Annotated in this window: 96 protein-coding genes, 1 other RNA gene and 1 riboswitch (2 of these 98 cut by a window edge); of the genes, 48 read left to right on the forward strand and 49 right to left on the reverse strand. The window is 54.4% G+C overall.

From position 1 onward, the window contains the following. From BXP70_RS17175 to BXP70_RS17195, 5 genes are all read right to left on the reverse strand, one after another. Positions 1 to 513: the 5' end (the start) of a TolC family protein gene (locus tag BXP70_RS17175; RefSeq protein WP_086595340.1), read on the reverse strand. 780 nt of this gene lie to the left of the window's left edge; only the first 513 of its 1,293 coding nucleotides appear in the window; the start codon lies at positions 511 to 513; the stop codon falls past the left edge of the window. 295 nt (positions 514 to 808) lie between these two features. Beyond that, positions 809 to 1,912 carry an efflux RND transporter periplasmic adaptor subunit gene (locus tag BXP70_RS17180; RefSeq protein WP_245849664.1) on the reverse strand — a complete coding sequence of 368 codons (1,104 nt, stop codon included), beginning with the start codon at positions 1,910 to 1,912 and terminating at the stop codon, positions 809 to 811. Between the two features lie 212 nt (positions 1,913 to 2,124). After that, positions 2,125 to 3,480, reverse strand: coding sequence for a sensor histidine kinase (locus BXP70_RS17185; RefSeq protein WP_086595341.1), 1,356 nt, complete (start codon positions 3,478 to 3,480; stop codon positions 2,125 to 2,127). A gap of 76 nt (positions 3,481 to 3,556) precedes the next feature. Beyond that, positions 3,557 to 4,234: a response regulator transcription factor gene (locus BXP70_RS17190; protein ID WP_086595342.1), complete on the reverse strand. Its 678-nt coding sequence runs from the start codon at positions 4,232 to 4,234 to the stop codon at positions 3,557 to 3,559. 150 nt (positions 4,235 to 4,384) lie between these two features. Continuing rightward, positions 4,385 to 4,723: a tetratricopeptide repeat protein gene (locus BXP70_RS17195; protein ID WP_086595343.1), complete on the reverse strand. Its 339-nt coding sequence runs from the start codon at positions 4,721 to 4,723 to the stop codon at positions 4,385 to 4,387. A gap of 75 nt (positions 4,724 to 4,798) precedes the next feature. Here BXP70_RS17195 and BXP70_RS17200 point away from each other — a divergent pair, with 75 nt between their 5' ends. The 4 genes from BXP70_RS17200 to BXP70_RS17215 all read left to right on the forward strand — a co-directional run bounded on the left by BXP70_RS17200 (position 4,799) and on the right by BXP70_RS17215 (position 8,065). Next, entirely contained in the window at positions 4,799 to 5,539 is a 741-nt protein-coding gene (locus tag BXP70_RS17200; RefSeq protein WP_086595344.1) for an electron transfer flavoprotein subunit beta/FixA family protein, read from the forward strand. Between the two features lie 114 nt (positions 5,540 to 5,653). Beyond that, entirely contained in the window at positions 5,654 to 6,631 is a 978-nt protein-coding gene (locus BXP70_RS17205; RefSeq protein WP_086595345.1) for an electron transfer flavoprotein subunit alpha/FixB family protein, read from the forward strand. A 122-nt stretch (positions 6,632 to 6,753) separates the two neighbouring features. Beyond that, positions 6,754 to 7,380 (forward strand): bifunctional nuclease family protein, encoded by a 627-nt coding sequence (locus tag BXP70_RS17210; RefSeq protein ID WP_086595346.1) that lies wholly within the window; start codon positions 6,754 to 6,756, stop codon positions 7,378 to 7,380. A gap of 151 nt (positions 7,381 to 7,531) precedes the next feature. Next, positions 7,532 to 8,065 (forward strand): YfiT family bacillithiol transferase, encoded by a 534-nt coding sequence (locus BXP70_RS17215; protein WP_086595347.1) that lies wholly within the window; start codon positions 7,532 to 7,534, stop codon positions 8,063 to 8,065. Between the two features lie 70 nt (positions 8,066 to 8,135). On the opposite strand, the gene BXP70_RS17220 is transcribed toward BXP70_RS17215, so the two are convergent. Both BXP70_RS17220 and BXP70_RS17225 read right to left on the reverse strand, forming a co-directional pair. After that, a complete protein-coding gene (locus BXP70_RS17220; protein ID WP_086595348.1) occupies positions 8,136 to 8,942 on the reverse strand; it encodes an ABC transporter ATP-binding protein in 807 nt (268 codons plus the stop codon). Positions 8,943 to 9,022: 80 nt separating this feature from the next. Further along, a complete protein-coding gene (locus BXP70_RS17225; RefSeq protein ID WP_086595349.1) occupies positions 9,023 to 9,754 on the reverse strand; it encodes an MlaE family ABC transporter permease in 732 nt (243 codons plus the stop codon). 115 nt (positions 9,755 to 9,869) lie between these two features. Between BXP70_RS17225 and BXP70_RS17230 the strand changes: the two genes are divergently transcribed. After that, a complete protein-coding gene (locus BXP70_RS17230; RefSeq protein ID WP_086595350.1) occupies positions 9,870 to 10,583 on the forward strand; it encodes an SDR family oxidoreductase in 714 nt (237 codons plus the stop codon). Positions 10,584 to 10,673: 90 nt separating this feature from the next. On the opposite strand, the gene BXP70_RS17235 is transcribed toward BXP70_RS17230, so the two are convergent. Both BXP70_RS17235 and BXP70_RS17240 read right to left on the reverse strand, forming a co-directional pair. Beyond that, positions 10,674 to 11,801, reverse strand: a complete 1,128-nt coding sequence (locus BXP70_RS17235; protein WP_086595351.1) for an acyltransferase family protein — start codon at positions 11,799 to 11,801, stop codon at positions 10,674 to 10,676. A gap of 690 nt (positions 11,802 to 12,491) precedes the next feature. Then, on the reverse strand, positions 12,492 to 13,139 hold the full coding sequence (locus BXP70_RS17240; protein WP_179197729.1) for a head GIN domain-containing protein: 648 nt from the start codon (positions 13,137 to 13,139) through the stop codon (positions 12,492 to 12,494). A gap of 135 nt (positions 13,140 to 13,274) precedes the next feature. Between BXP70_RS17240 and BXP70_RS17245 the strand changes: the two genes are divergently transcribed. The 5 genes from BXP70_RS17245 (at position 13,275) to gldG (ending at position 18,100) form a co-directional block, all read left to right on the forward strand. Next, positions 13,275 to 13,967 carry an SDR family oxidoreductase gene (locus BXP70_RS17245; protein WP_086595353.1) on the forward strand — a complete coding sequence of 231 codons (693 nt, stop codon included), beginning with the start codon at positions 13,275 to 13,277 and terminating at the stop codon, positions 13,965 to 13,967. 12 nt (positions 13,968 to 13,979) lie between these two features. Beyond that, complete coding sequence (locus BXP70_RS17250) at positions 13,980 to 14,555, forward strand: GNAT family N-acetyltransferase (protein ID WP_086595354.1); 576 nt, start codon at positions 13,980 to 13,982, stop codon at positions 14,553 to 14,555. A gap of 48 nt (positions 14,556 to 14,603) precedes the next feature. Continuing rightward, on the forward strand, positions 14,604 to 15,512 hold the full coding sequence (gene gldA, locus BXP70_RS17255) for a gliding motility-associated ABC transporter ATP-binding subunit GldA (RefSeq protein ID WP_086595355.1): 909 nt from the start codon (positions 14,604 to 14,606) through the stop codon (positions 15,510 to 15,512). Between the two features lie 97 nt (positions 15,513 to 15,609). Next, a complete protein-coding gene (gldF, locus tag BXP70_RS17260) occupies positions 15,610 to 16,335 on the forward strand; it encodes a gliding motility-associated ABC transporter permease subunit GldF (protein WP_086595356.1) in 726 nt (241 codons plus the stop codon). A gap of 76 nt (positions 16,336 to 16,411) precedes the next feature. After that, the gene (gene gldG / locus BXP70_RS17265) at positions 16,412 to 18,100 is read left to right on the forward strand and encodes a gliding motility-associated ABC transporter substrate-binding protein GldG (protein ID WP_086595357.1); all 1,689 of its coding nucleotides are present in this window, start codon (positions 16,412 to 16,414) and stop codon (positions 18,098 to 18,100) included. 101 nt (positions 18,101 to 18,201) lie between these two features. Here gldG and BXP70_RS17270 read toward each other — a convergent pair whose 3' ends face one another. Then, positions 18,202 to 18,657 (reverse strand): BLUF domain-containing protein, encoded by a 456-nt coding sequence (locus tag BXP70_RS17270; RefSeq protein WP_086595358.1) that lies wholly within the window; start codon positions 18,655 to 18,657, stop codon positions 18,202 to 18,204. A 279-nt stretch (positions 18,658 to 18,936) separates the two neighbouring features. On the opposite strand from BXP70_RS17270, the gene dnaN reads away from it, so the two are divergent. After that, positions 18,937 to 20,061 carry a DNA polymerase III subunit beta gene (gene dnaN, locus BXP70_RS17275; protein WP_086595359.1) on the forward strand — a complete coding sequence of 375 codons (1,125 nt, stop codon included), beginning with the start codon at positions 18,937 to 18,939 and terminating at the stop codon, positions 20,059 to 20,061. Between the two features lie 113 nt (positions 20,062 to 20,174). Next, complete coding sequence (gene gldC / locus BXP70_RS17280) at positions 20,175 to 20,513, forward strand: gliding motility protein GldC (RefSeq protein ID WP_086595360.1); 339 nt, start codon at positions 20,175 to 20,177, stop codon at positions 20,511 to 20,513. Between the two features lie 88 nt (positions 20,514 to 20,601). On the opposite strand, the gene BXP70_RS17285 is transcribed toward gldC, so the two are convergent. The 3 genes from BXP70_RS17285 to BXP70_RS17295 all read right to left on the reverse strand — a co-directional run bounded on the left by BXP70_RS17285 (position 20,602) and on the right by BXP70_RS17295 (position 22,793). After that, a complete protein-coding gene (locus BXP70_RS17285; protein ID WP_086595361.1) occupies positions 20,602 to 21,129 on the reverse strand; it encodes a hypothetical protein in 528 nt (175 codons plus the stop codon). A gap of 193 nt (positions 21,130 to 21,322) precedes the next feature. After that, positions 21,323 to 21,862: a dCTP deaminase gene (dcd, locus tag BXP70_RS17290; protein WP_086595362.1), complete on the reverse strand. Its 540-nt coding sequence runs from the start codon at positions 21,860 to 21,862 to the stop codon at positions 21,323 to 21,325. Between the two features lie 79 nt (positions 21,863 to 21,941). Next, positions 21,942 to 22,793: a hypothetical protein gene (locus BXP70_RS17295; protein ID WP_143436547.1), complete on the reverse strand. Its 852-nt coding sequence runs from the start codon at positions 22,791 to 22,793 to the stop codon at positions 21,942 to 21,944. An 803-nt stretch (positions 22,794 to 23,596) separates the two neighbouring features. Here BXP70_RS17295 and BXP70_RS17300 point away from each other — a divergent pair. Together BXP70_RS17300 and BXP70_RS17305 are read left to right on the forward strand one after the other, a co-directional pair. Continuing rightward, the gene (locus BXP70_RS17300; protein WP_245849665.1) at positions 23,597 to 24,937 is read left to right on the forward strand and encodes a DNA/RNA non-specific endonuclease; all 1,341 of its coding nucleotides are present in this window, start codon (positions 23,597 to 23,599) and stop codon (positions 24,935 to 24,937) included. Positions 24,938 to 24,978: 41 nt separating this feature from the next. Continuing rightward, positions 24,979 to 30,054: a cellulose binding domain-containing protein gene (locus BXP70_RS17305; RefSeq protein WP_086595364.1), complete on the forward strand. Its 5,076-nt coding sequence runs from the start codon at positions 24,979 to 24,981 to the stop codon at positions 30,052 to 30,054. 109 nt (positions 30,055 to 30,163) lie between these two features. Here BXP70_RS17305 and hemL read toward each other — a convergent pair whose 3' ends face one another. Together hemL and BXP70_RS17315 are read right to left on the reverse strand one after the other, a co-directional pair. Beyond that, positions 30,164 to 31,489, reverse strand: a complete 1,326-nt coding sequence (gene hemL, locus BXP70_RS17310; protein WP_086595365.1) for a glutamate-1-semialdehyde 2,1-aminomutase — start codon at positions 31,487 to 31,489, stop codon at positions 30,164 to 30,166. Positions 31,490 to 31,606: 117 nt separating this feature from the next. Next, positions 31,607 to 33,583 (reverse strand): ABC transporter substrate-binding protein, encoded by a 1,977-nt coding sequence (locus BXP70_RS17315; RefSeq protein WP_086595366.1) that lies wholly within the window; start codon positions 33,581 to 33,583, stop codon positions 31,607 to 31,609. Between the two features lie 205 nt (positions 33,584 to 33,788). Between BXP70_RS17315 and BXP70_RS17320 the strand changes: the two genes are divergently transcribed. After that, positions 33,789 to 34,472, forward strand: coding sequence for a DUF1361 domain-containing protein (locus BXP70_RS17320; protein ID WP_086595367.1), 684 nt, complete (start codon positions 33,789 to 33,791; stop codon positions 34,470 to 34,472). Positions 34,473 to 34,603: 131 nt separating this feature from the next. Continuing rightward, the gene (locus BXP70_RS17325) at positions 34,604 to 34,930 is read left to right on the forward strand and encodes a DUF6686 family protein (RefSeq protein WP_086595368.1); all 327 of its coding nucleotides are present in this window, start codon (positions 34,604 to 34,606) and stop codon (positions 34,928 to 34,930) included. Positions 34,931 to 35,047: 117 nt separating this feature from the next. On the opposite strand, the gene guaA is transcribed toward BXP70_RS17325, so the two are convergent. Continuing rightward, positions 35,048 to 36,580: a glutamine-hydrolyzing GMP synthase gene (guaA, locus tag BXP70_RS17330; protein WP_086595369.1), complete on the reverse strand. Its 1,533-nt coding sequence runs from the start codon at positions 36,578 to 36,580 to the stop codon at positions 35,048 to 35,050. A gap of 348 nt (positions 36,581 to 36,928) precedes the next feature. Here guaA and BXP70_RS17335 point away from each other — a divergent pair, with 348 nt between their 5' ends. The 6 genes from BXP70_RS17335 (at position 36,929) to BXP70_RS17360 (ending at position 40,345) form a co-directional block, all read left to right on the forward strand. Further along, the gene (locus BXP70_RS17335) at positions 36,929 to 37,303 is read left to right on the forward strand and encodes a carboxypeptidase-like regulatory domain-containing protein (RefSeq protein WP_086595370.1); all 375 of its coding nucleotides are present in this window, start codon (positions 36,929 to 36,931) and stop codon (positions 37,301 to 37,303) included. A gap of 145 nt (positions 37,304 to 37,448) precedes the next feature. Continuing rightward, positions 37,449 to 37,545, forward strand: an RNA gene (ffs, locus tag BXP70_RS17340) — signal recognition particle sRNA small type. Positions 37,546 to 37,636: 91 nt separating this feature from the next. Continuing rightward, on the forward strand, positions 37,637 to 38,293 hold the full coding sequence (fsa, locus tag BXP70_RS17345) for a fructose-6-phosphate aldolase (protein WP_086595371.1): 657 nt from the start codon (positions 37,637 to 37,639) through the stop codon (positions 38,291 to 38,293). 91 nt (positions 38,294 to 38,384) lie between these two features. Beyond that, entirely contained in the window at positions 38,385 to 38,588 is a 204-nt protein-coding gene (locus BXP70_RS17350) for a fructose-6-phosphate aldolase (RefSeq protein ID WP_086595372.1), read from the forward strand. Positions 38,589 to 38,622: 34 nt separating this feature from the next. After that, positions 38,623 to 39,321, forward strand: a complete 699-nt coding sequence (locus BXP70_RS17355; protein WP_086595373.1) for a cell division ATP-binding protein FtsE — start codon at positions 38,623 to 38,625, stop codon at positions 39,319 to 39,321. A gap of 100 nt (positions 39,322 to 39,421) precedes the next feature. Further along, complete coding sequence (locus tag BXP70_RS17360) at positions 39,422 to 40,345, forward strand: glycosyltransferase family 2 protein (RefSeq protein WP_086595374.1); 924 nt, start codon at positions 39,422 to 39,424, stop codon at positions 40,343 to 40,345. A gap of 72 nt (positions 40,346 to 40,417) precedes the next feature. Here BXP70_RS17360 and BXP70_RS17365 read toward each other — a convergent pair whose 3' ends face one another. Beyond that, a complete protein-coding gene (locus tag BXP70_RS17365; protein ID WP_086595375.1) occupies positions 40,418 to 41,356 on the reverse strand; it encodes a DUF6565 domain-containing protein in 939 nt (312 codons plus the stop codon). A 159-nt stretch (positions 41,357 to 41,515) separates the two neighbouring features. Between BXP70_RS17365 and BXP70_RS17370 the strand changes: the two genes are divergently transcribed. The 5 genes from BXP70_RS17370 to BXP70_RS17390 all read left to right on the forward strand — a co-directional run bounded on the left by BXP70_RS17370 (position 41,516) and on the right by BXP70_RS17390 (position 47,304). Next, positions 41,516 to 42,685: a DegT/DnrJ/EryC1/StrS family aminotransferase gene (locus BXP70_RS17370; RefSeq protein WP_245849666.1), complete on the forward strand. Its 1,170-nt coding sequence runs from the start codon at positions 41,516 to 41,518 to the stop codon at positions 42,683 to 42,685. Further along, entirely contained in the window at positions 42,682 to 43,821 is a 1,140-nt protein-coding gene (locus BXP70_RS17375) for a Gfo/Idh/MocA family protein (RefSeq protein ID WP_086595376.1), read from the forward strand. Before BXP70_RS17370 ends, BXP70_RS17375 begins: the two co-directional genes overlap by 4 nt. Positions 43,822 to 43,859: 38 nt before the next feature. Beyond that, positions 43,860 to 44,606, forward strand: coding sequence for an EcsC family protein (locus BXP70_RS17380; protein WP_086595377.1), 747 nt, complete (start codon positions 43,860 to 43,862; stop codon positions 44,604 to 44,606). Between the two features lie 202 nt (positions 44,607 to 44,808). Beyond that, positions 44,809 to 46,290 carry an amino acid permease gene (locus BXP70_RS17385; RefSeq protein ID WP_086595378.1) on the forward strand — a complete coding sequence of 494 codons (1,482 nt, stop codon included), beginning with the start codon at positions 44,809 to 44,811 and terminating at the stop codon, positions 46,288 to 46,290. A 159-nt stretch (positions 46,291 to 46,449) separates the two neighbouring features. After that, a complete protein-coding gene (locus BXP70_RS17390; protein ID WP_179197730.1) occupies positions 46,450 to 47,304 on the forward strand; it encodes a CPBP family intramembrane glutamic endopeptidase in 855 nt (284 codons plus the stop codon). A gap of 93 nt (positions 47,305 to 47,397) precedes the next feature. On the opposite strand, the gene BXP70_RS17395 is transcribed toward BXP70_RS17390, so the two are convergent. From BXP70_RS17395 to pseC, 9 genes are all read right to left on the reverse strand, one after another. Next, a complete protein-coding gene (locus BXP70_RS17395; RefSeq protein WP_086595380.1) occupies positions 47,398 to 48,876 on the reverse strand; it encodes a lipopolysaccharide biosynthesis protein in 1,479 nt (492 codons plus the stop codon). A 133-nt stretch (positions 48,877 to 49,009) separates the two neighbouring features. Then, a complete protein-coding gene (locus tag BXP70_RS17400; RefSeq protein WP_086595381.1) occupies positions 49,010 to 50,380 on the reverse strand; it encodes a DUF7033 domain-containing protein in 1,371 nt (456 codons plus the stop codon). 13 nt (positions 50,381 to 50,393) lie between these two features. Next, on the reverse strand, positions 50,394 to 51,689 hold the full coding sequence (locus tag BXP70_RS17405) for a glycosyltransferase family protein (protein ID WP_086595382.1): 1,296 nt from the start codon (positions 51,687 to 51,689) through the stop codon (positions 50,394 to 50,396). Positions 51,690 to 51,694: 5 nt separating this feature from the next. Continuing rightward, the gene (pseI, locus tag BXP70_RS17410) at positions 51,695 to 52,735 is read right to left on the reverse strand and encodes a pseudaminic acid synthase (RefSeq protein WP_086595383.1); all 1,041 of its coding nucleotides are present in this window, start codon (positions 52,733 to 52,735) and stop codon (positions 51,695 to 51,697) included. Positions 52,736 to 52,776: 41 nt separating this feature from the next. Next, the gene (gene pseH, locus BXP70_RS17415; protein WP_245849667.1) at positions 52,777 to 53,295 is read right to left on the reverse strand and encodes a UDP-4-amino-4,6-dideoxy-N-acetyl-beta-L-altrosamine N-acetyltransferase; all 519 of its coding nucleotides are present in this window, start codon (positions 53,293 to 53,295) and stop codon (positions 52,777 to 52,779) included. A 101-nt stretch (positions 53,296 to 53,396) separates the two neighbouring features. Next, positions 53,397 to 53,975, reverse strand: a complete 579-nt coding sequence (locus tag BXP70_RS17420; protein ID WP_086595385.1) for a GNAT family N-acetyltransferase — start codon at positions 53,973 to 53,975, stop codon at positions 53,397 to 53,399. A gap of 34 nt (positions 53,976 to 54,009) precedes the next feature. After that, the gene (gene pseG / locus BXP70_RS17425) at positions 54,010 to 55,026 is read right to left on the reverse strand and encodes a UDP-2,4-diacetamido-2,4,6-trideoxy-beta-L-altropyranose hydrolase (protein WP_086595386.1); all 1,017 of its coding nucleotides are present in this window, start codon (positions 55,024 to 55,026) and stop codon (positions 54,010 to 54,012) included. A gap of 44 nt (positions 55,027 to 55,070) precedes the next feature. After that, positions 55,071 to 55,817 (reverse strand): cytidylyltransferase domain-containing protein, encoded by a 747-nt coding sequence (locus BXP70_RS17430; protein ID WP_086595387.1) that lies wholly within the window; start codon positions 55,815 to 55,817, stop codon positions 55,071 to 55,073. Continuing rightward, on the reverse strand, positions 55,814 to 56,971 hold the full coding sequence (gene pseC, locus BXP70_RS17435) for a UDP-4-amino-4,6-dideoxy-N-acetyl-beta-L-altrosamine transaminase (RefSeq protein WP_086595388.1): 1,158 nt from the start codon (positions 56,969 to 56,971) through the stop codon (positions 55,814 to 55,816). Before pseC ends, BXP70_RS17430 begins: the two co-directional genes overlap by 4 nt. Before the next feature lie 261 nt (positions 56,972 to 57,232). On the opposite strand from pseC, the gene BXP70_RS17440 reads away from it, so the two are divergent. Further along, on the forward strand, positions 57,233 to 58,630 hold the full coding sequence (locus tag BXP70_RS17440; RefSeq protein WP_179197731.1) for a T9SS type A sorting domain-containing protein: 1,398 nt from the start codon (positions 57,233 to 57,235) through the stop codon (positions 58,628 to 58,630). Positions 58,631 to 58,716: 86 nt separating this feature from the next. Here the strand turns inward: BXP70_RS17440 and pseB are convergent, their stop codons facing one another. Next, a complete protein-coding gene (gene pseB / locus BXP70_RS17445; RefSeq protein ID WP_086595443.1) occupies positions 58,717 to 59,736 on the reverse strand; it encodes a UDP-N-acetylglucosamine 4,6-dehydratase (inverting) in 1,020 nt (339 codons plus the stop codon). A 180-nt stretch (positions 59,737 to 59,916) separates the two neighbouring features. Between pseB and BXP70_RS17450 the strand changes: the two genes are divergently transcribed. After that, positions 59,917 to 61,749, forward strand: a complete 1,833-nt coding sequence (locus tag BXP70_RS17450) for a hypothetical protein (protein ID WP_086595390.1) — start codon at positions 59,917 to 59,919, stop codon at positions 61,747 to 61,749. Positions 61,750 to 61,801: 52 nt separating this feature from the next. Here the strand turns inward: BXP70_RS17450 and BXP70_RS17455 are convergent, their stop codons facing one another. Next, positions 61,802 to 63,100: a glycosyltransferase family 4 protein gene (locus BXP70_RS17455; RefSeq protein ID WP_245849668.1), complete on the reverse strand. Its 1,299-nt coding sequence runs from the start codon at positions 63,098 to 63,100 to the stop codon at positions 61,802 to 61,804. A gap of 258 nt (positions 63,101 to 63,358) precedes the next feature. Here BXP70_RS17455 and ffh point away from each other — a divergent pair, with 258 nt between their 5' ends. Further along, positions 63,359 to 64,702 carry a signal recognition particle protein gene (gene ffh, locus BXP70_RS17460; RefSeq protein ID WP_086595391.1) on the forward strand — a complete coding sequence of 448 codons (1,344 nt, stop codon included), beginning with the start codon at positions 63,359 to 63,361 and terminating at the stop codon, positions 64,700 to 64,702. A gap of 153 nt (positions 64,703 to 64,855) precedes the next feature. Here the strand turns inward: ffh and BXP70_RS17465 are convergent, their stop codons facing one another. The 4 genes from BXP70_RS17465 to BXP70_RS17480 form a co-directional block, all read right to left on the reverse strand. Beyond that, positions 64,856 to 65,332 (reverse strand): nucleoside deaminase, encoded by a 477-nt coding sequence (locus tag BXP70_RS17465; RefSeq protein ID WP_086595392.1) that lies wholly within the window; start codon positions 65,330 to 65,332, stop codon positions 64,856 to 64,858. Between the two features lie 252 nt (positions 65,333 to 65,584). Then, on the reverse strand, positions 65,585 to 68,329 hold the full coding sequence (locus BXP70_RS17470; protein ID WP_245849669.1) for an exo-rhamnogalacturonan lyase family protein: 2,745 nt from the start codon (positions 68,327 to 68,329) through the stop codon (positions 65,585 to 65,587). Between the two features lie 50 nt (positions 68,330 to 68,379). After that, entirely contained in the window at positions 68,380 to 69,138 is a 759-nt protein-coding gene (locus BXP70_RS17475; protein WP_143436548.1) for a DUF6250 domain-containing protein, read from the reverse strand. 638 nt (positions 69,139 to 69,776) lie between these two features. Then, positions 69,777 to 69,867, reverse strand: a riboswitch (SAM riboswitch). Between the two features lie 260 nt (positions 69,868 to 70,127). Then, positions 70,128 to 70,406: a hypothetical protein gene (locus BXP70_RS17480; RefSeq protein WP_179197732.1), complete on the reverse strand. Its 279-nt coding sequence runs from the start codon at positions 70,404 to 70,406 to the stop codon at positions 70,128 to 70,130. 798 nt (positions 70,407 to 71,204) lie between these two features. On the opposite strand from BXP70_RS17480, the gene BXP70_RS17485 reads away from it, so the two are divergent. Further along, positions 71,205 to 71,432 (forward strand): hypothetical protein, encoded by a 228-nt coding sequence (locus BXP70_RS17485; RefSeq protein WP_143436549.1) that lies wholly within the window; start codon positions 71,205 to 71,207, stop codon positions 71,430 to 71,432. 370 nt (positions 71,433 to 71,802) lie between these two features. Here the strand turns inward: BXP70_RS17485 and BXP70_RS17490 are convergent, their stop codons facing one another. From BXP70_RS17490 to tkt, 3 genes are all read right to left on the reverse strand, one after another. After that, the gene (locus tag BXP70_RS17490) at positions 71,803 to 73,353 is read right to left on the reverse strand and encodes an alpha-N-arabinofuranosidase (RefSeq protein ID WP_086595397.1); all 1,551 of its coding nucleotides are present in this window, start codon (positions 73,351 to 73,353) and stop codon (positions 71,803 to 71,805) included. A 180-nt stretch (positions 73,354 to 73,533) separates the two neighbouring features. Beyond that, positions 73,534 to 76,371: a bifunctional transaldolase/phosoglucose isomerase gene (locus tag BXP70_RS17495; protein ID WP_086595398.1), complete on the reverse strand. Its 2,838-nt coding sequence runs from the start codon at positions 76,369 to 76,371 to the stop codon at positions 73,534 to 73,536. 227 nt (positions 76,372 to 76,598) lie between these two features. Beyond that, on the reverse strand, positions 76,599 to 78,653 hold the full coding sequence (gene tkt / locus BXP70_RS17500) for a transketolase (protein ID WP_086595399.1): 2,055 nt from the start codon (positions 78,651 to 78,653) through the stop codon (positions 76,599 to 76,601). Between the two features lie 357 nt (positions 78,654 to 79,010). On the opposite strand from tkt, the gene BXP70_RS17505 reads away from it, so the two are divergent. Both BXP70_RS17505 and BXP70_RS17510 read left to right on the forward strand, forming a co-directional pair. Then, the gene (locus BXP70_RS17505) at positions 79,011 to 79,658 is read left to right on the forward strand and encodes a 3'-5' exonuclease (RefSeq protein WP_086595400.1); all 648 of its coding nucleotides are present in this window, start codon (positions 79,011 to 79,013) and stop codon (positions 79,656 to 79,658) included. A gap of 109 nt (positions 79,659 to 79,767) precedes the next feature. Further along, a complete protein-coding gene (locus tag BXP70_RS17510; protein ID WP_086595401.1) occupies positions 79,768 to 81,675 on the forward strand; it encodes a DUF294 nucleotidyltransferase-like domain-containing protein in 1,908 nt (635 codons plus the stop codon). A gap of 66 nt (positions 81,676 to 81,741) precedes the next feature. Here the strand turns inward: BXP70_RS17510 and BXP70_RS17515 are convergent, their stop codons facing one another. Both BXP70_RS17515 and BXP70_RS17520 read right to left on the reverse strand, forming a co-directional pair. Then, positions 81,742 to 82,131, reverse strand: coding sequence for a hypothetical protein (locus BXP70_RS17515; RefSeq protein ID WP_086595402.1), 390 nt, complete (start codon positions 82,129 to 82,131; stop codon positions 81,742 to 81,744). A 110-nt stretch (positions 82,132 to 82,241) separates the two neighbouring features. Further along, positions 82,242 to 82,412, reverse strand: coding sequence for a DUF2256 domain-containing protein (locus BXP70_RS17520; RefSeq protein ID WP_086595403.1), 171 nt, complete (start codon positions 82,410 to 82,412; stop codon positions 82,242 to 82,244). A 130-nt stretch (positions 82,413 to 82,542) separates the two neighbouring features. On the opposite strand from BXP70_RS17520, the gene BXP70_RS17525 reads away from it, so the two are divergent. Further along, positions 82,543 to 83,271 carry a class I SAM-dependent methyltransferase gene (locus tag BXP70_RS17525; RefSeq protein ID WP_086595404.1) on the forward strand — a complete coding sequence of 243 codons (729 nt, stop codon included), beginning with the start codon at positions 82,543 to 82,545 and terminating at the stop codon, positions 83,269 to 83,271. A gap of 86 nt (positions 83,272 to 83,357) precedes the next feature. Here BXP70_RS17525 and BXP70_RS17530 read toward each other — a convergent pair whose 3' ends face one another. Beyond that, positions 83,358 to 84,563, reverse strand: coding sequence for an anhydro-N-acetylmuramic acid kinase (locus tag BXP70_RS17530; RefSeq protein ID WP_086595405.1), 1,206 nt, complete (start codon positions 84,561 to 84,563; stop codon positions 83,358 to 83,360). A gap of 263 nt (positions 84,564 to 84,826) precedes the next feature. Between BXP70_RS17530 and BXP70_RS17535 the strand changes: the two genes are divergently transcribed. Then, positions 84,827 to 85,279: an acyl-CoA thioesterase gene (locus BXP70_RS17535; RefSeq protein WP_086595406.1), complete on the forward strand. Its 453-nt coding sequence runs from the start codon at positions 84,827 to 84,829 to the stop codon at positions 85,277 to 85,279. A gap of 62 nt (positions 85,280 to 85,341) precedes the next feature. Here BXP70_RS17535 and BXP70_RS17540 read toward each other — a convergent pair whose 3' ends face one another. From BXP70_RS17540 to BXP70_RS17550, 3 genes are all read right to left on the reverse strand, one after another. Further along, a complete protein-coding gene (locus BXP70_RS17540) occupies positions 85,342 to 85,884 on the reverse strand; it encodes a DinB family protein (RefSeq protein ID WP_086595407.1) in 543 nt (180 codons plus the stop codon). A 299-nt stretch (positions 85,885 to 86,183) separates the two neighbouring features. Beyond that, positions 86,184 to 87,167 carry a pyruvate dehydrogenase complex E1 component subunit beta gene (locus BXP70_RS17545; protein ID WP_086595408.1) on the reverse strand — a complete coding sequence of 328 codons (984 nt, stop codon included), beginning with the start codon at positions 87,165 to 87,167 and terminating at the stop codon, positions 86,184 to 86,186. Positions 87,168 to 87,503: 336 nt separating this feature from the next. Beyond that, positions 87,504 to 89,312: a tetratricopeptide repeat protein gene (locus BXP70_RS17550; RefSeq protein WP_143436550.1), complete on the reverse strand. Its 1,809-nt coding sequence runs from the start codon at positions 89,310 to 89,312 to the stop codon at positions 87,504 to 87,506. Positions 89,313 to 89,476: 164 nt separating this feature from the next. Between BXP70_RS17550 and BXP70_RS31065 the strand changes: the two genes are divergently transcribed. Next, on the forward strand, positions 89,477 to 89,695 hold the full coding sequence (locus BXP70_RS31065; RefSeq protein ID WP_086595410.1) for a PspC domain-containing protein: 219 nt from the start codon (positions 89,477 to 89,479) through the stop codon (positions 89,693 to 89,695). A gap of 7 nt (positions 89,696 to 89,702) precedes the next feature. On the opposite strand, the gene BXP70_RS17560 is transcribed toward BXP70_RS31065, so the two are convergent. After that, positions 89,703 to 90,791 (reverse strand): glycosyltransferase family 2 protein, encoded by a 1,089-nt coding sequence (locus tag BXP70_RS17560; RefSeq protein ID WP_245849670.1) that lies wholly within the window; start codon positions 90,789 to 90,791, stop codon positions 89,703 to 89,705. Continuing rightward, positions 90,781 to 91,116, reverse strand: coding sequence for a YbaB/EbfC family nucleoid-associated protein (locus BXP70_RS17565; RefSeq protein ID WP_086595411.1), 336 nt, complete (start codon positions 91,114 to 91,116; stop codon positions 90,781 to 90,783). Before BXP70_RS17565 ends, BXP70_RS17560 begins: the two co-directional genes overlap by 11 nt. A gap of 833 nt (positions 91,117 to 91,949) precedes the next feature. Between BXP70_RS17565 and BXP70_RS17575 the strand changes: the two genes are divergently transcribed. The 3 genes from BXP70_RS17575 (at position 91,950) to BXP70_RS17585 (ending at position 94,396) form a co-directional block, all read left to right on the forward strand. Continuing rightward, positions 91,950 to 92,762 (forward strand): alpha/beta fold hydrolase, encoded by an 813-nt coding sequence (locus BXP70_RS17575; RefSeq protein WP_086595413.1) that lies wholly within the window; start codon positions 91,950 to 91,952, stop codon positions 92,760 to 92,762. A gap of 512 nt (positions 92,763 to 93,274) precedes the next feature. After that, positions 93,275 to 93,994, forward strand: coding sequence for a type 1 glutamine amidotransferase domain-containing protein (locus BXP70_RS17580; RefSeq protein ID WP_086595414.1), 720 nt, complete (start codon positions 93,275 to 93,277; stop codon positions 93,992 to 93,994). 81 nt (positions 93,995 to 94,075) lie between these two features. After that, positions 94,076 to 94,396 (forward strand): putative quinol monooxygenase, encoded by a 321-nt coding sequence (locus tag BXP70_RS17585; protein WP_218779809.1) that lies wholly within the window; start codon positions 94,076 to 94,078, stop codon positions 94,394 to 94,396. A gap of 86 nt (positions 94,397 to 94,482) precedes the next feature. Here BXP70_RS17585 and BXP70_RS17590 read toward each other — a convergent pair whose 3' ends face one another. After that, on the reverse strand, positions 94,483 to 95,046 hold the full coding sequence (locus BXP70_RS17590; protein WP_086595416.1) for a Crp/Fnr family transcriptional regulator: 564 nt from the start codon (positions 95,044 to 95,046) through the stop codon (positions 94,483 to 94,485). A gap of 456 nt (positions 95,047 to 95,502) precedes the next feature. Between BXP70_RS17590 and BXP70_RS17595 the strand changes: the two genes are divergently transcribed. The 8 genes from BXP70_RS17595 to BXP70_RS17630 all read left to right on the forward strand — a co-directional run bounded on the left by BXP70_RS17595 (position 95,503) and on the right by BXP70_RS17630 (position 106,278). After that, positions 95,503 to 95,904: a DUF4267 domain-containing protein gene (locus BXP70_RS17595; RefSeq protein WP_086595417.1), complete on the forward strand. Its 402-nt coding sequence runs from the start codon at positions 95,503 to 95,505 to the stop codon at positions 95,902 to 95,904. 182 nt (positions 95,905 to 96,086) lie between these two features. After that, a complete protein-coding gene (locus BXP70_RS17600) occupies positions 96,087 to 96,590 on the forward strand; it encodes a cupin domain-containing protein (protein WP_086595418.1) in 504 nt (167 codons plus the stop codon). 391 nt (positions 96,591 to 96,981) lie between these two features. Further along, a complete protein-coding gene (locus BXP70_RS17605) occupies positions 96,982 to 99,045 on the forward strand; it encodes a hypothetical protein (protein WP_218779810.1) in 2,064 nt (687 codons plus the stop codon). 765 nt (positions 99,046 to 99,810) lie between these two features. Further along, complete coding sequence (locus BXP70_RS17610) at positions 99,811 to 100,191, forward strand: hypothetical protein (protein WP_086595419.1); 381 nt, start codon at positions 99,811 to 99,813, stop codon at positions 100,189 to 100,191. 172 nt (positions 100,192 to 100,363) lie between these two features. Further along, a complete protein-coding gene (locus tag BXP70_RS17615) occupies positions 100,364 to 102,682 on the forward strand; it encodes a TonB-dependent receptor (RefSeq protein ID WP_143436551.1) in 2,319 nt (772 codons plus the stop codon). An 841-nt stretch (positions 102,683 to 103,523) separates the two neighbouring features. After that, a complete protein-coding gene (locus tag BXP70_RS17620; RefSeq protein ID WP_086595421.1) occupies positions 103,524 to 104,435 on the forward strand; it encodes a helix-turn-helix domain-containing protein in 912 nt (303 codons plus the stop codon). A gap of 321 nt (positions 104,436 to 104,756) precedes the next feature. Then, positions 104,757 to 105,536, forward strand: a complete 780-nt coding sequence (locus BXP70_RS17625) for an SDR family NAD(P)-dependent oxidoreductase (RefSeq protein WP_086595422.1) — start codon at positions 104,757 to 104,759, stop codon at positions 105,534 to 105,536. 394 nt (positions 105,537 to 105,930) lie between these two features. Further along, the gene (locus tag BXP70_RS17630) at positions 105,931 to 106,278 is read left to right on the forward strand and encodes a nuclear transport factor 2 family protein (RefSeq protein WP_086595423.1); all 348 of its coding nucleotides are present in this window, start codon (positions 105,931 to 105,933) and stop codon (positions 106,276 to 106,278) included. A 71-nt stretch (positions 106,279 to 106,349) separates the two neighbouring features. Here BXP70_RS17630 and BXP70_RS17635 read toward each other — a convergent pair whose 3' ends face one another. The 4 genes from BXP70_RS17635 to BXP70_RS17650 form a co-directional block, all read right to left on the reverse strand. Then, positions 106,350 to 107,450, reverse strand: a complete 1,101-nt coding sequence (locus BXP70_RS17635; protein ID WP_245849671.1) for a phytase — start codon at positions 107,448 to 107,450, stop codon at positions 106,350 to 106,352. Between the two features lie 32 nt (positions 107,451 to 107,482). After that, positions 107,483 to 108,886: a hypothetical protein gene (locus BXP70_RS17640; protein ID WP_143436552.1), complete on the reverse strand. Its 1,404-nt coding sequence runs from the start codon at positions 108,884 to 108,886 to the stop codon at positions 107,483 to 107,485. 46 nt (positions 108,887 to 108,932) lie between these two features. Further along, positions 108,933 to 111,656 (reverse strand): TonB-dependent receptor, encoded by a 2,724-nt coding sequence (locus tag BXP70_RS17645; RefSeq protein WP_086595425.1) that lies wholly within the window; start codon positions 111,654 to 111,656, stop codon positions 108,933 to 108,935. 216 nt (positions 111,657 to 111,872) lie between these two features. Then, complete coding sequence (locus tag BXP70_RS17650; RefSeq protein ID WP_218779811.1) at positions 111,873 to 113,435, reverse strand: tetratricopeptide repeat protein; 1,563 nt, start codon at positions 113,433 to 113,435, stop codon at positions 111,873 to 111,875. A gap of 389 nt (positions 113,436 to 113,824) precedes the next feature. Between BXP70_RS17650 and BXP70_RS17655 the strand changes: the two genes are divergently transcribed. Further along, a complete protein-coding gene (locus BXP70_RS17655; RefSeq protein WP_086595427.1) occupies positions 113,825 to 114,088 on the forward strand; it encodes a recombinase family protein in 264 nt (87 codons plus the stop codon). A 308-nt stretch (positions 114,089 to 114,396) separates the two neighbouring features. On the opposite strand, the gene BXP70_RS17660 is transcribed toward BXP70_RS17655, so the two are convergent. Next, positions 114,397 to 115,343: the 3' portion of a 5-(carboxyamino)imidazole ribonucleotide synthase gene (locus BXP70_RS17660; protein ID WP_218779812.1), read on the reverse strand. 304 nt of this gene lie beyond the right edge of the window; 947 of the gene's 1,251 nt are visible here — the last part of the coding sequence; its start codon lies beyond the right edge, outside the window — the gene reads right to left on this strand; it ends in the stop codon at positions 114,397 to 114,399.

Below are 115,343 nucleotides of genomic sequence, written 5' to 3' on the forward strand. Positions count from 1 at the left end.
AGCTACCGTGCGGCGGAAGGAGTTGATTTCTCGATCGTAAGCACCTACGGTTTGCTGTTTGAAGAACAGATCGTAGAAGGTAGTGCGAAGCTGGTAGCGCAGATTGCGCTGCAAGTCTTGGAAATTAAACTGCTCAACCAAAGCGTTTTGCTGCGCTACGCGGCCAGCCGCTTTACGCCGACCCGCAATCGAGAACAGCTGTTGCACCTGCACAATGCTCTCGCCGCTTTTCGTCATGTCGAAATGCTTGCCCGTGGTGGGGTTGTAGGTGTTCTGTTCCAGCGAGATGGTCGGGTTGTCCCACAGCTTGGCCTGCTGAATCTGGGCTTCGGCCGCCGTCACGTTGTACTGCTGAGCGAGCAGAGAGAAGTTATTCTGCACGAAGCGCTGCTCGGCTTGCGGTAGCGTGAGCTGCACTGTATCGGCGAGCGCACTGGGCGCTGGAGTGGCTGCCGCTTGGGCGGTGCCAGCTAGCAGCGATAGAGAAATCAGGAACAAAAATAGGCGTTGCATATCCGATGAAGCGTTTGGATATGCAAGTGTACGACCACCGTATTAGGGACGTATTAGAGGTAGATTAGAGCCAGATTAGAAATGACAATTTCTTATAAAAACCTCGTTTAAACCCTAGAAATAGTGTTTTATGCGTTGATGTTTTTTAGAAATAGTCAAAAAAATAGTGTGTTTGCCTTCGTGAGGGTATACGGTGTTAGGGCTGACCTAGGAAGAGCTAGCTGCCAGAAAACAAGAATACCCGGACGATGAAGTCTAGGCATTCCGGGTAACAAGTAGCTGCGATGGGCGAGCGTTAGTCGTTTAGCTCCTTATAGAGCAACAGTTGATCTTGAGCAACCACTCGCTCGCCATCCTGCAAACCCGACGAGACGTAGCTCGTAGTGCCCACGGTTTTGAGGATCGAGACTTCACGCGTTTCAATGTGTTTAGGGTCTTTGAACACGAGCACAAAGTTGCGGTCGTTGTGAAAAACCAGGTTTTTGTGCGCTACCGCTACGTGTCGTTGGTTTTCGACATTGGATACGTTTACGCGGGCGTGCATACCAGGCTTAAGCAGGTAGCCGGAGTTATCGAGGCGTACACGCACCTTCATCACTTTGCTCTCCGGGTCGAGCATGTTAAAGATCTTGTCGATGCGGCCGCTGAAGTGCTTGTCGGGGTAGCTCAGCGTCGTTACGTCGGCGGCATGGCCTACCTGCACATGGGCAATGTCGGCTTGGAAAACGTCGGCTAGCACCCAAACCGTACTCAAGTTCGAAATCGTGAACAGATTATCGACGTTGTCAGCGTTGAACTGCATGCGGTCGGTGACGTTCTTCTCGGTGATGAAGCCGGAGATGGGTGCGCGCAAAGTGTAGGTGCCGTCGGCCGATACGCCGTACACACTCAACTGCTTACGGTTCTTGCCGGCATTCGCTTGCGCTTTGCGCAACTCTTGGCGGGCGGTCAACACGTCGCGCTCCGCAGCTAGGCCGCTGCCGAATAGGTCCTCCGTCACTTGCAAGTTCTTACGGGCAATAGCTAGGTCGGAACCGGCAGCGGAGCTTTGGTTTTGCAGGTCGGCAATCTCGCCGCTCCTAATGGTAGCTAGCACTTGACCCTTCTCCACATGGTCGCCAAGGCTCACGCGTACGGCTTCCACCACGCCGCCAACCAGCGGGTACACCTGCACCGTTTTATCGAGGTTGGTGCTCACGCGTCCAGTTAGCTTCACTTCGCTACGAACTGCCTCCGTTCGGGCGGTGTCTAGTGTAAGATTGCGCAGCATATGGGGATGCAGCGCCGACCGCTCGGGTGTTTTGGTGACTAGCTCAGTAGCCTCTTCCGAGCAACTCGTGAAAGTGCAGGTGGCAAAAGCTGCCACAACAGCAGAAGTAATACGGATAGTACGTAGCACAGGTAGATTCTAGAGGTGATATGCAATGCTACGAGCCCGAAGTTAGAGGTAGGTTAGAGACGCATTAGAAACAGATTAGAAGTGGCCATATTGAATTGTTTTATTATAATAAGGATAATAATTATGAGATATGTTATAGTTAAAGGTAAAGTATAGCGGCATTTTTCATCCAATTTTCAGGAAGCTATACCTAGGTAAATCAGTGAGAAGGGCTACAACTTGAACGTTACAGCCGCTATGGTGCCCTCGTTTAGCTGCGAAGTAACGGTGAGTTTACCGCCATGCAACTCGATGATTTTCTTAGAGAGTGGTAAGCCCACACCATGCCCTATAACACCCCTAGCATTGCTAGCGCGGAAGAACGGTTGGAAAATACCCGATAGGTCTTTCTCCGAAATGCCAATACCATGATCCTCGATCAGGATATAAACGAAGCCTTCGGCGTACTCAAAGTGCACTTCCACGGGCTTGTCTCCGGAATACTTCAGGGCATTATCAAATAAGTTTGCCAACGCCCGGCTCAACAGCTGGCGATTACCTGAAATCTCCAGTTGGGTAGAATCAGGAGGCAGCGAGTCAAGGGTAATATGGATGCGCCGACGCTGGTCAGGGGCTACAGCTTCGCGCGCTTCCCAGAGCAACTCGTCCAAGCGGATTTCGTCGCCCGTCATGGTACCCGTGTTGGCCTGCGTAAATTCCAGTAGGTTGTTTATTAAGGTTTTAAGCTGCTGTAGCTCCGTTAATACAGAACTCAACGCCTCGCGATAAGCAACAGGCTCCCGGTCGCGGGCAAGGAGCACTTGCAGCTCGCCAATAGTAGCGGTGAGCGGCGTGCGTAGCTCATGTGAGGCATTGCTGACAAATGTGCGCTGGCCCTCGAAGCTTTCCTCCAAGCGCTCCAACATACGGTTGAAGGTGCGGGCGAGGCGCGTAATCTCGTCCTTGTCGCTACGGCCTTCTTTCACGCGCAGGTGTAAGTCGCGCGCCGTGATGCGGTCTACTTGGTCGTTAACGGCGGCAATAGGGGCGAGGGCCCGGCCAGCAAACAAACGACCCGCGACGTAAATCACTACCAAGCTCCCAAAAAAGACCAAAGCGAGCATAGAAGCTAGGTGTTCCATGCGGGCCTGCCCCGAGCGATTTTCGGCGGCGGCTACAATCACGAAGTCGCCCTGGTTATCATGGTAGAACAAGCCGATAGCTTGGCGCGCACCTAGCGTGAAGTAGAGTTCCTTTTCGGCAATGATGCGTACCAGCAGTGAATCGGAAAGGTGAAGGCGCGCATCCTCTTTGATGAAGCGCGGGTTCAGGTGGGAGTCATAGATCTGAAGCACTTCGTCGTTGAGCGTGCGCAGGTAGCGCTGACGGAAGTTGCTGAAAGCCGACTCGTGCAATTCGTCCTGCTCCAGAAATACGTAGCCCGTTACTTCGGCTCGGTCGCGCAGCCGTTGGTGAAATTCTTGCCGTGTATACTGCGCGTGCAGCAGAAAAGTAACGGATAAGGCTCCGAATAGAATAATGCCCACCAATCCTAAAAATAGCAGGGTGAGACGGTTGCGAATAGTCATATAATATGGCTAGGTGCTTGGAGCTAGCGAAGAGTCACTTGCCTATGTGCTCTAACCTAGGGGCGAAGTTCTAAATTCAATCTTCTTCCCGCATGACGTAGCCCATGCCGACAACAGTATGGATCAGCTTCTTGGAGAAGCCCTTATCTATTTTGTTGCGCAAGTAATTAACGTATACATCAATCACATTAGAGCCAGAGTCGAACGCTTCTTCCCAGGAGTTTTCGGCAATTTCGGCGCGGCTCAGTACCCGTCCTTTGTGGCGCATGAATAGCTCCAAGAGCCCAAACTCCCGGGCGGTGAGTTTGAGCGGCTGACCACCGCGGGTTACTGTTTTGGCGGCTGTGTCGAGGGTGAGGTCGGCGAGGGTAAGCAGGGCACCTTTCTTTTCGGTGCCGCGGCGGCGCGTAAGGGCCCGCACGCGGGCGAGGAGCTCCTGAAAATCGAAAGGCTTGACCAAGTAGTCGTCGGCACCGCCATCGAAGCCTTGTAGCTTGTCGGTGGTGGTACCTAGGGCCGTCAGCATCAGAATAGGCACTTGTTGATCTTGGGCGCGCACGGCGCGGAGCACCTCGAGGCCGCTCATATTGGGCAGAATCACATCCAAGATGATCAGCTCGTAGTCGTGGGTAAGCGCTAGCTGCCGCCCAAAATGACCGTCGTAGGCTACCTCAACTTCGTAGTTCTCTTCCTCCAGGCCGCGACGGATAAAGGCAGATACTTTCGGTTCATCTTCAACAAGTAAGATCTTCATTGCGCGAATGTGCTGACAAGATGATGAAGCGGTGATGTAAGGATGTGCCACGGCGTGGTCGTCGTTGCGCATCCCAGAAGAGATGAGAGGAAGTTGAATAAAGCAATAGATGCCTCAAAAGAGGAAGGCGCCACGGCGTGTTTCTACTCCTTAATCATCTTCGTAATCGAGACCTAGGAACTGATTGAGGGCTTGTTGTAGCTCGCTAGCGGCGTGCATTTGCCCAGCTCGGCGGCTTACTTGTAGGCCCTTTCGGTAAACTTTTTCGGCTTCTTCGGCATTATTCAATTGCTCTAGCAGCTTGCCCGCGTGATAATACGTACCCACGTAGTCAGGGTGTTCGTCGAGCAGCTTCTGGTAAAATTCCATGGCGCGCTGCGGTTCCGTAGCGCGGTATTCGGTGGCCAACGCGTAGATCGTGAAGGCATCGTTGGGGTCTTCGGCGTAGAAGGCCAGAAGCTGTTGCAGACGAGTTGGAGCGGTTTCCATAAGGAAGGTAGATTTCTGTATCTTCGCCCGAAAGTAGGGGGTTTCCCTAGTATTTGTTCATTCAAGCAGCCGTAGATGAAGTTTCTCGTTTGCATTAGCAACGTGCCTGACACGACCACCAAAATAACCTTCACTCCTGATAACAAGGAGTTTAACAAGGCAGGGGTGCAATTCGTGATTAACCCCTGGGACGAATACGCCCTCACCCGCGCCATTGAGCTGAAAGAGGCTCAGGGTAGTGGTACCGTCACGGTAATCAACGTGGGTGAAGCCGATACGGAACCCAATATTCGCAAAGCTCTAGCCATTGGCGCCGACGACGCCATTCGCGTAAATGCCAAGCCAACCGATGCGTTTTTCGTGGCCGAGCAGATTGCAAGCGTAGCGAAAGAAGGCGCCTACGACGTGATTTTGATGGGCAAGGAAAGCATTGATTACAATGGTTTTCAGGTACATGGCATGGTAGGCGAGCTGCTCGGCATCCCGACTGTAGCCCCAGCCATGAAGCTCGATATGAGCGGCAATACAGCCACCCTAGAGCGTGAAATCGAAGGCGGTAAAGAAATAGTAGAAGTAAATACGCCTTTTGTCGCCTCGTGCCAGCAGCCCATGTGCGAGCCCCGCATCCCAAACATGCGCGGCATCATGACGGCCCGTACCAAGCCGTTGAAAGTAGTGGGACCCGTAGGTTCTGGTGCCCGCACGGAAGTAGCCGAATATGCGCTGCCGCCTAAAAAGCAGGGAGTAAAGCTCATCCCCGCCGAAAGTGCCGGCGAGCTGATCAAACTGCTGCGCAACGAAGCAAAGGTCATTTAGTTATAGAGCTTAGAGCATAGAACGTAGAGCGTAGGCTATGGTTGGCTAAGCTCTTGGTTCTCAATGCATAGAAGTCTAAGTTCTAAGTTCTAAAATCTAAGTTCTGAAAGAAAAATGTCTGTTTTAGTTGTAGTTGAATGTGATAATGGCGAGGTGAAAAAATCTTCGCTGGAAGTGGCTTCTTACGGCAGCCAGGTAGCACAGCTGCTCGGCACGACGGCTACGGCCATTGCAGTAGGCGTAGCAACCGAGGCCAACCTAGCTCAGCTAGGTGAGCAGGGTATCAGCAACGTGCTGTATGACGCAGAGCCGCGTTTGAAAGACTTCGTGAACGGGGCGTATACCAAGCTCATTGCTGCTGCTGCTGAGAAAGAGCAAGCGCAAGTGATTGTGCTAGCTAACTCCAACATTGGCGCGGCCGTGGGGTCTCGCTTGTCGATACGCCTGAAAGCTAGCCTTGCTACCAACGTAGTTGAGCTGCCCAAGGTAGATGGCGGAAAGTTCACGGTGCGCCGTGGAGCTTATTCGGGTAAAGCGCTGGCCGACGTGGTGTTGACGGGGGACCGGAAAATCATTGCCGTGAAGAAGAACTCCATTGAGGCCTTGCACAATGCTGGTCAGACGGCTACGGTAGAGCAGTTCTCGGCTCAGCTCAGCGACGCTGACTTCGCCGACGCACCCAAGCAGGTCGTCATGCAGGAGCAAGCAGGTGGGGTGCTGCTCCCCGAAGCCGATAAGGTGGTATCGGGCGGGCGCGGTATGAAAGGTCCCGAGCACTGGAGCTTGATTGAAGACCTCGCTAAGGCGCTGCACGCGGCTACGGCTTGCTCCAAGCCCGTATCCGATGCTGATTGGCGTCCGCACCACGAACACGTAGGACAAACGGGTATCACCGTGTCGCCGAACTTGTACATTGCTTGTGGCATTTCGGGCGCAATTCAACATCTAGCGGGCGTAAACTCGTCGAAAGTAATTGTCGTAATCAACAAAGATCCGGAGGCTCCCTTCTTCAAGGCAGCCGATTATGGCATCGTTGGCGACGTATTCGACGTATTGCCAAAACTGACCCAGGCCGTGAAGGAGCTAGGGTAATTTATTGTCGGAAGTGTGCTCTAATATGCTGATTTATATTAGATTGGTGTAGTAGAGAAAACACTGGCATCCTAGCGTATTCCTTCCCCACAGCACATCAAAAATCAGCACATCCGCAGCTTGTGAAGAAAATCCAGCTCGAAATACTAGGCTTATCATCCAGCCAGTCGCAGTCCGGCTCCTTTGCCCTTATCCTAGGCGAAAAGACCGGCAACCGCCGCTTGCCCATCATCATCGGCATGTTCGAGGCGCAGAGTATTGCCATTCAGATTGAAAAAATCAGTCCGAACCGACCTCTGACGCACGACTTATTTAAATCCTTCGCCGAGCATGTGCACGTGACCATTCTGGAAGTGCTTATCTCGGACCTGAAAGAGGGAGTATTCTATTCCAAAATCGTCTGCTCGGATGGGGCTACTACCTTCGAGCTCGACGCTCGTCCCTCGGATGCCATTGCCATCGGCCTGCGGTTCGGAGTACCGATTTTCACGGTAGAAAGTGTGCTGAGCGAAGCGGGCATCATCCTGAGTGACCTAGACGAAAACGTCGACGACACGGACGACGAGGATGACCAGGACCAGGACGAAGAGGATAGCGACAAACCCGTTCCGTCCCGGGCCGAGCCACGTGAGCCATCGGGGCAGGCCTCGTTGGACGAGCTAACGAAAATGCTGGCGCAAGCCCTCGAAAAAGAAGATTACGAGAAGGCTGCTAAGATCCGTGATGAGCTAAATAAGCGCAACGGTTAAGTGAGAGTTACTAAATAAAAGCAGAAAGGCTGCTCCCAGACGGAGCAGCCTTTCTGCTTTTAACATGCTCTAGATAGGCTACATCGGGTAGAAGGGGCAAGAGAAAGTAGGAAATGCTTACTTGCGCAAGTACTACCAATAGCCTGCTTTTATGGAAACTTCGCCAGTCGATCTTCGCTACCCAATAGGCCAGCCTGAAATTCCAACAGAACCCTTGAGCAATGCGGAACGGGCAGCGTACATCCGGCAACTAGCGGAATTGCCTTCGCAACTCACCGCGGCTGCCCGCCGGGTAGGAGGTATCCGGTTGCAAGATCCGTATCGGCCTGGGGGCTGGAATGGCCGGCAAGTAATTCATCACCTTGCCGACTCTCACCTGAACAGTTACACTCGTTTTAAGCTAGCTCTCACCGAAGATAATCCAACGATCCGACCCTACGATGAGCAGGCGTGGGCCGAGCTACCTGACGTCGAAGCAACGCCCATCACGGTGTCGCTGGCGTTGCTGGAAGCCTTGCATACCCGGTGGACCAACTTGCTCGCAAACCTAGGAGAGGAGCACTGGCAGCGCACGTTTTATCATCCAGAAACCAAACGCGTAACCACGCTCGATCAGGCTCTGGTGTTGTACGCTTGGCACGGCCGACATCACTTAGCGCAGGTTGAGAGCTTGTACCAAGCATAAAAAGCGAGCCGCTACTCCTGGAAGTAGCGGCTCGCTTTTTATGCTTGGTATCTACCTCTACCTAGGTAGCTTAAGACTGCGGCTGAGGGTCTTCGGCCAGAATGGCTTCGAGGCCACCTTCGTCGTCGACGCGCTTGGCAGCGCGTACCAAGCTGCTGCTGAAGATAAACTCTTTAAGCTCGGGTACTTGAGCGTTCAAGATTTCGTCTTTGGTGCCATCCCAGAGCTTAAGCCCTTTGTGCAGAAAGATGATGTGGTCCCCAATTTCCACCACCGAGTTCATATCGTGGGTGATGATGGCTGTGGTGATGTTGTATTCGTGCGTGATTTCGTGAATCAGCTCATCAATTTTGATACTGGTAAGCGGGTCGAGGCCAGAGTTTGGTTCGTCGCAAAACAGGTACGTACAGTTAGGGGCAATGGCGCGGGCAATACCAACGCGCTTCTTCATACCACCCGAAATTTCGGAGGGCATTTTGTTACCAGCATTTTCCAAGCCTACGCGCTTAAGGCAGAACTCTACCCGGTCGCGGCGCTCCTCCTTGGTCATTTCAGGGGTGAGCATCTTCAGCGGAAATTCCGTGTTTTCGAACACCGTCATGGAGTCGAAGAGGGCAGAGCCCTGGAACAGCATGCCAATTTTGCGGCGGATTTCCTGCCGGACACCCACTTTGTTGTTTGTGAACACGGTGCCATCGAAGGTGATGCTGCCGATATCGGGTTTCATCAAGCCCACAATACATTGAAGCAGTACGCTTTTACCTGTACCCGAACCACCTAGCAGTAGGTTGCATTTGCCCGTTTCGAACGTGCACGTGATGCCTTTTAGCACAGCGTTGCCATCGAAGGCTTTTTGTATGTTATGAATCTCAATCATTGGAAGAGGTGCTTAATCAGGAAAGCTTGCTGCTTGACGATCTTACGAGCGAACGTGCTAAAGCTGGCAAGCAATAAGGTTTACAACAGGATGGCAGCCAGGACGAAATCTGCTAACAGGATAGCAATGATAGAGTTATTAACGGCAGCCGTGCTAGCCGACCCTACTTCCAAAGCGCCACCCGTCGTGAAGTAGCCTTTGTAAGCCGAAATCGCAGATACTAGGAAGGCAAACACAACCGATTTGATCAGCGCGAACAGAATGTTGTAAGGAATAAAGTCTGTCCGAATACCTTCAATGTATTCTTGTGCGGAGATGGCGCCAGTAAGCGTACCTGCTAGGTAGCCTCCTAGAATGGAGAGAACCATAGCCAGAATAACTAGCATCGGGAACATCACAATGGAGGCCACGATCCGGGGGAAAACTAGGTAAGAAGCAGAGTTGATACCCATTACCTCCAGCGCTGCAACCTGTTCGGTGATGCGCATGGTACCTAGGCCGCCTGCAATGCTAGAACCTACCTTGCCTGCTAGCACAATGCTGGTAATGGTGGGAGCAAGCTCCAAAATTGTCATCTCGCGTACCATATACCCAATAGTGGATTTTGGGATAAGGGGGTTGACAAGGTTATAGGAAATCTGAACGCACGTAACTGCCCCGATAAAGGCGCTGACGATAGCAACGATAAAAACAGAATTGACACCGATAATCACTGATTCGTCGATGGTGCGTTCGAATAGCGTCTTAAAGCGCTCTTTCCGCACCAGCATGCTTTGCAAAAAGAGAATAAACTCACCGAAGGTCTTAACCATAAAAGGCAGATTGAAAAGGAAAAACGAAAACTTGCGAGCTGCGTGAAATAAAGAGACGACGCAAGGCAGAACAGTTGCGCTTCCTTACGTAAAATCGGCGACAACAATCAACGAAATGCAAAAATTTATCATCATTACCGGCGGAACGAAGGGCATTGGGCGGGCCTTGGTGTGGCGCTTTGCCCAGGCGGGTTTTCCCGTCGTGACGTGCGCCCGCTCTACCACGGACCTAGCTAGCTTACAAACCGCGCTGAGCCAAGATGTTCCCGGCGCACAGCTGCACACCCTAACCGCCGACCTGAGCAAGGCCGAAGACACGCGGCGCTTTGCCACGTTTGTGCAAGAACTCGGTGGCGCGGTAGAAGTTTTGGTGCATAACACTGGCGCTTTCACACCCGGCCGTTTGCAAGACGAACCCCTCGATGGTAGTGCCCTGCGCGCCCTCATCGACGTGAACTTGTACAGTGCTTACGACCTGACGTTGCAGCTCCTGCCCGCTATGATTGAGCGCCGCCAGGGGCATATTTTTACGATGTGCTCGGTGGCCAGCATCCGTGCGTACCCGAGCGGGGGCTCCTATAGCATTGCCAAATTTGCGCTGCTAGGTCTGACCAAAGCCCTGCGCGAAGAGCTGAAGCCCCACAACCTGCGCGTAACGGCGGTGCTGCCAGGGGCGACGCTTACCGCCAGTTGGGAAGGTTCAGACTTCCCCGACGAACGGTTTATCAAAGCCCAGGATGTAGCCGAAGCCGTGTTTGCCGCTTATTCTTTATCGCCGCAGGCGGTGGTGGAGGAACTGCTGATCCGTCCGCAACTCGGCGACATCTAGGGAAGGTGCGAACAGACAGTCGCCGGTCGGAGCAAGGTATGCTGTTCCGGCCGGCGACTGTCTCTGTTTTAATAAGTACTTAGTAGCTAGCTAGGCTTGGCGAGGCGAGCTGAACGCTATCTGTACCTGAGGGATAGCCGATTCTTCTGCTTCTGCTTCGGCGCGCGGCGTGGGCAAAGCCAGCTTCAGGCGCAATACCTTTTTCTCCAGCAGATGCCAAGAGACTGCGCCGATGGCCCAGGCGATAGGAATGCTGAGTAGTGCTAACACCGGCTGCGAGGGATGTAGCAGGTGAACCAACGCTTGTTGTACTGGCCACCCCCAGATATACACCCCGTAGCTGATATCGCCGTAGCGGCGAATCCAACTCAGGGCAGGGTAGTTAGATTCGCCGAAGGCAATGACGAACACAGGCAACAGGAAAAACTGCGCTTGCTCGTAGCCCCCAAAATAAAGAACGGCTAGCAGGCCGAGGCCAGTGATCCAAACAGCCCAGGTACGCAGGCGCGCCTGACGTATCAACGACGGAAACAAGGCTAGCAGCCCCCCAGCTACGAAGTAAAGGCCTAGGAAGATAAGTTCCTCTGTGAGGAGGCCTAGCTCACGCGTGGGGTAATCGACGTGGCCCGTAAGCTGGAGCACTAGCAACCCCACGAAGGCAACGAGCATACTGCCACGCAGCCACGCCAACCGGTAGCGAATGAAGAATAAAGGCGTTAGCAGCAGGTAGAAAAAGAATTCGTAAGGCACCGTCCAGATCGAGCCGTTAATTTCGGTGGGGACGGGGTTAGCTGGAAACACACCTGCAATATTAATGTGAAGCCGCAGCACCAGGTTAAGCAGATACAGGTACAAAGAACGGTCGGCGAGATAGGCCCCTAGGTTCTTATCCGAGAAAAAGTAAGCGCCTATCATGGTGAGGCCTACCATCACCCATAAGGCGGGGAATACGCGAATAATGCGTTTGAAATAATACTCCTTCAGCGAAGAACTACGCAGTAAACTCTTGAGAATCAGGTAGCCCGAAATCACGAAAAAGCCCCAGAGACCTAGCTTTGAGAGCCGCAATTGCCCATGGGAGAACTGCCACAGGGGGTCGTGTTCGGGTATGCCAGTCAGGAAGTAGGAGTGGGTAATGAGTACGAGCGTGGCAAAGAGCAGGCGTAGAAAATCGAAGTTGTTTACGTGAGATGGGGCTTTGGATTCTTTTGCAGTCATAGCGAAGAGGGGAAGAACAGAGAGCAGGGTTACTGGTGAGCCGCGCCGTAAACCTAGCCGTGGTAAAAGGTCATCCCTTGAGCTATGGGGAGTAGCTAAAGTCTGGGTAGACGGGCTAGGCCAAGCGACCGGGAGCAAGCGCAGCCGTGTGCTAGCTTACCGATGACGCGGAGAGATGGCGCAGATAGGTACAGGCCTCCGGGGAGGTGCCCGAAGGAGGGTGCTTCACAGGTGGGAGTTCTACGGGAGAGAGCAGGGCAGAAAGTTGGAAGGCGCCAAAAGCGTCGTCACCACGGGCTGAAAACAGGCCCGTTATCTGCGTAGGCATCGTAAGAGCATACCTCAAAAACCCAGTGCACCACGTGCTCTGACCGATGCTGATCGGCTAATTTAATTTTTGAGTTTTACGCCCGTGTGGCACGATTCACAATGGAGTAGAACGGTTTAGGAGGGCGAAAGATATAAGCTAGTTGCCAGAGAGCCAATTTTTTATGAGAAAAATACTTTGGCTTATACTCCGCATCAGCGAATAGCTCAACCGTGGAGCACCGTAATTTTGGGTTCGGTGACAAGATGAATTCTGTGTAATCGTACCCAGAAAAAACTACCCGGAAGCTAGCTTCAGCATAGGCTTTTCAGGTTGGGAGGCGCAATGATGATGGCAAGCGAACAACGAGAGAAAGCCGGCTGCTAGTTGACTTTTTCTACCTTCCCATTTCCCGTTAGGGTAAGAGTAGGGCTACCGGAATAGTAAAGGGTGCCAGTGCCCGCATGCGTGCCCAATAGTGACTGCGATACTGTGACCCGTGCGTCGCCGTTGCTGCCTTTATTGGATTGGAAAAAAAGTGTAGGCGTCTGAAGGCCAGTAGCTCGCAAACTACCACTACCGCCCAAGGTGTAGTGCACCTCGTTAGCCTTGCCGTGCAGATCAATGTCGCCTAGCTCATAGGAATCGAGCCACAGGTACTTGCTGGTCACGTCGAGGTCGAAGTCGCCGGCGCCGACGAGGTGGCAAAAGAGGGTGTCGGCGCGGAAGTTATTGGAAGTGCGCACATTCCCCTGGCCCCGCAAAAACAAATCGGTGAGACGAGGGAGGTGTAAGGTGAGCTGGCGGGGCGTGTCGTACGTGCGGACCCAGTTGCAGCGACTGGTGTTGCGGATGGTGAGCTGCCCATCTCGTACGGTTAATTCGATGTCTTTCTGCAAGTTTTTGCCGGCTCGCACCTCTGCGTAGGTGGCCGTGTCTTGCACCAGCAGCACATCTACATTGTCGTAGGCCGTTACTACGTGGAAGGGAGCTAGCTCGCGGCGCTCGGTCACCACGTTGCCCGTACTCATCAGGCAATCGGTTTCGTGTCCTTCGCCGCAGCTACTTAGCAGCGGCAGAAACGCAGCCAGACTGATTATTCCGCGTAAAAGCGGTTGAGGGCCGCTAACTTGCGGCCAAACATTCCTCCAAAACATTACTTCAGCATGGATCTAACGGGCAAGATAGCTATAGTTACGGGCGTCAGTAAAGGAATTGGGCGGGCCACAGCCGAGGCGCTGCTTGCCAAAGGTGCCATCGTGGCCGGCTGGGGCCGCACGGCGCCCGAGGGCCTAACGCACGAGCGATTTCAGTTTTTTGAGTGCGATATCCGCAACGAAGTATCGGTGCAGGAAGCATACGTAGATACGCAGCGCGAGGTCGGAGCGGAAGTGCGGATCTTGGTTAATAACGCTGGCATCGGCAACATGGGTCCGGTAGATGGCTTCTCATCCGACGATTGGCATGCCATGTTTGATACCAACGTGCACGGGGTGTTCTACTGCACCAAAGTGGTGCTGCCACAGATGAAAAAGCAGGGCGAAGGACACATCATCAACGTAGCGTCGCTGGCGGGCACGGCAGGCAGCCCAAATATGGCCGGCTACTGCGCCACCAAGTTTGCGGTGCGTGGCTTCTCCGATGCTCTGTTCAAGGAAGTGCGGCAGGATGGCGTGCGCGTGACCTGCGTGATGCCCGGCTCGGTCGAAACTAACTTCAACGGCGCGGAGCCCGGCGCCGAACCCGACCCGCACAAGATGCAGCCCGAAGATATTGCCGCTACCATTGTGCACGCGTTGGAAGCGCCTAAAGCTACCATGCTGTCGGAAATCCAGATGCGCCCTTCGCAGCCAAAGTAGGACGAAGCGCAAATGGACTTCACCCTAGGTTCGCAGGCTGCCGATTATATCCTGCGCTTGGCTACCCCAAACGACGCGGCAGCTATGCTCGCCCTTTATGCCCCGTACATCACGGATACCACGATTACCCTAGAGTTTGAAGTGCCTACGCTCGCTGAATTTGCGGAGCGAATTCGGAAACTTCAAGGTGTATTACCGTGGTTAGTAGCAGAGCGCGATGGACAGCTGTTAGGGTATGCTTATGCCTCCCGGCACCGCGAACGGCTTGCTTATCAGTGGTCTGTAGAAACATCGGTATATGTGCATGCTGAGCATCACGGCACAGGAGTTGCGCGGCGGCTGTATAATCACCTGTTTGAGTTCTTACAACGGCAAGGTTATGTGAATGCTTACGCCGGTGTAATTGAGCCTAACCCTAGGAGTTTTGCATTTCATCACTCTTTGGGGTTTGAGCTGATCGGTACTTATCAACACGTAGCGTATAAATTTGGCAAGTGGCACACCTCCCAATGGCTAGCAAAGCAACTACTACCGCCACCAGCCGCACCCGTGCCACCAATACCTCTCGCTGAATTGCAACTGCTCTAACACGTATCTATTTTATTTTGGCAGTGGGTCATATCCGTTTCTTAATCAATGGTTGAAGTTCAGAATCTTACCAAAACATACGGAGCGCAAGCTGCCGTGAACAACATTAGCTTCACCGCGGGCAAGGGCGAAATTCTGGGCTTTCTGGGGCCGAACGGCGCGGGCAAGTCAACCACTATGAAGATTGCCACGGGCTACCTGCCACCTTCTATAGGCACAGTAAAGCTTGATGGATTTGATGTGACGGAGCAGCCGCTGGAAGTGCGGCGGCGGGTGGGCTACTTGCCCGAGCACAACCCGCTCTACCTAGATATGTACGTGCATGAGTACCTCGAATTCATTGGGTCGGTGCACGGCTTGCGCGGTGCTTCCCTGCAGCAGCGCGTGCAACAAATGGTTGAGCGGGTAGGGCTAGGTCGGGAGCAAAACAAGCTTATCGGCGCTTTATCGAAGGGCTACCGCCAGCGCGTGGGCCTGGCGCAAGCGCTGATTCACGACCCCGGTACGCTCATTCTTGACGAGCCCACCACGGGCCTCGACCCCAACCAGATTGGCGAAATCCGTAGCCTTATTCAGGAAATCGGCCGCGACAAGACCGTTATCTTCTCCACCCACATTTTGCCCGAAGTTACCGCGTTGTGCAGCCGCGTGGTCATCATCAACCGCGGCCAACTGGTAGCCGATAGTCCGGTTTCGGACCTAGGTGCTGGGGCGAAGGGCGAAACTATCATTCGCGCAGAGTTTGAGCAGGCTATTGATCCGGCGCCGTTGCTCGCTCTGCCCGGCATTACGGCCGTGGAGACCGAAACCGCTACCACATACCGCATCCGCGCCGCCGCCGGCACCGACCAGCGTGGTGCCATTTCGCGGCTGGCCGCGCAGCAAGGGTGGATCTTGCTAGGTTTGCGGCAGGAGGAACAGTCGTTGGAGCAGGTGTTTAAAAATCTGACAAACTAACTTTGAACGTTCCCCACTGTCTGTCGTGCTTCGGCAGGTACAGGATGCCGTTCCTCTTGCTTCCTCCAGCTTGTGTGTATAATTAGTATAGCATTAGATGTTTTCAATCTTAAGAAAAGAGTTTAACGCCTTCCTCAGCTCGCCGGTAGCATACGTCGTTATTGGCGTATTTCTGGTGGCTACAGGATTATTCGTGTGGGTTTTTCCCGATAGCAGCGTGCTCGATTACGGCTTTGCCGATCTGCAAACGCTCTTCAACACGGCTCCGTGGATTTTCCTATTCCTGATTCCGGCCATCACCATGCGTACTTTCGCCGAGGAAAAGAAAGCCGGTACCATTGAGTTGCTGCTCACGCGTCCGCTCACCGATGGGCAGATAATAGGGGGGAAGTACCTAGCTTGTTTACTACTGGCGCTGTTGGCACTTATCCCAACGCTGCTGTATTACTACTCCGTTTATCAGCTAGGTAACCCAGTCGGCAACATCGACTCGGCGGCTACGGTGGGGTCGTACATTGGGCTAGCGTTGCTGGCAGGCGTGTTTGCGGCCATCGGGCTGTTTGCTTCTGCTATTACCCGCGACCAGGTTATTGCCTTCTTAGTGGCCGTAGTGGGGTGTTTCCTGGTGTATTCGGGCTTCGATTCGTTGGCATCTGTCTTCGAAGGCAGCACGGCTTACTACATCAGCCAGCTAGGTATTGCGGCGCACTACCGCGACATCAGCAAGGGCCTCATCGACTCCCGCGACCTGACGTATTTCCTGAGCTTAATTGCTGGTTTCCTGCTGGCAACGCGCTTGGCGCTGCAAAGCCGCAATTGGTAAAAAGCTAGCTCCGAAAAGTATTAAGTAGGCTTACTCCTCACCCGGAGAAAGCAAGGGGAGTAGCCCCACATACACTATGCAAGAACGCCCCTCTCCTAAACGCCGCGACCTGCTCCGCTTTCTGGCGGTTATCGGTGGTTTATTGCTGCTGAACTTCCTGGGTCAGCAGTTCTTTTTCCGCCTCGACCTCACGCAGGAGAAGCGCTACACCATGTCGTCGGCCACGAAGCAACTGCTGGAAAAGATGCCCGAGCCCGTAACCGTGACGGTGTATCTCGACGGCGACTTTCCACCGGCGTTCCGTCGCTTGCAGCAATCGGTGCGCGAAACGCTGAACGAAATGCAGGTGTACGGTGGCTCCAAGCTGCACTATGTGTTCCTAGATCCTAGCGCTGCTACCTCGGAGCAAGAGCGGAACAAGACGTACCAGGCGCTGTTCAAGAAAGGTCTGCGCCCCACCAACCTAGCTGCCACCGAAAACGGCAAGCGCGTCGAGAAAATTATCTTTCCGTGGGCAACGGTGACGGTAGGCGCCAAGGAGAAAAACGTACTGCTACTGCGCGGCAACCAGGCAGCGCCCTCCGATGTGCGCCTCAATCAGAGCATTGAAGGATTAGAATACGAGCTAGCAAGCACTATTCAGCAACTAGAGCCTAGCCGCCGCAAGCGCATTGGCGTGGTTGATGGGCATGGGGAGCTAAGCAACGCCGAAGCTGGTGACTTGCTAGGTTCGTTGCAAGAACAATACGACGTGTACCGGGTGAAGCTCGACGTGGTGCCCGACCTGCGGGCCCTCGATGCCCTAATTATCGCTAGGCCCACCAAGCCGTATACAGAGCCCGAGAAGTTCAAGCTCGATCAGTTTGTGACGAGTGGCGGCAACGCGCTTTTCTTCGTGGACGAGATGCGCGTGAGTCTTGATAGTGCGGCCCGCACCGGCATGCTGTCCTTCCCGTACCAGCTCAACCTAGAAGATCTGCTGTTCAAATACGGGGTGCGTATCAACCCCGATTTGTTGCTTGATCTCAATTCTGGCGTTATTCCGCTCGTGACGGGCAATGTGGGCAACAAGCCGCAGGTGGAGCCCATGCCGTGGCAGTTCTATCCGCTGATCAACCAGTTCAGCAAACATCCCATTACCCGTAACCTCGACGCGGTGTACACCAAGTTCGTGAGCAGTATCGATACGGTAAAAGCCGTCGGCATTCGCAAAACGCCGCTGATGTTCACCTCGCGCTATACCCGCGTGCTGCCCTCACCGGTGCCCGTCAACCTCAATGATGCCCGCTTGGAGCCCGACCAAAAGTTGTACAAGCAAGGGTTTAAGCCGATAGGTTACCTGCTAGAAGGACAGTTTAAGTCGCTCTACGCTAACCGCACCAAGCCCGGTACCACGCAGTTTCAGCCTGCTACATCTTCAAAAGCTAGGCCTGGCAAAGTACTAATCATTTCCGATGGCGACTTTGTACGCAGCGAGCTAGATCCCAAAACTGGGCGCCCCTTCCGCCTTGGCTTCGACCGCCTTGCTAATACCGAGTTTGCCAACCGTGAACTGGTGCTAAATGCCGTCGACTACATGCTCGACGAAACCGGCCTGATTGCCGTGCGTGGTAAGCAAATCACGTTGCGCCCGTTGGATAAGGTGAAAATAGCGGAGCAAGGGCGCCGTTGGCAGGCGCTCAACTTAGGGGCGCCATTGGTGCTGCTAGGTTTGTTTGGGCTAGTGCGAGCTTGGCGCCGCAAGCGGCGGTACGCGTCCTTTTAATTTCTTGGAATTGCTACAGCTACGCTCTGAGGATCATTAGGCTAAGCCCAGAGCTAGCTTTTTCGTTTAGGTTTGGGCTTCAAACCGTGGGAGCTATACGTTCAAAATCGGATAATATTATCGGTTACGAAGGTTGCCAATAATGAATGCAAAGAGGCATCATCGTTGGCTGAATAGCCGGAATGCGCAGTTAAATAATTCTGCTTGTTAACGTTTAAAAAACCGGCCAGGTGCATAAAATCGGCTGGCTCTACCGCTTTAAAGCCCATAGACCACTGAGAGAAATTACGTTCTTTTATTTCGCCGTCGGCTAGTTTAATAACATCCCGGTGACGCGGGTCTAGCTTGATTTTGTCAAAGATAAAGGCAACCTCTTCCGTGCTACCTTCCAGCACCTGCATAATGTCTCCATTGCTGTAAAGCAGTACGCCGGTTAAGTGATGATCAGTGTTCCATGAGCGAGCTTGCATCAGCAAAACCTCTAGCTCTTTTTCACTCATAAGCGCAGTAGCAGAACTCTGATAAACTAAATGGTACAGGGAAGATCCGTGAGACATAGAACAGTATGGGGAAACAAAGGAAATAGAACAAGTATAGGAATTATGCTATTTATATGCAACAAATGCGTTTTATCAAGAGAAGCTATATAAACGAAAGCAATTTATATCTTTCTGATTAAAAGTTATTTAAAAGCAGGTGCTGTGCTAACATCAGGAAAGACTTTACCGTCATAGAGAGGGAAGCATCCGCCAGAATCTTCTCCGCACAAGGCCAAAACTTCCGTGCATCTACCTATCTTTGTCCATTACCCCAAAAAGTAAGAGAAACTACCATATATGAAGTTTATCGTCTCGTCTTCCGCCTTGCTCAAGCAGCTCCAGAGCATCAACGGCGTGGTCACGAACAATCCCGTGGTGCCGATTCTGGAGAACTTTCTCTTCGAAATTGAAGACGGCAAGCTGACGATTACGGCCTCCGACTTGGAGACCAGCATGATTACGGAGCTGCCCGTAGAAGCTCGCGAAACTGGCCGTATTGCTGCACCCGCCCGCATTCTGCTCGATACCCTCAAGAACTTGCCCGACCAGCCTGTCACGTTTACGCTGGACGAGGAAACCTACACGATTGAAATTGCCTCGTCTAACGGCCGCTACAAGCTAGCTGGGGAAAACGCCACCGACTTTCCTCGCGTGCCAGTGGTGAAAGGCTCGGCTCCCATCGAGCTTCCGTCGTCGTCGTTGTCGCGGGCAATCAACAAGACCATCTTCGCGGTGAGCACCGACGAGCTGCGCCCAGCTATGACTGGCATTTTGGTGCAGCTAGCCGATAGCCAAATCACCTTTGTGGCTACCGATGGTCACCGCTTGCTGCGCTACCGCCGCTCCGACGTGGGCGCGGGCCAAACTGCTAACCTGATCATCCCGCGCAAAGCTTTCAACTTGCTGAAAGGCGCGTTGCCTTCCGAAGCTACACCAGTGAAAGTGGAGTTCAACAACTCCAACGCGTTCTTCAACTTCAACCAGATGCGCCTCGTATGCCGCCTGATTGATGAGCGCTATCCTGATTACGAGAACGTAATTCCGGTGAGCAACCCCAACCGTCTCATCATCAGCCGCGCCGATTTCCTGAATTCGGTGAAGCGCATTTCGATCTATTCCAATAAGACCACGCACCAAGTGCGGTTGCGCCTGGCAGGTTCGGAACTGACCGTGTCAGCCGAAGACCTCGATTTCAGCAACGAAGCCAACGAAAAGCTACCCTGCCAATACGACGGCGAAGACATGGAAATTGGCTTTAATGCTCGCTTCCTGGCGGAGATGCTATCGAATATCGATTCTGAAGAAATCACGCTGGAGCTAAGCACACCCAACCGTGCTGGTTTGCTTATGCCTACCACCGCCGACGACAACGAGAGCATCTTGATGCTTGTGATGCCGGTGATGCTCAATAACTACGTTTAATCTTTGTTGGTTGAATGGCTGAATGGTTAAATGGTTGATTGTTCTAGGGTGAGCTTAACCACTATAGAGCAGCTAACCGTCTAACCATTCAGCCGTTTAGCACTTTAACTCCCATGAAAAAATCCGAAATCCGCTTCAGCATAGCCCTCGACGATCAGAAAGTACCGGAGGCTATTAGCTGGCAGGCCACCGATGCGGGCCCCGATATTCACTTTGCCAAAGCCATCAACATTGCCTTGTGGGACCGGGACCAGTCGGGTACCATGAAGATTGACCTCTGGACCAAGGACATGCCCGTGGAAGAAATGAAGTACTTCTACGTGGACACCATGGGTGCCATGGCCGAAAGTATCATGACTGCCACCAGCGACGAGGTAATGTCAAAAAAAATCCGGGCGCTGTGCAAGGAACTAATGGAGCACATCGAAGAGGAAGCCAAAAAGCAAAGCTAGGTTCGTTACTATAACCTAGAAGCAAAAAGCCCCTGCTGATGAATCAGCAGGGGCTTTTTGCTTCTAGTGCCTACTCTATAAGCCTAGGTTATTTGTCGGAGGTGGAAGCAGCTTGCGTGTTTCGGCCTTGGCTAAGGATGGAACCCTTGCTGCTAGCCGGCAGCGGATTCTGCACCGACTTCACCATCATAGCGCCGGCATTTTTGGTGGCGTAATCCCGGTCAAACTTGTAGAAAGTAGCGCGTGAGTCGTAGTATGAGCTATACTGAGCACTACTTAGCACGTTCCGCAGCTCTTGGTCACGCTCCCGGCAGACGCCTTGGCATTGCTCATCCACAAGCTTGGGGTTGCTAGCATATTTCTGCTCGATAGCCGCCATCTTAGCTACTTTATCTTCGTTGATGGCCCGCAGCTTAGTTGTTTGGTAACCGTTCAGGCGCAAGTCGCGCGCCATCTGGTCTGACAGGCGCTTGGCGCGCGCCTGAACAGGATTCAAACGCGGAGATGATTGCGTTTTATCTTGGGGCATAACCGTCGAGCCGGGCGCTTGCTGGGCGTTCGCGCCAAAAGCAGTTGCAGCAAAAACTAGCGCGGCAGTGACAAATTTATTGTTCATTGGTATCGAGGCGTTAGCGTTTCTAGTCAGCAGCTACCTAGTCAGCTAGCCAATGGCAGCAAGCGGTGCAGCTTTCTAGAGCTAACGAAAAACGAAGCAGGCAAGTTTAACGAGTAGCTGAGTAATTGAGCAACTGAGTGATTTTAGGAGTGTTACGCCACACAACTTAGCTACCAACTTCCTCCGTCACGCCCTAGAACTTATTCTTCCACATCATCGACTCGACGGGCTTGTCGGTGCGTTCGTTGTACTTCGCGTTGGCTTTGCGATTGTAGAAGGTTTGCACATCGCCCTGCACGGCGAAATAGATGAGCTGGCCAATAGGCATGCCTGCGTACACACGCACTGGCTGCGTCACGGAAATCTCCAACGTCCAGGTGTTGCAGAAGCCTACGTCGCCCTTACCAGCAGTAGCGTGAATATCGATGCCGAGCCGACCGACGCTGGATTTGCCTTCCAAGAAAGGTACCTGCGCGTGGCTTTCGGTATATTCCTCCGTTACACCTAAGTAGAGCGTACCAGGCTGAAGAACAAAGCCTTCCGTAGCCGACATTTCGAATACATCGATTTCATTATGGCTACGAGCGTCCAGCACGGCGTCGCGGTAGGTAGCTAGGTAGCGCCCTAGGTGCACGTCATAGGAGTTGGTGCCTAGGCAGGCGCGGTCGAAGGGTTCAATGACAATGTTACCCTGCTCAATCTCGGCAAGGATTTGTTGGTCGGTAAGAATCATGGGGAGTGGTAATCGGTGAAGCTTGAGTAGGACGAGGCACAACCTAGGCTCGGTTCTATGCAAGCGCACCCTTTTAAATTTATTGCTCTTCCTCTTCTTCGTAGCGATCTTCGGGCAATGTGCTGGGCGAAGAGCGCCGACGCGGGGTGGCGTTGGGTTGGCGCTGGTCTAGCTCCTCCGCTAAGGAATCGAGACGACCGCGCAAATCGGGCAGCACACTGAACACCAGGTATAGCAGCGCTAGGGTAGAGGTACCCGCCAGCAGCAGCGTCGAATAATCGAGCCAATCGTGGCGGGAAGTCACATCAACGGAACGAATCGTGGCCGTGCGAGCCGGCGTTACCACGCTTTCGGGCTGGGCCTCTGACTCTTCAACCGGCGCCGTGACGGGCGGTTCCGTTTCCGCGTCGGCAGGTGGTACGGCCGCATCATCAGCAGCTAGCTCATCGGGGGCAGGGTCTTCTGATGCATTAAACTGGGCCGCAGCTTGTTGCGTAACGCGTTGCAGCGAATGAATAAGCGCTACTCGTTCGTTGCGTGGTAACACCCGGATGAAGAACTCGAAGTTCTTATCAATGATGATGGACCGAAGCTGCTTTTCAAATTCGGCCAGGTCGGTGCGGCCTTTGCCAAAACGATTCTTGAACTTCTCGGAAACATCGTTGTAATTCAAAAACAGCCGCTTCAGGTCAGCATTGCCTTGAAAGCCGTCGAACGATTTGCGCGCTTGGTGCGTGCGCAGAGAAACCGGAAACTTATTGCGGGTAAACGTTTTATCGTACACGTTTTCCATCGTGCGGAAGTTGAGCTCGTCCACTGTGCGGTCGAACAGCCGCTTGTTGGCAACAGCTGGAGCTTCCGCCTGTGCCCAAACCAAACTAGGTAGCGCAAGCCATAACGTGAAAAACAGTGGCGTAAGAAGTCGAAGCATAAGCAGAACGATTTGGCTGCAAAGGTAGCCTCTGTTTGACCTCTAATCTAGTGATAGCGCCGATTTGAATAGAAGCACAGCACGAAGTGCTATATGGACAAGTACTGATGCAGGAGATAAATATTATAAATATTTAATATTTATTCATTGAAAATAGTTGTCTCCAAACCTAAGGTTTGTTTCTGTAGAAATCCCAAAAAGATATTCTGTTAAATAATAAAACGAGATTTTACGCTTAAGCTGATTTTTAGTGATAATAATAGAGCTAAGCAGCAAAAAGTGTATGCTAGTAAAATATGCGTACTGTATTTGCCAGCTGCATTATCAAAATGTGTCTTTATAAGTTCTATGTCTCATTTTAGTGAGTAGCCTTCTGTTTTTATTTAAATCGAAGAAGCTTATAATAATTATATTCCTGGTTAAGTCTGTTTGTATCCGAAGGCTATGGTGATATATGCCTTTATAAAACAACGATTTATGAAGGGATGCTAAAAGACATTAGAGCGTTTGCAAGACGCTCATAGTTGCTTCAGGGCTTTGATGAATTTTTAAGGGCTAGCTATCCTATGTTACCGAAATGTTAACACTTATGCGAGCAACCAATGTTTATTCTGTCGAGCTTATACTTTCCTGGTTAACCTATCTTTTCTAAAGCTAATATTACTTTTTTATAATTATTGAACTATTAATTTTTGTATTTTGATTACCTGTATTGAACATTACTTACTTAAGTTTGTGCCCGGTTTTAACAGCCGCCTCTTCCTGATCAAAATCCCTTCTCTTTCGCGTAGTTTTTACAGTTAATGAAAAAACAATTACTGGGCTATGGTAGCAGTTTTTTACTGTTACTGCTGCCATGCTTTGCCTTTTCCCCGGCAAGCGTAGGTAACCATTCTGCTTGGCTGACGCCATTTGCGGAAAATACACAAGAAAGCTTTGAAAGTCCCAACCAGCCAGGGACGGACGGCAGGGTTGCACTTTCCACGGGCAGCTGGATTCTGACAGATGCGGTGCTAGGTAGCACTGACGCCGACCACAAGAATGGCGCTCAGGCCGCACGCCTCCAGCAAGGGGGTAAGGTCACGATGGACTTCTTTCTGCCTACCGGCGCTGCTACCGTTACGGTGCAGCATGCCGTGTATGGCACCGACGGCAGCAGCAGCTGGGAACTGTGGGCGCAATCGGAGGCGTGCAACTGTAACAAATGGACAAAAGTGGGTGCTACGGTACTTACCACTTCAACCACATTGCAGGTGGCAGCTTTCACGGTCAATATTCCGGGGCAAGTAAAGTTTGAGATTCGGAAAACCTCCGGCGGCAAAGCCCGGCTGAATATTGATGACTTCGCCGTGACGCAGTACGGTACCGCCCAGCCGTCCGTCGACAACAACAACCTAGCTCTTGGCAACCCCAGCGGTGCCGTGGCCGATGTAAGTCAGCCCAATAACTATTTGCTAGTGAAGCCGCAGTACGTAGTAGGCTACAACCGCGACCAAGGCAAGCCGAACTGGGTGAGCTGGCACGTAGATATTTCAGATCGTGGCGGCATAGACCGGCAAGATGATTTTCGGGACGATCCGTCGCTACCCGATGGCTGGTACAAGGTACAATCAAACAGCTACAACGGAGGGGCCACCGGATTCGACCGCGGCCATAACTGCCCCTCGGCTGACCGGACATCAAGCGTCGCAAACAACTCGGCCACGTTCCTCATGACGAACATGATGCCGCAGTCGTCGAAGAACAACCAAGGTCCGTGGGCCGACCTGGAAAACTACACCCGTACTTTCTTGCCCGACAATGAGGTGTACATCATTTGCGGTAGCTACGGCAAAGGCGGCATTGGCTCAACTGGGGTGAAGTATGAAACGCTCGATAATGGCCGCGTTACGGTACCATCAAATTGCTGGAAGGTCATTGTTATTCTGCCAGTTGGTAACAGCGATGCTGCTCGGGTGAATGCGGGTACGCGGGTAATCGCGGTTGACATGCCTAACATCAATGCTATTAATAGCAATTGGGGCACCTACCGCACGTCGGTCGACAAGATCGAGGAAGCGACGGGCTACGACTTGCTGTCGAATCTGTCGGTTGAGGTGCAGAATGCCATTGAGTCGAAAACCGACAACGGCCCGACGAACTAGTGCCAACTTCCAGATTTTCTTACAAAGACATAAACGTCTATATGACACGTTTTTATAAAACTGCTTGGAAGCTAGGTCAATTGCCGGCTTTGCTTGCTTGCTTGTTCTTACTCAGTTCCCAGTTGAGCTGGGGGCAAACGGTACCCTATCCACTGATGGGCGGAACGTACACGGAGAATTTTGCAGAAATCGGTACTGTTTCTGGCTCGAGCAGCGCTGGATGGACTACCACCGGATGGGCGTTCAACTTCGCTTCTGGTACTGGCGCGAATCGTTTCAGTGTAGCTACGGCCACTGCGCCGGCTACCTTGCCAAACTCGACTACTGTATTTGCGACTAGCACTTCGGGGGGAGTTCAAAAAGGCACGGGTTCCATTATCCTTTTGGCTACTGGTCCAACTGATGGAACAAATGCTGCTGCTTTTGACCTAAATTTAGATTTCGCTGCAAGTACCGCCGGGAGTATTTCGCTGGATTGGGCTGAGGTGAATAACTCCACGGGCAACCGCCAGGCGACGTTCAAGCTCCAAACCAACACGGGTACCAACGGTGCCTTCGTTGACCTCGATGGCTCGACGGTAGTGATAACCAACAATGTTGCAGCTAATGGCAGCTTAACTACCATTCCATTGCCGGCTGCTTTTGCTAATAAAAGGGATGCTAAGATTCGCTTTTACCTAGCAACTACAGCAGGAGGAATTACAGGCAGCCGTCCAAAAATTAGCCTCGATAACATTACGGTTGTTACTAGTCCTACGGGCACTCCAACACCAACCAATTCGATTGCTACTACTGCTTCGGCTTTCAATAGTCCTTTCTGCTTGACAGCTACTGAAGGCAGTACTCCGTTCAATGTTGTTTACACAACCACTGGCACTCTCACGGGTACGTTTAGGGTGCAGCTATCCAATGCATCAGGCAGTTTTGCTTCTGGCACTACAATTATTGGCGAAGGAACTAGCTCGCCCATAGCGGCTACCATTCCAGCCAACACCGCCAGTGGTACCGGCTACCGCGTGCGGGTGATAAATGAAGCCGCAGCCATCAACGGTACAGACAATGGTACTAACCTGACCATCAACCTAGGTTCGGCTACCAATACGGTAAACATTGCACCCGAAACAGCCCAGACCATTACGCTAACGGGCTCCGGCGCTACGCTGACTGCTACGGCTGCTACGGGCTCTGTCTTTACATGGCAGTACAGCATTGGCGTCGATGGTCCTTTTACTCCTATTGCCAGCGCCAGCGGCGCTACATACCAGCCCAAAGGCTCAGATTTCGGTGCGGCCGGCACCTATTATATAGTAGTAAGCGCTAGCGCTACCACACCGTGTGGCTCAGCAAATGGTAAGAGCACACCGGTGGCCATAACAGTAGCAGCGCCGAAGCCTGAGATTATTACTTCGCTGACGTCGATGCCAGCTTTCGGTAGCACTGTAGCGGGTGCCGCTTCCACTTCCAAGAGCTTCACCGTGAGCGGTACGGGTCTGTCCTCGGCTCTGATCGTTTCGCCTCCGGTAGGGTTTGAGATTCGCACGGGCGAGCAGCCTTTTTCCTGCTGCGTTATTCAATTGCAACCGAGCAATGGCACAGTAAACCCAACTACGATCGACGTGCGCTTTGCCCCGACGGCCGCGCTACCGTATCAAACAGCTATTCCCGTGACGAGCACGGGCCTACCGGAACAAGCGGTGGCGGTGAGCGGTACCAGTACGGCGCCGGTGTATCCGGCTACTGTGAGTACTACGACCCTGACGAACGTGACGCCAACCGCCGCCACGACCGGCGGCACGGTAGAGTCCGACGGTGGTAGCCCCGTAACGGCACGGGGCGTAGTATGGGCCAAAACGCCCAACCCGGTGTTAGGAACCTTGAAAACTGCGAACGGGGCAGAAGCCGGCACGTTCAGTAGCGCCATCACCGGTTTGGTGCCCAACACTACGTACTACGTGCGGGCATATGCCACCAATGCAGCGGGCACTGCCTACGGGGAAGAATTCTCCTTTACGACGGTGGAGGTGCCCTTAGCAACTGAACCTACGCAATCGGCCACTCCGGTAGCTAGCCAAGTGACGAACACTTCAATACAGTTGATTCTGAATGGCGGCGATGGCGCGAAGCACCTCGTGCTAGCTCGCCTCAACGGGGCCGTTAATGCCCTGCCGGTGGATGCAACTACGTACGCCGATAGCACCGTTTTTGGGAAAGGTGCCGTGCTAGGCACTGGCAACTACGTGGTGTATGCAGGTACCCGCGACACGGTAGTAGTTACCAACCTGCGCCCAAATACGCAGTATGCGTTTGCGGTCTTTGATTACAGCGACAACAACACGCCCTACGCCGAAAACTACTTGGCTACCTCACCCGGTACGTTGGTAGATACTACACTGGCGCTGCCTGCGACCATGTTGTTGGAAGAGAATTTTGCCTACACAGCAGGTGCGTTGCTGACGGCTAACAACTGGACTTCGCACAGCGGAACCAGCAATTTTATTCCGGTAACGCCGAGTGGGTTGGAGTATGCTAGCTACGGAGCCAGTAAGATCGGCAATGCTGCTTCTTTAACTACAACTGGCCAAGATGTAAACCGTCAGTTTCCCGCCGTGTATGCTCGGACGCCAGTCTATGCGTCGTTCCTGGTAAACGTGTCGGCTGCAAAGGTGAGTTCGGATGGCGAAGGTGACTACTTCTTTCACCTAGGTCCTACCACGTTGAATGGAAATTTCAAGGCTCGCGTGTTTGCCCGCAAAAACCCGGTAACAGGCAAATTGCAGTTTGGTATTAGTGGCAACGGAACTTCCGGTACTACACCGAACTACACCACGAATGACTATGACTATAACACGACGTACTTAGTAGTCGTGAACTATTCCTTCGACGAGAACGGTAACGTAAGCAAGTTGTTTATCAATCCCGCGCTGGACGCTGAGCCCGTGAATGCTGATGCTGCTTATACAGAAACCTCTGGTTCACCCTCTGATATCGGAACAGTGGCGCTCCGCCAAGGCACTACCACTATTGCCCCAACACTAGTAATCGATGGCATCCGGATTGGTAATTCGTATCGGGTAGTTCGCACCGGCCTCATCTGCTTGCCGCCGCAGCCTGCCTTCACCACCAACACTGTTTGCCTAGGTCAGCCTACAGCTTTCACCAATACCTCGAAGGCAGTAGAGGCCAATGCGACCTACGCCTGGGACATTGACAACAATGGCACAGTCGATTACACGACCAAGAACATTGCGCATACGTACGCAGAAGCCGGCACTTACACGGCCAAACTGACGATTACGCAAGGAGAATGCGCTGACAGCTATACGCAGCAAGTAACCGTGCGTGCGCTGCCAACAGTTGCACTCAGTGGTACGGCTACCATCTGCGCAGGCACTAGTACAAAGCTAGCCTTGCACCTGACGGGCGTGGCCCCCTGGACGGTTACGTACTCGACCGATGTTGATCCAACGGCAAAGACGTTGGTTATCAATGCCGCCGATGTATCGAGCACCGGAGATTATTTACTGACGGTAAGCCCAGCGACTAAACAAACGTACACGCTGACCGCCGTATCGGATGGTAACTGCACCGGCCTAGCTCCGACAGGCTCGGCCACGGTAACGGTGAATACCAAGCCGGTTCTGACCTTGCCTACTATCGCAGCTACCAATGCTACGGCGGGTCTGCGCGGTGCTTCCGTTGCTTTCGCTGCTACGGCCACCGGCAGCACGCCGGCACCTAGCCTCGTGTACTCTATTCTGAAGAATAACGTCGTGACGACCATCACCTCGCCCTACGTCTTCCCATTGGGTACGACCACAGTGACGGCTACGGCTACCAACGACTGCGGCAGCACCTCCGGCACTTTCGCCGTAACGGTGCAGACGCCTACGGTGGTCACCGTGCTACACCAGAACGCCGATGGTTCGGTGGCAAACAACACGATCAAGCCCAACTTGCAACTGATCAACAACAGCACCGCCGCCATTCCTTACAAAGACCTGACGGTGCGTTATTGGCTAACGGTTGAGGACTATGCCTCCGTCGTTGCCGCAATCGACTACGCCCAGCTAGGTACCAGCGGCGTGAAGGCGCAATACGTGGCCTTGGATCAGCCCGCGCAAGGTGCTTTTGGTTACGTGGAATACTCCTTCACCGCGGCCGGTTCCTTGACCGCAGGTGGCAACTCCGGTGCTATTCAGTCACGCATCTACAAGCAGACGCAGACGAACTTCAACGAGGCCGACGACTATTCGTACGCCACGAGCAGCACCTACGTGAAGAATGAACGTATCACGGTGTACCGTAAGGGAGAACTGATAGCGGGTATCGAGCCGGCGCTTGTGCCCATGCCTACCAAACCTGAACTGGTGGTGTTGTCGCAGAATAAGGAGAAGAAAGCTACTTCCAATACCATCAGTACGTACCTGCAAGTGCGCAACCAAGGGTATGTGCCCGTCGCTTACAAAGACCTGACAGTGCGCTACTGGTTCAGCCCCGACGGCACGCAGGCGCTCAACGCGTACATGGACTACGCGCAGCTAGGTGCCAACAATGTGAAGGTAACCTTCGGGAAGGCCGGTACGGAAACCTACGCCGAGCTGCGTTTTGCGGATGCCCTCGGCACGTTCGCGCCGCTCAGCAACACGGGTAATGTGCAGTACCGCCTCGCGAAGTCGGACTGGTCGAATTTTAATCAGGCTAACGACTATTCCTACGTAGCGGCTGCCGATGTTCTGGCTGAAAATGCGCACATCACGGCCTATGTAAACGGCGCACTGGTGTACGGGCAGGAGCCAACCGGTGCTACGAGCACCCGCGCAACGGCTGCGGTGCTCGGCACGCAGTCTACAACTGGCGCGAAAGCCGTGGTGAGCAGCTATCCCAACCCATTCACCGGCAGCACGACCATTGCCTTCACCGCCGCGCAGTCGCAGGATTACCAACTAGAGATCTATGACATCAGCGGCCGCCTAGTGCAGAAGCTGAAAAGCGGCAAGGCGCAAGTTGGTCAGCTGGTAGAGGTGGAGTGGCAAGCCGGCAATGCGCCCGCGGGTTTGTACTTAGCTCGCTTGACTACTGGCACCACGGTGCAGCAAGTGAAGTTGGTGCTTCAGTAAGCGTCGCTGGAATAGTGCTCATGAAAAAGCCGGACCTAGCTAGGTCCGGCTTTTTTGTCTTCAGCTATCAACGGAAAAGCTAGGCTTCTTTACTCCGAAAAGCAATTACCTACAGCCCATGCGCTTCGCGCATAGACTCGCGGCAAGCTGTCAGATACATATCCACGAGGTCGTCGGTGATGGCGGTGGAGATGAACAGGGCCTCGTACTGGGCTGGCGCTAGGTAGATGCCCCGGTGCAGCATGCCCCGGAAGTAACGGCCGAAAGCTTCCAGGTCCGATTTCTTTGCGTCTTCTAGGTTGTTAACCGGGCTGGAAGTGAAGAACACGCTGAACATCGAGCCAACCTGATTCACCGTGTAGTTCAGCCCTAGCTCCGCGGCAATCTGGCGGGTGCCGTCGGCGATGCGGGTCGTGATGCGGTTTAGCTCGTCGTATAGGCTAGGGTTATCCTGCAAGTAGCGCAGCTGCGCCATACCAGCCGCCGTGGCAATGGGGTTGCCGGAGAGCGTGCCAGCCTGGTATACTTTGCCGGCCGGCGCCACGCAATCCATAATGTCGCGGCGACCACCATAGGCGCCTACTGGCATGCCGCCGCCAATAATCTTACCTAGGGTCGTCATGTCGGGCGTAATGCCGAACAGCTCCTGCGCACCCCCACGAGCGAGACGGAAACCCGTCATTACCTCGTCAAAAATCAGGACGATGCCGTGCTCAGTGCAGAGGTCGCGCAGGCCTTGCAAGTAGCCTTCCATCGGAGCAACTAAGCCCATATTGCCAACTACCGGTTCCAGAATAAGCGCTGCCACCTGTCCTTCATTTGCCAGAATAGCTTGGCGGGTCGCTTCCAGATCGTTGTACGGCACCGTAACGGTATCTTGCGCAACCCCTTGCGTCACGCCGGGCGAATCGGGGGTACCTAGGGTAAGGGCACCCGAACCCGCCGAGATAAGGAAAGAGTCGCCGTGGCCGTGGTAGCAGCCTTCAAACTTGATAATCTTGTCGCGGCCCGTGTAGCCGCGTGCCACCCGGATAGCCGACATCGTCGCCTCCGTTCCGGAGTTTACCAGACGTACTTTCTCCACACTTGGCACCATCTGCTGAAGTAACTCGGCCATTTCGACTTCACGGCGTGTAGGAGCCCCGAAGGAAAGCGAACCTTGGATAGCCTCCTGCACCGCGTTCAGCACCACCTCGGGGGCGTGCCCCAAAATCATGGGACCCCAAGAGTTGATGAAATCGAGGTAGCGGTTGCCGTCCACGTCGGTCAGCCACGCGCCTTTAGCGGCTTTCATAAACACGGGATGTCCACCCACGGCACGAAAAGCTCGCACGGGTGAGTTCACGCCGCCCGGAATAAGCTCCTTGGCGCGGGTAAACAAGGTGTCGCTGGTAGCCAGGGTAAGCTCGGGGATAACAGAATTAACAGATTCCATGAAGCGAAATGTAGCGCGAAGCTCCAGCTTCGCGTAGCGTTGAAGGATACTCGTTGCACACGCCAAAACGGGCATGTAGCACGAGGCGCGGAGCTGGAGCTTCCGCTACTACTAAACCTAGCGCAGGCCTACTGGGTTCAGTACTTCCAGCTCTAAGCGCGTTAACTTGGTGAATGGAACGTACTGGTTGTCGTGGGCGCCGGCCGGGTAGCCGATGCCTTGAAATACGGCCCCCGATACTGGCCCCGAAGCTGCTAGGTTCTGCTGAAAGGTTGGCCCGTACTGGTGCAGTTGCTGCCCAAAGTAATACAGCAGCTCGAAACCCGTAAAGGCGAATACGGAAGGGGGTAAGTGCTGCTGTTGCAAGTACAGCTGCCGAAAGCGACGCACCCCAGGCGCGCTGCGGTCCAGATACTTAGGGTGCATAAAATATACTTCCCGGTTATTGAGCTGGCCTAAGCTCACGCGCGGATTGTCGAGCCACGCGGCCGAAGCGATAAGGGGCACCCGGACACTCTGCGCTTGCATCTGCTTGAACACAAGCGGGCCAATCTTGCGGGCATCAGAAGCAATTACCAAGTGACCGGTCGTTCTAAAATCGACATCGGTGATGCTTGCTTCTAGGGCCTCATCCGAGCTAGCATCTAAGCGGCGAAGCACTTGTACCTTGCCACCTAGGGCTTCGTAGGCCGTTTTATACGCCTGAGCGAAAGCCGTTTCATCCTTGCTGTTGTCGTGCAGCACGATGGCCGTGCGGCTTGGGAACGTAGTAAGGGCAAACTGCGCTGCTTGCTTTGCTTGGGTGACGTAGCTAGGCTCGAAGAGGTAGTGCCAGCCGTTATCCAGTACCAAGTCGCCATCCTGCGAAAGCGGATTAATACAAACGATCTGTCGCTGCTGCGCGTAACGGGCCACAAGCTTGCTGCCCGACTTGTAGACTGGCCCAATAATCATGTCCATCGAAGCTAGCTCGGGCAAGGCCAGCACTTGCTTGAGCTGAAGCGTGTCGGCCCCGGTATCATAAGCAAAAAGCTGTACTGGGTGCCCTTCGCGCTGCAACGAGTCCTGGGCCAGGCGCAAACCCGCGTAAAGATCGACCACGAACTGGTTCTTGCGACGAGTTTCCCAGCTAGGGTCAGCAAACTCGAAGGGAAGGAGCACGGCCACATTGTAGCTGCTCTTTTTAACAGCGGTCGGCCGGGGCATATAGCGGGCCTTATCAAGATTATATTGCGAGATGAGCTGGCTAAGCTGCGCCTTATCGGCGTCGGTATACCAACCGTCATTGACGAGCTTGCCCGCGTACGTGCGTGCCACCGCGGCATCTTGGGGGTACTTCTGCACCAGCGTCTGAAACAGCACCTTGTCTTTAATGCGCGGCAGGTACGTGGCCTCCATAGCGGCCCGTTCCGCTTCGAGTTGGCCAGCCGGAATTTGACTGAGGACCTGCAACGCGTTGTCGGGTTCGCTCTGCTCAAACGATACTTGCGCTTGCAAGAACAGCGCGTCGCTTAGGCCGGGCCATTTAGAATATTCGTTGCGAAGTAAGTTGAGCATCTGCTCCGCCTCAGCCCATTTTTTTGCCCGACTAGCGGCTACGGCATATAGGTAAGCCGCTTCTGGGCCGCGCGCAAACTGCGCCGCTGGGGCCGTAATCGGTTGTAACTCCTGCATCGCTAGGTCGTAGCGGGCTTGCTCGATGAGCGTCTTGCCATTTTGATAGCGCATGCTCGGGTCGCTCGACCCCATATACTGTGGAAGCGGCGGCTGCGGTTTAACAGGCGGCGAAGCAGGTCTGCTAACGGTGATAACTTTCGGCGTTGCCAAAACGTTGGGGCTAGTCGTTGGCGTAGCCGTGGGGCGAGTAGTGCCCGTAGCGGGCGCTTTTGAAGTGGTTTTGGGAGCAGGTGTTGCAGAAGCCGGCATAGCGGAGCCAGCCGCAGGCTTGGTTGGTTTTGCCGTGGTGGGCGTAGGTGTAGCCTTCGTTGAGGTAGCGGCCGGTTTAGGCGTAGGTTGTTGGCCCAACGTGGGTGTAGTCAGTAGCCATAAGCTAAGAAGTCCGGTGGGTACGCAGATGCGGGAGAGGAGCCTCATAGAAGAGGAGAAAGATTGAATAAGAGCAAAAAAGTAAGCGACGCGAGGCGTGCGCTAGTTGGACTCGCAAAGGTACGCAGGAACGGCGGGGAAGATAGCCGACCAGATATTTATCCGTTACGTAGTATCTTGCTTAGTAGCAAGTCCAATCCTGTACGCGCATGCACCCTGACTTGATGCGTACGTTGGCCCAAACAGCTTTCTGATGTCCACTTCCTTGCCTTTAGTAGCTACCCGCCAGCGCCTGAGCCTGATGCTTGTGCTAGGTGCTTCGCTGGCCCTAAGCCTAGCGCTCATCACAGCCCGCGTGTTTGTCACGCACCGGCTCACGTTCGTATTTTTGCTCTGGAATCTGTTTCTGGCGCTTATTCCATTCGGTATTAGCACCATGCTCGGGGTGGCCGCTGGGCCGGTGCGTCGACGGTTGCTCTTGCCCGTTGGGGCCGTATGGTTGCTATTCTTCCCGAACGCTCCCTATATCCTTACCGACCTGTTTCACCTAGAGCCGCGCCCCGGCGTGCCATATTGGTACGACCTAGGGCTAATTCTGTCGTGCGCCTGGAATGGCTTAATGCTAGCGTACGCTTCTTTATTGGAGATGCAGCGCCTGGTTCAGCGCCGGCTCAATACCGCACTCGGCTGGGCTTTTGTAATGACGGCCCTGGTACTAAGCAGTTTCGGTATTTACCTAGGTCGCTACCTGCGCTGGAACAGCTGGGACGTGCTGACCAACCCGCTGATGCTCTTCTACGATATTCTTGATCGGGTGTTACATCCCTTCGCTTACCCGCGCACCTATGGCGTAACGGTGCTGTTTTCGGTGTTTCTGCTATTGGGCTACATCACCATTCGGCAGCTAGGCCGCATGAGCAACGACGACGGGAAATAGGTTTCGACACTTAACGTAGTTAGAAAAGCGAGAGTAACAGGTGAGTAGAGGCTTTATTTAAAATAATTCTAAATAAACTTTGCCGAAGTAAGTGGTCAACCTATCTTTGGGCATAACCCAAGGATATATTCATGGCCCAGTTCTTTCATCATAACGACTTTGGCTATTGCGCGCGATGCCCTCGTACGCAGCACTTGCACTTGTGCTTTGGCAACCTAGCCCTAGCAGCTACTCTAGATGATTTCTTTCTGTTTAAAGAGCATATCGGGGCCATTTACTACGAGCAGCACCTACTCCCAAAAGACCCTGAGGAACGATGCATCGCTGTGCGTACGCCCGCCCAGAAGATGGCGATGGTTTTCACGGCCATTGAATTAGCGCAGCTGTGGGAGATTCTGGAGAATACGGCCTTGCTGTTGGAAGTGGAAAAGATTCTGGCAGATAACGCGCAGAGGTGATAATAAAGCCCACAAATCAGTAAGTTCAAAACAAAAGGCCGCCCCGGAGTACCGGAGCGGCCTTGCGCATTCTATAAAGAGTAATCTTGCTTAGTTACTCCCTTATTAAGTTACTCTCTACTCCCACTCAATGGTTGCAGGGGGCTTCGAGCTGATGTCGTACACCACGCGGTTGATGCCGCGCACTTGGTTGATGATTTTGTTGGAAATATGCGCCAGGAACTCGTAGGGGAGGTGCGCCCAGTCGGCCGTCATACCATCAACGCTGGTGACGGCACGTAGGGCCACTACTTGCTCGTAGGTGCGCTCGTCACCCATCACGCCCACGCTATGGATCGGTAGTAGCATCACGCCCGCCTGCCATACTTGGTCGTAGAGGTCGTATTCGCGCAGGCCGTCGATAAAGATGGCGTCGGCTTTTTGGAGAATGTGCACCCGCTCTGGCGTGATATCGCCCAGAATGCGGATAGCGAGACCCGGTCCGGGGAAGGGGTGGCGGTGCAAGATGTTGTGCGGCAGACCGAGGGCATCGCCTACTTCGCGCACTTCATCTTTGAACAGTGCTCGTAGCGGCTCTACCACTTTTAGGTTCATCTTTTCCGGCAGGCCGCCCACGTTGTGGTGGCTCTTGATGGTCACGGCCGGCCCTTTCACCGAGACCGACTCAATCACATCGGGGTAAATAGTGCCTTGGGCAAGCCACCGAGCGCCGTCTACTTTGTGCGCCTCTCGGTCGAACACTTCAATAAAGGTGCGGCCAATGGCCTTGCGCTTCTGTTCCGGGTCAGTAAGACCAGCTAGGGCGGTGTAAAACTCCTGCGAAGCATCCACGCCGCGCACATTCAGACCTAGCACCTTATAGGCTTCTAATACGCCTTCGTACTCATCTTTGCGCAGCAGACCGTTGTCGACGAAGATGCCGTGCAGGCGCGGACCAATGGCGCGGTGCAGCAGCAACGCCGCTACGCTGGAATCAACGCCCCCCGACAGACCTAGGATCACCTGATCATCGGGACCAATGGTGTGTTGCAGCGAAGCTACCATCGAATCCACGAAGTGCTCGGGCGTCCAGTCCTGGTCGCAGCCACAAATATCCACCACGAAGTTGTGCATCAGTAGTTTGCCCTCCGTGGAGTGCGTCACCTCGGGGTGAAACTGAATGCCGAACGTGGGCTGTCCTTCAATTTCGTAGGCGGCCACCTGTACATCGGGCGTGCCGGCAATGGTTAGGAAGCCCTCGGGTAGCGTCTTAATCGTGTCGCCGTGCGACATCCATACCTGAGAGCCAGGCGTAAGACCGCGCAGCAACGGATGGTGCTGATTGATGTGGGTGAGGTGGGCCCGACCATATTCCCGGATGGTGGCGGGCAGCACATCGCCGCCACTCTGGTGGGCAAGCAGCTGGGCGCCGTAGCACACGCCCAGCACCGGCACCCGACCTAGGTAGGCACTCAAATCGGGGTTTGGAGATTCAGGGTCGCGCACCGAGCACGGGGAGCCAGAAAGCACCACGCCCCGGATATCCTCAGTGAGGGCCGGGGCGTGCGTGAAAGGATGAATCTCGCAGTAAACGTTCAGCTCCCGAATGCGTCGGGCAATGAGCTGCGTGTACTGGGAGCCGAAATCAAGAATCAGAATTTGTTGTGGCATGGGCAAAGGTAGGCAGGGGCGAGGCGTCACGCAAAATTTGCCGAAGTGCAAATGATGCGTTGCTTCTTGGGACAAGCTAGCTGACCCTAGCGGAAGCAACGCGTACTCTATCCAGTATCAAATAGTATTTATCTACTTTCTTACGTTCTACTATTCAGTCGCCTCATTTTGTGCAACATTTTTGCTACTCAGCAAGCTATCCTTAACCAATCAGCTTTAGTAGTGCTGCCAGAGAATAGGTTTTTTATTATATAAGTGAGGCGTAGTAACCCTACTTGTTGACGTACTTGCCCGTTCTACTGCCCGCCGAGTTTTCCCACTCATTCTTTCTTCACACAGTTTAGTAGCATGAAAACCGTTGTTTCCTATCTTATTATTCTATTCTGGTCATTTGTTGCCCTCACCGCCAAAGCGCAATCGGGGCAAGAGCCACGCGAAATAACAGGTACCGTGCTTAGCAACATGGGCCAGCCCCTGGCCGGAGCCTCCGTTATGGTAGTAGGTGAGAAAAATGGGGCAGCTAGTACTAATTCTGCTGGTGGTTTTGTACTCCGTACAGCTGCTGAAAAGCCGATGATTCATGTAAGCTATGCCGGTTACGAGGAAGATGAGCAACAGATGCTAGGTTCCGAGCCGCTTACCTTCAGCCTTACTCCCATCGATAAATACAAGAAGCAGCTCAAGAAACGTAGCAAAGCAGCACAGAAGGCCTGGAAGCACTAGCAGAGCACAGAAGGAGCGCGCAACTGCTCACCAAATAAAGGCATGTCAGCCAGCTAGATAGCTAATCGTACGTTCACAACGTAGCTAATTCCCGAAAAAACTGACGCTAATGCTGGTTTCGTAAGAAGCCTTTCCTATCTTTGCACCGGCGAATCAGTACGACCAGCTCCTGCTGAACTCCCCCAGGACCGGAAGGTAGCAAGGGTAGGTGGTTGAGCGGTGCGATATTGGTTCGCTTTTTTTTGCCCTTTCCGAAATGCCCCAAGGATAACTCCTGCCGCTTTGCCGGCAAAAGGTTAGCTTTGGGGCATTCTTTTTTTGACTCATTACCCAATGAAATTCTTCATCGACACCGCCAACCTCAAAGACATTCAGGAAGCCGTAGAGCTAGGAGTACTAGATGGCGTCACGACCAACCCCTCCTTAATGGCCAAAGAAGGCATTAAAGGCATGGACAATATCATGGCTCATTACCAACAGATTTGCGAGTTGGTAGATGGTGATGTGTCGGCGGAAGTAATTGGGACAGAGTATGAAGATATTATTCGTGAGGGCGAAATGTTTGCCGATCTGCACCCCAACATCGTCGTGAAAGTGCCCATGACCCGCGACGGGGTAAAGGCTATCAAGTATTTTTCGGAGAAGGGGATCAAGACCAACTGCACGCTCATCTTTTCGGCGGGTCAAGCCCTGCTAGCAGCGAAGGCCGGGGCAACGTACGTGTCGCCGTTCGTGGGCCGCTTGGATGATATCGGGGCCGATGGCTTACAGCTTATTCAGCAGATCGTCGATATCTTTAGTAACTACGGCTATTCAACGCAGGTGCTGGCGGCGTCAGTGCGCCACGTGCCGCACCTGATTCAGTGCGCGGAGCTTGGTGCAGATGTAGTTACCTGCCCGCTGAGCGTTATTACAGGCTTATTATATCATCCGCTGACGGATAAAGGCCTCGCGCAGTTCCTCGCCGATCATAAGAAAGTGAATGGCTAATTGCTTAGATAGCCGAATGGTTGATTGTTGGCTTTACTAACATGCCTCCCATTTAGTTATTCAACCATTCAGCCATTTAGTTATCCGACCCATGTACATCATCAAGGTAAAAGGCAAAGCCAAGATTCCGGATTACATTCAGCTGCGCGATGAAGCATTCGTGCTCATTGCCTATTTCCGCGCCGACCGGCCTCTGAAGGATTTGCACCGCTACGGGCTGGAAGGCAAAGAGACTGAGCTGGCGAATGTTATCAGCGGATTGGAATTTGGTAAACTGCAAAAGCTCGACGTATAGCGTCCAAGTCCTTTGCTGCTCTTTTTAACTGTGTATGCAACCCTCTGCCCCCGTTATTGAGCTTCACGATGCGTACGTGATGCAGGACGTGAATACTGTGCTGCAAAAAGTGAGCTTTGCCCTCGACAAAGGGGAGTTTGCTTATCTGGTAGGGCGTACGGGTTCGGGCAAAAGCTCATTGCTGAAAACGCTGTACGCCGATTTGCCGCTCGGGAGCGGAAGTGCTACAGTAGTTGGGTATGGCCTATCTAAGCTAGATACGACCAACGTGCCCTTTCTGCGGCGCAAGCTAGGTATCATTTTCCAGGACTTTCAGCTGCTATTTGATCGAAGCGTGGCTGAGAACCTGACGTTCGTACTCAAAGCTACAGGCTGGAAAGGACGGGCCAAGATTCAGCAGCGCATTTCGGAAGTGCTCATGCGTGTAGGACTAGCCGGTGCTGCCGCCAAAATGCCCCACCAACTCTCCGGTGGTGAGCAGCAGCGTGTCGTTATTGCCCGCGCGTTGTTGAATGAGCCGTTGCTTTTATTGGCCGACGAGCCCACCGGCAACCTCGACCCTGATGTGGCCGACAGCATCATGCGGCTCTTTGTTGAAATTAACAATGCTGGAACGGCCGTGCTGATGGCGACGCATAATTATCAGATCATCAAACAGTACCCCAAGCGAGTATTGCAGTGCAAAGAGGGCCAATTACTCGACTCGACGCGCATTGGGATAGAATTAAGTTAAGACTAGACTAGGGAAAAGCTGTACTTTTCTTAGCTTTCGCCCCGGAACGTTGGTGGCTTGATCCATCGCACATCATTCACTGTTAATTATTACCCGCAAAATGCCTGGCCTATCCATCCTGATTCCGGTCTATAACCGCGACGTGAGGAAGCTAGTGCAAACATTGCAGGCGCAGTTGGCGGAGTGGGACGGGCCAGTAGAAATCATTTGCCTCGATGACGAATCGGAAGAAGCTACGCGGGAGCTGAATCGTTCGGTAGCAGGCTTACCTGGCGTACAGTACGAAGAACTACCACGCAATATTGGTCGGGCCGCTATTCGCAACCGTTTGGCGGCGCGGGCGCAATACCCGTGGCTGCTCTTGCTGGATAACAATGTACAACTACCGGAAACTGGCTTTCTGGCCCGCTATGCTGCGGCCCTCGATCAGGCTCCGGTGCTGGTAGGTGGGAGTACGTACGAGCCATTTGCCCCCACCCAACTACCATTTATTCTCCGCTGGTGTTACGGCCGTAAGCGGGAAGCGCGCCCAGCCGTTTTCCGTCAGAAGAGGCCTTATGCCAATTTCAATCTAAAAAATGTGTTGCTTCGCGCCGAAGTTTTGCGCCAGCACCCACTGGATGAGCACCTAACGGGCTATGGCCATGAGGATACCCGCTTTGGGTGGGACCTAGAAGCCGCTCATATTCCGGTAGCTCACATCGATAATCCGGTGTTGCACAATATGTTGGAGTCGGCCGAGGTATTTCTGCAAAAAACGCAGGAAGGCGTACGCAACCTAGCATGGCTTTATCAACACGAGGGATTGGGCGCAAACAAAACCAAACTACTACGCACGGCGCTGTTGTTGCAACGGGTGGGCCTTGATAGCGCAATACGTGCGGCCTTACGCCTGCGTGAGCCGCATATGCGGCAAAACCTGCTTTCGCCTACCCCAAAGCTAGGTCGGCTTGACCGATTGAAGCTGTATTGGCTCCTGACCGAGCTAGCTAGCCCAGCGAAAAGTCAATTAAAAAAGCCCTAGAAGCAGCTCTTCGTAAAGAACTGTCTCTAGGGCATTTTTCAGACTCGCGGATGCAAGACTAGGAGGGGAGGGCTACTCGTTCTTGTCGCCTTTCACTTCTTCCTTCACGTCCTTAAAGGCTCCTTTCACGGCGCCGCCTACTTTTTTGCCTACTTTCTCGGCGCCCTGCGCGACGTTTTTAGCGGCATTGCCGACATCTTTGCCAGTGTTCTTGGCCGACTGTTTTAGCTCTACGCCACCGCCTTTGGCTTTTGCTTCGGCTTTGTCACCCGTTACTAGGTCGCCTACTTGCGAGCCCCGGGCTTCGGCTTTGTCAAACGATTTGAAGGCAGCGTATTTCAGCTTCTCTTTCGTGATTTCTGCTTTGTCGGAGCCGCTTACGTTGGCTTTTACCTGATCGTACTTGGCGTCCATAGCGCGCCATTCGGCGTTGATGTTGCGCCAGTCGTCAATGTCGTAGCGGTCTTCATTTTGCTTTATCCGCTGTACAAACGCTTCGTAAGTGGTACGGGCATTGGCGGCCGTCATCGCAGCGGCAGGGCTGAGGGGTTTATAGTATTTACCTAGCTTGCTTGGGGCACTGCTCGTGGCGGTAGCACTGGTAGAAGCAGTGGTAGTGCTGAGGGTAGTAGTATCAGCGCCGGCCCGGCTGTTCCAAGCTTGCTCGCGAGCGTCGTAGGCTGTGGTGTAACGGGCCCGGAGCTGCTCGATTTCAGCGCGCCGGGCATCATCGTATTTGTCAGCATCCCGGTCGATAGCCGCTACTGCCGAATCGTAATCCGCTTTGAGCTTGGCTGTTTGTTGGTCGTACTCTTCTTGCGTTTCGTTGGCTACATCCTTGGCGCCGGACTCGGTGTTGGCAACAAACGTTTTGAAGTTGTTGTAGGCCTGGTCGGTTTCCTGGGCCGCTTCTTTTTTATCTGCTTGTGAGCAGCTAGTCTGAGAAAGAGAAACACCACCGACTGCCAAAGCGAGCGTTAGGGCGTTAATGGTTAGAATCTTTTTTAACATGTTGGTAGGGTGTGAAAAGTGCAGGAATAAAGAGTATATCGGGGGTAAACCTTTGATTCACTTAACGCAAGCTTTTGCCGCCTGGTTGCGGTCTGCCTAGATTGAGGTAGATAGAACGCGGTTTCTATCTTTGGCACGCATCCTCTAGCACTTATCCACTTGTCCTTACCTTCGACGCCTCCAGCCCCCATCCGGCTGCTGGACCTAGCTGCGCAGCACGCAGCTATTCAGCCCGAACTCGACGCCGCGCTCCAGACCGTTCTGGCGGAAGCAGCTTTCATTCAGGGCGCTGAGGTTGAGCGCTTTGCTTTAGAATTAGGCGCCTACCTAGGTGAGGCGCACGTGGTGCCCTGCGGCAATGGCACCGATGCCCTACAGCTAGCCCTAATGAGCTTGAACCTAGCTCCAGGCAGCGAAGTGATACTACCCGCCTTTACTTACATTGCCACCGCGGAGGCCGTTGCTATCCTCGGCTTGCGCCCGGTAGTGGTCGATGTGCAAGCAGCTACCTTTGGCCTCGATCCGGCGGCTGTGGAAGCGGCCATCACGCCCCGCACGGGTGCCATTATCGTCGTGCATTTATTTGGGCAATGTGCTGACCTTGACTTGTTAGCGCAAGTAGCCAACAGGTATAACGTGGCGCTCATAGAAGACAACGCCCAGGCTATTGGGGCTACGTATCAGTTTGAGGATGGCACTGAGCGCTACGCCGGTACGGTGGGGGTGGTGGGAACTACGTCGTTTTTCCCTTCCAAAAACCTAGGTGCGCTTGGTGATGGTGGGGCTTTGCTCACGCGCGACGCCCGACGAGCCACCTATTTGCGTCAGCTTGCCAACCACGGCCAAACCCGCAAATACCACCACGAATACATTGGCCTCAACTCGCGCCTAGATACGCTGCAAGCGGCTTTGCTACGCGTAAAACTGCGTTATCTGGCCAGCTGGACCACCGCCCGGCAGCGCGTAGCCGCCTACTATGATGCTGCGCTACAAGCCACGCCCGCACTGCAAATTCCGGCGCGTGACCCACGCAGCAGTCACGTTTTTCACCAGTACACGCTCACCTTATCTAGCGCCCAGCAGCGCGACTTACTTCAGCAGCATCTACAGCACCACGGTGTACCGAGTGTGGTCTATTATCCGGTGCCCACGCACTTGCAGCCCGCCTACCAATACTTAGGGTATGCGGCCGGACAGTTTCCGGTGGCTGAGCGCTTGTGTACTACCGTGTTATCCTTGCCTATTCATCCTACTCTTACCTCGGCGCAACTTGAGTACATTGCGGAAGTAGTTCGCGCATTTTTCGTGGTACCTTCCCCTTCCGCATGAGCCAACAGCCTCCTTTCATTTCCCTCGCCAAACTCAAACCTCTGCAAGATGCGGTGGCAGCCGCTAGGCTAGGTCTCGAAAAAGTAGCCGAACACCCAACGCCAGCTACTCCGGCGCCCACTGGCACTGTGCGCTTCGTCATTTGTGGGGTAGGGCACATTGGGCGCCGCCATGCTACGCTGGTTTCGCGCCAAGCGGGTGCTCAGTTAGTTGCGCTGATCGATACGCGCACCGAGCTGAAAACTGCGCTCGAAGCCGAGTACGGGGTGCCGTTTTTCGCCTCCCTCGACGAGTACCTAGCGAAAGGTCCAGCCGCCGACGTACTCACTGTCGCAACCCCGAACTACCTGCATGCTTCGCAGGCCGTTGCCGGGCTGCAACATGGATTGCACGTAGTTGTGGAGAAGCCAATGGCCTTGCACACGGCTGATGCGGAGGCTATCGTGCGGGCGGCCGAGCAGGCCGGGCGCTGTGCATTTGGGGTGATGCAAAACCGTTACTCGCCGCCGGCTGCATGGCTCAAGCAGCTCTACGACGCGGGCAAGCTAGGTCAGATTTATTTGGTGCAGATTAATTGCTTCTGGAACCGCGACGCCCGCTACTACCAACCTAGCCCCTGGAAAGGCACCCTCGCCCAGGATGGCGGTACGCTCTTTACCCAGTTCAGTCACTTCGTCGATTTGCTGTACTGGGTTTTCGGCGATATCACCAACATCGCGGCCCGCTTCCGCGACTTCAACCACCAAGGGGTCATCGAGTTTGAGGATAGCGGCCTTGTCACGTTTGACTTGGTGCGCGGCGGCAGCGGCACCTTGCAGTATAGCACTGCCGTATGGGACCGGAACCTAGAAAGCAGCCTTACGGTAGTTGCCGAACACGGCAGCCTGCGCATTGGTGGTCAGTACATGGACCAAGTAGAGTACTGCCACCTGCGCGACTACACCATGCCCGAGCTAGCTCCCACGAACCCCGCCAACGATTATGGTGCCTACCAGGGCAGCGCTGCCAATCATGTGCAAGTAATTGAGAATGTAGTTGATACTGTGCGGGAGCGATGCTCGGCTACCACCAACGCCTCGGAAGGGTTGAAAGTAGTGGAGATTATCGAGCGGATTTATCAATTGAAAACCAGCTAGCCTAGCCGGCCCCAAACCGTCGTCTTACTCTTCCGCTCATGAGTCCTTACGAACAGCAAGCTGCTGAAGAATTGCAAACCTGGCAGCGCAAGATGCAGCAGCGCCCGTCGATTCTGGACCGGGTAGCACGCCGGGTGCAAGCGCGCCTTAACGCGTTGCTGCCCGAGAAGCTCCACGCGGCCATCACGACTGCCATCAAGCAGATGGTGCGCGGAGTGCTGTTCGGCTCCATGCACACCACCCGCAAGCCTCTGCTGGCAGCTAGCCTAGAAGCGCGCGAAACTGCCGTGCGTGCCCACGTACGCGATTACCGCACCATGGCCGCCGCCGAAGGAGCCGTGACGGGCGCCGGCGGCTTTCTGTTTGGCCTAGCAGACTTTCCATTGCTGCTGGGACTCAAGCTGAAGCTGCTCTTCGACCTTGCCGCGCTCTACGGCTACGACGTGAAAGATTACACGGAGCGCCTGTACCTGCTGCACGTGTTTCAGCTGGCTTTCAGCAGCCAGCACACCCGCAACGAGGTGTACCGCCAACTCGCCGATTGGGAAGCTTACCGCCACACCCTACCCGCCGACGTGCACGAATTCGACTGGCGCACCTTCCAGCAAGAGTACCGCGACTACATCGACCTAGCTAAGCTAGCGCAACTGGTGCCCGTGATCGGCGCGGCCGTTGGGGCCGTCGCTAATTATCGGCTCATTGAGCAGCTTGGTAATACCGCGATGAATTGCTACCGCATGCGGTGGCAGCATGCTACGCCGCAGCTGTTAGCTGCTGGTGAGTAGCTTCTCAACCTAGGTGCATCGCCCACGTCTGAGCTAGGCGTAAAGGAGGCAGGAAGTGGCTGCGCAGGAAATCGAACAGTAATTCTTTCCAACAACTCCAGGTACTTTGTGGTTGCTGGCTACTCCCTAGCACTCGTCTGGCCGTAAGAAGCACATTCGGGCCTTTGCCAGGCTTGCTGATGATCTATTTTTACTCTGAACCATGCTCAAAAAATCACTCGACCTGCTCCAGCGGGAGGCGGCCGAAACAGGAAAGAACACCTTAAAGCGCAGCCTCGGCGGCTTCAATCTTATTGCCATCGGCATTGGCGTTATCATCGGGGCAGGGCTGTTTTCGCTCACGGGTATTGCTGCTGCTAATCACGCCGGACCGGCTGTTACACTATCTTTTGTGGTAGCGGCGGTAGGCTGCGCGTTTTCGGCCTTATGTTACGCTGAGTTTGCCTCGATGGTGCCGGTAGCTGGGTCGGCGTACACTTACGCCTATGCCACCTTAGGAGAACTATTTGCCTGGATTATTGGGTGGGATTTAGTGCTTGAATATTCGGTGGGAGCGGCCACAGTCGCTATTAGCTGGTCGCAATATTTGGTGCGCTTTCTGAGCAAATACGACTTGCATATTCCGCCGCAGCTCGTGGCGTCGCCGTTCGAAACAATCACGCTGGCGAGCGGAGCCCAGGTCACGGGCTTTGTCAACCTGCCCGCTATTCTGGTGGTGCTGGCTATCACGGCCATCATCATTAGGGGTACGCAAGGGTCGGCTGTTTTCAATGCTATTGTTGTGGCTCTGAAGGTGTTGGTGGTGTTGGTGTTTATTTCCCTAGGGTGGAAATACATTGATCCAGCTAACTATCACCCTTATATTCCGGCCAATACGGGCAACTTCGGCGAGTTTGGCTGGAGCGGTATTCTGCGCGGAGCAGGAGTGGTGTTCTTCGTATTTATTGGCTTTGACATTGTGGCCACCATGGCGCAGGAAACCAAGAACCCGCAGCGCAACATGCCTATCGGCATTATCGGGTCGCTGGTAGTGTGCACGGTGCTTTTCGTGCTGTTTGGGTACGTGATGACGGGGTTGGCCAACTACACGGAGTTCAAAAACAGCGCCGCGCCGGTTGCCATTGCTATTGAGAAAACGCCGTACGCCTGGCTCAGCTCCGCTATCATTGTTGCCATTCTGATCGGTTACACGTCGGTAATTTTAGTCGACTTGCTAGGGCAGAGCCGCGTGTTCTTTACCATGTCGCGCGACGGGCTATTGCCGGGCGTGTTCTCGCAGCTGCACCCGCGCTTCCAGACGCCACACAAGTCAAATCTGCTACTGGGCGTATTTATCAGCTTGTTCGCGGGCCTCGTGCCGATCAGCGTGGTCGGCGAAATGACGAGCATCGGTACGTTGCTCGCTTTCGTGATGGTGTGCGTCGGCATCCTCATTTTGCGTAAGCGCGAGCCTAACACGCCGCGGCCGTTTCGCACGCCCTGGGTGCCGGTGGTGCCCATCCTCGGTATTCTCACCTGTCTGGTGATGATGGTGTCGTTGCCAAAAGACACTTGGATTCGGCTGTTTGTGTGGTTGGCTATTGGGCTGGTTATTTACTTCGCCTACGGCAAGAAACACAGCAAGCTAGGGTTGGGGCAGCAGGCCGATGCTTCTATAGAGCCGCAGGGCACACAGGTACAGTAGCTTAGCACGTGCGCGCTTAGGTCTAGCTAGGTTTGTAATCTGAATCTTCGAACGACCAAATTATAAACCTAGCTACACACAGAACAGCGTATGAAAGCTGTTGCCGTTCAGGTAGTTTTAGAGCCTGTAGTTTCTATTCCTACTACCTCTCCGTACCTGATGGAACAATCTATACTTGACTCGGAAACGCAAGAGCCGGAACCCAAGACTTACGCGTACCCGACTGTTGCAGAAAGTTGGGGAGCTCTAGGGTGGTTTCTACTGATGTCCCTTGTGGTGGGCATTGTGGCCGTGCCGCTATTCTTGCATGATTCGCCAACGCGTCGTATGATCACGCTGGTATCAGTCAGCGAGTTATCAAAAGTACTTGCGCTGGTTTTTCTGCTTTGGAAAGTGCCCGCAGTGCGCCGTGTTCGGTTGCGCCTACTGGCTTCCCGCGAGCTGCCAATTGTGTATATGCTGCTGCCAGTACTGGTGCTAGCTCAACTCGTGTTGCGGACGTTGGTAGTCTTTCTGCCCTTGCCCGACTGGACAAACAAGATGCTAACAGAGCTGCATCAATGGCCGGTGCTTTCCTTCGTAGTGGTTTGCATTACGGCTCCTATTTTAGAAGAACTGTTCTTTCGGGGACTGCTATTATCAGGCTTGTTGAAGAACTACAGTCCTCGCAAATCCATTATTCAGTCTAGCTTACTGTTCGGTATTATTCATCTCTACCCCATGCACGCTGTATCGGCTATGGTATTGGGTTTGTTTTTGGGCTGGCTATATTATCGCACTCAGTCGTTGGGTGCGTGCATTGTTGCGCACTCCCTGAACAATATGATAGGCTGGACCTTGATGCAGCAACCCCCTAATGCGCTAAATGAAAGCAAAGCGGAAATGCTCCGGCAACTACCCCCGCCATTGCAATTGACGTTGTTGCTGCTTGCTGCGGCGGTGCTTTTCGTTGTTGCGTGCCGTCGGGTGCAGCAAGCAACAGAACCTACTAAGCTAATTGAGTCGAATTTATAGTATCTGTCTGTGAAGCAGGTACCTGGGAAAGGGCCCTAGCAGTGTGGATGCTGCAGAGTACAAATCCGGCCGAATAACGCGTGGAGCTGACTTTTAAGATCTTAGCTTACGAGCTAGGTTCTGCACCAAGCCATTCACCTCTGGCACGGCACGCGTAAGTAGCAGCAAAACGCCATACACCGCCGTTAGCACCACTGAGCGGATTAGCATAGTCAGAAGCAGGGAGTGTAGCAGCGGTACTAGCCACGCCGCTAGGGCAGCGGCGGCGGCAATGCCCAACACCAGCGGAATACGCCAAGTGAATGGTTGCAACCGGTAGCTGTACCACACAAACCACGTGCGGGCCACGTTGATACTCACCTGCGCAATAACCGCCGCCACGGCCGCCCCGCTGATGCCTAGCTTTGGGATGAGTATCCAGTTCAGGGCTACGGTTAAAATAGATAGGGAAGTATTGAAAATGAGATCGTAACGGTAGCGCGGTGAGGTAACAACGATGAGGCCATTCACGCCCGTAATGCTGTCGAAGAGGCGGCTACCCAAGAGCAACAAGACCACGAAAGCGCCCTCCGCGTAGCGCGTTTTCATCAGTGAATAGATGAAATCTATGTTCAACCCAATGCCTAACGCTAGGTAGCAACCGATTGCCGTGTTCAGCAGCGTCGTGCGACGGTAGAAGTCGGCCATGCGGGGCAGGTCCTGCTGCTTCCAGTAGTCGGCCAGCAGCGGAAAAGCAATCTTATTGAGCGAGCGAGCCGGAATAGCTAGCGCCGTGCTAATATTAGCCGCCACCCCATAAATGCCTGCTGCCGTTAGGTTTACTTGCGCCCCAACCATTAGCATGTCGATGTTCATGATGATGGTACCGGAGAGCGTCCCGAGCAAGGTAAAACCGCCCATGCTCAGTAGCTCGCGTAAGGGTTTGATCTGCAAAGCCGCCCGCGTTGGGCGTAGGTGAAGCTCCTTGAGGTAAGCTAGGTAGCCCGTTAGTAGCAGCGAAATGGTGCCATTGACGCCTACATACCACACCACGTAGCCACTAAATGGCAGGACTCCGCACGCGTATAGCAACGCCCCAGCGACGATGAGGAGCCGTTGCAAAATGTCTTGAATGAAAGAGGAAACCGCCGTGTGGTACAAGCCTTTGAGATAGGCATCTTGCAACGAATACAGCAGCATGAACAACGCTAGCACCGCGCCCCAGGCGTAGTACGGTTGTAGTAAGGTCGCATCGTCGGCGTACCAGTGCAGCATCAGCGGCTCGCCCACAAAGTACAGCGCCGTCACGACTACGAAGCCGAGCAACGGCACGCCCAACAGCAGTGGCAGGAACCCGTGGTGCCGCGCCTCCGGGTTGCGGAAATAGGGGAAGAACCGGATGCCCACGCTCGCAAACCCAAAAGCAGCAACCTGCGCGTAGAGCGTGGCAATGGAACTCAGCGTGCCCGTGAGACCTAGCTGCTGCGGCTCCAGAAAGTTCGGCAGCACCAGGGCCGTATTCACGAAACCTAGCCCTAGGCCGATGTAGGAAATGATAGTATTACGCAGCCCTTGCCGCTGAACGATGCCCAAGTCGGTGAAATGGTGAGTAGTGAAATGGTGAGCAACTTAGGGCATCTCCGTTGGTACGTCGTGCGGAGCCTGCTAAGCGCCTAGGCAACAATGGATATAAGCCCTGCTCTTGAGGTGAGAAGTTAGGGTGAGGTCAGGAGCGGGTGGCGAAAATATCCACTACTTCCCGACCTGTCACGAATGCCGCGCCCCGGCCGCGAAGGTACTCCATTAGCTCTCGAAACTGTTGCGGACCATTGCGCGTGTTGGCTGGGTCGAAGTTCTCGTTGTGCCACAGCAGCGTACATACTCCCCCAAACCGCTCGATTTCCTGAAACATAGGCGTGAGAGCCGGCAAGATTTCGTCGGGAGCTAGCTGCAAATAGCTAGGGTGGTGGAGCGTGGCGTCCATCACGTTGAGCGGGATTTCGAGGAATTCGAATGCTTCGCCGCGTTCAAAATTGAATGGGTAAAACGGCAAGCAATAGGAATTTCGAAAGCCAAAATGCTCGGCAAACCCTAAGGTGGAATCGTAGACAAAACCAGTCTGAGATACGATGGTAGGTGTCAGGCGCGGTTCCCACCGTAAATAGTGAAAGCGCAAACCTAGGTTCGTGGCATCATCACCAACCAAGTTAGCTTCATCCTTCAACCATAGATTATCCGCAGCTAGCAAACTGCCGTGCACGGCTATTTCAGCCCCGGCTTCTGCCAATGGCTTCATACGCGGCCAAGCTGCTCGCATATAATAGTCAGCATTCGGTGTACCGTTGGCACTTTTGCGGCGCTCTGGCAAAAAGAAGAACGTGCTCTTCGCGCCATAGCTAGCCACGGCTTGGTGCACTTCGGCTAGGTTGTCCCAAGCGTCGCGCTGGGTGAAGTGTTGCCATAGTTGCTGACCGAAGCTCAGCCATTCGCGGCGAAGCAAAGCGGCTTTGGCAGGCGCTTTCCAGGCGCTGAACAGATTGTCGATATCGTGCGTGATGAAAGCCGCGAAAGGCGCATCATTCTCCCATCGAAGTGGCTGTATTGGTTGCCCTATGACATGCTCGACGGCTGCTCGGAGAATGTCGAAGTAGTAGTTCACCACGGGCAGCGCCACAAAGCCGTAGCGGTGCTGCACGCTGGCACTGAACGGGAAACGGCCATGCCGGTCGCGCTCCTCGCAGAAGTATTCCTGCCAGCCACTGAGCAGATAAAACGCCGCTGAAATCACATCCGCGTGAATAATTGCCCGGCCCTCGGGGCGGCGTTCAAGCACCGGTTTGTCCGCAGCTAGGTCGAAAAAGAACGGCAGTCGCTGGCCTTGCCACTCGCGCCAGCTAGGCTCCGGCGGATAAGGCAGTTGCTGCTCGAAGAAGTAACCGGCGCCATCTGCTACTTCTACCTGGGGTTGTTGACCGGCATAGCCAATGGAAACAGGAGCAGCACCTGCGTACGCCAGCCGAAAATGGTGTAACACATACGCTAGCCGCGTTTCAGCAGAAACAGCCGCGGCAGAAACCTTGGGCAGAACAGGAGCCATGCCGGCGAAGATACTAAGCGCCAGCCGACAACCATTCTTGTAACGCCCGTAGGGCCCGCTCTTGGCTGTAGCCTTCATCGGTGGTACCTAGGGTGGCATTATAGTAAGCCGCACGCCGGAATAGGCCGGCGGGCTTTTGCACCTGGTAGCGCCGTAGCAAAGCGGTTACTTCTGGCAGCGAATCAGCTCGTTCAATCAGCCCGTGTGCTACGTAGCCGTAGTAATCATCGGTGCCCGTGTGCGTATTGAAGCGGTAATAAATACTGACCACGTTCAGCAGCGTAGCCTCCAAGTGCGTCGACGTATCGGCCGCAATCAGGGCGTCTTGTCGCAGCAGAAACTCAAAAACGTTCTGCTCACGGGCTTTGGAGAACTGTAGCCTAGGATGCTGCTGGAGCAAAAACGAAAAGTCGCGCGGGTCGCCGGGGTGGGCACGGAACGTGACGGTAAGCTCTGGGAATTGCTTGTACAAGTGGCCCATCAACGCAGCAAGAGCCGCCGAATCGTCAAGGATGTTGGCGGCAATACCTAGGTGCTGCACCGTTGGGTTGAGGTTACGCTGCTTTAGGAAAGCATCGGCTTTGGGCATTCCTACAAGCTCCACGCGGCCGGCTACCGGGCCACACTGCCGGTACTTGTCCAACGCATCTTGTCCTTCCAGTAAGCTCAGGTCAAAACCTAGGGGCGGAAAGTGGGTACTTACGCTCGCGTGTTGCACGTAGGCCGTAGGCACGCCGCAACGATGAGCCGCTAGCAACAGCGCCCGGGCATCGTCGTTGTGGTCGTTGGCAAAGATGATGGCCCGTGGCTGGTACTGCTGAAGCACCCGGCAGTACACTTCATAGTAGCCGATAGCATTGAAGATCAAGTCGAAGAAGCGCCAAGCCCGACGACCTTCCCGGCGGAGCAAACCAATTAAGACAAATGGAAATTGCCAGTAGTAGAGCAGCTTGCGCCGCAACGAAAGCCGGTGTACGAGCTTATTGTAGCGTCCTATTTGCTTGCTTTGTCCGGCTACGACTACGCTACCCGGTAGACCTTCTTGCACAAAGTGTAGCGCCTCATAGTTATTCTGGCTTACCACGTAGAGCCACACCGCGCCGTGCAGGCTATCAGCGTTGCGAATCGGCTGAAACATGTTGCCGACCAGCCGCAAGCCCGCGTAGCCGAGCACCTTCAGCAGCCGCCGCACCGCACTAGCCGGCGAAATGGCAGCTAGTGTACGCGGCGGCAGCGAAGCAAACAGATCTGTAAACCGTAGTTGGAGAATGTCGCGGGTGCGGCTTACCAAGCCAGCCAAATACGACATGGCGCTTACAGCATCTCCCAAGTGAGCGGCGTGCCGGCGCGCAAATCTTGGCGGGCAGGCTTACCGAGCAGCGGCTCGTAGTAGCGTGGCGGTAACCCTAGGCCAGGCCGCACCACCCGGATGTTTTCCAACGTGAACGGCTCACCGGCCCGAATGTCCTGAGCCACATAAATGGACCGCTTGTACAAGCGGCTCTTTTCCTCGGCGCGCTGCACGCCATACTGGATTTGCCCGAGTGCTTGCCAAGCCCGCTCGGTCTCCGTTACAAGAGCGGCAACTTCTTCAGGTTCCAACGAGAAAGCCGAATCGACGCCGCCATCGGCGCGGCGTAACGTCACGTGTTTTTCAATCACGCAGGCCCCTAGAGCTACCGCGGCTACGGCGGCTCCCACGCCCATCGTATGGTCGGAGAGGCCTACGGGCGACTCGGGGAAGAGCTGCGCAAAGTGCGGGATGGTGCGCAGGTTGGTGTTCTGAGGCGTGGCGGGGTAGGTGCTGGTGCACTTAAGCAGCACCAAGTCTTTACAGCCGGCTTCGCGCAGCACGGCCACGGCTTCGGCTACCTCAGCCAGGGTGCTAGCGCCGGTGCTCATAATCACGGGCTTGCCGGTGGCGGCCACCCGGCGCAGCAACGGCCAATCGGTGTTCTCGAAGGAGGCAATCTTGTAGGCGGGTACGTCAAGCGTCTCCAGAAAGTCGACAGCCGACTCATCGAAGGGCGAGCTAAACGCTAGCATGCCGTGACTCTTGGCCCGCTCAAACAACGGCTGGTGCCAATCCCAGGGCGTATAGGCTTCCTGGTACAACTCGTGCAGTTCGCGGCCATACCAGAGGGAGTTGGGGTCGTCGATGCGGTAGGCGCCGGGCAGCGTCATGGTATCGGCGGTATAAGTTTGGAGCTTAATGGCGTGGGCGCCAGCCGCGGCCACCGCATCGACGATGGCGAGGCCGCGCTCCAGGTCTTGGTTATGGTTGCCGCTGAGTTCCGCAATGATAAAAGGCGGCTGGTCGGGACCGATAAGACGGGAGCCGATGGGAAAAGACATAAAAAAACTAAAGAAAATAAGCTAGGAGAAAAGAATACTACCTATCGTTTGAATAGTTGCTGCAGTGTTCCTTGGATTTGCTTCCATTCGCGGCGTAGCAAGGCTAGGCCGATAACATCTCGAAACACATTGTCTTTGAAAACATGCTCCCGTAAGTAAGCTTCGCGGCGAAAACCAAATTTTTCGTGCAGACGAATCACTTTATCGTTGCTGACAAACACCTCACAAAGCAACTTATTCAGGCTCAGCTCTTCGAAGACATACTCTAAAATAGCTAATTCCACCCGCGCGCCCAGTCCTGCACTTCCTCCTCCTCCGTCACCTAGGTAGAATGCCCAATAACAGCTCTTAAAAGTCTGGTTAATATTGTACAGATTGGCTACACCTACAGCATGATCTGCGTGCTGAATAATCCAATAGTGGCGTGTTGGATCGTTAGCCAAGCCCTCAAACCAAGCTTTTTGGTCTTCTGGAGTAATAAGGCGGGAGTGATACATGAATTGGCTGACGGCTGGAGAATTACGCCATAAGCGCACTTGCTCAAGGTCAGCCTCCGTCATGGGCCGAAGAAGTGGGGAAGACATAGGGGGTAGAGCGCGAAGAAAGAAGCTGATTGAAACGCCGTGTAAGATGATAGATAGTTAATGAATCTTACACGGCGTCAGCTTATTGGTAGCAAAGGAAAGAAAATAGGATTGAAACAAGCAATCAGGATGCGGTCTATGGGTTGACTATCCACTAAGTAATGCCCTAACAACCGGCCTTCCTCAACCCAGCCCGCCCGCAGATAAGCTTTGTAAGAACTTACGTTGGTTGCGTACATACCACCGAATAACTTTCGTAAACCAAATTCTTCGAAGGCAATAGCGTTGCCTAAACGAATAGCTTCTACTGCTAAGCCCTTACCGTGAAAGTGACGGTCACCAAGCAATACAACGAGATCTGAGATAAGATGGTCGCGGTTAATAGGACCTAGCTTGATGGTGCCAATAAACGCTTGCGTTTCCCGATCGATAATGGCAAATACATAGTTAGTATCAGTTGCCGCTCCTGCCTGGATGTTGCGTAATAGCGATTCTAGGGTATGCGTTTGCCGGGAGTTAGTGTAGAATCGCATCAACTCCTCGTCCTGAAACCAAGTTAAAAAAGCTTCATCAATGTCGGTTGAGCGGAGGCTACGGAGTTGCAATCGTTCGGATAGATACTCCTTAGTCAGATGCGCAAACTCTTGTTCTGCCATAGCAATAAAGATTTAGGAAGATGAATGCTAAAAGTTAGGCTTGAGCCAAATGCTGAAACTCTGCGTGTAGTTGTTCAGGGGAGGGCCGTACGACGTATGGCTGGCGCTGTGTGTTTTGGAGAAAAGCTAGCCCTTGGACTAGCGCTTGGTGCAAAGCTGCCGCCGATAGTGTTGTGAAATCGCCGATTGAATAGGCTTGTTGGTGAACGTGTACATAGTCGGCCAGTGCTTGTTGATTCTCTATATATGAGCCGGTCAGGCAAGCTTTGCCTAGAAAAAGGCTTTCGATCAGAATAGTGCTGGCTGGACAAACAACTGCTTGATACTGCTTGAATAGCAATACCATTTGATATGCGTCCAGGTTCTGATAGGTACTTATAGTCTTGTCGGGATGTGCCACTAAGGTTTGTTTTAAAGCGACACTGTGCTGAAAAGCGCTACCCGTGATAATTCCTATTTGCTGTATGCTTGGCAGAGTCACCAGTCCTGATAAACAAAGCGGAGTGAGACCTACAGGGTCAGCCCCGCCAAAACAAAGGAGTATGCTGTCAATGCAAGTAGTCGGCTCCGGTAACTGAGCGTGTGCTAAAAAGGGCTTGCGCAGCAGCGAAAACGCTGGCCCAAGGCAAAAGCGAGTATGAGGCGCAGTATGATACATGTGCCGCGTAACCCCAGGCGAGTGATTGATAAGTAAGTCGGCATCGAAATAGCCAAAACGTAGGTCGTCAATGACTACTAAACGGCACCCAGTTGTGCGGAGTTGTTGTCGGTAAGCAGCGTCAAAGCTATAGCCGTCGAGCACGACAAGATCGGTTGCTTGAACGGTACCCACAGCTAGTTGAGCGGCTTCGGTTGCTAAGTCAAGCGTTGCGGGTAACTCAAGAAGCTGAACTTGCGCCATCGCCAAAAGTTGCCTAATGGCAACTGAAGGCTCTTGAATGGCAAACAAACATTCTCCAATGGTGCGCACGATATCGGCCAACGCCAACGAGCGTACAACATGACCGAGGCCAATTTGAGCATTGCCGTCAGCCCGGAAAATGAGGCGCATACAGTAATGATAAGATGATTAGTTGGTTGACTATTAATCTACGTTCACTTTGTGAAATCATACTTTTTCTGCTTTACCTCAGCATTAATAGCTACCAGTTCTGGATGTTGGTCCAATAAAGTAATTAGCTCGTCGGTGGAAAGCGAGTCGGCATGGTAGTGCTCAAATAATTCTTTTAGCAGCGCAAAATCCTTGGCAGTATCCAGCGTAAGTCGATAATGGCTAGCATCTAACTGGCGCACTACTTGTTCGACTTGAACCTGCCCAGAGCGATTTTGGTGGATGTAAGGTGTAACGTGTTCTCGATCGGAAGCGGAGCTAGCATGCCTTTGTGCCTGTACCAGCAACGCGTACGAAAATACCTCAAAATCTAATCCACGCGGGTAACTCCGAGTAATGCCATTAGAGATGTAAAGATTAGGGTCAGCTGCTGCTAAATAGTGTTCTACTGCTGCTCGAATCAGTTTACCATCGAGCAGAGGGCAGTCGGAAGTTACGCGCACAATGGTCGTGAGCCCAAAGTGTGTAGCCGCGCCATAGTAGCGGCTTAAAACGTCATCGACATCACCACGGTAACAGGCTGCTCCTAGCTGCTCAGCGTGCTGCTCAATCGAATCATCTTCGGGCCGAGTAGTCGTTGCTATATACAAGGGTAGCTCACTAGCCCGCAGGCGTTCAACGTGATATTGCAACATGCTGATACCGCGTGCAGTGAGCAACACTTTCCCAGGAAGGCGAGTGCTTCCCATGCGAGCTTGGGTAATGATACCGGCACCCAATAGAGTATTCATTTTACAAACTGCTGAATGCTACTAATCACATATTGCTGCTCCTCATCGGTAAGAGAGGGAAACATAGGAATGCTTAAGCAGCGCGCATAATAGGCTTCAGCTCGTGGAAAATCGCTCGGGTTCCAACCTAGCTCCTGGTAGTAAGGCATGGTATGTACCGGAATGTAGTGCACTTGTGCAAAGATCTGCCGATCGCGCAGAAAATCGTACAACCCTTTCCGGTCTTCTACTTGAATTACATAAAGATGGTACGCATGGCCCGGTGCTGTCGCTAAAGGGCGCACAGCAGCCATATTAGCGAAAGCAGCATTATAGCGAGCTGCTAAAAATCGCCGGCGAGCTAAGCCCTCGTTTGCCCGTTGTAGCTGGCTAATACCTAACGCCGTGAGCATGTCTGGTAAGCGATAGTTGTAGCCTAAAGTTTGCATTTCGTAGTACCAACCGCCATCGCTTTTGAGCAGCTTCGCTGGATCTTTGGTGATACCATGTGTGCGTAGCAGTAGTAGCTTCTCATATAGGTCTTGCCGATTGGTCGTAATCATGCCACCTTCCCCTGTAGCAATATGCTTGACAGGGTGGAAGGAAAAAATAGATAAATCAGCAAATTTTCCATTCCCACACCATTGCTCAATACCTTGGCTGTCCACAAAAAAACCGCCTGGTGAATGAGCAGCATCTTCCACGAGCCAAAGGCCAAACTCATCCGCTAGTTTCCGTGCCTCCTCTAAATTCACAGGTAATCCAGCAAAATCTACTGGAATAAGACCATGGAAGTAGCCCTTCGGCTGGCTTTCTAGCAGACGACGTACCGCTTTAAGATCAATCAGCGCCGTGGCTGGGTCGATGTCTGCGAAATGCACTTCGCCACCACAATAGAGTATGCAGTTAGCCGAAGCCGCAAAGGTGATGGGTGTTGTAATGACACGATGACCGGATTGTACACCTAATGCTAAGGTACACAAATGCAGTGCAGCTGTACCATTGCTTACAGCCACGGCATACGTAGCTCCAACATAAGCCGCGAACCTGTTTTCAAACTCTGCAACTTTCGGACCTTGGGTGAGAAAATCTGACTGCAGAGCTTCAGTAACAGCTTGAACGTCAGCCTCCGTAATATGTTGACGGCCGTAAGGGATAGGGTGAGGAAAGTACATAATACCTTGAGTACAACTAAACAATATTAACGTTAGCCAACCTGTGGCCAGAAAGAGGCGACCTAGCTAATGATACAAAGATAAGTTGGCTATGTTAAGTAATAGGAGTGGAGCTGCCACAGTTAGCAGATGAGTAATCCCTTATATCAAATGAGGAATGATGTTGACTATGAAAGAAGTATATTATTAAATATAAATTATTTGCCATGTTTGCCGAAGAGTTTATACTTTTACTTGATCAATTTCAAAATTCCTTCCTATATGAAAAAAATATTACTGCTACTTTCTATGTTGTTGCCTATGTCATTGTATGCACAACGAGAAGTCCAGAACTGGTATTTCGGACAGAACGCCGCTCTCACATTCACAACGTCTACGCCCGCGCCCTTAACTAACAGCGCAATGGTTACTTACGAGGCTTGTGCAACTATATCTGATGAAGTAGGTAACCTGTTGTTTTACACAAATAGTGTGAACATTTGGAATCGTAATCATCAGATGATGACAAATGGACAAAATATAGGTGGACATGAGTCTGCTTCTCAGGGGGCGATTATTGTGAAGAACCCAGCTAGCCCTTCACAGTATTATGTCTTCACTGTGGACGCTTGTGATAATCTTTTGGTAGGTGGGCTAAAGTACTCCATTGTTGACATGACGCAGCAAAATGGAGTAGGTGCTGTTGCTACTAAGGCAATCCAACTATCTAATGTATCTCTGACTGAAAAACTAACCGCAGTACGACATGCCAACGGACGGGATACATGGATTGTGGTGCACGGTTGGCAGACTAATACGTTCTATGCGTACTTAGTTTCGCCAAATGGTATAAGCAACGTGCCAGTCATTACCTCCATTGGATCTGTGCATCAAGGCGGAGGTGGTAATTACCGTAATGCTAACGCTGTCGGATACCTACGTGCTTCACCCGATGGAAGCAAATTGGCTTTAGGAATTCGTGATGCTAATTTTGAATTATTTGATTTCAACAACGCTACTGGTCAACTATCTAATTACATCTGGCTGCCTCAGTTCTACCGGAGCTATGGAGTGGAGTTTTCGCCTAACGGACGGCTTTTGTATGGCAGCAATCTGGATGGCGGTTACCTATATCAGTTTGACCTAAATGCTGGTTCACCGGCAGCTATTGCGGCCTCAGCTACTGTCGTGGGTAGTACATCTTATTTCTTAATTGGCGCTCTGCAGCTAGCATCTAATGGTAAAATGTATGCTGCCATTTACAATAGTCCCTACGTAGCTGTCATTGATAACCCAAATGTTCGCGGAAGTGGGTGTGGCTATCGGGAAAACGGCCTTTACCTAAACGGTCGTCTATGTCAGGTTGGATTACCTAACTTCCCCAATGCGTTTGCTGGAATTCCATTAGCTACAGCTAATTCGGCAGTAGGTAACGGAATAGCACTTTATCCAAACCCTGCCCACGATCAAGTAACCCTTGATTTGCCAACTAATCTGTTCAAACAGTCTTTGGAGGTAGTATTCTACAACTCGATGGGCCAACAAGTGCGCCGAATGGTGCCAGCTTGGCATAGCAAGGAGGACGCTAAGTTAATGTTGACTGGGTTAGATAGAGGAGTATATACGGTCGAAATTAGGAGTCCAACCATCACTACAACTAAGCGGTTGATAGTGGAATAAGGTTAGGCTATTCTAATAGTTAACATATAAAAAAAGGGCGTCTCTAAGCTTAGAGACGCCCTTTTTTTATACGAAAAAATTATTTATCAAGCAACAAACGCCGGGTCCACATGCTCCCGAATTTCCTCGCGAATCTGCTCGGCGTTGAGCCATTCTTCATTATTGGCCGAATCGTAGTGGAAACCTAGGGGCACGCGCTTACCCCCGAAGTGAGCAATGAACTTGTCGACATCCCACTGCGGCGTGAAAGGCAGAATCACGTAGTACTTAGCTAGTTCCACCGTGCTTAAGGCGTCGGTTTCGGTAATCATCTCTTCGTGGAGTTTCTCGCCGGGGCGAATACCTACAATTTCCTGGCGGCAGCCAGGAGCAATTGCCTGCGCTACTTCCGTGATTTTGTAGCTAGGTATTTTGGGCACAAAGATTTCGCCGCCCCAGGCATTTTCCAACGCGTACAGCACCAAGTCGACGCCACCTTCCAACGAGATGTTGAAGCGCGTCATGTCGGGGTGGGTGATGGGCAGTACGCCCGTGTGCCGACGCTGCATGAAAAAGGGCACTACCGAGCCGCGGGAGCCAATTACGTTGCCGTAGCGCACTACCGAGAAGCGCAGGTCGCGGGCGCCTTTCATGTTGTTAGCCGCCACGAACAGCTTATCCGAGCACAGCTTCGTCGCCCCGTATAGGTTGATGGGGGCGGCGGCTTTGTCAGTGCTCAGGGCTACTACGTGCTGCACACCACAGTCGAGGGCGGCGTTGATGACGTTTTCGGCACCGAAGATGTTGGTCTTGATGCACTCCATCGGGTTGTACTCGGCGGCCGGCACTTGCTTAAGAGCCGCGGCGTGCACAATCACGTCGACGCCTTCGCAAGCCCGCTTCAGCCGGTCGGCATCGCGCACATCACCGATAAAGTAGCGGATAGCGGGGTACTGGCTGTGCGGAAACACCTGCGACATTTCGAATTGCTTCAGTTCGTCGCGCGAAAACACCACGAGGCGCTTCACCTGGGGGAATTTCTCGAACACCGTCTGTACGAACTTCTTGCCGAACGAGCCGGTGCCACCGGTTACCAGAATGGATTTATGATTGAGGTCGAGGGCCATATAAAAGAAAGGCTGGCGACGGCCAGCTAGGGTAAGGAAGGCAAAAATAGGCATTCCGCACCGAGGTTGCGTACTTTTGCCTCCGCTTGGTTTTAGTTGTTTGTTTTGGGTTTTGGTGAGGAAAAGGCCAAAACCGTGTTAACAACACCAGAGGCCAAGAACAAACAATCAGGAACGAAAATGCCAGAACCAGTCAAAGTCATTATTTGGGACCTCGACGATACCTTTTGGCGCGGTACGCTCTCAGAAGGGGCCGTGGAAGCGCTGGAAGAGAACCTAGCCTTGGTGCGCGAAACGGCAGCACGGGGCATTGTGCACACCATCGTTAGCAAAAACGACTTTGCCGCTGCCGAAGCCAAGCTTGTTGAGCTAGGTATCCGCGACTTGTTCGTGTTTCCGCAGATCAGCTGGCAGCCGAAGGGGCCTATTATTAAGGAGTTGCTGGAGCAGATGCAGCTACGGGCTCCTAACGCCTTATTTCTAGACGATAACCCCATCAACCGGGCTGAGGCGCAGTTTTACAACCCCAAGCTGCAAGTGGCCGACCCCACCGACTTACCCCAGCTCGCACCGCTGTTGCGTGCCAGCGGCAAGCCTGATCCTAGCTTTTCGCGCCTGGAGCAGTACAAACTGCTCGAACGCCAACAGCAAGCCCGCGCCACTTACCAGGATAACCTAGCTTTCTTACGTGATTCGGCTGTGCGCATCCAGTTTCGCGAAGGCAACGCCATGCTTTCCGACCTCGACCGGATTGAGGAGCTCATTAACCGTTCCAATCAGCTGAATTTTACCAAGCGGCGCGTCACGAAGGAGGAGCTGCAAGCTAGCTTTCAGGACCCCGAGCGCCGCTGGGGCACCGTGCGCGTGCACGACCGTTTCGGGGATTATGGCCTGGTAGGTATCTACTGCCTGAACCTGACCGACAACCAGTTAGAACAACTGGTATTCTCCTGCCGCATCCTGCATCTCGGCGTTGAGCAGTTTACCTACGCGTGGCTAGGCTTCCCAAAGCTTGAGGTACAAGGCGAAGTGGCCACGGAGCTGAACCAAACCGAGCGGCCCGATTGGGTTACGGTAGTAACCGAAGAAGCGGCGGCGAAAAGTAATACGCTGGTGGAGCCTACTGGCGAACCAGGCACCCAACTGCGCGTGTTGCTCAAGGGCGGCTGCGACCTAGGTCAACTGACTCCCTTCCTGCAAGCCTTTCACCTGGAGGTGCAAGAAGAATTTAACTACGTGAACGAGAACCAAATACCCGTTCACATAGAACATACTGCCTTGTTGCGACTCAGCCATGAGTTGCCGCCCGCCGAGCAGCAGCGGCTAGCACAGGCATTGCCCTTCCTAGGCAAAGAAGCGTTTCAAACTAAGCTCTGGGATGGCAGCTATGAAGCGCTGGTTTACAGCCCCTTGATGGACTACACGCAGGAGCTGTACCAAGAGAGAAGCACCGGGATAAGCGTGCCGTTTGGTGGTTACCAAGATCTTACGAAAGTTGACCCTACCGCACAAGCGGCCAAGTACGCTCAACGCAAATTTCGGGGAATGGACGAGGCTTTTTTGCGTCGTTTTCAAGCCGAATTTGCGTGTGTAGGGCAAATTACGCCTGCCCAGTTTAAAGAGAACTTAAGCTGGCTGCGAGCAAAATTGCCCGCCAATGTGCCTATCTTCTTTCTCAATGGAGCCGAAATCGAAGTGCCTGGTTCGGGAGAAATGGGCGCCAAGCAACGCCATAGCCAGATGAATCAGGCGCTTAACGAGTTTGTGGGCGCGGCAGAAAATTGCTTTCTAATTGACGTGCGTGACTTCGTCAAAACGCCAGCCGACGTTACCAACAATCTTCGGCACTACCAACGGGCGCACTACCGGACGCTGGCGCAGCGCGTGGCCACCGCCATTGAACGTTGGCAAGGCCAGCAGCTAGGTCATTCCGCCTGGGCCGATTGGCGCGCCCGCCTGGCAAGCCGGGTGCCTAGCAAGGTGCGTGGCGCTTGGGAAAAGCTAGTAAAGTAGCGCGGACTTTGGAGTCCGTGCTACATACACGCACTCCGGCGCGTACCCTGTTCTACTTCGTTTGCATTAGCTGTACCAACTGCTGAGTCAAGGCTTTACGAGAATAGCGCGTGTTGTTCAGGGCTGGTAAGTCCAGGTTCGAGTTCTTGCGCCATTGGGCTATTAGTCCCTCCAAATGCTCTAGCATAGCCGAGTAAGCATCATAGGCTAGGGCCCGGCCCGCGCCACATTCCTCTAGCAAGTTATCAGCATCAGAGCCAACCGGGCCAATGCAGATAATGGGCTTATTAGCAGCTAAATACTCGAATACTTTGCCCGGCAGAATGCCGAAATTATTGGGCACGTCGGGAATGGCCATGAGCAGCACCGTGGCCCGTAGCAGGTAGCGCACTGACTCTTCGTGGGGAACAAAGGAAATGAACTCAACCTGCGAACCTAGGTTGTTTTCCTCGATCTGTTGCCGCACGCCATCCGACACCTTGCCCACGAAGCGCAGCCGCAGCGGCACATCGGGGTGCCGCTGACTACATTCGGCGCATGCTTTCAGGAACAGCTCAATATGGTAGGTTTCGCTGATGGTGCCCGTGTGCGTAATCAGCAGGCACTCAGTAGGAGGGGTAGAGCGAATGCGAAAGTCGCTTTCGTCGTAGCCATTAGGAAGCACATGAAATTTGCTGGCCGTAAGCCGTGGCGATTTTCCCAGAAACAAGCGCTTCGTGTCGGGGCTGGTCACGAGGATTTCGTCAGCTTGCTCTAGCACTTGGCGCTCGTAATAAGCATCCAACCACCTAGCCGGAGGGGTTTGGTTCAGCTCCTTGTGGTAGTAAATATCGGTCCAAGGGTCGCGCAAATCGGCTAGCCAGCGCAAGCCGTAACGTTTCTTCAAGGCTAGGCCGATAAGCTGGGTGGAATGCGGCGGCGAGCTGGTCAGCACGGCATCGAAGGTTTCGCCTTGGGCCAGCAAGTCCGCTACCGCCCGCAGCACGTGCCGGTTCCAGCCGCGGCGCGGATCGGGAATGAACACGTTGCCCCGCACAAACTTGAAAAAACGCTGCTGAAAGCTGGTTTTGCTTTCATTCGCGAAGCCCCCATAGGGAATCTGCTGACGGCCCGTGATTTTCTTGTAGCTCCCAAAAGGCTCCGACGTATCCGTCCGGATGACGCGAACGCTAGGTGGGATTTCGGCTGCCAACGAATGATCCAGCACCGGGTAAGCGCCCTTATTAGGGTCAACCGTGATAACAGTGCACTCTACCCCCAGCGCCGGCAGGTGTTTCACAAACTTTAAGCTCCGCTGCACGCCTGCGCCTCCCGAAGGTGGCCAGTAGTAAGTAATCACGAGCAAGCGCATAGAAGCAAGGAAGTTTGGCGGTATAAGGAAAGCACGAAGGTAAGCAGTATCGGCTTTCGGGGTTTTCTGGTTAATTTTGGGAGCAAAACTTTATTTCACGCTGTTTTCTTAGTCGATATAGCAAGGAACAAGGTGATGCAGCCTACGATGAGCGACGCGGTCCATTGGCCGCGCTGCTCTCGTAAACATCGTGCTGAACAAGGCTTCTTCGCCGCTTACTCAGCTCATTAGCAACCTACACAATCAGCACATCAGCAGATGTTCGATAACTTAAGTACCAAACTCGACCGTGCGTTTAAGACCTTGAAAGGTCAGGGCAGCATCACGGAAATTAACGTTGCCGCCACCATTAAGGAAATCCGCCGCGCGCTGGTGGATGCCGACGTGAACTATAAGGTTGCCAAAGAAGTAACCGACAAGATCAAGGACGAGGCCATGGGCCGCGACGTGCTAACCACCGTTTCGCCCGGCCAGTTGATGGTAAAGATCGTCTACGATGAGCTCACTGAGCTCATGGGTGGCGAAAAGCAGGATATCGTTATTAAAGGTGACCCGGCGGTGGTGCTGTTGTCGGGTTTGCAAGGTTCGGGTAAAACGACTTTTGCCGGTAAGCTAGCTAGCTTCATCAAAAAGCAAAACCGCAACGTGCTGCTGGTAGCCTGCGACGTGTACCGCCCCGCTGCTATCGATCAGCTGAAGGTGCTCGGCGAGCAAGTAGGCGTAGAAGTGTACTCGGAGCCGGACAATAAGAATCCTGTTCAGATTTCGCAGAACGCCATTGAGTACGCGCGCAAAAACAACAAGAAAGTAGTCATCATCGACACCGCCGGTCGCTTGGCCGTGGATGAGCAGATGATGGCCGAAATCGAGCAGGTGAAGCGGGCTATTAATCCGTCGGAGACGCTGTTTGTGGTAGATTCCATGACGGGCCAGGATGCGGTCAACACGGCCAAAACCTTCAACGACCGTCTGAACTTCGACGGCGTGGTGCTCACCAAGCTCGACGGTGACTCGCGCGGTGGTGCGGCCCTCTCGATTCGGGCGGTGGTGGAGAAGCCCATCAAGTTCATCTCGACGGGTGAGAAGATGGAAGCGCTGGATATGTTCTATCCAGACCGGATGGCCCAGCGTATCCTCGGCATGGGCGACGTTATCTCGCTTGTGGAACGTGCCCAGCAGCAGTTCGACGAAGACGAGGCCAAGCGCATCAACCAGAAGATTCGCAAGAACCAGTTCAACTTCGACGACTTCCTATCGCAGCTGGAGCAAATCAAGAAGATGGGTAACCTGAAGGACTTGGTTGGCATGATCCCCGGCATGAGCAAGGCCATCAAAGACATCGATATTGATGATGACGCCTTCAAGCCAATCGAAGCCATCATTAAGAGCATGACCCCACAGGAGCGCGCCCAGCCCGAGCTGCTGAACGGCTCCCGCCGCAAGCGACTCGCCAAAGGTAGCGGCACCGACATTCAGCAGGTGAACAACCTGATGAAGCAGTTTGAGGATATGCGCAAAATGATGCGCACCATGAACAAAATGAGCCAAACCAAAGGCGGAATGGCACAAATGGCCAAGATGATGGGCATGCGTGGAAAATAAATCCAAAAAATAACTGCCTAGGTTCAATTACTGCACGAATCTTGTGGGTGGCCCAAAACGAAGGAAGGCCGGATGCTAGTAGCGTCCGGCCTTCCTTCGTTTTGGGTATCAAGCAAAAATATTTTGCCAGTATACAGCTAGGCTACCTAGCCTCTAGTATTCTTTGCGGCTCTCATGCTCTTCCCAAGCGCGAAAACCGGCACGAGCTTCCTCCCGCAGCAACTCCTGCATGGGAATCGTACGCTCGCCAAGAGGCTTCTCAATCTCATCGTAGATAAAATGATCGTCGAAGCCAACAGCCGCAGCATCCTGCTTCGTGTTGCCATAAAATACGCGGCGCGGACGGGCCCAATAAATGGCACCTAGGCACATCGGGCACGGTTCGCAAGAGGTATATAGGTCACAGTCAGTAAGTTGAAAGGTGCCGAGCGTGGCGCAGGCCTTGCGAATGGCGTCTACTTCGGCGTGGCAAGTTGGGTCGTGCGTGCTCGTGACTTGGTTGAAGCCACGTGCGATGATCTCGCCATCTTTTACGACCACTGCCCCAAATGGCCCACCGTGACCGGCCTGCATTTTTTCGATTGAGAGGCGAATGGCTTCGCGCATAAACTCGTCGTGAGGAGCTTCCATAAAGAGGACTGATGAGATGGAGAGAATAAAAAAAGCAGCAACAACTAGGCAATTTACGAGGAAACGGCCATTTATCGTTCCTAACTCTGGTGCATCACTAGAACAAACTCGCTAGCTAATGAACTAAATTCTACTTTTTTCAATCCAACGATTTATTCTTGGCACGAGACTTGTAACAAGCTAATTCGAAAGAATAGTTTTTTAGGTGTTTTGGTTGTGGAACAGGAGCCGGTCATTGACCGGCTTTTGCTTTTATAGCCCATTCGGAATTTCATCGCCGACCAATGCTAAGCATTGAATGGCCGCTAGGCTCCACTGCGCCACCGAATTTGTGGAAATTCCGGGCGCTTCATCAACTGGCGTTAGTACCTCGGGCCCTTTCAGCAGATGCGCTTGCGGATGCGTCGTGAGCCCTCCGGACGCGTGATAAAATTCATCCCAGGCGCGTAGGGCTAGCTTTTTATCTTTCTTACGTTTAGCGGCAAAAGCAGTAAGGCGGGAGTGCCCCTGGCGAAGGTTAAGCTTACCCAACGACTGCCCAAGCCGAGCGGCTTGCTCAGCCTCCGAAGCATTATATAACTCGCAATAGGCTAGCCATGCGCGTTCAAACGCGGGCATATCCACTAGCGTGATCAACTCCGCGCAAACTTCTGGAAGGCCAAATACTGCGTTCAAGTGCTGGGCGTACGGTTTGGTATCCGTCGAAAGGCGAAACTTTCCCGTTTCCACATCCAACAAAGCGCTGCCAGTGAAAAAACCATGTGGCTGCGCAGCAATCGTCTGCATGCTGTTCAAGAGCTTTTGCTTGATCTGCGCATTACCAGTTCGTTCCCATTCCGTAAGCCAGGCGGCGGCAATAGCGCCCCAATCGGTGCCGAAAGAGCAGTAGGCTTCTGTCTTGGTCACACCCGATTTGCGCGGGTCGTCTTGAGGAAGCTTGCGACCAGGTTGAATGGTAAGTAGGGCTTTGGCGGCGGGAACTTGCTCGCGTAGTAAGTCGCCCACGCGTTCATCACCAGTGAGATAATAATAGAAGCGGCGGTTAGCGGCCGTGCTAATGCGCAGCTGCTTGGCGCTGTCGCCCCAGTGTAGCACGTTGTGGCGCGAGCCGAGAGGCGCGAACGGACCTAGGTGGTGAACGTCGACCTCCCCCGTGTGGCGCGTCATGGCTTCCGCCATGCGGAATACATCGGCGCGGCCTGTGCTTAAGAAGTAGTACCACAGCCACATATCAGTCGAGAGCTCCGAGTTATCCCAGGCGAAGCCGCCGATGTCGTACTTCCACACGTGGCGGCTCTCATCGTAGCTGTGCATCACGTCGCCGTAGTTCCAGAACCCGTACCAGGAGCGCTGATCCACTTGGTTTTTATAGAAATCGAAGTACCAGGCTAGCTGCTTTTCAATTTTGGCCCTGGCCGGCGACGTGGGGTCAAGCACACTCCAATTATCCCCGAACACCGCTCTTTCCTGTAAGTAAGCGGGCGTGCAAGCTAGCACGGGTGGCGTCTGCAACGTGGTGGCAAGCGAAGCTAGCGCCGCCGCCGATGGAGTGGCAGGCAGCGCCCAGAGCATCAGCTCACTGGTACGTGCGACGCCTTTCGGGGTGCCGAAGCCTGGCTCATAGTCTTCGTAGGTGATGTCGAGGCCTTCCCGCTGCTTGGCAAAGGTATCTTGGCCTAGCCCGTCGTGGTAAAAGCGCAGGTCTATGGGCGGCGCTTCGGGTGCCCACAGCCACAGCGTAACGTCGGCCTCGTCGGTCACGGCGTTGCGAATGTCGAGTTGAGCGGGGTGGTTCTGCCAGAAGTTTTTGATGCCAAAGGCCAGCCCACCCGTCGGGGTACCTAGGTAGGCGAGACCCGCAGAACGTTTGCCAGTGGCCGAGTTAAGCCACGTAAAGCCTTTCCGAGTGCGTTTGCGAATAGCAAATGAATCCGCAGAAGGCTGCACCAACGTGTAGTCGCTGAAGGCGGGAATTAAATTAAGGTGACTAGCTACTTCGGGTGGAAAGCTTTTCTCATCGGGTGTAGCTTGTCCTGCTACTTGGGCCTTGGTGATGGCTGCGCCAGGGTCACGCCGCAGGCCCGTCAGTCCTCGCACTGCTTCCCCGAAAATGCCTTGGTCTTCACCTGCAAATCGAACGTGCCGATCGTGGAGGGGAGCGTGCAGCGGCACCGCGAAGCGAATACCAACGCCTTTGATAAAGTCTTGGGTTTCGTCGCCATCGTAGGTGATGGTGTGTAGCACGCGCACCGCCTCGCTGTCCGCGTAGAAGTACAGGCGCACCACGAAAGGCAGCCACGCCCGACTTGCCTTCGCTTGGCGGTGCTTGCCTTCTAGCTTCACCACGGCGCGCACGGGCCCCGACTGCTCGACTGTTACCTGGCTGATTTCGCCCGTAAACTCTTGCGTGCGTGTGACGCCTTCATCTTCCGCATCAACACGATCTTGCGTTAGCAGTACCAAACGGCCAGCGGCGGCAACTGCCCGGCCATCTCTGGTGATAGCCGTGATGAGCGTCGAACCTTGTTTATGGATCTGGCACCGAATAGCACCAGTATCTACTGTAATAGCGTTCGAGGCTTCTGTGACGGTTAGGCCCTTCGTGGGGCTAGCTGTTTTTGCCGTGCTCAGGACTAAGCCTTGCGTCTGTGCCGGAACTAGCTGGGCGGCGTGGGCAGTCCACTTGAGCGAGCCATCTGGCCAATAGGCTAGGGGCCAGCTCTGAACGGCAAACGAGCTGCCTTGCTGATCGTGTAGCGAAAAGGCCGTCCCTTTCTTGTGCTTGCCTTTTGGCCACGGCACGCCCCAGGTTACCCCCACAGCTTTAGTGCTAGCTGTATCCTCTAGCCAATGCAGCGGCACGGGGTTGTTGGAGCTGGCAGCTACCGTTTCGTCGCTTTCCATACGGGCGGCCAACACAGGTGCCAAAGGCAGCGCTACGCCCATGACCAATGATTTTTTGACAAAGGCGCGACGAGAAGAATCAAACGAGTTCACACGAGTATTTCTAATAAATCAACTTATAACGGACCTAGGTAGCTGGGCTCTTAGTCTAACTGGTACACCCGGAAGTTCGATATTTCTTGGCGCGACTTCGTGGAGCGAATACCGAAGTAGCCAGTCGGCAACGGTGCCGGATCTTTGTAGGTAAAAAAGCACTTGCCATCCACCCAGAAGCTAGTCGTGCCGTTTTGCACGATGGTTTTGATCTTGTACTCCTTGTTAGGTTGGAGCAGATGCACTGCATCACTGTACTCCTGAAGTAGGGTTCGTTCACCATTTCCCGGGTACTTGCGGAAGCGCGTGGTGCTGTTGGTGTTGCCACCCATTCCAACATAGTAAAGGCGGAGGTTGTCGTATTCCTCCAGCTTACCGCTACGGGTGGCCAGCGTGGTACCATCACCGGTGGGCTCGCTAGCCATCCAGAACTGATTTAAGTCGGAGAGGCGGTCGTTGGGGTCGCCGGCTACGGGTATCTTCCGGGTGTATTCTATTTGGAGGTTGCCGTGCAATGGCTGCTTCAGCCACACCGTTACGCCGCCCTGCGTATCCAACACGAGCTTACCTTGCTTGGCATACACCGTAGAATTAGGCTTCGGCTCGATTTCGGGGCGCCACGTAAGGGTATCAAGCGTTTGAAAGTCGTCGGAGAAAAGCAGCTTCTTCTTGGCTGGCTTGGATGCTACCGAAGAGCTAGGTTTTCGCTCTTTTCCGCTCGTGAAGGTGGCGACCCCGAGCAGTGTCGATAACGAAACTGTCGCCAATAGAACCAGCCGCCTGGGGCAGGAGCCCTTTCCTAAATTCATAAGTCGCAAATAGCAGTTTGTTCCAAAGTCAGCAAACTAGCAGAGATATACGGCTAAGGCCCGCACAGCCTAGCTACACTGAAGTAGCAAAGAATCGAAAAAGCGCACCGAGTTGGGGTAATGTGGTGCCAGCAAACCTAGCTTAAGGCTGACGCAGCCAAGATTGTTCGGTTTGTGCGAGCTCTCGGTCTTGCCGCTCTGTAGGCTCTTGTTGGGAAAAGAAGGACACTACACTTACTAGCAATAAAAGCAGGAACAGCCACAAAGAGCCATAATACTTTTTCATGATCAAAGACGATAGGAGGGGAATGCGCCTGGCCTTACCAGCCATCAGCGCTGTACCCAATGAGTTAAATACAAAATGCGTGTGGGAAAAGCAGCACAAGAGGCTGCCAAGCAATCCTGTTTGCATGCCGAAACGGCAACCTAAGTTGTATTACCGGTGCAAAAACCAGTAAGCGCCTGGCGCAACTAACCGTGTAAATGCAAAAGGGCTTTTGCCGCTAAACAAGCAGCTAACACTCATAACAACACCGCATAAGCCCATTCATGCACATGCGACAGCAGCATGCAGAAGGCAGCTCAAGAGTAGCGGAGAGATAAGAAAATGGGTTGTGCGAGAAATTCACGGCAACTTGTTTTTATATGATCAGGACTTGGCACCGTTCTGCACTTGCAGGGGTTGCCGGCGTTTCGTCGAGCCTGTCTCTCCACGCCTCTGTATAAAAACAATCCTTTTGTCGGAAAGAATTGGTGCCCTAAAGGTAAAGGCATCCGATAGCTAAAACCAAATAGTAATTGTCAGGTAGGCGTTAAATAGAAGATAACTTGTTGAAGTTGATAAAATTAGAAATAGCTGTTGTCCGTTACAAGTGAAAAGCTAGCCTCAGTACAACGCTGCATGAAGCTAGCTTTCGGGCGGATATAATTCAGCACGTTTTCACGCTAGTGGCGACAAACTCAACTAAAAAAGAAGTAAGGCAGAAGAATTAACTATTCTTCGCAGCGTCTCCATCGCGCATTTGGTAGAGGTAATTCCACGTTTCGGAATTCACGAGCGCAGTAAATTCTGCTACATTGTCAACGGGGGTATTATACTCTTGCTCATAAAACTTCATGAGCTTTTCCGAAAGCGTATGGATGTGTTCTGGTACAGTGGCTTCCGTGACATGCGTTTCCTCTACGAGCCGTTCTAGCTCATTTAAAACAGGCGTAGGTAAACCTTTGCTCGCAAGAGAACCAGGAAAGTTTTCTATTTGGTCAGTCATGATATTGAAATAAGTTGCACAAAGCTCTACAATAGAAGTAAGTACTGCTAAACCTCCCTCTTGGTTTTTCAGTAGCTGCCAAGAATACAATGTGTACTAGGCTAAGTATAATTCAAATAGAACTATTTAGCCACTCTAACTCAATAATTAGCTACTGCTATACAGAGCATTAAGTAGTGTATTCAAGTTTGGAATGATAAGTTGTTGAACAATTATCAAATACTATCAGGGAATAGTCAGTATTACCTTATTGATGATAAATGGGTACTAACCCGGCAAAATAGCATCAGTAGTGGGTTTGTATAGTTGGAAGACGCTTAAGCTGATTGCTAACAGCAGGCCTTGACTAGCCTGAGGCAGCGTTGTAGTGTAACATTGCTGATGGGCATAACTTCTTGGCATTTATAAGCTAGGTTGTAACCATAAAGTGTTCATTGTTGATTGTAGGTTTGCTCGTAAGTAGCTGTGTATTTCTGGTAATAATAATTGCCTAATTACGGATTTTAAACAGTAAGAATAACTATCAGAGCTTTATGGTTTATTAGTAAGTTGTAGACAGAGTGTTAGTTACGGCTGAATGAGCTTTTCTATGACTGATCGGTGAAGCATTGCTTGTCTTTTTCCATTATGACTATTGGGTAAGTTGCTAGCACATTATTTGTGCGAAAATTTAGGTGAGGTATAGTAAGTATGCGGGTAGCAAGAGGGAATAATGGTTATTGTTTATTAATAAAATCTTTTTTCCTTTGCCACCGTAAATTTAATCTACTTAACCGCCAACCCTAAAAACGTACGAAAGTGGCAAATATGGATTTAAGCAAAATACAGGAAGCTATTGCAAATGCTTCTAATAATGAGCAACTGATTGGTGAGATGAGAAAGGCATACAGCAAATTACAAGCTGCCTTTGATGAATTCTCTGTTGTGTTCCAGTCGGATTATCAGCCTGCAAAAAAAGAGCGTAAGCCTCGTGCGGAAGGTGCTAAACGCCCAGGCCGTCCGAAAAAGGTTGAAAACCAAGGTTAGTCGCAATACCCTTTACAAAGAAAAACTCCTGCTCTTTCGAGCAGGAGTTTTTCTTTGTAAAGGGTATTGTCCTTGCCGTAAAAAAAGGAAGTAGATCTGTGTTATTATGCTCAAGAGTAAGCAGATGTTGTCCAGAAACCACTAGCTAGCTAGCTTCGTTATAGCTCATGATGAGCATTCTCAAACACAGAGGCAGTGAAATGCGAAAGACTTCCTGTGATTTTCTTACTTCGCATAAGGCATAGTAACTCAGGGCATACAGCAGCTCACAAGTTGGTTATTAACAAGCAGAGCATACATTTTTTGTATGCTCTGCTTTTGTGTTAAGTAGTGTGCGTCTACTAATTACCGACGCTAATAGTATGAACGCTTACTTCAAGGCCAATACCACAACAGACTGCGCGGGAATTTCGACCTCGAGCTTATTTCCGCGCTTCTTCGCACCTTTAAAAGGAGCTAGCTTCACCTTGTTTGGGTTATCGAAAGAATTATAGTCGTTGAATTTCGCTGAAGTCAGAATTTGGCCCGTGGCATTCTTCCACGTCACGCCATCGATGCCCGATTCTATCTTGATAGATTTTTTGGGATCTAGGTTTACGAGCGAAATATGCACGATGCCGTCTTTGTCTTTTGAGGCGGAAGCATTGAGCGCCTGGATTTTTTCGTTTCCTAGCACGTAGTCGGGGCTGGTAAATTTAAGGGGCAAATACTGCGCATCTTGGTGCACCTGGTAGAGGTCGAACACGTGATAGGTAGGCGTGAGCAACATCTTTTCTTTGTCGGTGAGCACCAACGATTGCAGTACGTTGATGGCTTGGGCTAGCTCGGCCATCTTTACCCGGTCGCAGTGGTTATTGAAGATGTTGAGGGTGGTCCCCGCTACCAATGCGTCGCGGAGGGTGTTTTGCTGGTAAAGGAAGGCTGGATTAGTGCCGGGCTCTACATCGGTCCACACGCCCCATTCATCTACCACCAAGGCTACTTTCTTATTGGGGTCGTACTTATCCATAATGGCCGAGTGCGCCGCCACGATTTCGTCCATTCTCAGGCAGTTTTTCACCGTGCTGAAGTAAGCCTGCTCATCGAAGCCGGTAGCCGGACCTTTCTTGCCCCAGTTGCCGGTAGGTAGTGTGTAGTAGTGCAGTGAAATGCCCCACAGCTGATCCACCGGAATCTTTTTCATGCAGACTTCCGTCCAGTTGCGGTCGTCGCCATTGGCGCCGCTGGCAATCTTGCGCAAAGGGGCGCCGGGGTAGCTTTTGGCAAACGTCGCGTATTGCTTGTACTGATCGGCGTAGAACTCTGGGGTCATGTTGCCCCCGCAGCCCCAGCTCTCATTGCCCACACCCCAGAAGCTCACCTTAAACGGATCTGGATGGCCATTCTGGGCGCGTAGCTTGGCTAGGGGAGTGTCGCCGTTTAGGTTCAGGTACTCAATCCAGTTCGACATCTCCGCTACGGTGCCGCTACCCATGTTGCCGGCTAGGTAGGGCTCGCACTTCAACATGCTGCACAGTTCCAGGAACTCGTGCGTGCCGAAGCTATTATCTTCTACCACGTCGCCCCAGGTGCCATTGAGCATCTTGGGGCGCTGATTGCGCGGGCCAATGCCGTCGCGCCAATGGTAGGTGTCGGCGAAGCAGCCGCCGGGCCAACGCAGGTTTGGGATTTTGATTTTGTTAAGTGCCTCAATGATATCGAGGCGAAGACGGTCTTTCTTTGGCACGTTCAGATTTTCATCAACCCAGAAGCCGCCGTAGATGCAACGACCTAGGTGTTCGGCGAATTGACCATAAATGTGCTTGCTAATCTGGAGTTTGGGGTCGCCCGCTTGCACGTTCATCACAATCGATTGTGCAAAGGAAGAAAAAGAAGAGGAGAGACCCAGACCAGCTACGGCGAGTAATTTTTTGAATTTCATAGGATGGGTTAGAGGGGGGAAACTGTCAGGAAATGAAAGGATGGCGCGAGGCAGCAGGCCGCAAACGTTAGCAGTGCTCGATACTCAGCAAGAGCTATCTAGATGCTGAGTGACGAGAGAAGCCAAGCAAAAAACGGCCTTGCTGACAAGTACCAGCAAGGCCGTTGATCTTACCTCGGTTTAAGCACGCGCCGCGTTCAGCGTAGCGGCTTGTAGTGCCTTAAGCAACGTATGCAGACCCGCAGAAGCATCGGCACCTAGCTGCACGTGCAGCGTGCGACGGTCGTTGTCGCGCAGGGCTACCAAGTCACCTTGGGCTTGGGCGTTCTTGAGCGTGCCAAAGGTGTAGGAGCGACCCGGCAGCGGCAAATCGTTCGGGTTATCGGCCGTGAGCTGCAAGAACAAGCCCGTGTTGGGGCCGCCTTTGTGGTACTGACCGGTCGAGTGCAGGAAGCGCGGACCGTAGCCAAACGTGGTAGCCACGTGCAAATGTTGCTGGATGTACTCGCGCAGTTGCTCCAGGGCAGTGCTCAGCGCTGGCGTCTCCGTCAGGTAGGCCTGAATAGCCACGTAGTCGCCGGGGTGTGCTTGGAAGAACTGACTCAGCAGGCTAGTTGCATCGTTGCCAGAAGCTGTAGTGAAGTACTTCACGCCATCCGCTTCGAGGGCGGGCGTTTCTTCAGGCAGGCTACCTTTTTCGGTAACTTCCTTCATCAGACGGTCGGTGGCCGTTTTGGCGGCTTGCACGTTGGGCTGGTCGAAGGGGTTGATGCCGAGCACCGCGCCTACGATGGAGGTAGCCACTTCCCAGCGGAAGAATTCCTGGCCTAGGTCGAGGGTGTCTTCCATCAGGATGGTAATAACCGGATGACCAGCAGCGGCTAAAGCTTGCAGCTTCTGCTTGTTATCTTCGTCAGCTTCGTTCTGGTAGCCCACGTACACGAACACCCGATCGTTGCCGTAGATAGCAGGCTCCGCCAGCGGCTCACCGGCTACCGGCAGAATGCCTTTGCCTTCTTTGCCGGTGCTTTCAGCCAGCAGCTGCTCCAGCCACAAACCTAGGTCGCTCAGCGACAGAGGCGTGATGAGCGTCATCTTGTCGCGGCCTTGCTGGGCCAGTACGCCCAAGGCTACCCCTAGGTCTAGGCCAGGGTTCTGCTCCGTAGCGCCGTAAGCACCGCAAGCGCGCATCATGCGGATGGCGCGCTCCAGCAGTTCGCCTACGTTCAAGCCGTAGAGCGCTGCCGGTACCAAACCGAAGTACGTAAGAGCCGAGAAACGGCCGCCAACCTCGGTGAAGTTCAGGAAGATACGACGGTAACCTAGCTCCTCAGCCGTCTTAATGAACTTCGAGCCGGGGTCGGTAATGGCAATGAAGTTTTCGCCGGCTTTGTCGCCTTTTACGGCTTTCACCTTTTCGTAGAAGTAGTCGCCAAACGCCAGCGGCTCAGCCGTGGTGCCCGATTTACTGGCCACAATGAACAGCGTCGTTTCGAGCGGCACGCTCTCTTCGATGTGGCGCACGGTACCGGGGTCGGTCGTGTCCAGGATGAGCATTTCGAGGCCGATTCCGCCTTTTTCGAACGACTTCTCAAATACGATAGGCGCCATGGTGCTGCCGCCCATGCCCATTACAACCACGTGCGTGTAGCCCGCAGCGTGCATGTCGTGGGCAAACTGCTCCAACCCTGGAGCCGCAGGTACCATTGTTTCAGCAACGCGCAACCAGCCCATGAAGCTCCGGATGCTCTCCTGCGCTTCAGCGTTTTGGGTCCACAGCGTGGCTTCCTTCTGCCAGAAACCGTCGATGAAGTTGCTCGACTGGTACTCTTGCTTCTTCGAGTCGATGGCGCTCTGGTACGGACCTAGCTGGAAATCAGCGGGAACAACTTGCTCGGCAAAAGCTACTTGGCGCTTCTTCTCCAACGACTCCATCAGCTTGCCGAAGGGGTCTTTGAACTTCTGGGCGCCTTCTACTTCGAGCTGGTTGGTCAGGGCTTCCAGGTCCAAGCCTAGCTTGGGTAGGTCTTCGAGCACCTGCTTCGCCTTGTCGAGGTTGTCTTCCAGACGCACGGCAGGGTTGCCTTTTTCGCGGAAGATGTCCAGCGTTTCGAGCGGAATAGTATTCACCGTGTGCGGCCCAATGAGGGTTTCCACGTACTTCAGGTCGTCGTATTTCGGGTTCTTGTTACCGGTGCTAGCCCACAACAGACGCTGCGAATTAGCGCCTTTGGCTTGCAAGGCTTCCCAACGCGGGCCCGAGAATATTTCCTTGTAGATCTGGTAGGCGGTTTTGGCGCTGGCAATGGCGACTTCGCCCACCAAGCCTTCGGCAATCTTGCCCTTTTCGCCACCTTCGGCCACTAGCTTATCCAGCATGGGGTCGATGAGCACGTCGATGCGGCTGAGGAAGAAGCTCGCGACCGACGCAATTTTATCGATGGGTTGACCCGCCTTTACGCGGTCTTCCATGCCTGCGATATACGCTTCGGCCACGAGGCGGTAACGCTCCAGACCAAAAATCAGCGTCACGTTCACATTGATGCCTTCCGAGATGAGGCGGCGAATAGCGGGCAGGCCTTCCAGTGTGGCTGGCACCTTGATCATCACGTTCGGACGATCAACAGCCTTCCAGAAGCGCATGCCTTCCTCGATGGTGCCCTCCGTGTCGTTCACTAGCTCGGGCGAAACCTCTAGGCTTACGTAGCCGTCGCCGGAGTTATCGTTGGAGTCATAGAGGGGGCGGAACAGGTCGCAAGCTTGCTGCACGTCGCCGATGGCGAGCGACGTGTAAATTTCTTCTGCCGACTTGTTTTGCAGCGCCAGCGAGCGGATTACGGCGTCGTAGTCGTCGCTGCCGCCGATGGCTTTCTCGAAAATAGCCGGGTTGGAAGTCACGCCGCGCAGGCTGTCCTCCTTAATGAGTTTCTGCAACTCCCCGTTGATCAGGATTTTGCGGCGAATAAAGTCCAGCCAAATGCTCTGGTTGAACTCGCGAATAGCAACTAATGGGTTCATGAAAGTGGGGTTGAAAGAACCGTTTGATGAATGGCGCGTGCTGAACAAAGGGGCCAATGCCGCCTCAAGCAGCGGAACCTAGCGGCGGTTGCAAGCTAGGTCCTGACGTCAGCAGTACGAATACGCATACGTTCTACGCGTTAATAAGAACAAGAACGCGAGGCTTTTGCTTAGTACCTAGGTGAGGTTACACACCCGGGCACCAAGCAAAAGCCTCGCGTTAGGCCTTACGAAACCACTTGCTTCTTATCTTCTTCGGCAGGCTGGTCTTGCAATACAGTGTGGGCCGTTTTCACGACGTTCTCCACCGTGAAGCCGAACTCCTCGAACAGGTGCTCCGCCGGAGCCGACTCGCCGAAGCGGTTCATGCTGATGCTCGTGCCCTCGTCGGTAGCGTACTTGGCCCAGCCGATGGGCGAACCAGCCTCAATGGTCACGCGCTTGCGTACGGAAGGCGGCAATACTTGCTCTTTGTAGGCTTTGTCTTGGTGCTCAAACAGCTCCCACGATGGCATGCTCACCACGCGGGTAGCAATGCCTTCGCTTTGCAGCGCCTTCTGCGAGGCCAACGCTAGGCTCACTTCCGAACCCGTTGCGATGAGAATCAGCTTGGGCGTGCCACCGTCGGCTTCGCTCAGGATGTACGCGCCTTTGGCTACACCTTCGCGGGCCGAGCCCATCGTGCTCTGGTCGAAGATCGGCAGTTTCTGACGCGACAGGATGAGGCAGACGGGCGACTTCGGCGTGTTCATGGCAATGCGCCAGGCTTCGGTTGTTTCGTTGGCGTCGCCGGGGCGCAGCACTACTACGTTGGGCAGGGTGCGCAATGACACGATTTGCTCGATGGGCTGGTGCGTTGGGCCGTCTTCACCGAGGCCGATGCTGTCGTGGGTGAACACGAACGTCGAAGCCGACTCGGCCAGGGCCGTGAGGCGGATAGCACCGCGCATGTAGTCGGAGAAGGTGAGGAAGGTACCGCCGTACGTACGCAGGCCGGCGTGGTGGGCAATGCCGTTCATGATACCGCCCATGGCGTGCTCGCGCACCCCAAACCAGATGTTGCTGCGCTCGTAGTGGCCAGGCTGGAATGAGTCGTCGCCCGACTTGTCCATCTCGTTCGACGAAGCTAGGTCAGCCGAGCCGCCGAACATAAACGGCACCGCTTTCTTAATGGCTACCAATGCCTTGCCCGAAGCTTGACGGGTAGCTAGCTCGCCATCGGCGGCGGTGTACACCGGCAGGTCCTTGTCCCAGCCTTCGGGCAGGTTGCCGTTGAAGGAAACGTGGAACTGGTCGGCCTCGGCCTTAAATTCCTGCTCGTACTGCTGGAACTTCGCGTCCCACTCTTTTTGCAGCTCGGCGCCTTGTTGGCCGGGGGCGCGCAGGTGCTCGTACACTTCGTCAGGCACTACGAACGTCGCCTCGGGGTCCCAGCCGTAGAACTCTTTGGTTTTCTTGACGTTGTCGGGGCCAAGTGGGCTGCCGTGCGATTTGTTGGTGCCCGCTAGCGGCGAACCGAAACCGATGATGGTTTTCACCGAAATAATCGATGGCTTATCCTTTACTTCTTGGGCCGCTTTGATAGCGGCTTCAATCTCGTCGAGGTTGTTACCGTCCAGCACGTGCTGGGTGTGCCAGCCATACGCATCGAAACGCTTCATTGCGTCTTCGGTGTAGGCTAGGCTGGTGGGGCCGTCGAGCGAGATGTTGTTGTCGTCGTAGAGGTAAATGAGCTTCCCGAGCTGCAAGTGCCCGGCCAGCGAAGCTGCTTCGGAGGCAATACCTTCCATCAGGTCGCCGTCGCTGACGATGGAGTAGGTGTAGTGGTCCTGAATGCCTTCGTAGCCGGGCTTGTTATACAGCGCAGCTAGGTGCGCTTCAGCCATTGCCATTCCCACGCCGTTGGCAAAACCCTGGCCCAGTGGGCCGGTAGTTACCTCGATGCCGGGCGTCACATTCGACTCAGGGTGACCAGGGGTACGAGCACCTGCCTGGCGGAACTGCTTCAGCTCGTCCATGCTCAGGTCGTAGCCGTAGAGGTGCAGCATGCTATACAGGAGGGCCGACCCGTGGCCGGCCGACAATACAAACCGGTCCCGGTTAGGCCATTTGGGGTCTTGTGGGTTGAAGCGCAAGAAGCGCGACCATAATACATAGGCCATTGGGGCGGCGCCCAGCGGCAGACCAGGGTGGCCCGAATTAGCCTTCTGCACCATATCGACCGACAATAGTCGGATGGTATCGACGCTAAGCTGTTCCAGGGAGGTGGTTGTTGAAGCCATGAAAAAAGGGTTGATTGAAAAGGCGTTTGGAAGACAACAAGAAAGCAGGGAAAAGTGATGTGGGACGACACAACCCGCTTGGACGCGTACGAAATGCTACGCTCTTCGGCCGAAAAACCGAATGAGGCCGGCAAAGTAGGCATTCTTGGCAAGTAGCACAACGATTAGCGGTGAAACTACACAATCGTTTGTGCCTATTTGTAGAATAAAGACGCCTTTGTGTGTTATTAGTTAAAGGAAGCTTGCAAATAGCTTTCTTGGTAGGATAATAAGTAGCAGGGGCTGTTACCTTCGCCAGCCAGAGTACTGAGTTGCTTCCTATGGGGTCATTTTAAGGGCATAGTCTAGCTTTAAGGAGTGAGAGAGTTTTTGCTATTCGTCGATACGGAAACGTCGGGGCTGCCTACCGATTGGAGCCAGCCGTACGCGGCCGAGCAAAACTGGCCTTACATTGTGCAGTTGGCCTGGGCGCTTTATACCAAGGAGGGCGAGCAGGTGAAAGCCGAGAATTACTACTTGCCGCTTCCCGACGGGGTAGCTATTAGTCCTTCTTCGGCCAAAGTTCATGGCCTAACGCCTGAGTTTCTGCAAGCGCACGGCGAAAGCAGGAGCTTGGTAATGCAGCGCTTACACGACGACCTAGCCCAGTACCAGCCCCTGGTAGTGGCGCACTTCATGGAACTCGACCTACACATGATCGGAGCGGGCTTTTATCGGGCCCACCTTGACAACCCGCTACAAAGCTTACCAACCTTTTGCACCATGAAACTGACTGAGGGGTTTGTGCGGCCAGCGCAGCAGCGCTACTTATCGCTGGGCGATTTGTACAAGCGGCTTTTCCACGAGCCCTTGCTGCACCAGCACGATGCCTGGGTAGATGCGCAAGCCGCAGCGCGCTGTTTTTTCGAGTTAATACGCAGTGGAGACATAAACGAACAAACGATTGCGCGCCAGCAGCTACCGCAAGAAATTGCGGTGCAACGTCGCCGTTGGTGGCAACTTTAGGCACTATTGCCCAGATTTGCTGGCGCATGAGCTAGGAAGCCGGCCTCAAACAACGCATTCCCGCTCGTGCCTAGCTACCTTACGCACTCCTTATTAAGATGCCCGCTCTATGAACGAGGACCGCTTAGCTTTTCTGAAAACCGTGACGCCCTTCAATGTGCTGCCCGATGATGTGCTGCGCGGCGTGGTGGACTTGCTGCAAGAGGTACGCCACCCGAAGGAGGGCGTTATTCACTTGCAGGATGAGTCGAAGATGCGGGGATTGGAAATCGTTGTGGAAGGCGAGTACGAGACGTTTTTCTACGACAGCGAACAGAACAAGCGCGTTATTGAGTACTATCGCCGGGGCTCCTGCTACGGCGGCGTATCCATTCTGCTGAACAAAAAGCGGTCTATCCGGACCGTGATTGCCAAGAAAGGCACGCTCGTGTATTTCCTGCACCGTCACGATTTCAAGGCGTTATGCCAAGCGTACGAGGCCTTTTTTCATTACTTCACGGCTCGTTATGGTCAGCGTATGCTCGACGATGAGTACGCGCACTTTGTGAAGCCCTCGCGGGCGCCGGAGGAAAATGCCATCGCGGCCGATCAGTTCTATTCGCGTCGCATCGAGGCCATTGAGTTTCGCGACTTGGTGACGTGCCCGCAGGAGGCGCCCGTGTACGAAGCCGCCCGCGCCATGGCGGAAGGCAAGACCAGCTGCTTGTTTGTGACCGATGCGCAAGCCAATATCATTGGCTACGTAACCGACATCACCCTGCGTGACAACGTGGTAGCTAGGCAGGCACCCACCGATTCGCCAGTGGCGAGTATTATGGATGCGCCGGTGGTTTCCATCGAGAGTACCGCTTACGTGTATGAGGCGCTGCTGCTGATGTTTCGGACCAAGACGCGCTACTTGCTGATCAGCCGCAACGGCGAGTACATCGGGTTTATCAGCCGCAATAAGCTGCTCAGCGACCAGGGCCAGTCGCCGTTCGTGTTCATTCAGTCGGTGCGGCAGGCGCTGTCGGTGAATGAGCTGAAGCGGCGCTGGGAAGAGGTGCCCAAAATGGTGTACCAGCTGCTGAACCGTGGCGTGCGGGCCGAAATTGTAAACCAGGTCATTACGGCCGTGGCCGATACTATTGCTCTGCGCGTGATTGAGGGCGTAGTGGTGGAGATGGGCCCCCCGCCGGCCAAGTTCGTGTTCATGGTGCTCGGTAGCGAAGGCCGCAAGGAGCAAACGCTGCTCACCGACCAAGACAACGCCATCATCTACGAAGACAAAGCCAACGAGCACCGCGAGGAGGTGCGCGAGTATTTTCTGCGCTTCGCCGAAATTATTTCTGACCGCCTCAACTCCATCGGATTTAGCTTCTGCGAGGGCGGCTACATGGCCAAAAACCCGAAGTGGACTCATTCCTTATCGCACTGGAAGCGCAACTACCAGGAGTGGATGGCCGAGTCGAACCCCGATACGGTAATGAAATTTTCGGCCTTTTTTGACTGTCGTTACCTCTACGGCGAACCTATTATCATGGCCGAGTTGAAGGAGTTCATGAATCAGGAAATGCAACGCCCTTTGGAGAGCTTCTTCTTTCACATGACCAAGAATGCTCTCCAATACGAGCCCTCCCTCACGTTCTTCCGCAACATCCGCACGTTTGCTAGGGGCAACCAGCAGGTATTCAACCTGAAGAAAACCATGACGCCCATCGTAGATTTGGTGCGTGTGTATGCGCTCAAGCACCGCATCTTCCTCACGAATACCGGCGAACGGCTGGAGGCGCTGTGGCATGAGCAGGTGTTCACCGAAAAAGAGTACCAGGAGCTGCTGCACGCGTATTATTACCTGATGGGCATGCGCCTGAAGAAACAAGCCGTGCAGATCATCAACGACCGCACCGCCCCCGATAATTACCTAGACCCCAATAAGCTGACCAAAGTAGAGCAAGTGACGCTCAAGGAAATTTTCAAAGTGATTTCCGACTTTCAAGTGCGCATCAAGGTTGGCTTCACGAAGTCGTTGTATTAAATAAAACAGGCCCCGTAGCGCAGAAAGTCGTTCCGCACTACGGGGCCTATTCTCGTCAACTGAAGCTTAGTGTACAATGCGCAGCTCGTAATCAGTGCCGCCGTCGAGGGCCTTGACGGCGAATGCGCCTACACGGCTGGGGCCGTACCCTAGGTTTACTTTCACGAACTCGTCGCGGACCGGTAGCAGCTCTAGTATTTCCTGGCGCAAGGAAGCTAGGTCTTCCTGCATATTCTGGAGTTTGAGCTGCACCTCGTCGGCTTGCTGGTCGAAGCTGCCGGTAGCGGGGCGTTGCTCGAAGGATTGCTCTGCTTCGGCCACTTCGGCATCCATTACGGGAAGGTTGCGGGCAGCGATGGTTGCTTTGCGCACTTCCTCTTCGGCTTCGAGGTAAGCCCTAACTTTTTCTTCAAGCGGAACCAAAGAAGGGTCGAGGTAGTCGAGGTTGCTGGCCATAGGGAGAGGCAAAATGAAGTAAGTAGTCAGCCCAACAACGCAAAGAAGCCCGGCAAGGATGCATCGCCCTACAGAATCAACGGTGCTTAGCGCGCTTCGGTCGTTGGGCCCTAGGCCCGGGGCTTGTTGCGCTGGCACTTTTCGCCGCAGTACTTCACCTCATCCCAGCAATTGCGCCACTTCTTGCGGTAGGCAAACGGCCGGCCGCAGGTCAGGCAAACCTTGGTGGGTAGGGTCGTTTTGGTAAAGCGGGGTGTGCCGTCTGACTTGGCGTGGGGCATACGAGAGCGGGGTAAGTCGGAGGGCTGCGGTTCTGAATGGATGTGCGTACGAGGTATCGTTGAAAACAGCTCGGCTCACGTATTAGTTACAAATGCCTAGCCGCCGGCTACGTCCACTTATCTTTGCCTCATGCCACACTCACCTATTTTCGATCCACTAGGCCAAGCACTGCTTGCGTACCAGCACGGCGACAAGCGCGCTACCGTTACGGTGCATTCCAGCGTAACGGAAGACGATAACCTGCCCGCCAGCTACTTATTTCGCACGCTTTGGGAGATGCCCGAGCTGGAGCGCACAGCCTTAGAAGAGTGCCGCGGCCGCATTTTGGATGCCGGTGCCGGCGCCGGTTCCCACGCACTAGAGCTGCAAGGCCGCGGCTTCGAGGTGAAAGCCATCGATGTATCGCCGGGGGCGGTGGCAGTGATGCAGGCGCGAGGCGTGCGCGAAGTAGCCCGCCACGACATTTTTGATGCTCCCGCCTCCGCCGAGCATTTCGACACCATCCTGATGCTTATGAACGGCCTAGGTCTGGTCGGGACGCTGGAAGGCTTGGAGAAGTTTCTGATCCATGCCCGTGGCTTGTTGGCGCCCGGCGGGCAGATTCTGGCTACTTCTTCTGACATCAGCTACCTCTACGAAGACGAAGAAGGTGCTTTGGTGCTCAACCTCAATGGCCCGTATTACGGGGAGGTAGACTACACCATGACGTACAAGGACGAAACCGGACCTAGCTTTCCATGGCTGTTCGCCGACCCCACCATCTTGCAGGATTACGCCGAAGCGGCCGGCTACGAAGTGGAATTTGTAGACGAAGATGACCAGCAACAATACCTAGCTCGCCTAACGCTACGCAGCTAAGTGGCTTCGTTAGAGCAGCTGCGTAGCGGAGTAACGGCGCAAGCCGTTGAACGATTGACTCCGCTACTCCGCTACGCAGCTGCTTTTCACTGTGCAAACGAAATCTTGCCCATCGACACCGCGGGGCTACCCGGCTGGCTAGGTTGCGCGGCCGGATTGCCGACTAAGCACTCATTGGCCAGCGTAGCAAATAGCACCGCTTCTTTCGCGTCGGGGTGGATACCTAGGTCGGCCGTAGTGCCAAAGGCGAAGCGCGGCAGTCGTTTGCGCAAAGTGTTCATCAGGACGGTGTTGTATGTGCCGCCCCCGCTGGCGTAAATAGCTAGATTCGCGGCCGGCAGCGTCGGGGCACACCGCTCGATGGCTTGGATAATTCCTTCGGCGCTGAACTGCGTGAGGGTGGCAAGCAAATCGAAAGGGGAGAGGTCGGTGGTTTGGGTACGTTGCTGGGCGGCTGCTACGTAGGCCATGCTGAACAGCTCCGGTCCAGTCGTTTTGGGGAAGTCGGCCGCAAAGAATGGATTAGCGAGCAAATCGGCCAGCAAGGCTTCGTGCACGTGGCCTTGGGCTGCTAGGTCGCCGTTTGCATCAAAGCTCTTTTCGGGAAAAAAATGTCGGGTGAAAGCGTCAAGCAACGTATTGCCGGTGCCTACATCGGTAGCAAATACCTTGGACGTATCAAGCGAGCCGGGTAAATAGGTGAAATTGGCAATGCCGCCCATATTCAATAAGATGCGGTCTTCACCGGCTTTCGAAAGCAATAAGTAGTCGCCGTAGGCAGCTAGCGGAGCACCTTCGCCACCTGCGGCAATGTGTTTTTGGCGAAAGTCGCTGATCGTCAAAATACCAGAGCGCACCGCCACGTGGTCGCCGTCGCCGATTTGCAACGTGGCGTTCGGAAAGCTAGGGTGACCGTGCTGGCGCTGGGGCGCATGAAAAACCGTTTGACCGTGGCTGGCAATGCAGTCCACTTCGGTAGGCGATAGTTGCCATTCGCGCAAGCAGGCGAGTACCATATCAGCGTGCAGCAATCCAATCCACGGATTCAGCAAACACAAGTGCTCGAAGTCAATTTCTGATTTCGCGAATACGCGGCGAATTTCTGTTTTTACCTCTTCCGTGTAAGGCACCGTGGTAAACTGCGCTACCTGCACCTGCGTGGTGGTCCCACTACCTCGAAAGTGACACAGTGCCACATCCAGTCCATCGAGCGACGTGCCCGACATAAGACCGATGATAGAGCGCACCGGCTTCTGCGCAATAGCAAATAGGTGATGCAGGTTGGGATTCATAACGACAGCAAGACAATGAGCCGTCAAGTTGCAAAAGAGAACCCCGATTTTGTAAACTGCGGCTACATTTAAGTGCTAGATCAATTGTGCGTTTTGGGCACGAGCGGCGTAGCTAGGCTGCTTTGAAGAGTGTATTGAGTATACCAAAGTCAGATCCAAGTAATAAAAGAGCACAAAACAGTACATGGTATAAGCAGGCACATTGGTTCCTAACTAGTTGGCCGACTGATCTATGCTAATTAATTAACTCCTTTCTTTTCTGAATGCAGCCAGAACCTTTCGAGAGAATATATACCGCACGCTGGGCCGATATGGACCCGAACGTGCATATGCGTCACTCTGCCTATACAGACTACGCCGCGCAACTTCGCCTAGAGTACCTAGCCGAGCACGGCTTTCCCATGCAGACGTTCGCCAAGCTAGCTATTGGCCCTATCCTGTTTCGCGAGGACACGCGATTCCTGAAGGAAATTGGCTTGAGTGAAGTGATCCGGGTGAGAGGGGAGCTGGCTGGGCTCAGCGAAGACGGCTCACGGTGGCGCATCGTGCACACCATCTTCAAGGCCGACGGACGGCCAGCCGCTACTATCACCGTCGACGGCGCCTGGATGGATCTGCGCCTGCGTAAACTAACGCTGCCACCCGCCGAGCTAACAGAAGCCATGAAGCAGCTGCCGCGTCACGAGACGTACGCGGATATTGTAAAGAATAGCTGAATGACGCAGTAGCTTAGAACGAGTTGTAATAGCCCCCCGCACTTCTCAGCTACTGCTCGTTCTTATATGCTTTGCAACGCCCGCGTAATGCGCTCCAACTGCCGTTGGTGGCGTAGCACATGGTCGACCATGAAGTCGAGGGTTTGATAGATGTTGAGCATGCCAGAGCGCGGGTGCCGGAAAATAGCTCGGTTCAGCAGCTTCGACGGAAATTCATTCAGGAGTTGCTCTAGGCGGCGTCGCACGCTGGCCCACTCCATTTGGAGCTGGCTGATGGCCGGTATTTCAGTAGGCATCATCTGGGCCAGCCGTTTCGGTGCTTTGAAGCGGAGAAAAGGAATGCGCATCAGCGTGCGAAGTAAACTAAAGCGCAAAAAGGCCCCAAGGCCAGCGTGCGCGTGTCCTTCTTCTTGCAGTACTTTCTTCTCTAGATATTGCTCGATACTGGTTTCAGCTAGCACCAAGTGCTGCACTACCTGCGCCGCCGACCACTGGTTGGGTCCTGGTGTTTGATGGTCTTTATCTCCGAGCGCGGCGGCCGTCTGAAGTAGGTGTGTAGTAGCTCGTTCGAGCTGTTCGAAACGGATGTGCAAGCGGTGATTCATGGGTGCAGGGCGGAGTAGGGTGGGAGAGGAGTAACTCGACCGTTTGTACTTGAACGTGTCAATAAGCTTTTTGGCTGAGCTTCGTATGGCATGCTTCGCGCCAAACTGGAATCTTGCGTTTGGTATAGCTTAGCGCCGGATTATGGTTGAGATTTTTTGGGCGTCAGGAGACAATAGTTACACGTAGAATTTCTACGCCTGTCGTCCTTTTTAGCCTCTGCTAAACAACGCCACAGCCCAAAATAAAAGAGCCGCCCCAAATAGGAGCGGCTCTTTTACAAAACATACAAAGCCTAAACCTAGGCTTTCTGATACAATACACCCTTCACGGCTTTCACAGTGCGAGCTACGTTGGGCAGCGACGCTTCGATGAGGGTAGGTGCGTAGGGCAGCGGCACGTCGGCGCAAGTGATACGCTCTACGGGCGCATCGAGGTAATCGAAAGCACGGCGCTGAACGATATAACCTAGCTCCGAGCTAATGCTAGCTAGTGGCCACGCTTCTTCCACAATCACCATGCGGTTGGTTTTCTTCACCGACTCCACCAGCGTGTCGTAGTCGATGGGACGCACCGAGCGCAGGTCGATTACTTCGGCTTCGATGCCTTCTTTGGCTAGCTCGTCGGCAGCAGCATACACCACTTTCATCATTTTGCCAAAGCTCACCAGCGTTACGTCTTTGCCTTGGCGCACCACGTTGGCTTTGCCAATTTCGAGCAAGTACTCTTCTTCTGGCACTTCGCCTTTGTCGCCGTACATCAGCTCCGACTCCATGAAGATCACCGGATCAGGGTCGCGGATGGCGCTCTTGAGCAGACCTTTTGCGTCGTACGGGTTGGAGGGAACAACTACTTTCAGACCGGGGCAGTTGGCGTACCAGTTCTCAAAGTTCTGGGAGTGCTGCGAGCTGAGCATACCCGCGTTGCCGGTTGGGCCGCGGAATACGATGGGGCAGGAGTACTGGCCGCCCGACATGGAATAGATCTTCGCAGCCGCGTTGATTACCTGGTCGATGGCTACCAACGAGAAGTTGAAGGTCATGAACTCGATAACCGGAATCAAGCCGTTCATGGCCGCGCCCACGCCGATACCTGCGAAGCCTAGCTCCGCAATCGGGGTGTCAATTACGCGCTTCGCGCCGAACTCGTCGAGCATGCCCTGGCTTACTTTGTAGGCGCCGTTGTACTCGGCCACTTCTTCGCCCATCAGGAAAATGCGCTCATCGCGCCGCATTTCTTCGGACAGGGCTTCACGCAAGGCTTCCCGGAATTGGATGGTCCGCATAGGTATTGGTTGACAGAGAAATCGATAAACTCAGAAAGAAGAAAAGCCGGCGCAAACCGGCCCGTAAAGCTACAACGCTTGGCCCGGATGGGCAAACCCTCCTTTCAGAACGTCGTGGTTGCAAAACGAAACCACTGAGAGTAAGCGCCCTTGTTTGCCCAGCCGGATTTACACGTTGTTGTGAGGAGGGGCTGCGGGGGCTGGCTGAAGCTAGGATGCATTCTAGCGATGTGTATGGCCGCGCCACAAGGGGCTGCAAGTTCCTAATTCTGATAATCAAACTATAAACACGACCTAGCCTAGGTGCACTCAGCTGGAGAAAATCAGGAACTCGCCTTACCGCAAGGCTTCCAAAAACGTCTTACCCCCTGCATATTCCCGGAACTCTAGATCCTCTACGGCGCGATTGGCGAAGCTCCGGTCTAGCTCCACGGCGTGGCGGAGCTGCTGACCCAATAACGTCTCGTTCTTGGTGCGAGCCGCCACCACAGCCTGACAGTAGTAGGAGAGGGCATCGTTGGGCTTGAGCTGCAAGGCCTCGTAATAGAGCACCGTGGCGCCGGCGTGGTCGCCTTTTAGCAGGTGCACCAGTGCCCGGTTCATGAGGTTCTGGTAGGTTTTGTTGCTGTAGCTGAGGCTACTCAGGGCATCGTCTAGCTGGCCGATTTCTATTTCGAGGGCGGCTTTGTCAGCGAATACTTTGTAGAGCACGCGGCGCGGCCCCCCTAGCTTGATGGCGTAGTCGTAGTTCTGCAGGGCTTCGAGTTGGTCGCCGGCGCGGTGGTAGGCATTGGCAGCGCGGTAGAACACGGCGGCTGTGGGGTTGCGGTGGGCGGCCAGCACAAAGTTGGTGGCGGCACGGCGCAGATAGGCGCGCTCTACTTTAGGATTTACTTCCTTCTCGGAGCGCTGCTGTAGCACGACCCCTAGGTTATAATATGCTTCCCAGCGGCCCGTCGTCGCTACGGAGGTTTCGTAGATGCGCTGCTTCTCGGCCAGCAGTGGCGTAAGTTGGGCCGAGTAGCGCAATTCCTCGGGGGTAAGGGCGTCGGCTTCAGTCTGCTTTTCTACAATCTTTTTGGAAAGCAGATAAATCTCCGAGTCGTAGCGTTTGGGGGCAGTGTATTTCACCGCCACTGTGCCGAAGCGCATCACCGGGTAGATGTACTGCTCCAGGTAGTCGTAGAAAGAAAGGGTACGCAGCTGCCGTTCTTTTTGGGCGAAAGTGCCGGGCGTATCGTTGATGAGGTACAGCACCGAATCAATCTGATCGGGCTTCAGGGCCGAGGCCTGCACTTTATTCAGAAACAAGTCCCAGCGCCGGTGATAAGCTGCGGTTTCAAACTTGATGCTGCGCACCGAGTTCAGATAGGAGTAGCCATCCACGCGCTTCTTGTAGTAACGCAGCAGAGCCTGCACGCGCTTGTCGGACAGGCGCGGGTCGCGCATATCAAGAGAGTCGGGTGAGTGACCGGCCACCACCATCACCTTCTCGGTGTGCTGGTTGGCATCGATAAAGTCTTCCAAGGCGGCCACATTAGTACCTAGGTAGTTGCGGATAGCTGACTGCCCTGCATCGAAGAAAAACGGCAGCACGCGGGTGCCACTCATGACGTTGCTGACGCTAATCGGGATGATCTGGATGGTCGTATCCTGGCGCACCACTAGGCGCCCCGTCGTCACGATGCCGCGGGCCAGAGTGATTTCCGGCGCCCGACGGCGCTGGCTTTCATTGCCTAGCTTATACACTTCGGGCGTCGCCACGAGCAGGCCCGGACTTTTCGCTGGCAGGTAAGGAAAAGAAAATTGCTTGGTGATAACGAGCTGATTCTTGTGGTCGGGGTCGTACACGTACTCGCCGGAAAGGAAGGCCATGCGGCCCACGGTGTCTTCGTTCAGGCCATTATTATAGCGGTAACGCAGATTGAGGCGGTACGCCTGGCCACGATGCAAGTGCTTGACGGGCACGCGCGCCGTTACTTCAAACAGCACGTTCTCGCCGTTGCTATCCAGCACCGTCGGTTGGACGCTTACTTGGCGGCCCGCCTCCGCAACCTTGAGCATGTGCGGCAACGTACAACTCGTAAGCGTACTAGAAGCGAAGAGAACCAGCGCCGAAGACCACCGGCACAAAACAATTTTCATAGGTAACAAACAGGCGAGCGGCGCGGAATATCGGAAGAACAAACGCAAAGCTGCGTTCCAAAAGGGAAAATTAGCGTGATTTGCTGCTGATGTGCTTGTGAGCTGCTAGGTTTTGTTTTATTTTAAGGTGCTTGAATTGAGCTAATTATCTGGAAAGGAGAAATATGAAGCGGATAACTGATTTCATCGAGAAGCAGAGTTTTGGCGTCTGCGATACTCTGGGAAACCGGTTGGGGTTCTCCTCTAGCAGCGTGCGGCTCTCCTTTATTTATGCCTCTTTCTTCACGTTCGGCTCACCTGTGGTGCTGTACTTCGCACTGGCGTTCTGGCTGAACGTGCGCCGGGCCATGCGTCGGCAGCGCAACACCGTCTGGGATTTGTAAGGAGTCGTTAGCGGTTGGCCCCTGGCTGTTGACTTTGTTTAGCCAACGCTGACGGGATGCCCAATGCAGGGAAAGTATGCTTGCCTTGCACAAAATACGCCCATACAAGGCTACCTGGGTAAGTGCCCGGCCGCTCGGTCACGCCCAACATAGGATGCGCTTGTTGGCGGCGCTGTTTCCAATACAATCGATGGTGCAGAAAGTCGCGGTGGGCGCGCAAGATGGCGCGGGCATCGGCTGTGGCGCCTTGGGCCAGAAAGCGGACTGCCGCTACCCAATCTAGCGCCACACGGGTAATCAGCACGCGCGCTAACTCGGACTTCGGCAGATTCTTATACACCAGCGCTAGTCCATTGCGGAAGTTGAGATAGGTTTTGCGTGGGTTCGATTTGGGCAGGGTGCCCCCCCCCACGTGGTACACCGTGCTGCCGCCCTGGTACCACACCTCGTAGCCCGCATTCCAGAAGCGCCAGCATAGGTCGATTTCTTCCATATGGGCAAAAAATGCCTTTTCTAAACCGCCCAGCGCGTGCCAGGCTGCCGCGCGAACTACCATGCATGCGCCTGTCGCCCAAGCTACCGGCTGGGCGTCGTCGTACTGGCCAGTGTCGGGTTCGAGCGTGTCGAAGAGGCGGCCACGGCAGAAAGGGTACCCAAGCTTATCGAGGTAGCCCCCACCGGCGCCGGCGTACTCAAACTTGGCTGGCTCGGCATACGACCGTATCTTAGGCTGGCAGGCGGCTAGGTGCGGGCGCTCGGCGAAAAGCGCCCGCAGGGGCTGAAGCCAGCCAGGCGTCACGGCCACGTCTGAATTAAGCAGCACATAGTAAGCCGCATCCACCTGACGCAGCGCGTGGTTGTAACCTTCGCAGAAACCTAGGTTTTCGGCATGTTGAATTAGCTCGACGCCGGGAAACTCACGTCGCAGCACGCCCACCGAGTCATCCGTCGACGCATTATCGGCGACGATGACGCGGGCGCCGTCGGCATAAGCAAGCACGGAAGGCAGGAACTGCCGCAGCAGCTCCTGTCCATTCCAATTCATAATGACAATGGCAACGTCGGTGCAGTCCACCGCGCCGGTATTAGAGGCCAAAGCTACCTAGGTCGAGGCCCGGTAGGTTGGGCATCAGGCCGGCGGTTTTGCTTTTCATGGCTTCACGGGCTTTCTCACCGGCTTCCTGGGTGGCTTTGTTGACGGCGGCCACGACCAAGTCAGCGAGCATGTCGCGGTCTTGGGGCGTGAGCAACGAATCGTCGATTTCGAGCTTCAGCAGGCGCCGCTCGCCGTTGGCCGTGGCTTTCACCAAGCCGCCGCCCGACTCAGCCGTGGCGGTAATGTATTGCATTTCGCTCTGGGCCTGCTGCATTTTCTCTTGCAGCTCTTTCACCTTGCCCATCATGCCCATCATATCAAACATAAGTCAAAATACTGCCCTAGCAGCGTTTAAATGAGGTTTTGGAACTTAATGCTAACACGTAAACCGTACAGCCGTGTCTTGCATGAAAATAGCCTGTCAATCCCACTACAATGGCGAGACTATCTTATTTCCTTAGAAAGAGCGGTGAAACGGATCATATTGTCTGTGTTAGCCCATCTCACAAAGGTAGCGACTTCCCGCTCTCAACTGAGGTCAAGACTTTGCCTAAATACTTTGATCCAGTTACAGGCAAGATCAGCGATAAGGCAGCTGGATACTTACTTCTGAATGGGTGAGCAACGTGGAATAGGCCTGATAGAACTGCCGGCAGAGCTTGAGCGTAGTGAGCCACAGGTGCGTACGCTGCGCGCCAATGCAGGCAGCAACTGCTCGCCCCGTAGCTAGCACGATCCTGCACTGCGGTTCATATTCTTCAAGATAGACCCCGATAAAGCCAATGGCGTGCTGTGAGTCAGTAGTTGATTTGCTTTTGCCATGGCTAGCGTTTCCCAGTAGAACCGATAAAGTAAACAACTGTGATGGGAGCTGTACCCGAACTGATGGACAGTGTTCAAGTAAAAAACTTGACAGCTTTTCCGAAGCAAGACAGCTGCGAGCACCAGGCACCATAAAGGACTGCTAGCCCTCCTTCGTTGGGTAAATTACCCAAAAAAGATACCCGTTCCGCCAGGGGTACTCTCCTTTTCTGGAAGCACACTCCTAACGCGCCATGTGACATGCATCACAGGCATTTTGTGACCTAGCTCCTTCGCGGCCCTGCACCGAAGGGCCACCTTTGCATAGCCAGTTAGGCACTTCTACTCCTCAACCCTATGCTTGCTTTCCCCCAAATCGCACTAGCAGCACTTGCTGCTCTACCACTAACGCTGTCTGTCCTAAATCCGGCTGCCGCACCATCCGTAGCAACCATCACCGCACCGCCCGCAGGCACCGGTGTTAAGAACATCGTGCTAGTCCACGGGGCCTTTGCTGACGGCTCTAGCTGGGCTAAAGTTATTCCCCTGCTGGAAGCCAAGGGCTACCACGTAACGGCGGTGCAGAACCCACTTACTTCGCTGGCTGATGATGTGGCAGCAACCAAGCGCACCATCGCGTTGCAAAATGGCCCGGTGCTTCTTGTCGGGCACTCGTGGGGCGGCTCCGTCATCACCGAAGCCGGCAACGACGCGCAGGTGGCCGGCCTGGTCTACGTAGCCGCCGCTGCTCCCGAGGCCGGCCAAACCTTCGTCGATATGACTCAAGCCGCAGCGCCTCCACTTGGGGCCAATTCCTTTAAGCCCGATGCAGCCGGCTTTTTGAGCCTCACGCACGAAGGAACCCTAAACGATTTCGCCCAGGACCTGCCGCTAGCTGAAAGGGAACTCATCTACGCCACGCAAGGACCGTGGGCTAGCTCTGCCCCGACGAAAGACAAAATTTCGACGCCGGCCTGGAAAACCAAGCCTTCTTGGTACATCGTCGCCAGTGAGGACCACATGATCAACCCCGACCTAGAGCGCATGCTGGCCAAGCGCATCAACGCCACCACGTTGGTGCTCAAAAGTAGCCATGTGCCTATGCTCTCGCAGCCGGCCAAAGTAGCCGCCTTTATCAGTGAAGCAGCCGAAAAAGTGGTCGTCAAATAAGCTGGCTTATTCCTGCCCAACGCGCAACCAACTGGCCTGCTACCTACTGATTAAGTCATTTATCTGGCAGTGATAATAGCCAGCCCGCACCTCCGCTACACCGGGTCGCCACCTAGCACGCCGGGCACCGACGCAGCCCCGGTTCTCAGGACGCACGCGGCCCGTGGGTGTGACCTACATCACAGTCCTTTTGTGATTTGCCTCCTTCGTCAGCCCTAAGCAAGCGCCCAACTTTGTCTTATCAACCAGCAACAAGGGCCGCTGTCTTTCCTTCCGAAAAGCCTAGCTCAGCGGTCGAGCCGGGCTGGCGATTTGGTTTCCATTCTGGCAAAGGTTGTTCCCCTAGCTTCCGAGAAGACACTTATTGCCTGAGTAGTATCTCAACCCCTTTCAGGTGTTATGAGAGACTTTTCCAAGATCCTCCTGCTCTTGGCCGCCATTGGCCTATTAGGGCAAGCATCGTTCACGCACAAACAAGTAAGAAATTAACTACTCTTCATTCCCTACATCAGATGAAACACATTCTTTTTATCGTCACCAACACGGCCGAAATTGGCCCCAAAAACCGCAAAACCGGCTACTTTTTTCCGGAAGTGGCTCATCCGTACCACGAGTTCATCGCACAAGGCTACACCGTCGATTTTGCGACGCTTAAGGGCGGAACGCCTCCCGCCGACGGCTACGACGCCAGCGACCCACTACAGAAGGAATTTTTGGATGGCAAAGGCTTTGCGCGTCTCAACAACAGCCAAAAGCTGAGCGAAGTAGACGCGAGCCGCTACGATGCAGTGTTCATTCCCGGCGGGCTAGGTCCGATGGTAGACCTTGCCCAGGACCCCTTGGTGAAAAAAACGGTGGTGGAAGTTTATGAGCGCGGCCAAGTGCTGGGGGCCGTGTGCCATGGCCCTGTGGCCCTGCTCCATGCGAAACTCTCCAACGGCAACTACCTAGTCGACGGCAAGAAGATTTCTGCCTTCACGGACGAGGAAGAAAAAGGCTACGCCATTGAAGACGTACCGTTCTTGTTGGAAACAGCCCTTCGGGAACAAGGCGCGGCCTTCACCGACGTAACGCCCTGGCAACCCCTGAGCGTGGTCGACGGCCGGCTAGTAACCGGCCAAAATCCAGCCTCGGCGTCGGCTGTGGCCCTCGATATGATCAAGCTGCTGGAAGCAAATCCGACGACGGCTCCCGCCAGCAAGGCGCAAACGGCTGTTTCCGCAAATAACTAACCTAGGTACGACGGAAGGAGTGCCGTTTGCTAAGAAGGGCGCTCCTTCGTCTTTATTCAGTAAAATCACATGCTCAAGCACATGGAAGAGAATAAAGTGTTTTTGATGGTTAAGTGGCAGGTTCAGCCGGGGCAGGAAGAAGCGGTTCGCCAAGCCCTCACGCAACTCGTGGCGCATAGCCGGACCGAGCCAGGCTGCCTCTATTATCAGCCCCACGTCAGTACCGCGCAGCCGGACCTAATCTACCTCTACGAAGTATACGCCAGCCCCGCCGCGGCAACAGCCCACCGGGAAACGGAGTATTTCCAACAGATTGTGCTGCAAACCATCGTTCCGCTGCTGCTCTCCCGCGAAGTAGTAGCTGTCAACCCCCTAGCTGAAGTAGTCAATTCCCGCTTTTAAGCAGGTCTTTTCAGGCGGCGGGTTGGGTGCTAGCTACCGGTAGCTAGCACCCCTGGTGGGTGAGGGGCGTTGCCTAGCAGAAGTGTTTAGGAGCGAAGGCGGCTCAGCGTTTCCCGGCTTACCCCCAAATACGCCGCGATATCCTGTTTCGGCACGCGCTGAGCTAGATCGGGGTACAGCTTGAGCAGCTTTTCGTACCGTTCCTGCACGCTGAGGTTCATGCCAGCCAGAATGCGTTGCTGCATGGCAATAAAGCCCGCCGTGATTTTCAGGCGGAAGAAGTGCTCGATCTTATGCATTTCCGCGCAGAGCTTATTGCGGTTGGCGAGCGAAATGGTGAGTAGCTCCCCCTCTTCTAAACTGCTGAGCAGCATGGTCGCCGGGCCCTGGTTAAAAAACGCCTGGTAGTCGCTGATCCACCAGCCCTCCAAGGCAAACTGGATGATGTGCTCTTTCCCATTTCGGTCGGTATGGAAGGCTTTCAGACAACCTTGAACGACAAAGAATTCGTACGGAACCAATTCTGCTTCCTCAATCAGGAATTGATGGCGACGAACCTTTTTACGGGTGAAATGAGATAGAATGTACTCGAATTCTTTATCGGAAAGCGGCGTAATTTGTTCGATGTGTTGCCGGAGCGGGTGTAGCATGCTAGCTGTTGCGTTAGCTCAGGTACCGACGTAGTGGGTATGAGCTCCTTACCATGAGCCGCCGTTAAGTGAGGTGAACAGCGGGGCCCAAAAGGTAAGCAGGCCCCTTCAAAATACCGCTTCCTGCTGGCTTTAGGGCACCAACTGCGTCGCCAGTATGACGTGGCTAGGTGGGGCGCGAATGTTAGCCGTAGCCTGCTTCAGAAAACACGCCGCCACCGTGTGGGTCATCCCACATATCGGGTATGGGCGCGATGTCAAGGCTGGCTCTACCACAGTGGCGTCATATGCGTCGGTAGAGTTGACGAAAGCTACGTCGGCGGGAATAGCACCAACGCTACTGCTTCATTTCCTTCAAGACGGCAAAGCGTGTAGGCGGCGCATTTATGCACTTAGGTGAATGACTCAGAGGTGGGCCCAGCTGCACCTTTGTGCCGTACCAACCTTCTCTCTGCTATGCGTCGCACGCTCTCCCGCAGCCTCGGGCTGCTCCTTGGCCTAGGCATGGTGTTTATCGGCCTGCGCTTTTTGCTAGCTCCCCGGGCGGGGGCCGAAGGCTTTGGCGTATTCTTGCCGCCCACGGACACGCAGTACGCTTTCCACTACGCCAAAGGCATCCGGGACGTGTTTTCGGGCCTGCTGCTGGTTGCCTTTTCCGCCTTCGGCTACGACCGGCCCTTGGCATGGGTCATGCTGCTGGGCGCGCTCATTCCCTGCGTGGACCTAGCCATTGTGCGGGCCCAGCCTACCGCCTCGCTAGCCTTGGAGCTGCCGCACCTGCTAGCCATAGGTCTGCTACTAAGCGGAGCGGCCTCTCTATTCAGCCGGTCTGCTCCCGTACCCTCCGGGAAAGCGTGACCCCTCGCTCAGCTTACTCGGACGCGCCTTATGCCTCTTTGGCCCTCCTGGCGGGTCGGCGTCCTCTGCTATGGTATTGAAACCTTACTTAAACAACTGATTTCGGCTGCCAAGTAGCCAGCCAGTAGCCTGGTGTTCCTTAATAGCTAGTTGCTTACACTTACCCTCTTACGCCTACGTTTATGCGCCCTACTTCCATCAGTACCCTCGACCCCCAAGCCGGTCCGACTGTGTCGCAAGCAGGCGGCACCTACCGCGTTGTGGTCTCCGGCGACCAGACCAACCAGGCCTACGCCATCATCGATATGCTGGTGCCGCCCCATAGTGGCCCGGTGCCGCATGCGCACCCTACCATTCAAGAAACCTTCTATGTTATGGAAGGCGAAGTAGTTGTGCGCTCCGAAACTCAAACCTATGTGGCCAAAAAAGGGGCGGTTGTCACTATTCCACTGGGTGGCGCGGTTCATAATTTTACCAATGAGAGCACGGCCCCGGCGCATATGCTCTGCGTAGTCGCCCCAGCCGGCCTCGATACCTTTTTCCTGACAGTTGGCCAGCCAATCGTGGCCGGGCAGCCGTTGGCCAACACGCCACCTACGCCCGAACAGCAGCAGCGCATTGGTGCGCTAGCCAAGCAGTATGGCCAAGAGGTGTTCCCACCCGATTATTTTGCCAAAAAGGGCTAGCGAGCGGGTTGCGCGGTAAGACATTTCGTGAAAGTCTGATTTTCGACCCGCTTCTATGCAATGAATGGGATTTGTAGCTTGGTAGCGTACCCGAACTGACCCTCGCGTCCCTAGTTTTAGGAGCATGCTCAGGATGTGTCTCCGCTTTGCGCACCTTCCTCCCAATCTGGCTGCTCCCTGCGGGTACTTACCTAGGTAGCAGGCCCGACAGGTGCATCATTCAGAGTTATGGGGCTAGATGATTTTGGGAAGATCATACTGTTGCGCTGGCTGCAGGGCACTTGTCCCTAGCTGGCGCAGTGGCCGGACTTTTTACTGGAGTTGCTGCTCGGCTAAGCGGTACAAGTTCTCCTCATGTACCTTGAGGCGACAACTAGCATCCCAACAACCGATGACGTGGACTTCTTCAACCTATGGGCTGCTCACGAAAGCCTGGATCGCCATCCTAGTAATAGTTTTCGCCAGCGGTTGTACCACCCAAAGTCAAGCGCAAGACTTTCGGCATCAACAAGAGCTGTACTGGCATCCCAACAAAGACAATAGCATCACGTGGGACTTGACCCGGGAAACCAGGCTGCCGCATGACGACAATATCGAACTCGCGGGCACGCAAATCGCCGCCATCATCCGCTACCAAGTCGATCAGGCCAAGCAAGTACACATTACTCGCGACATTATCTTCCCGCAACTGCGCAAATTCACTAAATCGAACGAGTCCCTTTACCGCGCGTATCTGCGCGATGACTACCGCGATGACCTGTTGCCCGTCCTGACCCTAGCTGACAAAAAGTATGAATCCGGCGTGCTGGATTCGGTTCGCATCAAGGGCAAGATCACCTTTTATTTTCGGGAGAAAGATGGCCTCACCCTGGTCCGTTCGTTTTTCCCCTCCATGCACGAGCGGTGCCTAGTGGAAAAGTGGACCTTGCTGAACACCGGCAAGACGCTCCGCATAGTCGGCATTGGAGCCACCGAACTTCAACAGACCGAGCAGGGCTGGCACGGCACGTACCACCGCCGGGTCTTCACCGATGCTCAGCGTAGCGTCACCTTGCCACCAGGTGCGCACTATGACTTTGGCGTTTACTTCCTGGCGACGCTCAACGAAGAAGCGGCGCCCACCGTTTCCGTGGCCGCCATCGAACGCAGCCGCGATACATTCCTGGACAGCATCGCCGTGAATCTGCAGCTGCACTCGCCGGACCCAGTCCTGAATACCTTATTCTACTTCTCCAAGATCCGGGCCGCGGAAAGCATTTTTCGTTCCCGCTACGGGCTGGTTCATTCCCCGGGCGGCGGCAATTATTATGTCGGGATTTGGGCCAACGATCAGGCCGAATACAGTGGGCCTTTTTTTCCATATCTGGGCTATCAAACCGGCCTACAGGCTGCACTAAACGCCTACCGTATCTTTCAGCGCAACCTGCCCAAAGACGGAGGGAAGATCTGGGCTTCGTTTGAAATGGATGTCACCTTTCCCTTCGGGGAGCGTGACCGCGGCGACGCGGCCATGATTGCCTTTGGGGCCACGCACTTTCTGCTCGCCTCTGGAGATGCGCAAAAAAGCAAGGAGCTCTGGCCCTTGATCACCTGGTGCCTAGCTTACTGCCGTCAGCGGACCACGGCGGCGGGCGTAGTAGCCTCGGAGAGTGATGAGCTAGAAGGCCGGTTTCCGGCCGGTTCGGCTAATCTTGCCACTTCGTGCTTGTACTATGGGGCACTCTTGCAAGCGGCTCGCCTAGCGCAGGCCATGCACCAGCCGGCTTCCGTGAGCGCGACCTATCACCAACGGGCCAAGCGCCTAGCAACGGCGATTGATGAGTATTTCGGGGCGGAGATGGACGGTCTGCACACGTACAAATACTACAAAGAGAACACGACGCTGAGAAGTTGGATCTGCCTGCCCTTGGTCGTGGGCTTATACCAACGCAAAGCCGGCACGCTAGCAGCCTTGTTCGACAAGTTGTGGTCGGCCAATGGCGTGCTGACCGAGCTCAAACCCGGTGCGAGCTCGCCGCCCGTGTTTTGGGACCGGGGCAGCCTTTATGCCTTTCGAGGCGCATTCAAAGCGGGCGCCGCCGATCAGGCCTTGGAACGCTTAACGTCCTACGTCACCACGCGCTTAACTGGTTTTCGCGTCCCCTATGCCGTGGAAGCCTGGCCGGAGAACGGTATGGCCCACCTCTCGGCCGAAAGTGCCTTGTATTGCCGCATCTTCACCGAAGGCATCCTAGGCCTCGAACCGACGGGGTTTCACTCCTTCACTCTACGCCCTAACTTACCAAGTTCATGGAGCGATATGACTATCAACAACATCAAAGCGTTCAATACGACCTTCGACGTGAGCCTGCGCAGGAGCCGGGAGAAGCTCCAGGTGACGGTCGTCCGCCAGGGCCAGGTTGTCCTACAACGGACGGTAAGCAATAACACCATTGTTGCGGTGCAGTTAAAATAAACCTGGTTTCGCCGAATAGACAGTACCGTGTAAAGCGCACGGAAGATTGCATCACTAAGCGTTGCACCAGCAAACTTATCTACCTCATGTTGAGCTGGTGTGGGGCCAAGGCAGGCCACTCGCGGTGGCGGTATGCTACCATTGGATCCCGTCGCCTATCGGCATACTGCCTCCGCTTGCAAGCAGTGCCTTTGAACGGTTGCGATGGGGTTCTTATTTGCTCCTAGGTCCATAGCTGGAGTTCATCCCGTGGGTAGCTGTTCGCCTCTGCTACCTTTCGGCTGTTCGGCGGCAGAGTAGGCAAATTTTCAATGGCGGCTCTTGGGACATATCGGCAAACATTGTATGTTTGTACTGCATCATATTTTATATTGTCCTAGTACAAAAACGAAATACAGGCACCGATTATCTCCAAGCAGTACGCCTTGCTACTTGGAGACCTGATTTTCTACGGTTTAGATCAGTGCAAGTTCACTAGTACTTTTAAGGATCTTTCAGGCGTGCTCAACTCTCGTTTTTTAACTCTTTAGAAAACGCTGGAGCCCGTAACCGACGTGCAAGGGCTTCGCCTGTTACCCCGACACGACACTAGTGGAGGCCACGCAACTGGACGTGTTGCTCAGGCGCTGCAGGGCCCTGCTAACCATTTGCCACTGAGCACATGGTTTGGCAAGTAGACCTAGGTGAATAGAGTTATATGCTCAGTAATCGTAGTACGTTGCTTTTCCGGCTTCCCGCGTACTTTTACCAGCCTTTAAATACCCCGTGAAAGCCTGCTTAGCCTACGTCCTAGTAGCTCTGGTGCTGCTTCAAACCTTCAGCCGTGAGGTGCTGGTGGTGGACTATGCGCTGAATCAAGCCACTATCACGGCGCGCTTTTGCGTGAACAAGGCCAAGCCTGCTATGCACTGCAACGGCAAATGCTACTTTGCCAAGCAACTCCGGCAGCAGCAGGAGCGCGAAAAGCAATTGCCCAATCATTTAAAAGAGCAGTTGGAGATGCTGCTCCTAGGTATGGGCTCGCCCGTGCCACCTCGCCCGCTAACTTATCCAGTTGTTGCGGTGCGTCAGTATCAGTTGTTGGCCTTGCAGGTACCCAAGGTAGGCCTGAGGGGCGTTTTTCGTCCCCCGCAAGGACTGATTTAGCCTTCGTTTGGAATGAATAGCCGCCGACGCGGCAGCGTGGCTTTGAGGCTAGCTGCTAGCGCGGGCCCTTGTGGCCGGTCCACGGGCAAGCGGCTACGCTTTTTTCTTCCTTTCTCTGCTAAATCCAAGGCTGGCTCTGCCTGAGCTACCCTTGTCCTTGCTCTTTTACTTCATGCGACTTATTGTCTTTCTACTTACCTGGCTGGTGCTCCTAGCGCCGGCGCAAGCCCAAACCCAAACCTCCGTCGGTACCTTGAAGGGCACCGTGACGGCTGCCGATGGCCAACCCGTTCCTTTCGCCACTGTGGGGGTGCTCAACCAGCCGCAAGCGGCCGTGGCCGACGCGGCAGGTACGTTTCGCCTCACCCTGCCCACGGGCACCTACCAACTAACCGTTCGGGCGGTGGGCTACGCCCTCATTATTAGGCCAGTGGCCGTGGCTGAAGCCGGCAACGCGTCGCTCGCCTTCACGCTGCAAGAGCAGGGCCGGGCCCTGGACGAGGTAGTGGTAACGGCCGAGCGGACTGAAGCCGACGTGCAGCGCACGCCCACGGCTGTTAGTGTCCTCAGCGCCCGCCAGCTGCAAGACTACCGGGTGTGGTCGTTTAGCGACCTAGGTGCGCTGGCCCCGAGCCTGCAAACCGTAGAGCACGGGGGCAGCACCAGCTCGTTGTTTCTCAACATCCGGGGCACGATGGGGCTGCACAGCCAAACGGCCGTGGCCACCTACATCGACGGGGTGTATCAGTTTGAGGGCTTTTCCGTGCCGCTGCAATTCAACAACGTGGCCCGCATCGAGGTGCTGCGCGGGCCACAAGGCACACTTTACGGCCGCAACGCCTTTGGGGGCGTCATCAACATCATCACCAAAAAGCCCACGAACCGGCCGGAGGGTTTTGCTCAAGTGGACGTGGGCAACTACGCCCAGCAGCGCTACAACGTGGCGTTCAGCACCCCGCTTGTTCCCGACAAGCTCTTTGTGGGCGTGTCGGGTTTGTTTAGCCAGCGGCGCGGCATTTACACCAACGCAGCCACGGGCCAAGCGTTTGACCGGCCCCAGAGCATCGCGGGCAATGTGAACCTGCGGTACCTACCCACGGCCGCCTTGAGTGTGGAACTGATTGGGCGTTTCGAGCGCAACGATGACCTAGGGGCCTACCCGTGGGTAGCCACCGACCAAGAACTGTTCGCTCACCCCTACGTCATTGGCCGTAGCGTCTCGAACCGGGAGCGACGCAACAATGTAAATGCCTCCGTGCAGGTGAAATACGAAACGCGGCCGGTGGTCTTCACATCTATCAGTGCCTTTCAGGATTACAAAAAGGGGTTCCCGGAGTATCTGGACGGGGATTATACGGCCGCCGACTTAACCAAAGCACTCAGCGATGACCGGGTGCGCACCTTCACCCAAGAGCTACGCCTAGCCTCTAACCCCGCCCTAACCGGACCCTTTAGTTGGACCGCCGGCACGTTCCTGTGGACGGCCCCGAACGGGAGCAACGAGTTCGTACAGTTTCGGACGCCGGCCACGGGACCAGCGTCCACGTTCTACCGCAGCAGCCATTCCGACAACCGGGGGCTAGCTTTTTTCGGTCAAGGCGCCTACCGGCTCACGCCCAGGCTGACGGCCACGGCCGGCCTGCGCTACGACCGGGAGCAACGCGAATTGGCGCAGTCGCGCCGCACGGTAGCTCCCAATGGCACGGAAAGCCAAGTGTTTCCGCTAACTACTTTTGAAACCCGATTTGGGGCATTCACGCCCAAGGGTGTGCTCAGCTTCCAAGCCACGGAGAATACGTTGGTCTATGCCAGTTACGCGCGCGGCTTCCGGGCTGGCGGCCTCAATCTGTTTGCGCCCACCGCGGCGGACGTGGCGGTGGGTCCGGAGCATTCCAATAACTACGAGGTCGGAATAAAAAATACGCTGTTCCATGACCAGCTTCGGCTGAACCTGACGGGCTTCTACCTGCAACAGCGCGACCAGCAGGTGACGGTGATTGAGAACTCCTTTTTCCTGACCCGCAACGCTGGCGACATGCACAACCTAGGGGCGGAGCTAGAAGTGATGGCCGTGCCCGTAAAGGGCTTGCAAGCGGAGTGGGCCGCGAGCCTGAGCCGGGCCGAGTACGAGCGGCTGACGACAGTAGTGGCCGGCCTCAACCAAGACCTAGCTGGCAATAAGCCCCTGTTCAACCCCGCCGCGGCCTCGTTTCTAGCGCTACAATATGGCCGTCCGCTGGTGGGACCCTTGAGCGCGTTTGTGCGGGGCGAGCACCGCTATTCGGCCGCCTACTTTCTCAATTTTGACAACGCCATCCGGCAATCACCCTACCATGTATTTAATGCCCGGGCAGGCCTCAAATACAAAACCTATGAGTTGGCCGTGTGGGGACGTAACCTAACAGAGGTCAAATACCGGACCTGGGCCACGGGCGTATTTCTGCTCAATACACCCCGCTTGTGGGGTGTTACGGCCACTGCTAGCTTCTAGCCACCTGCAAACATGGATGTAGGATAGTAGGGTTTTGTTAGCTCCTGTAGTCTAAAACTTAAGAGCATAATGAAACTGCACGCCTATCGCAGGTAGCGAGTCAACCGAATGCGAGTTTGCGTAAGACAAATTGCGAAACCGGTTGACTCGCTGATGCTGCCAAGTCTGACCATTCTGTTGGACTGCGTAAGCCACAGCTAGGACTGTCGAAGCGAAGTAGGCAGCCTCGTTACAGCTTATCCTTCTACATGATACCAACTCAGTGGCGGCTTGTTCTTGCCTGTACTAGCGTCTATTTTGTGTCGTCCAGCCCTCATGGCTACTTACTCTAAAAAAGCGCCGACAACCCGTTGCAGTAAGCGGTTCATCACGCAACCGGTGTGTAATTCGACGAACATAAACTGCGTCGCAAAAACTTGGTAGACTGTTAGGTATGCCCCGCCGCTAGCATGCATTGCGCCGCCGACACCTGAAAGCTGTATTGCTTTTGCTTGCCTAGAAAGCAACACTGGTTTCAATCAGGGTGACGTGGAAGTGTGGTTTTGGTTAAAACATTCCCCGTTTTTGTTAAAGCGGCTCTCGCTGGTCATTGGACCTTTGCAACACCTACGGCGTGCTAAAGCAACAGACAGGGTGCAGAACACAAAAAAGCGCGATTGATCAACTACTCAGCAGTATGGAGGCTAGCCAACCAAAACGCACGGCAAGACCAATCTCACGATCGGGATGAGTACAAGCTAGCCTTATGGCTATCAAGTTGTGTAACAAGAGTCAGAGCCTCTCTTAAACGTAACCGTATCACAGACCCACGGCAAAGTGGATATGCAAACCAACTAGCTCTATGAAGCCTTACACCATCCAGTCCATATCGGAGTTGCATCGGCTCTTAGAACTAGGCAAGCCAGAGCATCCGCTGATAAGCGTTATTGATTTTGCCAAAACCAAATGCTTTTCTGAAGAGAAGCTGCGCAGCGTGGTATACGATTTTTACTGCATTGCGCTCAAGAAGAATTTTCAGGGCAAAATGAGGTATGGGCAAAATTCGTATGATTTCGACGAAGGAATCATGACGTTTTTCTCACCGGGCCAGGTAGTGACCACCGATATCGTTGACGATTTGCAGCTGGCCGGGTGGTGGTTGGTTGTGCACCCTGATTTTATCACGAGTTCTTCATTAGGCAAGAGCATTAAGGAGTATGAATTTTTCTCCTATGCTGTGAATGAGGCACTTCACTTATCGGAAAAAGAGGAGCAGGTTGTTGATTTTATCATCCAAACATTACAGCAGGAATACCGCGCGGGCATCGATGCGTTCAGCTACACCATCATTATCTCGCACATTCAACTGCTGCTCAATTACTGCCAGCGGTTTTATAACCGCCAATTCCTGACGCGGCAAGTGGTGCACCACACGCTACTGGAAAAGTTGGAGGCGTTGCTATCGGCCTATCTTGACAGCGAGCAGTTAACCGAGTCAGGCCCGCCTACGGTTCACTACGTGGCCGAGCAGTTGGCTATGTCACCTAATTACCTGAGCAGCATGCTCCGGAGCTTGACCGGCCAGAACGCGCAACAACACATTCATTACCACCTGCTGGAAAAAGCAAAAGCAATTCTGGTAACGAGTGACCTAACAGTCAGTGAAGTCGCCTTTCTGCTAGGCTTCAATCACCTGCAATCTTTTACCCGATTGTTTAAGGCGAAAACAAACCTATCGCCACTCGACTACCGCAAAGCGCATTGGCTAAACTAAAGTCCTTGGCTCTTAACCCACGGCGGGGTACTTAGCGGGCGCTTCGGCTGGGGCTGCTGTTGCGCGCTCCGCACGTCCCGTTGGTCGGGACGAGTTATCCCACTTACCGCACCGAAACCATCCGTCCTAGGGCATGCCTAGGATTCTCCTGGTTGGCGGACACTACGTGCTTCCACCTCGCTCGACATGGTCCTGATAGCGCGAGCTAGGTAGTAGCCGATCTAGGCGTGAGCACTCCCCATTCACTAACAAATTCTTTAAGCGAGTGGATAGAACGTTCACCGCGCCGCTCTCATAATCTCCTTCTTAACCCCCTAGCTTATGTCAACCAACACACAGAAAGTCGCCATCGTCACGGGCGGCGCCACCGGCATCGGCCGGGCCATTGCCCAAGCCCTGGTCGCCGCCGGTGCAGCCGTCATCATTGCCGGCCGCGACCAGCAGCGCGGCGAAGAGGCCGCAGCCGCCCTCGGCAGCAACACGTTATTTGTGGCCACGGATGTTAGCCAGGAAGGCGACGTTCAGCAGCTGATAGCTACCACCGTGGACCGCTACGGCCGCCTCGACTACCTCATCAACAACGCGGGCATCGAAGCGGGGATGGGCGGCTTTGAAGGCACGACAGCAGACCTGCTCGACCAGGTACTCGCCATTAATGTGAAAGGTGTATTCCTGGCCATCAAGCACGCCGCGCCCGTCATGGTGCGCCAGCAGCGCGGCGTTATTATCAACATCGGCTCATTCGTGGGAACGACCAATCCTATTCTGGAAGCGGCCGCCTACGGCGCCAGCAAGGCGGCTGTGCTCAGCCTAACGCGCGCGGCGGCCGCAGGCTACGCCGACCAGCACCTACGCGTGTACGCCGTTTGCCCTTGGATGACGGATACGCCGATGGCCGACCGCCAGACGGACCGCGACCCGGCGGCCAAGGCTCGCTACGCGGCGGCCATCAATCCCAGCCAGCAGTTGGTCACGCCCGAGGACTTGGCCCGCGCCACCGTCGACATTTTGGAAGGCCGCACCGAGCTACCCAACGGCGAGGCGGTGCTGGTTGACTACGGCAGCGCGCTGAATCGCATCACGCCTATGACAGTGGCCTAGCCATTGCGCTTCAACTGACACTAGCTACGCAGTTGCTCAGTGCTTGTACTGGCCGGACAACCTGCCCCCCTGTTGAATATAGCAGGGCGTGGCGCATAGAGCCCACGGAGTGGTACGCCCTTGGGACTGTTGGCAGTCGGCGAGCAGTCCCAAGGGCTTCAGCAAAGCATGGGCGCGGCGAAAGCGGACTGTACAGTCAACGGGAGTCACACTTAGCTCAAAGAACCGCACTGCTGCCAGAACTGGGGGCACCACGTGAACAGGCGCATCTATGGGCGTTGTGGAGTGGCCTCTTACTGGCTAGCTTGCTCTCTATCGGGGAGACCTGGGTAGAGCAAAAGTTGCTCTATTTCCGTAGTACCCCCTTCTAGTTCATACAATCATTGATACTTCTATGCAGAAAGAAAACAAAATGATCCTAGAAAAGGCAAACGCAGCCATCACGGCCGGCGACTATGAGGGATTCTTGGCGCACTGCACCGACGACACAAAATGGACCTTTGTGGGCGAACAAACACTACAGGGCAAAGAAGCCGTTCGGAAATGGATGGCCACCGCGTACAAAAAGCCGCCGCAGTTTCTGGTTGAGCGCTTCATTGCCGAGGATGATTTCGTCACGGCGCTCGGCACGATTACGCTGCCGGATGACAGCGGTAATGAAACGGAGCATCTGTATTGCGACGTCTGGCGATTTCACGAGGGTAAAATGGCCGAATTAACGGCTTTCGTTATCACGCCTTAGCTCACACCACGACCTAGCTACTCTACCTTATCGACATAGAGGCAACGGAGTCAGCGCTGAAAACTCCTGGCTTATTTCAACTCCTTGCCTGCAATATCTTCCCAGCGGTAGAAGTGGAAGGTTTTGCCCTCCGACATAGCCACAAACAAGCCATGCGAAAACTGCTTGTTCAACGGCACGTTTGTCACCTCTGACCCATCGCTGATCTGCGCGGCTACTTTCACGGTCTTGAGCAAGGGGTGGTCGAAGGGCTTGCCGGGAGTGCCTTCGCGCCGGAAAATCTGGAATTGATTTGCACCTTGGTCCGACACCAGCAGGTAGCCGGTTCGCGGCCCCGTTTTGTAGATAGAAATGCCCTCGTGGTCCTCGGTGAAACCCGTTTGCCCGAATAAAGCGAGTTCAGCATTGCCCTGTGTTGGGTCGGCGTAGTATTGGCGCACGCCCACGCCTTCGTCGGAGTAGTAAACGTAACCTAGCTCATTATCAACAGCAATGGATTCGATTTCCTTTTTGCCGCTCCACTTACCAAACTTTCGGACGAAAGTCATTTGCAGGTGCCCCGTGCCATCGTCTTGCAGCAGGTATTGCCAGAGGTAGCCTTGCTGCGGCCCCGTCTTCCGGCCCACGATGGCGAACATGGCCCCGTCGCGGGGGCGTTTGTAGAGGGCAATGCCCATAGGCAGGCGTTCGGTTTCGCCGGCAAACACAGCTAGGTTACCGCGGTCCACAGGCTGCATGTCGGGCAGGCGGAAGGCGCGCAGGCGCGACGTCTCCCGCTCAGTAGTCACGGCAATATCGGTGGGCTGACCGTGCAGTTGCAGGCCGTAGCCGATATCTACGTTGTTAGGCCTTCTCAGCCCGCGTACCACCTTTGGGGGAATGACTTTTCCCTGCAAGTCAAACACATACAATGCCCCATCGGGGTCTTTGTCCGTGCCGATGATGAGGCTCTTGGCCGGGTCCGTTGGGTTAATCCAGATGGCGGGGTCGTCGGTGTCGTGTCGTACCGTGTCGGTCACGACAACGGGCTGCACTATAGCAGCTTCGGCTCCGGTCGAAGCTGCTGGATCGGTCGACGTTGCCCCTTGTGTGTGGCCGCACGCGGTTCCGAGCAAGGCCGTGGTCAGAAGAAGCGTTAAGCGCGTTAAAACAGCTTGATTAGCAGAAAGCACGGGTACCCAAGGAAATGATGTGAGAAGCTGACTTACTGCTGGTTGCCGGTACCATTGCCCAGATAGGCGCCCGCATCGGCACCCGGTGCGGTGATGGTTGGCTGGAAGATGCCCGGCACGTTGAATGAACTCACGGTGTTCAGCGCCTGGAAGTCGGTGCGGCCCTTGCCGAGGGCAGGAGAGCCAGTTTGCAGGCGCAGGTTGTCGGCCGCTTTCAAGAAATTCGAGGTTTGTATCAGCGCGCTCGGGGCGGCCGTCGTGCCCGAAGCGGTAGCTAGGTCAACGGACTGAAACCTCGGGTTGTTGGCCTGGACCGCGCCGCGCGTATCAGCGTTCTGGTCGGTGGTGAGCGAGCCGGCTGTGGCGGCATTGAACTGCGCCGCTTGATCGGCGGTATTGGCGTAATAGAACTGGTTGTTGTACTTGATGTTGGCTAGGTCCGGGGTGTCGTCGGAGCGCATGCGCAAGCCAAAGCGGCAGTTAGCAATCAAGTTATTATACACCAAACCTTTGGCCTGCACCTCGTAGTTGATGGAGCCGCCGCGGCCCGATTTGGTTTGGCGGTAGCCACAGTTGAAGAAGGTGTTGTTGTAGGTGTTCACGTTGGTCTGCACGGCCGAACCCGCCACCGATGCCACTTTCACGCCGTTGGTAGCGCCGCCCACAAAGACGTTGTAGGCGATGTCGCCGGTGCAGCCGGCTTTCACGTTCACCGCTTCGCCGCCGCCTTTGCCAGTTTTCTCAAACCGGTTGCGCATCACGCTGAACTTGGCGCTCTGCACGCGAATGAAGTCGTCGACGGAGCCGTGCAAGTACGAATCTTCCAGCACAAACTGCGCGTTGGCTTTCTTGGCCAGCATCGAAACACCATACTTAGGGTCGCCGGCCGCGTAGCCCGTGGGAGCGTTGGCTCCGTAGGGCCCACCCACATACCCTAGGTTTGTCCACTTCAGAGCAATCAGCGAAGCGCCGTCGCCATTGATGCCCCCCCAATAGCCTTTGAAAGCGGGGTCAGAAGCTACGTCCTGCACCGCCGTGGGGTCGCCCTTCAGGTTGTCGGGAATGGTGATGGTAACGGGTTGCTCCTTGGTGCCCACACTCAGTAGCACGCCGTTGATAAAGAACGTGGGATTGTTGGTGGCCTGCCCGAAAGTGCTGGGCGACTTGGGGTTACCTACCACGATGATCTTCACACCGGGTTGCAGCCAGAGCGTGTCGCCGTCGTTCACGGTCACGTCGCCGACCATGTAGTAGGGCTTATCCCGCCCCGGAATTGTTCCTTTCAGTGGGCTCTTCAGCGTATCACCGCTAAACTTCTGACCGACCACGCGCTCGGGCGTCGCTACTTCGGTCGTGTCGTCGCAAGCCGATAGTGCAGCGGCGGAAAACAGCAGCACAGCGGCTGCCGCACGGGAAAAGGAGTAGTTGGGGAGCATAAACATGCAACTAGTGAGTGACAACAGAAGAGAATAAGAAGTTGACTTACAGCTTGAAACGCAGGCCTAGGAGGTAGTAAGCGCCGTAGGTTTGGTTAGCCACGGCCAAGCGGTCGGCGTGCGTTTGGTGAGGGTAGGGGTAGCTGCCCGCGCCGTAGGGGTTGGCCGCCCGGACGTCGACTTGGTAAGGGGTATTAAGCAGGTTTTGCACTTTCACGTAGGCTGTGAGGCCGTAACGGGCTTCCGCTTTGGTCAGGCGTTTTTCGGCGGAGAAGTCTAGCTGCGATTGGGCCCGCTGCCAGTAGTCGAGGCCCACAAAGCTGTTTACCTGCACGATGCGTGCCCCCGTGTAGACGTAGGCTAGCTGCACATCGAGGCCGTTGCCCATATCTTTGTACAGCAGCGACACGTTGGCCACGTGCTTGGATTGGCCTTGCAAGGGGCGTTTCTGCGTTACTTCCTCGCCCACCACCGTGCCGTTGACCAGCGTATTCCGCTTTTTCGGGCTGCTGATGTCGGAGAGGGTGAAGGTGTAGTTCGTGGAGAGCCCCACTGAACCCCAAAACTTTACGCCCACCCACTCGAAGCCGTAGTTCGTGGCCGTGCCGAAGTTATTGGGCTGGTACACCGTCACGGTGGTGTTCGGGAGTGTGACCAGAGCGTACTCAATCGGGTTCTTGATGTTCTTGTAAAACAGCCCAGCCATGATCTGGTCGTTGCCGGGGCCGAAGAACTCGTAGCGTAAGTCGAAGTTGGCGGCCTGAGTGCGTTTCAGGTAAGGGTTGCCGGCTTCGGCGTAGGTGTCGGTTACGCTGCCGGAGTTGTTGTAGGGCGTAATCTCAAAATAGCTAGGTCGGCTGATGGAGGAGAAGTAGGAGAGCCGCAGGTTTTGCTGCTTGCTCAGGGCGTAGCGGAAGTGCAGGCTAGGTAACACATCTAGGTACTGTTGCCGGCCTCGGTAGGCGGCTTCCGTGCGGGGCAAGCTGGTGAGGTAGCCTTGGTCGGTGTGCTCGGCGCGCACGCCCCCTAGAACTTCTAATGCATTGTGTGTGAAGCGAAACTGGCCGTAGCCCGCCGCAATCTTTTCGTGGGCCGTGTAGTTGTTGGCTCCCACGTAAATACCGAGGGGGTTGAACACCGTGTAGGTTTCACTGCGAATATTGGCTTCGTCTGCGGCAGGCTGGCCCGAGGCGCGTAACTGATAGGAGAGGAAGCGGTTTGTGCGGTCTTTGTCGCGGTAGAGGCCACCGGCCGATAGATCGAGTTTTTCGGTGAGGTGGTGCGTGAGGTTGAGGTACAGCGCCTTGTCCTGGTCGGTGTTGTCGAGCCAGATGCGGCTAGCATCCTGGTAGCGGTTGCCGGAGGAAGTGAGCTTCAGGGGCTGCTCGGCTAGGTCGGGCACATTATTCGTCGCCCGCGAGTATACCAGCGACCAGGTGGCCAGCCAGCGCCCCGCTTCGTGTTGCCCCTGGAGCGTGCCGCTGGCAATGCCCTGGCGCTGATAGCGAGAGCGGAGCAGCACATCGACGTCGGGCCGGGCCGGAAGCTTATAGGTGGTGTCTGTTTCGGCACGGGTTTGCAGTTCGTCGAGGTGCAGGTACACCCCGTAGAAGCGCAATATGTTGTGCTCGTTCAAGTGGTAATCGAGCTTAGCATTAAGGCCGGCGCGGAGCTGCTGCGTGGAATACTGCTGCACCCGTAGCGTCTTGATACGCGGCTGGTTGTTGATGTCGATACCTAGGTCGTAGAAGTAGCCATCCGAGCCACGGGTTGTGTTCTGGTAGGAGCTGGCTAGCAGCACGCCTAGGCGCTGCTCCTTGCCAAAGCGGCTCCCAAAGGTGAGGTTGCCAAGCAGATTAGGGGCCGGCGCTTTGCGCGTAAAGGAAAGCCACGGAAAGTCGCTGGGAGTGGCTTGGTAGTTTGAACCCAAGCGGTCGGCGGGCGACTTCTGCTGGATTTGATTTTTGTCAAAGGACTGAAAGGATCGATTCAGAAACAGCTGGCCGTAGCCCGTGCCGAGCTGCCCAGTGAGTTGCCGCTCGGCGGGTGCATCTTTCATCACCATGTTCACCACCCCACCAATGGCGTCGCCTTCCATGCTAGGGGTCAGGGCCTTCGTTACTTCCAGGCGTTGCAGCAAGTCGGCCGGGAAGATGTCCAGCGGCACGTAGCGGTTGTAGGGGTCGGGCGAGGGTATCTTAATGCCGTTGACGAGCGTATAGTTGTAGCGCTTGTCCATGCCACGCAGGATGGCGTAACGGCCGTCGCCGTTGGTGCTGCGCTCCAGCGTTACGCCCGACACGCGCTGCAACACGTTGGCGACGGTAATATCGGGCGAAACCTGGATGGCGCGGGCCGACACCACGTTCACCACACTCGGGGCAATCTGCTCGGTGCGGCGGGCGGCGTGGTCGTCCTCAGGATTGAGCTGGCCCCGTACGGTGACTTCATTTAGAGCTTGACTTTTGTCGAGCAAGTGCAAGTCGAAGGTCAAAACGGCGCTGGTCGCCGCAACGCTGAGCCGTTGCGAAGTAGGCGTGTAGCCCAGTAGTTGACCTACCAACTCGTACTCGCCAGCGGGTACTTCGTGCAGCGTAAACGACCCATCGAGTCCGGCTAGGCTGTTGTGCGTCGTGCCCTTTAAATACACGACGGACCCGGCCAGCGGCTCTCCCGTACGAGCATCCGTGACACGGCCCTTCACGGTACCGCAGAACGCCCCAAAAGGCCAGGCGAGAAGTAAGAAGAGTAGACAGTAGAGGCGGGGCATAAGGCAGTTGGTTGCTGCCCCAAAAGTCCAGTTACATCGCCCTCCCAGCCAAAAAAGCACCGTGAACAAAAAGGCAACAGCTCCTCACGCACCGTGAACAAATGAGAACAAGCGGCGACTTGTGCATAGTAGTTGTTTGATTATCAGCTACAACCATCTAAGCACATCAGCCATTATGCTTATGTTAACCGTACAGGCTGCGTGCGTGATGCGCCATCAAAGAGATTGAAGAAAGGCCGTTAAGTTTTCGCCAGAGGCTAGGTTCAGGCGCTTGCGAAGGCGGTAACGCATCACGCGCAAGCTGTCCAGCGATACCCCCAAGGAGGTGGCAATGTCTTGGGAAGTTAAGTTCATTTTGAGCAAGGCCACCAGCCGCCGCTCGCCTGCCGTGAGGGTGTTACAATGCTGTTGGAGGTTGTCGAAAAAGGGCTGGTGCACCTGCTCGAACGTGGTGCGAAACTCCTCCCAGTGCTGATCGTGGTGGAAACCCTGGCTGATCTGGTGAAGCAGCTGCTTAAGCTGCTTTTTCTGGTCGCGCTTATCTTCTCGCACCAGCTCATCCAACTGGCTGCGCAAATCTTCCAGCAACTGGTTTTTCTGAATAACGTGCAGCGTGTGCGTGCTAAGCTCCCGGCTTCGCAGGGCTAGCTCTTGCTTCAGGCTTTCTTCTTCCAGCTGCTTGTTGCGCAGCTCGATGCGCATGAGCTCCTGCTGGGCCTCGTGCATCCGCTGATTTTGTTCGCTTAGCGCTTGCTCGTTCCGGATTTTAAGCCGCTGCCGACTAATAATCACGCTGCTGAGCAGCACGAGCAAAAGCCCCATGCCCACTACTCCGCCCACGATCAGTCGATTGACGTAGCGCGCATTGTTCAGCTGCGCAATTTCTTGGTCTTTGTGCTCCAGGTTATAGAGCGTTTGCAGGAGCGTAAGCTGCTGGTTGGTAGTAGCTGAGTAAATAGCGGCCTGGTATTTCCGGCTCCAAGCCGCGTAATAATAGGCGCTATCATGCTGGCCCAGCAGGCTGAACGTCTTAGCCAGGTCGTTGTAGGCGCCGCTGAGCTGATGATGCTCTCCCGTTTTAAGTGCCAAGGCCAAAGCCTGTCGCGTCACCTGTAGGCCGGCGGCGTACGAACCAGTTTTACGCAGCACATCTCCTAAGTTGTTGAGAATCTCGATCCGCCCGATTTCGTCGCCCGACTGCTCGCTGAGTTGCAGGGCTTGCTGAAAGTAGAAATGAGCCGAATCGTAGCGGGCTAGGTCCTCGAAGATGCTCCCCATGTTCTCGGCTATTTTCGCCCGCCCCGCTTTGTTGTGTACCTGCTGGTAGTAGCGCATAGCTTGGCGCTGGTAGTAGAACGCGCTGTCGTAGCGGTGCTGCTTTTCGCAGAGATGACCTAGCTTTCCATACGTGACGGCGAGGCCATTGGCATCAGTCGTTTGCTGATACAGCAGCAAGGCCTGCTTGTACTGCTGACGAGCCTGCACCGGCTGCTTGTTGGCGTAATACAGGGTGCCTAGGCTGTTCAACGTGGCAGCGAGCTGGGCCGGCTTCTCTAGTTTCCGGAAGAGCGTCGTGGCTTTCCGGTAGAAGTCAAACGACTGCGGGTAATGGCCTAGGTGGTAACACACCCGGCCCATCTCCAGCAAACAGCTTGCGGCGGTTTCTTCGTCTTTGCGGTCGAGCGCCTGGGCATACTTGCCTTTCAACGTTAGCAGCAGCGAGTCTGCTGGGCTGGTCGGCAGCAACCTAGGTTCCAGCTGTTCGACACGCGCGGCCAAGGAGGATTGAGCTTGTACTGAGCTTAGCGCGCAAAATATTATGAGTAGTAAAAACCCCGCCAGCCACCACCATTTCTGGGCCGCTGCGTTCCTATTAGTCATGCCTAGTGCGTTAGATAATGTCGGTTGTCTTAACTCACAAAGTAGGCATGTAATGCTGTCTAGCTAGTTTATCAAATTATGAAGCTTACTTGATCCGTATTGCTAGACTTGCTCATTGAGCTAGTAGTACCCTACTCAAGTATCAGAAGTTCTGTTAGCCAAGAGGATGAAGATTGGCTACGCTCGCGTGTCTACTAGCGCTGTAACTCGACGTGCTCACTTAGGGACCGGGTGTGAGCACCTCTTTTTAGGAGAAAGTCTCCGGCGCCACTAAGGCTTGGCCCGAGTTGGCCCAATTGCTAGCCAGTTTGTGCCCCAGCGACACGGTATACATTTACAAACTCGACCGGCTAGGCTGCTCCCTGAAGCACCTGCTCGACATAGTGACCGAATTTGGGTTTTGCGGCGTGGGTTTCGTCTCGCTGACCGATGCTATTACTACTGCCTCGCCTCAAGGCCGACTCGTGTTCAACCTGTTTTACCATCCAACAAATAGCGGAGGTTACGAGGAAGTGTTAACAGTCACGCGACCAGCGGACCGTTGCCGCTAATTGAAGGCAAAGAAATGCGCATCAAGTTTGTCATAGTGCGTGGTCATGCGGTGAAACGACTGAAAAGCCGCCTGACGGCACCTGCGCATGGCGGGCCACAGCGCGGGTGCCGTCAGGCGGCCAAAACGGCGGAAAGCGAATCAGAACCGTAGCCCCAACTGGAATTCCTACTGGTAACACTTCCTAAAGAAATGATTCTGTTAAATGGGTGGCCACTCGGTACACAAAAGCTTGAGGTAGTCTAGAAATGATGGACAGAAGAAGGTTATCTGCGTCAAGGTAACTTGCTCAATTTTAAACACTAGCGCCTAGATGGCGTCCAGCCCTGGCAAGCTGAGTAACTCAGCGGCGCGGCGCGCCACGGTTTTGACACTGGCGACATCTGGGCCGGTGACGGTCAGGTGGCCCATCTTGCGGCCTGCGCGTGCTTCTAGCTTGCCGTATAGGTGCAGGTGTGTCCCTGGTAGGCTCAGCACGGAGTACCAGTCTGGCTCTTGCAGTTGACCGTCGGTGTTAAACCACACGTCGCCTAGCAGGTTAAGCATGATGGCTGGGGAATGCTGGCGCGGCTGCGGCAAGGGCAAGCCCGCCATAGCATGGACCTGAAGGTCGAACTGCGACGCGTCACAAGCGTCTATAGTGTAGTGGCCGCTGTTGTGCGGGCGCGGGGCCATCTCGTTGACCACCAAGCCGCCGTGCTCGCTGCCGTCTTCCACCACAAAAAACTCGACGCACAGCACCCCGACATAGCCAAGATGATGCGCGATGGAAACAGCCGCCTCGCGCGCCCTGGTTGCTAGGGCAGGTGGCATGTTGCCTTCGTAGGCGTGGGTTACAGCCAAAATACCTTCGACGTGCACGTTGCGCTGCGGGGCGTAGCTAACGACTTTCCCGTCCCAGCCGCGCGCTATCAGTACCGAACACTCGGCGGTGAGCGGCAACATCTTTTCCAGTACGCAGGCCACGCCGCCCAGCTCCGCCCAGGCGGCAGCCAGCTCATCGGCGGTCTTGACGCGGACCTGGCCCTTGCCGTCGTAGCCCATGCGCGCCGTTTTTAAGATGCCGGGCAGCAAATCCGCCTGGTCGTCTTGGACAGCCTGTAGCTGGGCCGGTGTTTCAATCACCGCATAGGGTGCGCAGGTTACCCCCGACACGTCGGCGCAGGCCGCAAAGTGAGCTTTTTCCTCGATGCGGTTTTGGGCAATGCCCACCACGGCCGCGCTCGGCGCCACGGGTCGGGTCAGCGCCAGCGTTT

This window comes from Hymenobacter crusticola (assembly GCF_002154225.1).
Classification (GTDB): domain Bacteria; phylum Bacteroidota; class Bacteroidia; order Cytophagales; family Hymenobacteraceae; genus Hymenobacter; species Hymenobacter crusticola.

What these genes read in the sequence shown, in the direction of transcription:
- BXP70_RS17185 (WP_086595341.1), bottom strand. Translation starts at nt 3,480, where the DNA reads ATGACTATTCGCAACCGTCTCACCCTGCTATTTTTAGGATTGGTGGGC.
- BXP70_RS17190 (WP_086595342.1), bottom strand. Translation starts at nt 4,234, where the DNA reads ATGAAGATCTTACTTGTTGAAGATGAACCGAAAGTATCTGCCTTTATC.
- BXP70_RS17195 (WP_086595343.1), bottom strand. Translation starts at nt 4,723, where the DNA reads ATGGAAACCGCTCCAACTCGTCTGCAACAGCTTCTGGCCTTCTACGCC.
- BXP70_RS17200 (WP_086595344.1), top strand. Translation starts at nt 4,799, where the DNA reads ATGAAGTTTCTCGTTTGCATTAGCAACGTGCCTGACACGACCACCAAA.
- BXP70_RS17205 (WP_086595345.1), top strand. Translation starts at nt 5,654, where the DNA reads ATGTCTGTTTTAGTTGTAGTTGAATGTGATAATGGCGAGGTGAAAAAA.
- BXP70_RS17215 (WP_086595347.1), top strand. Translation starts at nt 7,532, where the DNA reads ATGGAAACTTCGCCAGTCGATCTTCGCTACCCAATAGGCCAGCCTGAA.
- BXP70_RS17220 (WP_086595348.1), bottom strand. Translation starts at nt 8,942, where the DNA reads ATGATTGAGATTCATAACATACAAAAAGCCTTCGATGGCAACGCTGTG.
- BXP70_RS17225 (WP_086595349.1), bottom strand. Translation starts at nt 9,754, where the DNA reads ATGGTTAAGACCTTCGGTGAGTTTATTCTCTTTTTGCAAAGCATGCTG.
- BXP70_RS17230 (WP_086595350.1), top strand. Translation starts at nt 9,870, where the DNA reads ATGCAAAAATTTATCATCATTACCGGCGGAACGAAGGGCATTGGGCGG.
- BXP70_RS17235 (WP_086595351.1), bottom strand. Translation starts at nt 11,801, where the DNA reads ATGACTGCAAAAGAATCCAAAGCCCCATCTCACGTAAACAACTTCGAT.
- BXP70_RS17240 (WP_179197729.1), bottom strand. Translation starts at nt 13,139, where the DNA reads ATGAGTACGGGCAACGTGGTGACCGAGCGCCGCGAGCTAGCTCCCTTC.
- BXP70_RS17245 (WP_086595353.1), top strand. Translation starts at nt 13,275, where the DNA reads ATGGATCTAACGGGCAAGATAGCTATAGTTACGGGCGTCAGTAAAGGA.
- BXP70_RS17250 (WP_086595354.1), top strand. Translation starts at nt 13,980, where the DNA reads ATGGACTTCACCCTAGGTTCGCAGGCTGCCGATTATATCCTGCGCTTG.
- gldA (WP_086595355.1), top strand. Translation starts at nt 14,604, where the DNA reads ATGGTTGAAGTTCAGAATCTTACCAAAACATACGGAGCGCAAGCTGCC.
- gldF (WP_086595356.1), top strand. Translation starts at nt 15,610, where the DNA reads ATGTTTTCAATCTTAAGAAAAGAGTTTAACGCCTTCCTCAGCTCGCCG.
- gldG (WP_086595357.1), top strand. Translation starts at nt 16,412, where the DNA reads ATGCAAGAACGCCCCTCTCCTAAACGCCGCGACCTGCTCCGCTTTCTG.
- BXP70_RS17270 (WP_086595358.1), bottom strand. Translation starts at nt 18,657, where the DNA reads ATGTCTCACGGATCTTCCCTGTACCATTTAGTTTATCAGAGTTCTGCT.
- dnaN (WP_086595359.1), top strand. Translation starts at nt 18,937, where the DNA reads ATGAAGTTTATCGTCTCGTCTTCCGCCTTGCTCAAGCAGCTCCAGAGC.
- gldC (WP_086595360.1), top strand. Translation starts at nt 20,175, where the DNA reads ATGAAAAAATCCGAAATCCGCTTCAGCATAGCCCTCGACGATCAGAAA.
- BXP70_RS17285 (WP_086595361.1), bottom strand. Translation starts at nt 21,129, where the DNA reads ATGAACAATAAATTTGTCACTGCCGCGCTAGTTTTTGCTGCAACTGCT.
- dcd (WP_086595362.1), bottom strand. Translation starts at nt 21,862, where the DNA reads ATGATTCTTACCGACCAACAAATCCTTGCCGAGATTGAGCAGGGTAAC.
- BXP70_RS17295 (WP_143436547.1), bottom strand. Translation starts at nt 22,793, where the DNA reads ATGCTTCGACTTCTTACGCCACTGTTTTTCACGTTATGGCTTGCGCTA.
- BXP70_RS17300 (WP_245849665.1), top strand. Translation starts at nt 23,597, where the DNA reads ATGAAAAAACAATTACTGGGCTATGGTAGCAGTTTTTTACTGTTACTG.
- BXP70_RS17305 (WP_086595364.1), top strand. Translation starts at nt 24,979, where the DNA reads ATGACACGTTTTTATAAAACTGCTTGGAAGCTAGGTCAATTGCCGGCT.
- hemL (WP_086595365.1), bottom strand. Translation starts at nt 31,489, where the DNA reads ATGGAATCTGTTAATTCTGTTATCCCCGAGCTTACCCTGGCTACCAGC.
- BXP70_RS17315 (WP_086595366.1), bottom strand. Translation starts at nt 33,583, where the DNA reads ATGAGGCTCCTCTCCCGCATCTGCGTACCCACCGGACTTCTTAGCTTA.
- BXP70_RS17320 (WP_086595367.1), top strand. Translation starts at nt 33,789, where the DNA reads ATGTCCACTTCCTTGCCTTTAGTAGCTACCCGCCAGCGCCTGAGCCTG.
- BXP70_RS17325 (WP_086595368.1), top strand. Translation starts at nt 34,604, where the DNA reads ATGGCCCAGTTCTTTCATCATAACGACTTTGGCTATTGCGCGCGATGC.
- guaA (WP_086595369.1), bottom strand. Translation starts at nt 36,580, where the DNA reads ATGCCACAACAAATTCTGATTCTTGATTTCGGCTCCCAGTACACGCAG.
- BXP70_RS17335 (WP_086595370.1), top strand. Translation starts at nt 36,929, where the DNA reads ATGAAAACCGTTGTTTCCTATCTTATTATTCTATTCTGGTCATTTGTT.
- fsa (WP_086595371.1), top strand. Translation starts at nt 37,637, where the DNA reads ATGAAATTCTTCATCGACACCGCCAACCTCAAAGACATTCAGGAAGCC.
- BXP70_RS17350 (WP_086595372.1), top strand. Translation starts at nt 38,385, where the DNA reads ATGTACATCATCAAGGTAAAAGGCAAAGCCAAGATTCCGGATTACATT.
- BXP70_RS17355 (WP_086595373.1), top strand. Translation starts at nt 38,623, where the DNA reads ATGCAACCCTCTGCCCCCGTTATTGAGCTTCACGATGCGTACGTGATG.
- BXP70_RS17360 (WP_086595374.1), top strand. Translation starts at nt 39,422, where the DNA reads ATGCCTGGCCTATCCATCCTGATTCCGGTCTATAACCGCGACGTGAGG.
- BXP70_RS17365 (WP_086595375.1), bottom strand. Translation starts at nt 41,356, where the DNA reads ATGTTAAAAAAGATTCTAACCATTAACGCCCTAACGCTCGCTTTGGCA.
- BXP70_RS17375 (WP_086595376.1), top strand. Translation starts at nt 42,682, where the DNA reads ATGAGCCAACAGCCTCCTTTCATTTCCCTCGCCAAACTCAAACCTCTG.
- BXP70_RS17380 (WP_086595377.1), top strand. Translation starts at nt 43,860, where the DNA reads ATGAGTCCTTACGAACAGCAAGCTGCTGAAGAATTGCAAACCTGGCAG.
- BXP70_RS17385 (WP_086595378.1), top strand. Translation starts at nt 44,809, where the DNA reads ATGCTCAAAAAATCACTCGACCTGCTCCAGCGGGAGGCGGCCGAAACA.
- BXP70_RS17390 (WP_179197730.1), top strand. Translation starts at nt 46,450, where the DNA reads ATGGAACAATCTATACTTGACTCGGAAACGCAAGAGCCGGAACCCAAG.
- BXP70_RS17400 (WP_086595381.1), bottom strand. Translation starts at nt 50,380, where the DNA reads ATGGCTCCTGTTCTGCCCAAGGTTTCTGCCGCGGCTGTTTCTGCTGAA.
- BXP70_RS17405 (WP_086595382.1), bottom strand. Translation starts at nt 51,689, where the DNA reads ATGTCGTATTTGGCTGGCTTGGTAAGCCGCACCCGCGACATTCTCCAA.
- pseI (WP_086595383.1), bottom strand. Translation starts at nt 52,735, where the DNA reads ATGTCTTTTCCCATCGGCTCCCGTCTTATCGGTCCCGACCAGCCGCCT.
- pseH (WP_245849667.1), bottom strand. Translation starts at nt 53,295, where the DNA reads ATGACGGAGGCTGACCTTGAGCAAGTGCGCTTATGGCGTAATTCTCCA.
- BXP70_RS17420 (WP_086595385.1), bottom strand. Translation starts at nt 53,975, where the DNA reads ATGGCAGAACAAGAGTTTGCGCATCTGACTAAGGAGTATCTATCCGAA.
- pseG (WP_086595386.1), bottom strand. Translation starts at nt 55,026, where the DNA reads ATGCGCCTCATTTTCCGGGCTGACGGCAATGCTCAAATTGGCCTCGGT.
- BXP70_RS17430 (WP_086595387.1), bottom strand. Translation starts at nt 55,817, where the DNA reads ATGAATACTCTATTGGGTGCCGGTATCATTACCCAAGCTCGCATGGGA.
- pseC (WP_086595388.1), bottom strand. Translation starts at nt 56,971, where the DNA reads ATGTACTTTCCTCACCCTATCCCTTACGGCCGTCAACATATTACGGAG.
- BXP70_RS17440 (WP_179197731.1), top strand. Translation starts at nt 57,233, where the DNA reads ATGAAAAAAATATTACTGCTACTTTCTATGTTGTTGCCTATGTCATTG.
- pseB (WP_086595443.1), bottom strand. Translation starts at nt 59,736, where the DNA reads ATGGCCCTCGACCTCAATCATAAATCCATTCTGGTAACCGGTGGCACC.
- BXP70_RS17450 (WP_086595390.1), top strand. Translation starts at nt 59,917, where the DNA reads ATGCCAGAACCAGTCAAAGTCATTATTTGGGACCTCGACGATACCTTT.
- BXP70_RS17455 (WP_245849668.1), bottom strand. Translation starts at nt 63,100, where the DNA reads ATGCGCTTGCTCGTGATTACTTACTACTGGCCACCTTCGGGAGGCGCA.
- ffh (WP_086595391.1), top strand. Translation starts at nt 63,359, where the DNA reads ATGTTCGATAACTTAAGTACCAAACTCGACCGTGCGTTTAAGACCTTG.
- BXP70_RS17465 (WP_086595392.1), bottom strand. Translation starts at nt 65,332, where the DNA reads ATGGAAGCTCCTCACGACGAGTTTATGCGCGAAGCCATTCGCCTCTCA.
- BXP70_RS17475 (WP_143436548.1), bottom strand. Translation starts at nt 69,138, where the DNA reads ATGAATTTAGGAAAGGGCTCCTGCCCCAGGCGGCTGGTTCTATTGGCG.
- BXP70_RS17480 (WP_179197732.1), bottom strand. Translation starts at nt 70,406, where the DNA reads ATGACTGACCAAATAGAAAACTTTCCTGGTTCTCTTGCGAGCAAAGGT.
- BXP70_RS17490 (WP_086595397.1), bottom strand. Translation starts at nt 73,353, where the DNA reads ATGAAATTCAAAAAATTACTCGCCGTAGCTGGTCTGGGTCTCTCCTCT.
- BXP70_RS17495 (WP_086595398.1), bottom strand. Translation starts at nt 76,371, where the DNA reads ATGAACCCATTAGTTGCTATTCGCGAGTTCAACCAGAGCATTTGGCTG.
- tkt (WP_086595399.1), bottom strand. Translation starts at nt 78,653, where the DNA reads ATGGCTTCAACAACCACCTCCCTGGAACAGCTTAGCGTCGATACCATC.
- BXP70_RS17510 (WP_086595401.1), top strand. Translation starts at nt 79,768, where the DNA reads ATGAACGAGGACCGCTTAGCTTTTCTGAAAACCGTGACGCCCTTCAAT.
- BXP70_RS17515 (WP_086595402.1), bottom strand. Translation starts at nt 82,131, where the DNA reads ATGGCCAGCAACCTCGACTACCTCGACCCTTCTTTGGTTCCGCTTGAA.
- BXP70_RS17520 (WP_086595403.1), bottom strand. Translation starts at nt 82,412, where the DNA reads ATGCCCCACGCCAAGTCAGACGGCACACCCCGCTTTACCAAAACGACC.
- BXP70_RS17525 (WP_086595404.1), top strand. Translation starts at nt 82,543, where the DNA reads ATGCCACACTCACCTATTTTCGATCCACTAGGCCAAGCACTGCTTGCG.
- BXP70_RS17530 (WP_086595405.1), bottom strand. Translation starts at nt 84,563, where the DNA reads ATGAATCCCAACCTGCATCACCTATTTGCTATTGCGCAGAAGCCGGTG.
- BXP70_RS17535 (WP_086595406.1), top strand. Translation starts at nt 84,827, where the DNA reads ATGCAGCCAGAACCTTTCGAGAGAATATATACCGCACGCTGGGCCGAT.
- BXP70_RS17540 (WP_086595407.1), bottom strand. Translation starts at nt 85,884, where the DNA reads ATGAATCACCGCTTGCACATCCGTTTCGAACAGCTCGAACGAGCTACT.
- BXP70_RS17545 (WP_086595408.1), bottom strand. Translation starts at nt 87,167, where the DNA reads ATGCGGACCATCCAATTCCGGGAAGCCTTGCGTGAAGCCCTGTCCGAA.
- BXP70_RS17550 (WP_143436550.1), bottom strand. Translation starts at nt 89,312, where the DNA reads ATGAAAATTGTTTTGTGCCGGTGGTCTTCGGCGCTGGTTCTCTTCGCT.
- BXP70_RS31065 (WP_086595410.1), top strand. Translation starts at nt 89,477, where the DNA reads ATGAAGCGGATAACTGATTTCATCGAGAAGCAGAGTTTTGGCGTCTGC.
- BXP70_RS17565 (WP_086595411.1), bottom strand. Translation starts at nt 91,116, where the DNA reads ATGTTTGATATGATGGGCATGATGGGCAAGGTGAAAGAGCTGCAAGAG.
- BXP70_RS17575 (WP_086595413.1), top strand. Translation starts at nt 91,950, where the DNA reads ATGCTTGCTTTCCCCCAAATCGCACTAGCAGCACTTGCTGCTCTACCA.
- BXP70_RS17580 (WP_086595414.1), top strand. Translation starts at nt 93,275, where the DNA reads ATGAAACACATTCTTTTTATCGTCACCAACACGGCCGAAATTGGCCCC.
- BXP70_RS17585 (WP_218779809.1), top strand. Translation starts at nt 94,076, where the DNA reads ATGGAAGAGAATAAAGTGTTTTTGATGGTTAAGTGGCAGGTTCAGCCG.
- BXP70_RS17590 (WP_086595416.1), bottom strand. Translation starts at nt 95,046, where the DNA reads ATGCTACACCCGCTCCGGCAACACATCGAACAAATTACGCCGCTTTCC.
- BXP70_RS17595 (WP_086595417.1), top strand. Translation starts at nt 95,503, where the DNA reads ATGCGTCGCACGCTCTCCCGCAGCCTCGGGCTGCTCCTTGGCCTAGGC.
- BXP70_RS17600 (WP_086595418.1), top strand. Translation starts at nt 96,087, where the DNA reads ATGCGCCCTACTTCCATCAGTACCCTCGACCCCCAAGCCGGTCCGACT.
- BXP70_RS17605 (WP_218779810.1), top strand. Translation starts at nt 96,982, where the DNA reads ATGACGTGGACTTCTTCAACCTATGGGCTGCTCACGAAAGCCTGGATC.
- BXP70_RS17615 (WP_143436551.1), top strand. Translation starts at nt 100,364, where the DNA reads ATGCGACTTATTGTCTTTCTACTTACCTGGCTGGTGCTCCTAGCGCCG.
- BXP70_RS17620 (WP_086595421.1), top strand. Translation starts at nt 103,524, where the DNA reads ATGAAGCCTTACACCATCCAGTCCATATCGGAGTTGCATCGGCTCTTA.
- BXP70_RS17625 (WP_086595422.1), top strand. Translation starts at nt 104,757, where the DNA reads ATGTCAACCAACACACAGAAAGTCGCCATCGTCACGGGCGGCGCCACC.
- BXP70_RS17630 (WP_086595423.1), top strand. Translation starts at nt 105,931, where the DNA reads ATGCAGAAAGAAAACAAAATGATCCTAGAAAAGGCAAACGCAGCCATC.
- BXP70_RS17640 (WP_143436552.1), bottom strand. Translation starts at nt 108,886, where the DNA reads ATGCTCCCCAACTACTCCTTTTCCCGTGCGGCAGCCGCTGTGCTGCTG.
- BXP70_RS17645 (WP_086595425.1), bottom strand. Translation starts at nt 111,656, where the DNA reads ATGCCCCGCCTCTACTGTCTACTCTTCTTACTTCTCGCCTGGCCTTTT.